The organism is Devosia sp. 67-54 (assembly GCF_001899075.1).
Taxonomy (GTDB): domain Bacteria; phylum Pseudomonadota; class Alphaproteobacteria; order Rhizobiales; family Devosiaceae; genus Devosia_A.
Genome location: NZ_MKVA01000009.1, coordinates 57672 through 173014, shown reverse-complemented (window position 1 = coordinate 173014; position 115343 = coordinate 57672). Strand labels below are relative to the sequence as shown.

Sequence of the window (115343 nt, the reverse complement as noted above, 5' to 3'; positions counted from 1 at the left end):
CCATTTCCGCTATGTGCGCACGGCGATCGACCTGCCGGTGATCGCCTACGACATTCCGGTCTGCGTCGGCATGAAGCTCGAGCGCGCCACCACGGTGGCGCTGGCGCGCGAGGGCACCATCGCCGGGCTCAAGGATTCGAGCGGCGACGACGGCAATCTGCGCTATGTGCTGCAGGACATGCGGAACGACGCCGGCTTCTTCGGCATGACCGGCTCGGAGATCGTGGTCGATTCCTGCCTGGCGATGGGTGCGCATGGCGTGGTGCCCGGCCTCGCCAATGTCGACCCGCACGGCTATGTGCGGCTGTGGACCCTGATGCAGGCGGGCGACCATGGGGGCGCCCGGGCCGAGCAGGAGCGGCTGTGCCGGCTGTTCGAGATGGTGTGGGTGTCGCTCGGGCGCACCAGCGCCGGCTCCGCCGGGGTCGGCGCGTTCAAGACGGCGATGCGCCGGCTCGGCATCATCGACAGCAATGTCATGGCGCGGCCGCAGCGCAGCCTCAACGACGACGAGGCGGCGCGCATCGACGTGATCCTCAAGGCGACGGGGCTCATCGACTGATGGACGCCCCGGTCCTCGACATCAGCGGCCTGCGCACCGTGTTCGAGCTCAGCAGCGGAGTCCTGCCGGCCGTGCAGGACTTCGACCTGACGATCGCGGGCGGCGAGACGGTGGCGCTGGTGGGGGAATCGGGGTCCGGCAAATCGGTCACCAGCCTGTCGATCATGGGGCTGCTGCCGCGCAAGGTCGGGCGCATCGCCGAAGGCACGATCCGGCTGCGGCGCAAATCCGGCGAGACGGCCGTGCTCACCGCGCTCGACCACGAACAGATGCGGCAGATCCGCGGCAACGACATGGGCATGGTGTTCCAGGAGCCTATGACCAGCCTCAACCCGGTGTACACCGTGGGCGAGCAGATCGCCGAGCCGATCCGCATCCATCTGGGCAAGTCGCACCGCGAGGCCGCCGCCGCCGCGGTGCGACTCCTCGACGATGTCGGCATCCCCGATCCGGCGCGGCGCGCCCTGCAATATCCGCACGAATTGTCGGGCGGCATGCGGCAGCGCGTCACCATCGCCATGGCGCTGGCCTGCGACCCGCAATTGCTGATCGCCGACGAGCCGACGACGGCGCTCGACGTGACCATCCAGGCGCAGATCCTCGAACTGCTGCAATCGCTGCAGCAGGCGCGCGGCATGGCGGTGCTGTTTGTCACCCACAATCTCGGCGTCGTCGCCGAAATCGCCGACCGCGTGGCGGTGATGTACGCCGGCCGGATCGTCGAGACCGGTCCGGTGGCCGACGTGTTCGCGCATCCGCGCCACCCCTACACCAAAGGGCTGCTCGCCTCGGTGCCGCGGCTCGGCCAGGCGGTGGCGCTGAAGCGGGCCGGGCAGCCCTTGCCGACCATCGCCGGCACCGTGCCGTCGCTGCGCAGCCTGCCCAAGGGCTGCGCCTTCGCCGGCCGCTGCCTCTATGTCACCGAGGCGTGCCGCGCCGCGATGCCGGCGCTGATCGACGTCGGCGCCGGCCGCAAGGCGCGCTGCATCCACTGGGCGGAGGTCTGAGCCATGACGACGCCCTTCCTGTCGGTGCGCGGGCTGAGCAAGCAGTTCAAGCCGGCGGCGTTTTCCAGCGGTCCGACCGTGACGGTGCTCAAGGACATCTCGTTCGACATTCCGCGCGGCGAGGTGGTGGGTCTCGTCGGCGAATCCGGGTCGGGCAAGACCACGATCGGCCGCTCGATCCTGCGGCTGATCGATCCGACTGCCGGCGAAGTGATGATGGGCGAGACCGACATCGCCAGACTGTCGCCGGCGCAGTTGCGCGTGCAGCGGCGGCGCATGCAATACGTGTTCCAGGATCCGTTCGCGAGCCTGTCGCCGCGCATGACGATCGGCCAGATCCTGACCGAGGGGCTCGACATCCAGCGCATCGGCAACAGGGCCGAGCGGCGGATACGGGCAGAGCGGGCGCTGGAGCTGGTGGAACTGCCGGCCGACGCGTTCGACCGCTATGCGCACGAATTTTCGGGCGGGCAGCGGCAGCGCATCGGCATCGCGCGGGCGCTGGTGATGGAGCCGGAATTCATCGTGGCGGACGAGCCGGTGTCGGCGCTCGACGTGTCGATCCAGGCGCAGGTGATCAACCTGCTGCGCGACCTGCAGGTGCGGCTGAACCTCACCATGCTGTTCATCTCGCACGACCTGGCGGTGGTCGAATATATCTGCGACACGGTGATCGTGCTCTATCTCGGGCGGATCATGGAGACGGCGCCCACCGCCGAGCTGTTCGCCCGGCCGCGGCACCCCTATACGCGGGCGCTGCTGTCGGCGATTCCGTCGCCCGACCCGGCGCAGCGGCAGGCGCGGCAGGTGCTGACCGGCGACATTCCGAGCCCGGCCAATCCGCCGTCGGGCTGCGTGTTCCGGACGCGCTGCCCGTTCGCCATTGCCGCCTGCGCCGAGACCGTTCCGCCGCTCCGCGAGATCGCCGCGGGGCACAAGGCGGCCTGCATCCGCGACGACATCCTCGCCCAATGACTGCATTGCTCGACCAGCTCAAAGACGGCCTCATCGTGTCCTGCCAGCCGGTGGATGACGGGCCGATGGACACGCCGGCGATCGTGGCGGCGATGGCGCTCGCGGCCGGGGCCGGCGGCGCCCGGGCGCTGCGCGTCGAGGGCGCCGACAATGTCGCCGCGGTGATGCAGCGCTGCGACCTGCCGGTGATCGGCATCGTCAAGCGCGACCTGGCCGACAGCGCGGTACGCATCACGCCGTGGCTGGACGATGTCCAGGCGCTGGCGGCGGCGGGCGCCCGGATCATCGCCGTGGACGGCACGGCGCGGGCGCGGCCAGTGAGCGTGGGCGAGCTGCTGGCGGCCATCCGCGCCACCGGCTGCCTCGCGATGGCCGACATCGCCACGCTGGAGGAAGCGCGGGCGGCCCGGGCGATGGGGTTCGATATCGTGGGCACGACGCTGTCGGGCTATACCGGCGGGCCGGTGCCGGCCGCACCGGACCTGCAGCTCGTCGCCGACTGCGCGGCGCTGGGCGGCGTGGTGGTGGCGGAAGGCCGCTACAACACTCCGGCGCTGGCAGCGGCGGCGCTGACGGCAGGCGCCACCGCCGTGTGCGTCGGCTCCGCCGTGACGCGGCAGGAGCATGTGACGCAGTGGTTCGACACGGCGATCGCGAAGGCCGCCGCGGCGCGCGAGCGCACGGTGCTGGCGCTCGACATCGGCGGCACCAAATCGCTGCTGGCGCTGGTGCGCAACGGCAGCGTGCTCGAGGAGCGGCTGGCGCGCACGGAGGGGCCGGTGGGCACGCCCCCCTGGTTCGTGGCCCTCGGCGCGCTGGCGGCCGGCTGGGCCGGCCGCTATGACGCCGTGGGAGCGGCGGTGACGGGACGCGTGCACGATGGCGCCTGGCGCGCGCTCAATCCGGGGACGCTGGCGATCCCCGAGAGCACGCCGCTGCTCGACAGGCTGCGCCGCACGTTCGGCACCGCCGCGGTGCTGGCCTGCAACGACGCGCAGGCGGCCGCGTGGGGCGAATACCGTTTTGGCGCCGGCCGCGGGCGCGACACGCTGTTTCTCACCGTGTCGTCGGGGATCGGCGGCGGCATCGTGCGCGGCGGCGCGCTGGTCACCGGCAGCACCGGGCTCGCGGGCAGCGTCGGCCAGCTCCGCGGGCCGGACGGGCAGCGCTTCGAGACACGCGCCTCGGGGTTCGGGCTGAGCGCCGCCGCCCGCGCCATCGGCCGGCCGGACGACACGCGCGCGATCTTTGCCGCCGACGCCGCCGGCGAGGCCTGGGCGGCAGAGCTGATCGCCGCGGCGGCGCGCGAGATGGCGGCGATGCTGGTCAATCTGCAACTGCTTGTCGACCCCGACGTGATCGTCTTGGGCGGCGGCATCGGCCTGTTGCCCGCCTATCGCCGGCGGATCGAACAGGACCTCTCCTCCAGCACTGCTCCGACACGCCCCACGCTCGTGGCGGCAGCGCTCGGAACGCACGCCGGCATCCTGGGCATCGGCGATCTGGCCGCGCAACAGAGCGCCGACGACGCCACTGCTGGTCCCAGCCTCAGCGGATGAGTCCGTCCACGGGCTTGATGCCGATCGAGTCGGGGAACACTTTGGTCGACAGGTCGGCCACGGCGATGCCGAGGTGGTCGCGCAAGGCGCCTTTCAGCACGCCGCGCAGATCGAGCGAGGGATAGAGGTCGCGATCCTCGAACAATTGGCTGTCCTTGAGGCCGGGCCAGTCGGCGAGGACGCGGCCGCCCTTCACAGCGCCGCCCAGCAGCAGCGCGGTCGTCGCGGTGCCGTGGTCGGTGCCTTCGTTGCCGTTGATCCGGGCGGTGCGGCCGAATTCGGTCATCACCACGATCGCCGTGTCGTTCCAGACCGGCGCCATGGTCGTCGCCAGCGCCTCGAGCGCGCCGTCGAGGGCGCCGAGCAGATTGGCGAGACGGCCGTCGCCGGCGCCTTCGTCGGTATGGGTGTCCCAGCCGTCATAGCTCAGCGCCGCGAGCCGCGGCCCGCCATCGTCGACCAGCAGCTTGGCGGCGCCCGAGGCCAGCGATTTGAACGCCGCGGCCACGCCACCGCCGCCGCCCTTGACCGGATCCATCGCGCCCGCCAGCGCATCGGTGTCGAGGCCGGCGCTCAGCACGCGCGCAAATTCCGGATCGACCTCGGAATAGAGATCGAGCAGCCGCGTCGCCGTATCGGCTTTCGCGACCTTCAGCTCGGGCGGCGTCCAGGTGAGGGTCGGCGCGTCGCCGCGCAGGATCAGCGGCACCGTCGGCATCGCGGCAAGCCCCTGCACCGGCGCCACCCGATCGCCCGCGGGGATCGCCGCGGCGGCGCGATTGAGCCAGCCGGTCTTGCTCATGCGCGGGCCGGTCTCGCCGGATTCGAGCACGTCTTGTCCGTCGAAATGCGAGCGGTCGCGATAGCCGGTCGCCACCGCGTGCACGATCAGGGCGTCGCCGGCCTGGTAGCGCTTGTGCAGCAGCGGCATCGCATCGTTGAGCGCGAAGAACCCGTCGAGCGGCAGCGTGTTGCCGTAGCTGCCGGTGCCGATGGCAAGGTCGCCGCGCAGGGCGGGGAAGTCCGGGTCGCCGACGGGCGGCACCACCGCGAGGCCGTCCATCGCGCCGCGCAGGATGACGGCGACGAAACGCGGATCCCGGCCCTGCGCAGCATACGCCGCCCTGGGGAGATTGGCCCAGGCGACGAAGGCGCCGGCGCCGGCGAGGAACACGCGGCGCGACGGACAGAGCATGGCATCGGTAAAGGCGTTGGCCATGGTCATCTCCTTTGGAATTCGGGGCTCATCAGCAGGATCGTCAGGCCCTGCACGCGGCCTTCGGCATGGGCGATCGTGTCGCGCGTCTGCGGCGATTGCCGATCGCCCAGGATCGCGTCGGCCACCTGCCGCGGATCGTCGCCGGCATCGGCCTGCTGCGCGAAATTCTGCGCGATATCGAGGCGGTTGGTCATGGCGTCGGGAGCGAGCCAGGTCGCGGCGTCGTCGTGGAAGCCCTCGGGCGAAGGCGGATTGAACAGCGGCTGGCCGAGCGTCGCCAGCGCCTTGAGCAGTTGCGGCGGCTTCGGCCGCACGCCCAGACCGCGCGCCGCCGCGAGCAGGTATTCCTGCGGCAGCCGGAGCTTTTCCATCGGCGTCAGCCAGCTCTCGTCGGCGCCGACCAAAGTCCTCGCCACCAGTGCGAGATCGCCCCCGCTGTCGCGGAAGGTGCCGGCGACGGCGGCCACGAGATCGGGCGGCGGCACGTCGGCGACGAACGCCCGCACCAGCTGGGTCGCGATATGCGTCGCCGTCGCCGGGTGCGCCGCCAGCATGTCGAGCACGGCGTCGCCCTGCTTCACGCCCTTCTGGTCGTAGACCTGGCCGAGCACGGTCTGCGGCCCCGGCTCATGCGCACCGGCGTTGAAGACGAACCGGCCGAAGTGCTCGGGCTGGTTTTCATTCTGTCCGAAGGTCCAGCCGGTCAGCACCTTGGCAAAGCTCGTCACGTCCGCCTGCGTGTAGCCGGCATCGACGCCGATGGTGTGCAGCTCCATCAGCTCGCGCGCATGGTTCTCGTTGAGGCCCTTGCCGCGCCGCAGGCCGGCCTTGGAGTCGGGGCCGACCGAGGTGGCGTTGTTGAGATAGCGCAGCATCGCCGGGTGTTGCGTCGCGGCATAGAGCAGGTCGACGAAGCGGCCGAACACGTGCGGCCGGATGGCCTCGCGGTCATAGGCGCCGGCGGTCCAGCGCACCAATTGGTTGGAGTCGGCCTCGACGGCAAAGTGATTGGCCCAGAACATCGCCCAGCGCTCGGCAAAGCCGACCTGCGCCCGTAGCGCCGCGTCGAGCCGCGCCGCAATCTCCGGCGCGAGCGGATTGCCGGGCTTGCCCATGCCGTCCGGCAGCGTCCGCTTCGGCGGGCGGCCGCCAGCCGGGGACATGTCCTCCATCGGCGCGTTGGCGTCGGACATCTGCGAGGCGTTGGCGTCGGCGGACGCAGTCTGCTTCACGGCCTTGCGCGCGGCCTGGATCTGCCGAATCTCGGTGAGGGCCGCGACGGTGTCGGGCAGCGCGGCGTCGGCGATCAGCGCCGCATCGGGCGCAATCTCGGCCAGCACGGCGCCGCGCGGATCGCCGGCGATGGCGCCGAGATCACCGGGTCGCGCCCCGAGGCCGAAGCGCTGCAGCGCCACAAAGCTGGTCGTCGCCGAAGACATGGAGGCCATCCGCCGTTGCTGGAACTACGACGCTGGCCGCCACGATTGCGGCGAAAGGCGAGGGAAATGCGGCAGCCGGATTAATTCGCGGCAAGATCGCGGCCATGTTGTGCCGGCAGGGTGGTGATGGCGGTGAGGGACAGGCCGGTGGTCAGCGGCAGCACGGACGCGACCGTACGCCACCGCCGGCCGATAGATCGGTCGCGGCGGCACGAAGAAGCCGGCGCTAGTCGATGATCAATTGCTGCAGGTCCGCATGCAGCCGATCGAGGGCCCGCCGGATGTCGCGCGTCAGGGAGTGGGTGGCGACGGCGGTTTCGAGGCCGTCCAGGCGTGCCTCGAGCTCGATGCGGTCGGCGACGACCAGCGGCAGCATCTCGGCGGCGCGGGCGCTGGCGCGGGACGGATCGTTCCGGCTGTGGAACCGCGCCGCCCGCAGCGTCGCCGCGGTATGCTGCCATTCGCTCAGATGCTGCTGGATGTCGCGCACCGCAAGCCGCGCGGCGCGATTGTGGACGTGGCCGATATGGGAGGCGCGCCGGTGCGGCGTGGAGGCGGCTGAAAGCTGTTGCATGCCCGCAAGCTCGCACGGAACGGACCGCGGCGCCTTAACCTGAGATACAATGACGGCGAATGCTGACAGCTAGCCCTGCAGTGCGCCAAGGGCGGCGTTTTCGGCGCGGCCGTCGACGATGACGTGGTTGTAGTCGCGCGAGCACTTTTCGATGCGGGCGTCGACGCGGTAGATGTCGCGCAGCATCTGGGCGGTGATGACGTCGGCGGCGGCGCCGCAGGCGCGCATGCGGCCATCGGCGATGACGATGACCTTGTCGGCGAAGCGCAGCGCCTGGTTGAGGTCGTGGATGGCGATCAGCACCAGCATGCCGCGGCGCTGCGCCTCGGCGCGCATCAGCTCCAGCACCTCCACCTGGCGGTGCAGGTCGAGGGCGCTGGTCGGCTCGTCCATCAGCACGATCTCGGGCTCGCGCACCAGGGTCTGGGCGATGGCGACGAGCTGGCGCTGGCCGCCGCTGAGGGCGCCCAGATCGCGGAAGGCGATGGGGACGATGTCGAGCGCCGCCATGATGTCGTCGATGACGCGCAGGTCGGCATCCTCGACGCGCCAGGACTGGCCCTGCTTGCGCGCCATCAGGATCGATTCGTACACCGTCAGCACGGCGTTGGCGCCGGTGTCCTGCGGCATGTAGGCGACGGCCCGGCTGCCCTTGCCGGACTGGCTGAGATGCACCTCGCCGGGGCCGTGCAGCAGGCCGGCGATGCGGCGGAACAGGGTCGACTTGCCGGCGGCGTTGGGGCCGATGACGGCGACGATCTCGCCCGACTGCAATTGCGGCGTGGTGACCTCGGAGACCGCGAGGCGGCGGCCGTAGAGGGCACCGACATTGTCGAGGCGGAGCATCACCATGAGCGTTTCACATTCGACAGGATGAGCGAGAAGAAGAAGGGCACGCCGACCAGCGCGGTGATGATGCCGATGGGGAACACCACGCCGGGGATGATCGACTTGCTGACGATCGAGGTGAGCGACAGCAGCAGCGCCCCGCACAGCACCGAGCCGGGCAGGAAGAAGCGCTGGTCCTCGCCGAGGATCATGCGCGCGACGTGCGGGCCGACGAGGCCGACGAAGCCGATGGTGCCGACGAAGCTGACCGGCACGGCGGCGAGCAGCGAGACGATCAGCATGGTCTCGAGCCGAACGCGGCGGACATTGATGCCGAAGCTCGCCGCCTTGTCCTCGCCGAGGCGGATGGCGGTCAGCGCCCAGGCGTTGCGCGCGAACAGCGGCAGCGCCAGCGCGACCACGGCGAGGGTGATCCAGATCTTCGGCCAGGTCGCCTTGGTCAGGCTGCCCATGGTCCAGAACACCACGGCCTGCAGGGCGGTCTCGGAGGCGAGATACTGCACGAAGGCGAGCAGGGCGTTGAAGGTGAACACCAGCGCGATGCCGAGCAGCACCACCGTCTGCACCGTGGCGCCGCGCAATTGCGAGACGAAGTGGATGAACAGCGTTGCGACCAGCGCCATGACGAAGGCGTCGACCGGCACCATGAAGGCGGCGGCCACCGGCAGCAGCGGAATCTCGATGACGATGGCGAGCGCGGCGCCGAAGCTGGCGGCGGCCGAGATGCCGAGGGTGAAGGGGCTGGCGAGGGGGTTGGCCAGGATGGTCTGCATCTGCGCGCCGGCGGCCGACAGCGCGGCGCCGACCACCAGCGCCATGACGGCGACCGGCATGCGGATGTCCCACACCACGGTGCGCACCTGCGCCGACACCGTCGACGGATCGAACAGCGCCAGGAGCACCTGGTCGAGCCCGTAGCGCGCCGGCCCCCAGGCGAGATCGACCGCAAAGCTCAGCGCCAGCGCCGCGGCGAGAAGCGCCAGGATCAGCAGCTTGCGGCGGGCGAGGGCGCGGTAACGCCCGCGCCCCTCCTGAATGTCGGCCGCAATCGCGGCAGGAGCCTCGATTGCGGCCATGGCTCAGTTCCCCTCGAGCGAGACCCAGTAGCCGGGGCTGTAGGGCAGGGGCAGGAACTTGTCGGAGAAGTCCTTGAAGGTCGCGTCGGGGTCGAGATCCTTGAACAGATCCGGATGGAACCACTTGGCGAGCCGCTGGATGGCCACGAACTGGTAGGGGCTGGTGTAGAACTGATGCCAGATGGCATGCACGTTCTTGCTGGCCACTGCCTTGGAGCCGGTGAAGGCCGGCTCTTGCATCAGCTTGGCGAGCGCGGCGCGGCTCTGCTCGGCCACGGCGGCGGCGCCGGGGCCGACGGTGACGAAGCCCGCGGCCTTGGCCGAGTGCGTCCAGTTCGAGCCGGTGACGACGACGATGTCGGGGTTGGAGGCGATCACCTGCTCGGGGTTGATGGTGCCGGTATAGCCGGGCAGGAAGTCGGCGCCGATGTTGTGGCCGCCGGCGAGATCGACCATCAGTCCGTAATTGTCGGTGCCGAAGGTGCCGCAGCATTCGGCGAGGCCCGCGGCGCGATACATGAAGACGTTCGGCTTGGGCGGGTTGGCCGCCTTCAGCACGTCGGTCACGCGGTCGAGCTGCGCCTGCCAGTAGGTGGCGACGGCGTCGGCGCGCTGCTCCTTGCCGAACAACTGGCCGAGAATATGCAGGCTCGGAACGGTGTTCTTGAGGATGTGTTCGCGGAAGTCGATGTAGACGATCTTGACGCCGATGCCGTCGAGCATCTTTTCGAGGCCGACCTCGTCGGCGGCGGTCTTGTTGCCGATGGGCAGCAGCATCACGTCGGGATGCAGATTGACCACGGTCTCGGCCTGCAGCGTGCCGTCGGTGAGATTGCCGAGGAAGGGCAGGTCCTTCACCTTCGGATATTTGGCGACGTAGGCGTTGAACAGGTCGAGGTCGGTGGTCCACAGGTCGTTGCGCCAGGCGACGACCTTGCCGAACGGATCGTCGGTTTCGAGCGCGGCGAGCGCATAGATCATGCGGCCTTCGCCCAGGATGACGCGTTCGACCGGCTTGTCGAACGACACCTGTCGCCCGGCGACGTCGGTGACGGTGAATCCCTCGGCGGATGCGGGTCCGGCGAGGATGGCGGCGAGGGCGAACATGGCCCCGGCCACCAGATGTGCGATTTTCATTTGGCGCCCTTCGGAAAGCTTGCTACAGGGGCGCCGTATAAAAGCGGACTACCAGAGTCAACTTTTATCTTTTAGAGTGATTCCAGTCTGTTAGGGACGTCGAGGTAGGACGAAGATGGATGCGCCGGCATCAAACTATTCAATTCGCGACGAAATCCGCGAGTATTGGTCGATGCGGGCCGCGACCTTCGACCAGCAGGTCGGACACGAAGTTTTTTCCGAGGCCGAGCGGCGCGGCTGGCATCGGCTGATCCGCAAGCATCTGGGGGAAGGACGCGGCCGTGCCGCGCTCGATCTCGCCTGCGGCACGGGGGTGATCTCCCATCTGATGAACGACCTCGGCTACAGGGTCACCGGCGCCGACTGGTCGGAGGCCATGCTGGACCGCGCGCGGGCGAAATCGGCGACGCGCAAGAGCGACATCCGCTTCATCATGCGCGACGCGGAGAACACCATGGAGCCGCGCGCGAGCTTCGACGTGATCGTCAACCGCCATCTGGTGTGGACGCTGGTCGACCCGCCGGCGGCCTTCGCCGAATGGTTCGCGCTGCTGAAGCCCGGGGGACGGCTGCTGATCGTCGACGGCAATATGGGCCGCAAGAGCTGGGTCGCGCAGCTGCGCGAGCGCTGGGGCCGCCTCACCGGCAGGGCCGCCAGGCCGCGCATGGATCCGCAGTGGATCGAACGGCTCGAGCGCATCCGCACGCAGGTGTATTTTTCGGGGCAGATGCCGGCCGAGCGCGTGGTCGACCTGCTGCTGGCGGCCGGGTTCGAGCACCCTGTCATCGATCGCGGGCTGTTCGACATCCACTTCGCGCAGGCGCGCAAGATGTCGCTGCTCAGGGCCGCCGAGCGGCTGACCTCGGACCGCTTCGCCATCTGCGTGCGCAAGCCGGAGCAGCCGTAGCCGCCACGGGCTGCGGGATGGCATAGTTGCCGGCTGCCATGTCTACGAAGACTCCCTCCATGCCGCCGGGCGTGAGAACGGTGATCCAGTGCGCCGGACGAGGTCCCAGCACATGGAAGGTGGGCGGCTAGCGCAAGCGGCCCTTGCCGGCCCGCCGCCTGGTTGCCGCGGTCTTAACGCCGACGGGACATTCCGCGGCATGCCGGCGACGGATCGGTCATGCGCGGCTGGTAGGGTGGCCAGGCGCAAAGAGGGGACCGCCATGGGAGTGATCATCGGGCTCGCGCTGATGCTGGCCACGCCCGCCTATCTGATCCTGCAAATCGCCTGCCTGTTCGTCGCCTGGCGCGAAGGCTGGTGGGCCGCCTTCCTTGCGCCGCTGTGGCTGGCGGCGCCGGCGGCGGCCTGGTGCATCTTCGCCTACACGCAGGAATCGAACCTGTGGCCGCTCACCTTCATCCTGTTCGCGCCGTTCGGCTGCCTGTATCTGATCGTGGTGCTGGTGCTGCGCTCGATCGCGCCGCCGAGCAGCACCCCGCCCGGCCCGAACGCCTCGGACATAAGCGGCGTGCGGACGATGCTGTCGCTCTTCACCTCGATCCTCTAGCCGCGCCGGTCCGGCGCCGCTCATCCCTGGCGCGGCTCGCGGCAAGGGGTTGACAGCGGTGCATCGCGCTTATTCTCTTTACATCCGAAGGAAGCCTGGACCGGACGGTGATTGACCCCGCTCTCAACGAGCTGATCGGCGCCATCTACGACGCCACCATCGAGCCTCGTCTCTGGCATGACGCGATCGACCGCGTGCGCCAGCGCTATCAGTTCCAGATCGCCATTCTTGCCATCAACCGGCTGCCCGACATGAGCCCGGTGGTGCAGGTGCCCTGCAACGTGCCGCCCTGGTTCGTCGAGCATGCCGGCGACTATGTCGACGCCATTCCGGAACTGTGGGGCGGGCTCGCCACCATCGCCCGGCTGCCGCTGGAAGAGCCGATCATCCAGTCGCAGGTCTACGACTTCCACAAGCATCCGGACAATCGCTGGTATGCCGAGTGGTCGCAGCCGCAAGGCATCGTCGACCAGCTGGTCATCGGCCTCGTCAACGATCCGACGACCGTCGCGTCGCTCGGCATGGGCGTACACCACAGCCGGCCGCCGATCACCGGCGAGGAGCTCGACGAGATGCGCCTGCTGGCGCCGCATCTGCGGCGCGCGGCGACCATCAGCAATCTCATCGGCGCGGCGCGCGAGGAGGTGGCGAGCTTCCGCGCCGCCTTCGACGTCATCGGCTCGGGCGCGCTGATCGTCGATGCCGATCTCCGCATCCGCCACGCCAACCGCGCCGCCGACGCCATGCTGCGCGAGGCCGATCCGATCCGTAGCGTCGACGGCCGGCTGCACCTGGCGCACGACCTCGTGCCCGGACGGCTGGAGGAAGCGGTGCGGGCGACGGCCGGCCGGCCGGAGGTGGAGCTCGGCCGCCGCGGCATCGCCATTCCGGCGCGGCGGAAGGACGGCAGCGCCATTTCGGTGCACGTGCTGCCGCTCGAGCGGCGCACGGTGGCGACGGGCGCCGAGCGGGGCGCCGTGGCCGCCGTGTTCATCGCCGACAGCGCCGCGCCCTGGACCGCCGCGACCGATGCGGTCGCCATCCTGTACGACCTGACCCCGGCCGAGGGGCGGGTGTTCGAGCTGGTCGTCGCCGGCCGCAGCAGCCAGCAGATCGCCAAGGAGCTCGGCATCGCCATGAGCACGCTGCGCACGCATCTGCTCCGGGTGTTCAACAAGACCGGGCGGCACAGCCGCACCCAGCTCGTGCGGCTCGCCAGCGAGATCAAGCTGCCGCTCTGAGCCGCGGCGCCGGCACGTCTCATCACAGCAGCGATCCTGCCGCACGTCCGGTCGCCGGCCGTGCCGTCCATCGGCCCATGCGCCCGGGCCGATGTCCACCACCTGGTGGACGACAGCGCGGCGGGGCCCGGTCTAGCGTCGCGGCACGGGGCGAGGAATGGAGGATTCGATGTGGCATGGTGACAACATCCTGGGCCGGCTGCTGGCCGCCGCAACGCTCGCCCTGGCGCTGGGCATGGCGCCGCCGGCGCTGGCCGATACGAAGACCAACATCGTCGGTGCGGGCGATGGAACGCCGTTCAGCTGGACCTGCCCGGGCGGTGATGCGCTGATCGGCTGGGGCTGGAACGCCTTGTACAACATGACGGGGATCGCTCCGGTCTGCCAGGCGCTGGTCAACGGCAAGCCGAGCGGCGCCAAGCCGGGCGCTCCCACGGTCGGGTTCGGCCACGCCTGCAGCGGCAGTCCGGTGTGCAAGACCATCATCGGCGGCGGCCCGGTCGTCTGTCCCAATGGCGGCTTCATGATCGGCGTGGAGGTATCGCTGAATGCCCAAAGCCACGTCCACCACATCCGCGCCATCTGCAAGGCCGACGGTCATCCGCGCGAAATCATCAAGGCCAGCACGACCGTCCCGGATCCGGCGGCGGTCGCGGTGTCGTCCTCCGAAATCAGCTGCATCAGTATCGTGGGGTCGGGGTCCTACGCCGTCGGCGTGCTCGGCGCGTTCGGCAAGTCCGTGGGCACCGGCATCACCGCGTTCGGCCTCATCTGTTCGTCGCCCGACCAGTCCGCCGACACTCCTCCCGCCGACACGGGCGACGCCGCCGATGCCGGGCCCGATACGGCCGATGTGGGCGACACCGGCGACAGCGACCTGCAGGAGCAGATCGACGTCGGCATCGGGCCGGACGGGGTCAGCTTCGGCCCCAAGGGCAAGGCCCGCGTGCTGCGCGAGCCCTCGACCCTCTATGCCGACAGGGGCGACACCGAGATCGCCTATTTCGACGCGGGCGACACGGTGATCGTCAGCGCCTGCGAGCGCAAGGGCCGGGGCTGGTGCAAGGTGATCAGGCCGCAGCCCGGCCTGATCTGGGGCGGCGACCTCAAATAGGCGCCCGGGCCATGCGCTGCTCCCGCTTCGCCCCGGCGCTCGCCGCCGCCCTGGTGCTGGCCGCCCCGGCCCTCGCCTTCGATGGCACCACCAAGCCGATCGGGGGGCCGGGGGGCTCGCGCTATCTCGACGAATGCCGGCCCGGCGATGCGCTCGTCGCCATCGACTACAAGGCGGGCAAGGACATGGACATGGTCACCGGCGCCTGCGTGGCGCTCCACGACGGCTGGCCGACGGGCAAGCACTATCGGCTGGCGACCCGCGGCCTCGACAACGACAATGGGCGGTTCAATCCCGACGGCACGATCGTCTGCCCCAGGCGCATGGTGGTGCAGCAGATCCACGTCACCGAATCGGCGGTGGGGCTGGTGCACAGCTTCTGGCTCACCTGCCGCAACCTGCCGGCGCCGGGCCTGGGCGACAGCAAGGCGACGAAGTCCAATGGCGGCGCCGGCGGCAGTCCGGGGTCTGCCGATTGCGGGCCGGACTCCTATGCCCGCGGCCTGCTGATCCGCGGCGACGCCCGCATCAATGCGCTGGGGCTGATCTGCGCCACCTATCGCCCGCCGCCTCCGCCGCCCCAGCCGCCCCAGCCGGCAACACCCGCCGACCCACCGCCATTCGCCATCGACAACGACGTGCACGCGCCGTTCGTCATCACCAACGGCTAGTCAGGACGTGAAAATGTCGACGAAAGGGATCATCGCGCCGGTGCTGGCCGCGCTGCTGTCGCTGTGGGCGGGCGCCGCTCTCGCGCAGGTCGGGCGTACCGACGATTATGGCGGCGCCGGCGGCGGCGTGCCGTTCGAGCTGCAGTGCCCGGATGGCTACGTGCTCGTGGGCATCGACGAGAATTCCGACAAGGACCTCGACGGCATCGCGGCGCAATGCCTTCAGTCCAAGGGCGGACGGCTGCTCGGCTCCAAGATCCAGGCGCCGCGTCTCGATCCTCCCCCCTCGGCCAGGCATGGCGGCGTGGCGGGCAAGGCGGAAAAATCCGGCATTGCCTTCTGGGGGGAAGTAATATGCCCCGACGGCATGGCGGCTGCCGGAATAAGCATCCAAAGGTCGGGGGCGAACCTCGTCCATGCCTTCAGGCTGCTCTGCCGCAACATGCAGACCTATGAGACCGCCAATTCGGCGCTCTCCGGCTTCAGCCGGGGTGCAGCAATCGGCAGCGCCACGCGCGATTGCGGCGGCGGCGCCATCGCCGTCGGCGTCTTCGGCACGGTCGTCCTGGACGATGGGGATGAAGGCCCGATCCGTCGCATGGGCCTCATCTGCAGGGTCATCGCCCACCCGGCGCCGCCTGCACCACCGCCGCCACCGCCCAAGCCGAAGCCCGCCGACCCACCGCCCTTCGCGATCGACAACGACGTGCACGCGCCGTTCGCCATCACCAATGGCTGAGCGACAGCCGCTCATTCCGGCGCGGGACTGGCCGCGGCGCTCCGTCAGCGGGGCGGCTCGTTCTGCTCGGGTCCGGCACCGTCGGGTGGGGCGGCCGGCTCGGGGAACACGTCGTTGCCTTCGGCGCGATCGCGGTAGAGGGCGGCGCGCGCCAGCAGCATCAGCGTCACCGGCGTCGTGACGATGACGAACACCAGGATCAGCAGCTCGTGCAGCACCGGGCGCGTCTCGGTCACGGAGAAAAACAGCATCGAGGCAAGGAGCACGAAGCCGGTGCCGAAGCTGCTGCCGAGGGTCGGCGCATGAATGCGCTGGTAGAAGGTGCCGAAGCGCGCGAGGCCGATGGTGCCGGCGAGCGTGATGGCGGCGCCGATGACGAGGCAGGCGCCGACCAGCAGCGCGGCCCAGACCGGAACGGCATCGAACGAGCTCATTCGATGACCTCGCCGCGCATCAGGAATTTCGCCAGGGCCGCGGTGGAGACGAAGCTGAGCAGCCCGATCACCAGCGCCGCCTCGAAATACAGCGTCTGGCCGGAGCTGATGCCGAAGGTCAGGAACAGCAGCATGGCGGTGAGATAGAGGCTGTCGAGCGCCAGCACGCGGTCCTGCGCCCGCGGTCCCTTGAGCAGGCGCCAGCAGGCGACGCAGAGCGCCGCCCCGAGCAGCAGCTCGGCGAAGAGGATGGCCACGGTCAGGATGATGGTGCTCATCTGAAGATCTCCAGCAGCAGGGATTCGTAGGTGCGCTTCAGCGCCTGCCCCCAGGCGTCTCCATCCTCGGTGTCGAGCACGTGCACCAGCACGGTGTCGGTGCGGGCGTTGTAGTTGATCCAGGCGCTGCCCGGCGTCGCCGTGATGATCGAGGCCAGCACCGCAAGGCCGTTCGGATCGCGCAGCTCGAGCGGGATGGCGACGAATTTCGAGCGCGGTTCGCGCCGGCCCAGCGCCAGCTTGAGCACGGCGATGTTGGACACCACGATGTCCGCCAGAACGCGGCCGACCAGCTTGACGACGAGGCCGGGGCGGCGCAGCCGCGGCTGTGGCGCTTCCACCGCCGAGGCGGCCCAGCTGCCGATGCTGGCGACGATGGCGGCCAGCAGCATCTGCCCGGGCGCCAGGCTGCGCGCCAGCAGCAGCCACATCGCGAACAGCGCCAGCCAGAGCAGCGGATGGGCGAGCACCCGTCTCATGGCGTCCGCTCCGCGGCGGGGCCGAGCACCGCATCGACATAGGCGGACGGGTGGTAGACGCCGTCGGACATCGTCTGGATCGAGGCCATCACCGGGCCGGCGAGCAGGGTGAGCGCGACGCCGAGCCCGAGCAGCAGGGCGATCGGCGCCATCTCGACCACCCGGACGCGGGGAACGTGGTCGTCGGTCGGGGCCCAGAAGCGGTTGATGCCGGTGCGCATCAGCGCGATCAGCATCGCCAGCCCCGACACGATGACGAGCGCCATCAGCCCCCAGGTCGTCGCGGGAACCGTGCCGCCGGCCCCGGCGCCGAGCATGCTGCGCAGCATGGCGAACTTGCCCACGAAGCCGGCGAGCGGCGGCATGCCGGCGAGGAGGATGGCGCAGCCGGCAAAGCTGATGGTCAGCAGCCCCATGGTGGCCGGCACGGCGATGCCCACATCGGCGTCGCTCTCGATCTCGTCGTCGCCGAAGGCCTCGAGGGTCACGGCGAAGACGTCGGCCTCGATCGGGCGGCCGCGCTCCATCAGCTCCGCCAGCAGGAACAGGCAGGAAAGCCCGAGGGTCGAGGCGACGAGGTAGTACATGGCGCCCGCGGTCACGCCGGCATCGCCATAGCCGAGCATGGCGAGCGTCGTGCCGGACGACAGCAGCACGGCGAAGCCGATCATGCGCGGCAGCTCCTGCGACGACAGCACGCCGACGGTGCCGAACAGCATGGTGGCCATGCCGCCGAAGAACATCCAGTCATGGCCGAAGCCGTCGAGCGCCGTGCCGAGCAGCCCCGACAGGCGCAGCAGCACGTAGATGCCGACCTTGCTCATGATGGCGAAGATGGCGGCGACCGGCGCGCTGGCCGCCCCATAGGTGGCCGGCAGCCAGAAGCTCAGCGGCCACATGCCGGCCTTGACCAGGAAGGCGATGCCGAGCAGCGCCAGGCCGGCATCGAAGAGCGGGCGGCTGCCGGCCGGAATGGCGGCCATGCGCATGGCGAGGTCGGCCATGTTGAGCGTGCCGGTGACGCCGTAGATGAGGCTGACGCCGACGAGGAACAGCGACGACGCCGCGAGGTTGAAGGCGACGTAGTGCAGGCCGGCGCGCACGCGGGCCGGGCCGGAGCCGTGCAGCGCCAGGCCATAGGAGGCCGCCAGCAGGATTTCGAAGAACACGAAGAGGTTGAAAAGGTCGCCGGTGAGGAAGGCGCCGTTGAGCCCCATCAGCAGCAATTGGAACAAGGTGTGGAAGTGCGGCCCGGCGCTGTGCCAGCGCGCCGCCGAATAGGTCACGGCGGCGAGCGCCAGCACCGCGGCCAGCGTCACCATCAGCGCGGCCAGCCGGTCGGCGACGAGGACGATGGCGAAGGGCGCCGGCCAGTCGCCCAGCCGGTAGACGCCGAGGCTCGCCTGGGCCGCGCCGTCGACCTGGGCCAGCAGCATCAGGCTCACCACCACCAGGGCCAGGGTGGCGACGATGCTGATCGCCAGCTTGGCGGCGTGGTGCCGCTCGTCGACGAGGACGAGCACGATGCCGGCCAGCATCGGCAGCAGGATCGGCAGGATGATCAGATGATCGGCGAACGGCATTTCAGCGCTCCCGTCCGTCGACATGGTCGGTGCCGGTCAGGCCGCGCGCCGCGAGCAGCACGACGAGAAACAGCGCGGTCATGGCGAAGCCGATGACGATGGCCGTCAGCACCAGGGCCTGCGGCACCGGATCGGCGTAGGCCGACACATCGACGCCGGGCTCGAGGATGGGCGCCGCGTCGCGCTTGAGCCCGCCCATGCTGAAGATGAAGAGATTGACGGCGTAGGAGAGCAGCGACAGGCCGATGATGACCTGGAAGCTGCGCGGGCGCAGCAGCAGCCAGATGCCCGAGGCGGCGAGAACACCGATGCTGAGGGCGAGGATCAGTTCCATCTAGCGGCCATCCGCTGCGGTGACGGGGGGCGGCGCCGGTGCATGCCGGTCGGGCAGGGCGGAGCGGAGCGACTGGTGCGCGATGGCGACGAGCACGAGCACGGTGGCGCCGACGACGAGGATGAAGACGCCGAAATCGAACAGCATGGCGGTGGCGAGGGGCGTGCGGCCGAGCAGCGGCAGCTCGAGATACTGGAAATGCGAGGTGAGGAACGGCGCGCCGAACACCCAGGCGCCGGCGCCGGTCAGCAGCGCCAGCGCGAGGCCGACGCCGATCCAGTACACCGGCCGGATGCGCAGCCGGTCCTCGATCCAGCGCGTGCCGCCGGCGAGATATTGCAGGGTGAAGCCGATCGCCATGGTGACGCCGGCGATGAAGCCGCCGCCGGGCAGGTCGTGGCCGCGCAGCAGCAGGAACAGCGCCAGGGTCACGATCACCGGGAACAGCCAGCGCATGATCACCGACGGCACGAACAGGAAGTCCGACAGGATGGTGCCCTCGTCGTGGTCGGCCCGCTCGGTTTCCACCGAGCTCTGGATGCGCTGCTGCTCGGGCCGGGCGATGCTGTCCGCCGCCGGCCGGAAGCGGCGCAGCAGCGCGAAGGTGGTCAGCGCCACGATGCCGAGCACGGTGATTTCGCCAAAAGTGTCGAAGCCGCGGAAATCCACCAGAATGACGTTCACCACGTTGCGGCCGCCGCCGCCGGCATAGGCGTTGTCGAGGAAGAATTTCGCGATGCTGTCGGGGGCGTCGCGGGTCATGACCGCGTAGGAGAGCACGGCCAGGCCCGCGCCGCCCGCCGCGGCCAGCGCCAAATCGCGCAGGCGGCGCGGGCTGAAGCGGCTCAACGGGTCGATCTGGGCGTCCTCGAAGCGCTTGGGCAGCCAGCGCAGGCCGAGCAGGATGAGGATGGTGGTCACCACCTCGACCAGCAATTGCGTCAGCGCCAGGTCGGGCGCGGAGTACCACACGAAGGTGGCCGAGGTGGCGAGCCCGGCGCCGCCGAGCAGCATCAGCGCCACCAGGCGGTGGTATTTCGCCTGGGTGGCCGCGCCGGCGGCGCAGATCATGCCGACCACCCAGATCAGCGCCGGGCCCGGTTCCACATTGGACCACGACAGCGGCAGGGGGCCGACGCCGCCCAGCGTCGGAATGCAGGCGGCGGCGATCGCGACGGCGACCAGGATCGCCAGTTGCGGCTGCAGCCGGCGCGTGCCGAGCAGGCGCAGCAGCGCCTTCGCCCATTTCACCGACAGCAGGATCAGCAGCCGCTCGAAGATGCGCGGGCCGACGATGTGGGCGATGAAGGGCGGGCCGTCGATGCCGCGCGCCAGATAGCGGCGCAGCAGCAGGTAGAACAGCACGCCGCCGACGAGGGCGGTGATGCTCATCAGCAGCGGCGCGTTGATGCCGTGCCAGACCGCGAGGCTGTAGTGGGGCACTTCGGGACCGAGAACCGAGGCGACCGCGGTGGCGAGCGCCGGGCCGATGGTGATCGCCGGAATGATGCCGACGAGCAGGCAGGCCAGCACCAGGATCTCGATCGGCCGGCGCATCAGGGCGGGCGGCTCGTGCGGCACGCGTTCGAGGCCGGTCGGCGGCGGGCCGAAGAACACCTTGTAGATGAAGCGCAGCGAATAGGTGACGGCGAAGGCGCCGGCGACGAGGGCGACGGCGGGGAGCGACACGTCGACGAAGGGGATCGGGTTGCGCAGCGCCGTCTCGCCGAAGAACATCTCCTTGGACAGGAAGCCGTTGAGCAGCGGCACGCCGGCCATGGCGGCGCTGGCGACGATGGCGAGCGTGGCGGTGGCCGGCATGTAGCGGGCGAGCCCGCCCAGCCGCCGCAGGTCGCGCGTTCCCGTCTCGTGGTCGATGATGCCGGCGGCCATGAACAGCGAGGCCTTGAACGTCGCGTGGTTGGCGATGTGGAACACGGCGGCCACCAGCGCCAGCGGCGAATTCATGCCGAGCAGCGCCGTGATCAGGCCGAGATGGCTGATGGTCGAATAGGCGAGCACGCCCTTGATGTCCTGCTGGAAGATGGCCGAATAGGCGCCGAGCAGCAGCGTCGCCATGCCGACATAGGTGACGATCCAGAACCACAGCGCGGTGCCCGACAGCACCGGCCAGAGCAGCGCCAGCAGGAACACGCCGGCCTTCACCATGGTGGCCGAGTGCAGATAGGCCGAGACCGGCGTCGGCGCCGCCATGGCGCGCGGCAGCCAGAACTGGAACGGGAACTGCGCGCTCTTGGTGAAGGCGGCGAACAGGATGAGCAGCAGCGTCGGCGCGTAGAGCGGATGCGCCCGTACCCGCTCGCCCGCGGCGCGGACGATGTCGAGATCGAAGCTGCCGACGATGTGGCCGAGCAGCAGCACGCCGGCAAACAGCGCCAGCCCGCCGGCGCCGGTGATCACCAGCGCCATGCGGGCGCCGTCGCGGGCGCCGGCATTGTGATGCCAGTAGCCGATGAGCAGGAACGAGAAGATGCTGGTCAGCTCCCAGAACAGCACCAGCTGGATCAGATTGCCCGACAGCACCATGCCGAGCATCGCCCCCATGAAGGCCAGCAGCAGCGCGAAGAAGCGCGGCACCGGATCCTTGGGCGACATGTAGTAGTGGGCATACAGCACCACCAGCGCGCCGATGCCGCTGATCATCGCCATGAACAGCCAGGAGAGGCCGTCGAGGCGGATGATGATGTTCAGCCCCAGATCGGGCAGCCAGGGGATTTCGGTGCGGAGCACATGTTCCGCCGCCACCGCGCCGTAGAACAGCACGGCCAGCGCGGTGAGGGCGGTGGCCACGATGCCGGAAATCACCGCGGCCGCGCCGCGCGCATGCCCCGGCAGCAGCGCGACGACGAGGCTTCCCGCAAAAGGCAGGAGCACGGAGAGCAGGAGCAGCGCGCTGGTCGACATGGCGCGCATCTTGCAGACGAACGATGGCCCCGGCAACCACCGCTTTCGGCGTTACGCCAGGCGGCGGTCCGTCATTGGTCCGCGATGTCTTCGCATGCTCCGGAGGAGCGCCGGCGCCGCGCCTAGGGCAGCTCGGCCGGCAGCGCCTGCAGCAGCCTGGTCCTGTCCTCCAGCGATTTGAGCCGGATGGTCATCGCCGCGGTCTCGACCGGCGTCTGCGGCGGCAGGCGATAGTCGAGATCGGGCAGATTGGCGGCGACCCAGCTGTTGAAGCGGTTGAGCTTGTTGCCGCCGGAGATGGCGAAGGTGAAGCCGTATTTGAAGGTGGTGTCCATGCGTGTCCTCGAGCATGGCCGGCGCATGCCTCCGGACGGCCGGTGGCAGCGCAGGCGACGGATCGCGGGCCGCCTCGAGGCGGCCGGTGCGATCGCTGGTCTTGGGGATGAGTTCGAGGGTCCTGGCCCGGCTCTTGCTCGCGCAGGTAACCGAACCAGGCTAACAGCCGGTCAGCAGCTCGTAGGACACACGATGTCGAACCATGCCGGCAGTGAAGGCCGGTTCGCCTCGCGAAGTCAATCGCGCATGGCGCGACCTAAGGTCTCGATCGCGGGCGCGCGGGCGGCGCGGCCTTGCCTCGGAGGCACGTTTCAGAGACGGTGCCCGAAGGAGGAGGGACGGCCATGTCAGACGCTCGACGCATCAACCTGCGACACATCACCCTGGCCACCGATCTGGCGGCGCGAACCGATCGGGCATTCGACCGCGCGGTGAGCTTTGCGCGCCGCTGGAATGCGCGGCTGCTGATCGTGCACGCGGTGCAGGAGCGCGCCTCGATGAGCGACCAGCCCTCGTGGCGGCGCGGCGCGGATGCGGTCGAGGTCGCGCGGCGGAAGCTGCTGTTCGACTATCCGGGCTGGGAGGGCGTCGAATCGGCCGTCGAGGTCCGGATCGGCAAGCCGCTCGACGTGGTGCTGGAAGCGGCGTCGCGCGAGAACACCGATCTGATCATCACCGGCATTGCCCGCGAGGACGTCTATGGCCGCGACGATCTCGGCGCGCTGGTGCCGGAGCTGGCAAGGCGGGCGACGGCGCCGGTGCTGGTCGTCAAGAAGCGCTTGCTGACGGCGCCGCGCCGCGTGGTGGTGGCCACCGATCTCACCGATACCTCGCACACGGCGCTGGAGCTTGCGCTCGGGCTGTTCGGGCCAGGCCGGCTGACGCTGTTCAACGCCTTCGACATTCCGTATCGCGGCCTCGCCGGCGACCGCGCCGATCTCGAACGGACCATGCGGCCGGGAGTGATCGAGGAGTGCCGGGCGCTGCTCACCGAAGTGGCGGGGCCGGCGGCGGCGGCCGAGGTCGAGATCATCGCCGAGCTCGGCGCGCCGGCGCCCATCCTCGCGAAGTTCGTCGTCGACCGCGACATCGACCTGGTCGTCACCGGCACCTATGGGCACCAGGGCGTGATGAACGCGCTGCTGGGGAGCACGGCGATGGAGATCATGTCGCAGGTCTCCTGCGACGTCATGGTGGCGCGCCGCAAACCCTAGGCCGCTGCCGGGGCGGCGCCGGGCAGGCGCGGCGCCGCGTCAATAGCCGTAGATGAGGACGACGCGGTTCTGCGCCTCCACGGTGTTGTCGCCGGTCGCGACCGGCGGCGCATCCTCGCCGAGGCCGGTCACCGAGGTGAGGGCGGCCGGGTCGACGCCGGCCTTGAGCAGCGCCAGCCGCACCGCCGCCGCGCGGCGGAGGGACAGGCTGCGGTTGAGCTCGGCCGGGCCCTTGCTGTCGGAGAAGCCGACGAGCGCCAGGGGGCCGGGCGCCGCCGCCAGCCTGCGCGCGATCGCGTCGAGCTTTTCCTGCTCGCTGGCCGCGACGCTGGTGCCGCTGGAGCCGAAATAGATGCGTTCCAGCACCTGCGGCGGCCGCACCGAGGGCGGCGGCCGGGTGGCGAGCGCGTCGAGGTCGTTGCGCAGGGTCGCGACCGCCGACGCCGGCGGCAGCGCCTGCACCTGCTGCTCGAGGGCATCGAGCCGCGACAGCAGCGAGGCGACGTTGCTTTCGAGCGGCTTGGTGTCGGTGGTCGGCAAGTCGGCAACCTGTTTGGCGAGGGCGTCGAGCTGGCTGGCGAGCGTCGCGACGGCGGCGCTGTCGGCCTTGGTCGCCAGCGCGGCGGTGACGTCCGCCACGCGGCTCGACAGGGCCGCCGCATCGGTGCGGGCCTGGGCCAGCGCGGTGGCCGCGCCGGTCACCTGGGCGCCCAGCTCCGCCACGTGCGTCTCGATGGCGCCGACGCGCTCGGCGGTCGGCGCGGCGGCGACGGCGGTGCGCAGCGATTCGATGTTCGCGGTGACGGTTCCCATCTGCTCCGCCAGCGGCCGCGTGTCGGGCAGCGCGGCGAGGCGCGACGCCAGCGCGTCGAGCCGCCCCTGCAGGCTGTCGGGCCCGGTGGCGGTGACGTCCGCCACGGTGGTCTCCACCGCCGTCAGCCGGCTGCCGAGGCGGTCGATCTCGGCGGCGAGGTCGGGACGGGCGGGCGTTTCGAGGGCGGTCACCCGCTGCGACACGGCGTTCAACTGGCCGGACAGCGCATCGACCCGCGCCGGCGCGAAATCGCCGAGCTGCGTCTGCAGGGTCTTGAGGTCGGTGCGCACGCCCTCGAGCTTGGCGTCCACCTCGGTCAGGTCCGGCGGCTTGATCGCGCCCAGCGCGGTCTCGACATTGGCGAGACGGCCCGCGAGGCCGTCGACGTCCTTTTGCACCGGCGCCAGATCGGGAATCTTGATGGCCGCGATCTGGGCCTCGAGCTCGGCCTGCCGCTGCTCCAGCGCCTTGGCGCGATCGAGCGGCACGAGGTCGGGAAGCTGGTCGCCAAGCTGCTGGCTGCGCTGGTCGAGCCGCGCGAGCGTGTTGCCGAGGTTCCAGTTCCACAGCAGCGATGCAACGAGCAGCACGCCCAGGGCGATGGCGCCCCAGAGCAGCCGCCGATCATAGGCAGTCTCCGCCACGTGATCCCCCCGTCCCCTTGCCGATCCTCCGCACGGCCCCGTCGCAACGGCGCCGGCGCACGGTCACCAACGCCGATTGGAGGCTGAGTTGCCGGCTATGTCAAACCGTGCCGCGCGGGAGGGGCCGCGAGTCGGTGCGGTCGGGCGCGGTCAGTTGCCCTGCAGCGCGCGGTTGCGGGAGATTTCGATGTGGGCTTCCATCGCCTTGCCGGCGGCGTCGGGGTTGCGGTCGCGGCAGTGGCCGAGCATGGCGACGTGTTCCTCGAGCCCGGTGATCACCCGGTCGGGCGTCAGGCGGTTGTTGGCGCGGATCAGGCGGATGCGGGTGGCGTTGATCTGGTAGGTTTCGCGGATCAATTCGTTGCCCATCGCCTCGATGATCACGTCGTGCATGCGCCAGTCGACCTCGACGGCGCGCGACAGATTCGCCTCGGACAGGTCGAGCCGCACCTCGGCGAGCACCGCCTCGGTGGCGCGCAGCAGGTCCTCGATCGCCGGCATCGGGCCCTGTTCGGCGAACTCACGGATGGCGGCGCGCTCGAACAGCAGGCGCAGCCCGAAGGCCTCGCGGATGAAGCGCGTGGTGAGGTCGGTGATCTGGATGCCCCGCTGCGGGTGCACCTTCAGCAGGTTTTCGCTCTCGAGCTTCTGGATCGCCTCGCGCGCCGCGCCCAGCGGCACGCCGGCGAGCTTGGCCAGCTCCTTCTGCGTGACGAACTGGCCGGGCGCCAGATGTCCGGAGAGCAGCTTGTCCTTGAAGTTCTGGTAGGCCTCGACCCGATCCATCGCGTTCTCCGCCTTGCGCGCCGTGCGTCCTGATAGCAACGGCGCGCGTCACGATCAATCTTTGCACAATTACTTGTCTATCACTGATTAATCAGTTAGTGATCAGCGTGCGAGGGAGGAACGCATGCAGGATCAGGCCATCACCGTGGAACGGATCGAAGCCTATGCGCTTTCGTCCGCCGTGGTGAACGGCCCCCGTTCCTCGCTCGCCCCCATGCCCACCCGCAACGGCCTGCTGATCAAGCTCTGCGACGCCGAGGGCGGCTGGGGCTGGGGCGAGGCGTGGTGCAATTTTCCGCCGCGCGGCAATCTCGCCAAGCTGCTTTTGCTCGAAGACGTCATCGGCCCGGCGCTGCTCGATTCGCCCGTCGCTGCGTGGGACCAGGGCCGCCGGTCGCTGGAAGGCCGGCTGGCGCGCATGGAAATCCACACCGGCGAGCAGGGGCCGTTCTCGCATCTTCTCGCCGCCATCGACCTGGCGCTGGCCGATCTCGCGGCGCGGCGGCGGGGCATTTCGCTGGCCCGGCTGCTGGCGGAGCGGCCCCTGGCGCGCGTCCCGGTCTATGCCAGCTCGCCGGCGCCGGAGCGGCTGGACAGCGCGCTGCCCGACCTGCTCGCGGCGGGGCACACGGCGGTCAAGGTCAAGATCGGCTACGATTGGGATGCCGACAGCAGCCTGCTCGATCGCGTGCGGCGCATCGCGCCCGAGGTCGAGCTCTATGTCGACGCCAACCAGGCGTGGGCGCCCGACATCGCGGCCGACCGGCTGCAGGCGCTGCGCGACTGGCAGCCGCGCTTCGTCGAGGAGCCGATGCGCGCCGACCGGCCGATCGAGGACTGGAGCACGCTGGCGGCGAGCTCGCAGATTCCGCTGGCGGCCGGCGAGAACATCCTCTCGACGCAGCGCTTCGCGCACATGGTCGAAGCCCGCGCGCTGCGCGTGGTGCAGCCCGACGTCATCAAATGGGGCGGGGTCACCGGCGCCATGGCGGTGGGCCGGCATGCGCAGCGCAACGGCGCCCGCTGCTTCCTGCACTATATGGGGACCGGGCTCGGGCTTGCCGCGTCGGTGCAGGTGATGGCGGCGCTGGGCGGCGACGGCTATCTCGAGCTCGACGCCAACGACAATCCGCTGCGGACCGACCTCGGCGACATCGACCTGACGGTCGGCGACGGCGCGCTGCGCGTGTCGGAGGCGCCGGGCATCGGCTTCGTTCCCGACCCCGGCCGCCTCGCCGCGCTTGCGGTCGGCTCCTGCGTCCTGACGGGCAGCTGAACATGCCGACAGCGCGCCGCCCCAACATCCTGTTCGTTCTGTCCGACCAGCACCGGGGCGACTGGCTGGGCAGCGACATCGAGGCGCTGCGCACGCCGCAGCTCGACCGCCTGGCGCGGGAGGGCACGCGCTTCACCTCGGCCATCTGCCCGTCGCCGCTGTGTGCGCCGTCGCGGGCCTGCATGGCCATGGCGCGCGACTACGACGACGTTCCGGTGCGCACCAATGCCCAGGACATGCCGGCCGATGCACCGACCTTCTACCGGGCGCTGCGCGACGCCGGCTATCAGGTGCTGAGCTGCGGCAAGCTCGATCTGTTCAAGGAGGCCGGCTCGTGGGGGCGCGACGGCTGGCACCGGCAGGCCGACGGACGTTCGCTGCTGGCCGAGGCCGGGTTCACCGGCGGCGCCGATTCCGCCGGCAAGCACGATGCGGTGATGGCCGCGCGCGCCGGCCGCGACGAGCCTTATGGCCGGTTCCTCGCCGAGCACGGCCTGCTCGACCTGCACGTCGACGATTATGCGCGCCGGCCGACGCCGAACTATCGCAACTGCACGCCGACGCCGCTGCCCGATTTCGCCTATGCCGACAACTGGGTCGGCGCCTCCGCCTGCCGCCTGCTGCAGCAGGCGCGCGAGGCCGGCACGCCGTGGTTCCTGCAAGTCAATTTCCTCGGGCCGCACGAGCCGATGGACGTGACCGAGGCGATGGCCGAGCGCTGGGCCGGCGTCGATTTGCCCATGCCCGATGTCGCCGGCGATTTCAGCGCCAGCGAGCACCGCGAGATCCGGCGGCGCTATGCCGCCATGATCGAGACCATCGACGGCTGGATCGGCGTGTTCCGCCGGCTGCTCGCGAGCAGCGGCCAGCTCGAGGACACCGTCATCGTCTATGCCAGCGACCATGGCGACATGCTGGGCGACCACGGCTTGTGGGCCAAGCTCCATCCCCTGCAGCCCTCGCTCGGGGTGCCGCTGATCTTTTCCGGCCCCGGAATCGCCGTGCAGGAGCGGGCCGATCCGGTGTCGCTGATCGATCTCGGCCCGACCTTCGTCGCCTGGGCCGGCGGCACAATGGACGCCGGCGCCGGCGGCACGCCGCTGCAAGCGCTGCTGGCCGGCGGCCCCGGGGACGCCGGCGCGGTCCGCTTTGCCGGGTTCGGCGCGTGGCGCGCCGTGAGCGATGGCCGCTACAAGCTGATCGCCGGCTACGACCGGGCGCGGATCGGTGTTCCGCGCGCCGCCCCGGCATTCGATGCCGCGCGCCTCGATCGCCGCGGGGAGCTGCAGCTATTCGATCTGGCGGAGGACCCGCAGGAGCGGGTCGACCTCGCGCCAGAGCATCCAGAAATCGTCGAACGCCTCGCCGCCCATCTGCGGGCGAGGCACAGGGTTGGCGAAAGAAGCCCGGCAACGGGCGCAAAGGAGGAGGAGTTGAGATGAAGGCCTTATTGACTGCCGCCGTCATGGCGGTCGCGGTGGCCGCGGCGCCTGTCGCAGCCGCGGATTTCCCGAACGGACCGGTGCAGGTCATCGTGCCGTCGGCGCCCGGCTCGGGCATGGACGTGCTGGCGCGGACCATCGCCACGCATCTGGAGAAGGAACTTGGAACGCCGTTCCCGATCCTCAACACGCCCGGCGCCGGCCAGGCGACGGCGGCGCGCGCGCTGCTCGATGCGCCGGCCAACGGCCAGACCATCATGATCGCGCATCCGCAATTGCTGGTGAGCGCCGAGACCGGCATCCTGCCCCGCGAGCTGCTCGACAAGCTGGCCCCGATCGCCCAGACCGGCAGCCAGGAGAACTTCCTTGCCGCCCCGGCCAGCGCGCCCTTCAGCAACCTCAAGGAGCTCGCCGACTACGCCAAGGCGCATCCGGGCGAGGTGAACGCCGGCATCGACGGCATCGTCGGGCTCGACCACATCGTGCTGCTGCAACTGGCGGACGAGATGGGGGTGAAGTTCAACTACGTGAACGTGCCGGGCGGCGGCCCGCCGAAGGTGCAGTCGCTGCTGGGCGGCTTCACCCAGCTCGGCGTGCTGGGGCCGGGACCGTTCTCGGGCGTGTTCAAGAGCGGCGACATCAAGGGGCTGGCGACGCTGTCCAACACCGACGCCAAGAGCGTGAGCTTCCCCGAAGTGCCGACCACCAAGGCGCAGGGCTACTCGGCCGAATTCGTGCTCGGCTTCTGGTGGTTCGTGCGGGCGGACACGCCGCAGCCGATCGTCGACAAGCTGGCCAAGGCCATCGCCGACGTCATGGCGGACCCGGCGGCGCAGAAGGAGATCGTCACGCGCGGCATTCCCAATCCGAGCTATGCCGATGCGGCGACGGCCCGCCAGCAGATCGATGCGCAGATGGTGGGCATCCACAAGGTGGTCGAGGAAGTGGCCAAGCTGCAATAGCAGCCACGGCAGTCGCAACCGAGGGAGGTGGTGGTGCGGAAGCTGAACGGGACGCTGGTGTTCTCGGTGCTGATGGTCGTCATCAGCGGCGTGCTCGCGATGTCGGCCGCGTCGATCACGACGTCGCCCTTCGATCCGGTCGGCGCCCGCATCTTCCCGCTGTCGGTTGCGGCTGTCCTGCTCGTTTTGTGCCTGGTGCAGTTCGGGCTGCGGCTTCGCGACGCAATCCGGCCCGTGGCCAAGGCGCCGCCGGATCAGCCTCCGGCCGACGCCGCGGCGCCGGGCCGGGGCATCTTCGTGCGGGTGGGGCTGGTGCTGGTCATCCTCGCCGCCTGCACCCTGCTCATGCAGGTCAAGGTGATCGACGCGCTGGTCGCCATGACGGTGGCGGTGATCGGGAGCGCCCTGGCGCTGGCGCCGGTGCGCGGCGCGCCGGCGCTGCTGCGCGAGACGGCATGGGCGGCGCTCCTTGCCGCCATCCTCGTCGGCACCGCCTATCTGCTGTTCGTCCAGACCTTCGGAATCCGCCTGTGAGCGGCGTCCGTCCCGTCAAGTGGAACTGCCCATGCTGACCGAATTCGTTGCTCTGCTGCAGGTGCACACGCTGCTGTTCTGCGTGCTGGGCGTGATCCTGGGCGTGCTGGCCGGGGCGCTGCCCGGCATCAATGGCGGCACGCTGATGGCGCTGGCGCTGCCGCTGACTTTCTACATGCAGCCGCTCGACGCGCAGATCCTGCTGATCGGCATGTATATGGGCGACGTCAGCGGCGGCATGATCGCCTCGACGCTGATCGGCGTCGCCGGCTCGCCGTCCTCGATCATGACCACGCTCGACGCCTATCCCATGGCGCGCAAGGGGCGCGCCGCGCGGGCGCTGGGCATCGCCATCGGCGCGCAATTCTTCGGCGCCATGGTGTCGTGGCTGGTGCTGGCGTTCGTCGCCGAGCCGCTGGGGCGGCTGGGCGTCAAGTTCGGGCCGTTCGAGATGTTCGCTTTGGTGCTGTTCGGGCTGGTCATGATCTGCGCCGTGGGCGGCAGCTCGTTCATCAATGCGCTGATCGCCGGCCTGCTCGGCATTCTCTGCGCGCTGGTCGGGCTCGATCCGGTCGACGGGCAGCCGCGGCTCACCTTCGGCATCGACGCGCTGCAGAACGGGCTGAACCTCGTGCCGGTGATCCTGGGCATCTTCGCCATCGCGCCCATGCTGGCCGACGAATTGCTGCCGGAGGGGCAGGGGCAGAAGCAGAGCTTCACCGCCCGGCTGCCCGATATCGTGCGCTCGATCGGCGTCGTCCGGCACTACGGCGTCGACCTGCTGCGCTCGTCCGCGGTCGGCACCATCGTCGGCCTGCTGCCGGGCATCGGCGCGGCCATCGGCGCCACCGTCTCCTATTCGGTGGCGCGGCTGTCGTCGCGCCATCCGGAAAAGTTCGGCACCGGGGCCGAGCAGGGTGTCATCTCCTCGGAGGGCGCCGCCAGCGCCACGGTGTCGGCGGCGCTGGTGCCGATGATCAGCCTCGGCCTGCCGGGCAGCACCGCCGACGCCTTCCTGCTGGCGGCGCTGATGATCCAGGCCATCCAGCCCGGCCCGCTGCTGGTGGTCGAGCATCCCGACATCTTCTTCGGCATCATCGGGGCGGCGCTGCTCTCGGTCATCGTCACGCTGCCGATCGTGCTCGTGGCGTCGGTGTCGCTGGCCAATGTGCTGCGGGTGCCGCGGCACCTGCTGACCGCGGCGGTGATCGCGTTCTGCATCATCGGCACCTACGTGTCGGCCAATTCGGTGTCGGAGCTGTGGACGCTGGTCGCGTTTTCGGTGATCGGGCTGGTGATGATCTTCAGCCGCCTGCCGCTGCCGGCCTTCGTCATCGGCTTCATCCTCGGGCCGATGGCCGAAAGCTCGCTCCGCACCGGCCTGATGATTTCCCATGGCAGCATGCTGCCCCTGCTGCAGCGGCCGATCCCGCTGGTGCTGCTGGTGATGTCGGTGGCCGCCGCGAGCTGGATCGGCTGGCGCTCGCGGCGCATTCCCTCGTGAGGACGAAGCATGGCACCGACTGACCCTGTGTCGCGACGGATCGTCCTGACGGCGCGGCTGCGCCCGGACATGGTCGAGACCTATTGCGCCCTGCACCGGTCGCCGGACCCGGCGATCGTTGCGGCGCTGCCGGCTGCCGGGCACCGCGACTACCGGATTTTCCGGCGCGGCACGCTGCTGGTCGCCAGCTTCGACTATGCCGGCGACGATCTGGCGGCGGAGCGGGCGCGGCTGCGGGCCCGCCCGGAGCTGCAGGACTGGATGGCGCGCACGGCCGCCTGCCAGGAGGCCGCCGACGGCCAGATCTGGCAGGAAATGGACGAGATCTTCCGCCTGCCGTCCTGACGGCCACGCCCTGCAAAGCCTGTGATTTGGTTCAGCTTCTTCTTGGACGCCGGGTCGGCAATTGCTAGTCCTCTGTCCCCAGTAGCGACCCTTACCCAACCCAAGAGGAGACTCCTTTGGCTCAGACGCGTGCAAAAAAGGCCCCGGCCAAGCAGCCCGCTGCCAAAACCAAGCCCGTCAAGGAAGCGCTGACCAAATCGGCGCTGGTCAATCTGATCGCGGACGAGAACGGGGTGACCCGCGAGGTTGCCCGCGGTGTGCTCGCGACCATCGAAACGGCGATGATGGGCTCGATCCATCCGCGTGGCGTGGGCGAGTTCACCCTGCCGGGCGTCCTCAAGATTTCGCTCCGCAAGGTTCCCGCCCGCAAGGCCGGCACCATGATCCGCAACCCCTCGACCGGCGAGATGGTGCCGGGCGCGGCGAAGCCGGCGAGCGTGCGCGTCAAGATTCGCCCGCTGTCGAAGCTGAAGGCCGCCACCGCGGCGTAGCTCGGGGCGCACAAGGCCGGAGCATCGGTCGTAACGCCTACCAGCCGGCTCCCATGTCGGAGAGGAAGCGCACGACCAGGCGAACGAGGCCGGCCTGGGAGTTGGCCTCGGTTCGCTCCAGCGCAATGCGCAGGTGGAAGCGGGCGGTGTGGATGGTCACGCCCCGCGCTTCGGCAAAGCTCTTGAGATCGTGTCCCGCCGCCAGCGCCATGCTGAGCTCGGCGGCGCCGCGCGGCAGGCCGAGGCCCTTCTGCAGCGCTTCGACCGGCGCGCCGAGGCCGAGCTCGGGATCGTGCACGACCAGCATCGCGCCGCTGCGCGTGGCGTCGAGCAATTGGTCGCTCAATTCTGCCGTCAGTGGTGCAACGAGCACCGTATAGGCGCGCCGCCCGGACGGACGCGGGACGGGCACGAGCCCGCCGGATTCGCCGGCGGCAACCCCGGCGATCTGCGCATCGATGGACCGGCGCGCGACGGCGTCGGCGGCGACGAGCCGGCCCGACCGGTCGAAGCTCAGGCCGTCGGCGGCCTGGCAGATGGCCTGCGCCGTCTTGTTGGCGAACGCCAGGCGGCCGGCGGGGTCGAGGATGGCGATGCCGGCCGTCGCCCGGTCGAGCGTGCGCTCGAGATTGGCCACCAGCACGTCCTGTGCCAGCAGCAGCCGCCGCACCTGCAGCGCCCGCGCCATGTGTGGAATGATGTTCTCGGCGGCGCGGTCGTCGTCCTTGCCGAACACGGCGCGATCCTTGCCGCGCTGCAGCCCGAACATCTCGAAGCGCCCGCCGGCCGAGCGCGTCACGCCGCCCAGCGTTTCGACGAAGCCCGCCGGCTCGAACAGCTCGTTGAGGAAGACGCTGCGGCGCTTTTCGTCGGCGGTGAACATGCGGTCGGTGCTCGAGGCGCGGCCGATGGGGAGGCGCGAGAACGCCTGCGGCGCCGGATCGAAGGGCATGTAGTCGCGCTGGTAGCGCGCCAGCACGTCGCCCTCGAAGTCGCCGGTGACGACGCTGACGTCGGATTTGGGCACGCTGGCGTCGAACGACAGCAGCGCGCTGGCGCGCGCGCCGAAGGCATCGGCGAAGCGGTTCATGGCGTCATGGAAGGCGGCGGTGTCGGTCACGCCGCGGTAGAAGGCTTCGATCAGCCCAAGCTGTTCCTGCACGGACGGACGACGGTGCATCGGCGTCTCCCGAATTTGCGCAACCCTACTCGTTTGAACAGTGCGGCAGACCGGGCGCTCCTGCAAGCTATCGCTTTCGAGAAGACTGAAGCTGCAGGGGCGTTACCATGGGGGCGAGCGGCGCGGGGCGGGGACCCGAGGCGCGGGGGCGAGGTCGGGCCGGGCGCAGGGGCCTCTTCATGGCTGCGCTGCTGGCGTGGCCGGCCTATGCGGCTGGGACAATCGTACCGGCGATGGCTGCCGACGAGTGCGGCAGCGGCGCCAGCGTCACCTGCACCAGCGCCGGCAACCCGTTCGCCGGCGGCATCACCTACAGCGCCAGCAACCAGACCGTGACGCTGCAATCGGGCGTCGTGGTCACCGCGCCCAATGGCGGGCTGGGGCTCAACGGCAGCGGCACCCAGACGGTCAACATCGCCTCCGGCGTCAGCATCGGTACCTCGGCGGCGGGCGCCGATGGCGTGTACTTCTATGGCGCGCCGAGCGCGGTGGTCATCCGCGCCGCCGGCAGCGCGGTGAGCACCGCGAACTCCAACACCTGGGGCTACAATGTCGGCGACGCCGCGGGCGTGCCGGGTTCGGTCGACGCCATCGTCGGCGACGTGACCGTCGGCAACGTCTCGGGGGCGAGCACCAATGTGCGCGGCGTCTATGCCCGCAGCACCGGCGGCTCCGTAAGTCTCACCACTGGCACGGTGATTGCGCGTGGCACCGGCGACGGCGTCTATGGCGTCTACGGCCTGTCGAGCAGCAGCGACGTTGCCGTTCACACCGGGCAGGTCACGCTGTCGGGCGGCGGCACCGCCTTCGGCATCTATGCGGCGTCGGGCGGCGGCAATGTCAGCGTCACCACCGGCGGGGTCAGCAACAGCGGCAGCGGCGGCATTGCCGGCGGCATCCTGGCGGCAACGTCGGGCAGCGGCACGGTGCTGATCGACAGCACCGGCGGCGCCGTGACGCTGTCGGGCGGCACCAGCTACAGCACCGCGGTCAGCGCCTCGGGCGCCGCCGCCGTCACCGTCAAGACCGCGTCGGTGTCGACGGCGGCGTCGGCGACCAGCGCCATCTCGGTGATGAGCCAGGCGACCGGCACGGCCAGGACCATCGTCGATACCAGCGCCGGCACGATCAGCACCACCGGCACGGGCGCGGCCACCGGCATTTCGGTGCAGAACACCGCCGCCGCGAACGCCGCCGACATCTCGATCACCACCGGGGCGGTCTCCACCAAGGGCACCAGCGCCTACGGCATCTCGACCACCTCCAAGGGCGCCGTGTTCATCACCGCCGGCGACATCACCACGCTGGGCGGCGGCGCCGACGCCATCCGCATTTCGGGTGCCGGAGCCATCACCATCGGGGCGCAGGACCATACGATCTCGACCTCCGGCAACGGCGCCGACGGCATCCGCATCGACCGCACCAGCGCCAATCCGGTGACCATCAACGCCGGCACGATCACCACCGGCGGCATCTACAGCGAGGGCATCCACGTCTTCAACGGCACCTACAATGGCGTGAGCACGCCCGATGGCGGCGCCATCAGCATCACGGCGCAATCGGTCTCCACCAGCGGCACGCCGGACGGCTCGTCCAATGCCGCCAACGCCATCAGCGCCTACACGTCCGGTGCGGGCGCCAATGGCCGCATCGACATCGACACCTCGGCCGGGGCGGCGCCGGGCACGCTGGGGCTGGTCAAGACCACCGGCGACAAGGCGCGCGGCATCTGGGCACAGAGCGGCTGGATCGCCTCGCCGAGCGTGCCGACCGGCGGTGGCGCGATCACCATCAAGGCCGGCGACGTCGCGACCGAGGGCGAAAGCGCCGAGGGCATCCACGCCGCGACCTCCGGCGTGGGGGCGGACGGGGCGGTGACGGTGACGGTGCTGGGCACGGTGTCGACCAAGGGCGCGGGTCCCAGCGGCACCAATGGCGGGCCGGCCACCGGCATCGACGTGGTCAGCTGGGGCGGCGGCCCGGTCTCGATCACCGCGCACGACATCGCGACGCTGGGCGACAATGCCGGCGGCATCTTCGCGCAGACGACCAATGGCGGCACGCTCGACATCGACACGCGCGGCGGCACGGTATCCACCAGGGGCGGCGCGGCCGCCGGCATCACGGCGACGTTCGGCAGCGGCGGCAGCACCGCGGCGATGACGGTGCGCACCGGCAACGTCACGACCGAGGGCAGCTACTCCAACGCCGTCAATGCCTTTGCCGGCGGCGCCAACGCCTCGATCCTGGTCGACACCACCGGCGGCTCGATCGTCACCAGGGGCAGCTCCGCCTCCGGCGTCAACGTCAACGGCAACGTCACCGGCAGCACCGCGACGGCGGGGCTGGTGACGGTGCGCGTGGGCAATGTGCGGACGGAAGGCACGGGCACCGCCGTCTCCGTCCAGGCCGGCACCGGCGGCATGGACGTCACCGTGGCCGGGGCGGCGTCGACCGTCGGCGTCAACAGCTGGGGCGTGTCGCTGACCAACAAGCTGAGCGGCACCTCGAAGCTCGCCGTCAACGGCTCCATCACCACCACCGGCGATACGGGGCACGGCGTCGTCGCCGGCTTCGGCGGCGGCACCGGCACCAGCATCATCACCGTCGCCGGCTCGATCTCGGCGACGGGCGACAACGCCATCGGCATCATGACGACGGGGCGCGGCGACAGCGTTTCGGTCGCCGCCGGCGGGCTCATCCGCGGCCACAGCGCCGGCGTGCAGTTCCAGGAAACCGACACCTCGCCCACCAGCCTCACCAATGCCGGCACCATCACCGGCGACGCCGGGCCGGCGGTGACCTTCCTCGGCGCTTCGCCCTCGACCTTCACCAACACCGGCACCGTCAATGGCGACGTCAAGCTCGGCGGCGGCGCCGACCTCGCGATCCTGGGCACCGGCTCGGTGATCAACGGCATCCTCAATGGCGGCAGCGGCAGCGACACCGTGCGCTTCACGGGCGACGGCAACAACAGCTTCGATGCCGCCACGGCGATCAATTTCGAGGTGGCGCAGAAGACCGGGGCCGGCACCTGGACGCTGACCGGCTCGAGCACGACGCTCCCCGATATCGACGTGCAGCAGGGGCGGCTCGCGGTCGACGGCACGCTCGCCAGCCTCACCGCGACGATCGACGGCGGCGCCGTGCTCGGCGGCCACGGCACGCTCGGCAGCTTCAGCGCATTGGCCGGCGCCATTGTCGCCCCGGGCAATTCGATCGGCACGCTGACGGTCGGGTCGGCCTCGTTCGCCGCGGGCTCGGTGCTCGAGGCCGAGCTCGACGCCAGCGGCAGCGCCGACCTGCTGCAGGTCACCGGCATCGCCGATATCGCGGCGGCCGCCAGCGTGCACACCATCCCCGGGCCCGGCACCTACACCGTCGGGCAGGAGTTCCTGGTGCTCGACGCCGGAACGCGCAATGGCAGCTTCACCGGGCTCAGCAGCGATTCGGCCTTCCTGCGGTTCGAGCTCGACCAGGCCAAAAGCCTGCGGCAGGTCTGGCTGCGCCTCACTGCCATCGCCGACCTTCCCAGCGTGGCGCAGACGCCGAACCAGCGCGCCACCGCCGAAGGGCTGCAGAGCCTCGGCGGCAGCGATCCGCTGGTCAACGCCATCGTGCCGCTGTCGGCGGCCGCGGCGCGCGGTGCCTTCGACCAGCTCTCGGGCGAAATCCACGCCAGCCTCACGCGTGCCCTGATCGATGCGAGCCGCGCCCCGCGCGAGGCGGTGTTCGACCGCATCGACGCGGCGTTCTCGGCGATCGACGGCAGCCGGGCCGAGCATGCCCGCACGCTGTGGACGCGCTCCTATGGCAGTCTCGGCACCGTTGTCGGCGACGGCAACGCCGCGAGCTTCAGCACCGCCTCCGGCGGCTTGATGGTCGGCGCCGACGGGCTCATCGGCGACAACGGCTTTGCCGGCGTGCTCGCCGGGATGTCGCTCTCGCACCTCTCGGCGCCGGATCGCAGTTCCAGCGCCGACATCGCCAGCTACCAGCTCGGGGTCTATGGCGGCACCCGGCTGGGCCAGGTGACGGTCAAGGTCGGCGCCGCGGGCAGCCTCGACCAGGCCACGGTCACGCGGACGCCCGCCGTGACGGGGCTGGGGCAGACGCTCACCTCGTCGCAGCTCGGCGTGACCGGCCAGCTTTTCGGCGAGCTGGCCTACGCCTTCCCGCTCGACAAGGGCAGTATCGAGCCGTTCGCGCGCCTCGCGGTCGTCACCGGCAGCGCCGGCGCCTATGCCGAAAGCGGCGGCCCGGCGGCGCTCGACGGACACGCGAATGCCGCCACCGCCGTCATCGCCACGCTCGGCGTCCGGGCCGCGACCGACTTCGTGCTCGGCGACGACATGGTGGTGCATGCGCATGCCATGCTGGGCGTGCAGCAGCGTTTCGGCGGCGCGCCGACGGCGACGCAGGCCTTCGCCGGCGGTGCGCCGTTCACGGTGGCGGGGCCGTCGGGCGGCGCCACGTCCGTGGTCGTCGAAGCCGGCGCCTCGACCACGCTGGGCCGCGGGGTGGATCTCGACGTCTACTACTCCGGCCAGATGTCGACCGCCGGGCAGTCGCACGCGCTCAAGGCGACGCTGTCGGGGCGTTTCTGACGGGCAGCGTCGTCGTCGTGTGACGGCGCTAGCGCGTGCCGTCCGTCCAGGCCGCCTGCAGGTCGGGCAGTCCGTCGAAAACCCCGTCGGGCTGGATCGCGCTGCCGGCGAGGTCATGGCGGCTGGTGGCGCCGCTGAGGACGAGAGCGGCCGCGAGACCGCTCGCCCGGGCGCCGGCGATGTCGGTGTCCAGCCGGTCGCCGACCATCAGCGTGCGGGCCGGCGCGGTGCCGAGCACGCGCAGCGCCGAGTCGAACATCGGCCGCGACGGCTTGCCGACGACCACCGGAGCGTGGCCCGTGGCCGCCTCGAGCGCTGCGAGGATGGCGCCGTTGCCCGGCACCAGGCCTTCGGCCGCGGGCACGCTGGCGTCGCCATTGGTGCCGAGGAACGCCGCTCCACCGCGGATCAGCAGTGTGGCGCGTTTCAGCTTGTCGTAGCTGATGCCGAGGTCGATGCCGACCACGACCACGCCGGCGGCGTCGCCGACCCGGTATCCGGCCGCGCGAATGGCGTCGGCCAGGCCGGACGTGCCGATGACGTACACCTCGCATGGCGGCGCGTAATGCTGCAGCAGGTAGTCGACCATCGCCGTCCGCGAGGTGATCACGGCGGTCTCCGGGATGCCGTCGACGCCGAGGCGCCGCAGCTTGCCGACATATTCGCGGCCCGACTTGCTGCTGTTGTTGGTGGCGAGCGCGACCGGCAGCGCGCGGCGCCGGATCGTCGTGAAGAAATCCACCAGCCCCGGCAGCGGCTGCTCGCCGTGCCAGAGCACGCCGTCCATGTCGCAGACGACGCCATCGACCCTGGAAAAGTCGATCCCCATCCGGGGCGGCCGGCCCTCTGCCATCAGCTCGCGGCCCGCGCCTGGTCGGTGACGATGTCGTGGACGTGGTGGGCGACGCCCTTGAGCAGGTCGAGCGAGGCCAGCCGCGCGCTCGCGGCGTTGCCGGCGCGGATCGCCGACAGCACCGCCTCGTGCAGCGCCAGCCGGTTGGCCGGTCCGACATGCAGCGACGAGTGCAGGCTGAAGCTGAGGGTCAGCGGCATTTCCAGCATGTTGCCCATGGCGATCAGGAACTCGTTGTTCGACGCCTGGAAGATGGCCTTGTGGAAATGCACGTCGGCGGCGACGAAGGACTGGCCGAACGGGTCGCGGCCTTCCTCGGCGCGCATTTCGTCGAGCGCCTCCTGGATCACCTCGATCGCCGCGGGGTCGCGGCGTTGCGCCGCCGATTCGGCGGCCAGCGGCTCGATGCCTTCGCGGAACACGAAGAAATCCTGGATGAAGCGGTCGATGTCGCCGGAGGCCAGCCGCCATGCCATGAGGTCGGGATCGAGCAGGTTCCAGCTGGTGCGCGGCGCCACCAGCGTGCCGGTGCGCTGCCGCGCCGTCACCATGCCCTTGCCGGCCAGCACCTTCACCGCCTCGCGAAACGACGTTCTACTGACGTTGCGCGTGGCGCCGAACATCTTTTCCGACAGCACGTCGCCGACGCTGAACTCGCCGGCCACGATGCGGCCGCCCATCTCGTCGGCGAGCGGCGACAGGTGGTGCCGGCTGGCAAAGGCGCTGCGGACGGCGCGCGCCATCGTGCTGGGCGACTGAGCCGGTTTCTTTGCGTCCAATGCGGCCTCGTTGCGGCTGTCCGGCGGGTGCAATCCGCCTTGGGGGTGGGCGATCTCCTATCGCACCGCGGGCAACTTGACACGATCTGCGTTCAGCGTCTATAGTAATATTAATACTACTATATCGGAGCGCAACCGCATTGCGCAGGAGGAGGGCCGGCAGGGGAGAGTGCCGGCCCGAGGAGGAGAGGGACCATGAACAAGCTGCTGCTGTCCGCCGCTCTGGCAGGCATGCTGGCCACGCCCGCCTGGGCGCTGGAGCTCACGGTGTGGGTGCATCCGGATTTCTCGCCGTCGGCGGGTCTGCCGGCGGTGGCCGACGCCTACAAGGCGGCCTACGCCGAGTTCGAGAAAGAGAACCCCGGCATCACCATCAAATACGAGGTGGAGCGCGGCGGCACCGAGGCGCTGCAGCAGTTCCTGACGGCGGCCAGCAGCAACACGCTGCCCGACCTCGCGCTGCTCGACGGCTTCTGGATCTCGCGGCTGGTGGAGACCGGCAAGCTGCAGCCGCTCAACGATCTGTGGAGCGCCGACAGCCGGTCGCACTGGCTCAAGGCGTCGGTCGATGCCGTCACGCTCGACGGCAAGATCTACGCCGTGCCGTTCCACACCTCGTGGCGCGGCCTGTTCTATCCGATCGATACCATGAAGCAGCTCGGCTACGACAAGCCGCCGCAGACCTGGGACGAGTTCCTCGCCTTCGCCGCCAAGGCCAAGGCCGCCAACATGTTCGGCACGCTGCTGCCCGCCGCCAGCGGCGAGGTCACGGCGCTGCACATGCTGTCGATGTTCTGGGGGCTCGGCGGCGAGATGGTCGATGCCCAGGGCAAGCCGATCTTTGCCGACGGCAAGAACCGCGAGGCGCTCGAGAAGGTCTACAGCCTCTATCACGAGCTCGCCGACAAGGGCTTCATGTCGAACGACACGACGCTCGACGAAAACAAGATCCGGCCGTTCCTCTATACCCACGAGGCCGCCTCGATCGCCGCCACGTCGTCGCGCGTCACCTCGATGTACACCGACGCGCCGTGGCTCAAGGGCGATCTCGGGGTGTTCAACTATCCGCTGCCCGACGGCGCCAAGGCCGTGCCGGTCTTGACCGGCTTCACCTACGGCATCTTCGCCAGCGATCCCGAGCGCGAGCAGGCGGCCTGGAAGTTCATCCAGTTCCTGACCACGCCCAAGACCATCGGGCCGCTCAACGCCAATGCCGGACATCTGCCGGTGATCGATGACGTGTGGACGCAGGATTTCTACAAGAACGATCCGCTGATGCAGCAGTTCAAGACGATCGTCGACAGCGGGATGAGGCCGCGTCCGTCGGTGCCGATCTATCCGGCGATCACCGCCGCCTGGTCGGCGCAGATGGCCGACGTCATCGCCGGCAGGATCACGCCCGCGCAGGCCGTCGACAACGCACGCGACGCGGTGATGGCCGAGTACAACCGGATGAACGCCAAGTAGCGCGCCGAGCGGCGCCCGAACCAGCGATAGCCTGACACAAATTCCTGGGGCGCGGCCCGCCGCTGCGCCCGACGTCGAGCCACATTCTCTTCGGCATGGGAAAGGATTTGCAATGCTGATCAAGTGGATAAGCGCGGCAGCGCTGGCAGGCGCCTTGCTGGCCAGCCCAGCCACGGCCGTGGACCTCACGGTGTGGGCGCAGACCGATCTGTCGCCCTCCGCCTCGCTCGGCCCGGTGGCCGAGGCCTTCACCGACCTCTATGCGCGGTTCCAGCGCGAGAACCCCGACATCACGCTGAAATACGAGATTCTGCCGGGCGGCACCGAAGCCCTGCCGAACCTGCTGACCGCGGCGTCGGTGGGCAATCTGCCGGACGTCGCCATCCTCGACAGCTTCTGGGTCGCCCGCCTCGCCGAGACCGGCCATCTGCAGCCGCTGAACGATCTGTGGCCCGCGGCCGAGCGCGCCGACGTGCTGCCGGCGGCCATCGACACCATGACGTTCGACGGCAAGATCTACGCCGCGATGTTCTCCAACGCCTGGCGCGGCGTGTTCTACCGCACCGACCAGGCCAAGTCGCTCGGCATCGATGCGCCGCCCGCCAGCTGGGACGAGTTCCTGGCCTTCGCCGACAAGGCCAAGGCGGCCGGCATGAAGCCGATCATGATCCCCGGGGCCGACACAGAGGTCACGACGCTGCACCTCATCTCGACCTTCTGGGGGTTCGGCGGCGATCTGGTCGATGCCACCGGCAAGCCAATCTTCTTCGAGGGCGCCAACCGCACCGCGCTCGAAAAGACCTACGCGCTCTATCGCGATCTGGTGCAGCGCGGCCTGCTCGGGACCGAGGTCTCGACCATGGACGAGAAGGCGCTGCGGCCGTTCTTCTACACCGGCGAAGCGGCGGCGATCGCCAATACGTCGTCGGGGCTGCAGCAGATGTATTCCGACGCGCCGACCCTCAAGGGCAATATCGGAGTGTTCGCGCTACCGCTGCCCGACGGCGGGCGGGCCGCGCCGATCCTGGGCGGGCAGACCTGGGGCATCTTCGCCGACGACGATGCCCACAAGCAGGCGGCCTGGAAGCTGGTCAGCTTCATGCTGCAGCCGGCCAACCTCACCGCGATCGATGCGGCCAAGGGCTATCTGCCGGTCAACCAGGCGGTCTGGGCGCAGCCCTTCTACGCCGGCGATCCGCTGATGCAGCAGTTCAAGGGCATCTTCGACGGCGCCAAGATCGTCAAGACGCGCCCTCCGGTGCCGATCTATCCGACCATCTCCTCGGCGCTGTCGCAGCAGGTCGCGGGAATCCTCAACGGCACATTGACCCCCACAGTTGCGGTCGACCAGGCTCGCGACATCGTCATGGCCGAATACACACGGCAATCGGCGCGCTGAACCGACAGCAGAGGATCATGCGGCGTCGCCATCGGTGACGCCGCGCCACAGGGGACAAGATGAGCCGACAGATCGCCACGACGCTACAGAAGCACCAGTACATCTTCTTCATCGCACCGGCCGTGGTGCTGGTGCTCGGTCTCACGGCCTATCCGGCGCTCTACGGCGTGCTGGTCTCGTTCACCAACCTCAATTTCGGCTATCCCACCTCGAAGTTCGTGTGGTTCGACAACTACGTGCGGCTGGCCACGTGGCCGGCACTGCCGCAGGTGCTGTTCAACACCGGCGTCTTCGTCGGCTCGGTGGTGGTCCTGCAGCTCAGCGTCGGCCTGCTGGCGGCGCTGCTGCTCAACCGCGCGGTCTTCGGCCGCGGCCTCGTGCGTTCGGTCGCCATCCTGCCCTGGGTCATTCCCGGCATCATCATCGCGCTGATGTTCCAGCAGTTCTTCTCAGGCAGCCGGCTGGGCATCATGAACACGGTGCTCAGCGTCTTCGGCCTGCCCAGCCGGAGCTGGTTCTCCGATCCGGTGGAATCGATGGTGGTGCTGATCCTCGCGGTGGTGTGGCGCGGCGTGCCGCTGTCGATCATCCTGCAGCTGGGCGGCCTGCAGACCATCCCGCGCGACCTCTACGAGGCGGCGGCCATCGACGGTGCCAGCCGTTGGCAGATGCTGCGCTACATCACCATCCCGTCGCTGCGGCCGATCCTGCTGATCAATGTGATCATGGCCACGTCGGGCACGCTCAACCACGTCGACATTCCGCTGGCGCTGACCGGCGGCGGGCCGGGCCGTTCGACCGAGGTGCTGGCGCTCAGCATCTACAAGCAGGGCTTCGAGGTGCTCGACGCCTCCTATGCGTCCACCATCGCCACGGTGATCCTGCTGCTCAACCTGGTGCTAACCATCGTCTATCTGCGCTTGCTGAGGGCCCGCGATGAGCTTGCTTCCTAATACCGGCGGCACAGCTCCGGCGATCCGCCGCCGCGGCCTCGCGCCCTGGCGGCTGGGCGAGCTGAGCAGCACCTATGTGCTCTATGCGGTGCTGCTGCTCATCGTGCTGTTTCCGCTGTCGTGGGTGATCCTGGGATCGTTCAAGAATCCGTCGGAGATCTTCGCCTACCCGACGACGTTCTTTCCGCGCGAGCTCACGCTCACCAACTATGCGGACGTGATCCGCCGCACGGCGCTGCCCACCTATCTCCTCAATACGGCGATTGTGACCGGCTTCACGCTGGTGTTCACCTTGGCGATCGGCACGGTGGCGGCGTACGGGTTCTCGCGCTGGAATTTTCCGTTCAAGAACACAATTCTGGTGACGCTGCTGATCCTGCAGCTCATTCCGAGCACGGTGAACATCATCCCGTACTATCTGATGATGAACTGGTTCGGCCTGCTGAACACGCGCACGGCGCTGGTGCTGATCTATACGGCAACGCACGTGCCGTTCACCATCTGGATCATGAAGGGCTATTTCGACACGCTGCCGCGCAGCCTCGACGAAGCGGCGGTGATCGATGGCTGCTCGATGTTCCGGGTGTTCTGGAGCATCATGCTGCCGCTCAGCCTGCCGGGTCTGTCGGCCGCAGGATTTCTGGTGTTCATCGGCTCGTGGTCGGAGTTCCTGGTGCCGCTGGTGATCGCCAATTCGCGCGAGGTGGCGGTGATGAGCGTCGGCCTCTACAGCTTCTTCGGCATGGACACGACGGCCTATCACTACGCCTTCGCGGCATCGGTGATGTCGACCGCACCGGTGATCCTCGCCTACCTCTTCGCCCAGCGCTACCTGATCTCCGGTCTCGCCAGCGGGGCGGAGAAATGAAGCTTCCCATGCACTGGCTCCCGACAGTGCCGGCTCGCGAGACGGGGCAGGGCGCTACCCCGTCCCGCGAGTCATTTCGCCAGCGCGGCAACGCGCAGTCCCAGCATCTCTTGTGAGTACGAAATGGACCATATGATCGACGGCACGTCTTTGCAGGTGGGGAGTCAGCCCCAGGTGTTCGTGGACAACTGGCTGATCGAGCAGGTCGACAGCGTCACCCGGCGCTGGCACAAGCCGCAGCCGCTGCGCGAGGAGCCGGTGCTGGTGGGCGACCGGCCGTGGGAGCTCACCCCGTACTTCACCTACAGCAACTACAACGTGCTGCGCGATCCGACGGACGGGCTGATCAAGTGCTGGTACGAGGACCTTGGCCCGATGGAGGCGTACCAGCCGCATCCATGGCGCAATCGCATGTTGTATGCGGTGAGCCGCGACGGCGTGCATTTCGAGAAGCCGCCGCTGGGGCGCATCGCGATCGGCGGGCAGGACACCAATATCTTTGCCGGCTATGTCGAGGGCGCCACGCCGGATGCAATCAACCCCTGGGCGGATGTCGGCGTGCATTCGGGCGCGGTGGTGATCGTTCCAAACCCGCAGAACGCGGACGAGCGCTACCGCATGCTGTTCTCGCGCTCGCTGCCCTCGCTCAGCCAGATCGTCGAATGCGCGCATTCGGCCGACGGCATCGCATGGACGCCCTATGCGGAACGGCCGAGCTTCGGCAGCCAGACCAACCTCAACGACGTCTCGACCATCACCTATGATCCGCTGACCAAGCTGTTCACGCAGTATACGCGGCATGCGCGGATGACGGTGGCCGGCATACCGGCCTCGCGTATCGAGACGCCATCGGGCGGCCGCGGCAGCTTCCGCACTTACTTTCCGGAGCGGCCGGATCTGATGAACAAGCGGCGGGTGTTCCGCACCGTCAGCGCCGACTTCATCCACTGGACCGAGCTGGTGCCGATCTCGACGCCCGACGACGACATGGACAATCTCGACGAGGCGCACTACGGCTGCGGCCAGTTCAGCGTCGGCACGATGCAATTCGGCACGCTCGGCGTGTTCCACGGTACCGACAACGGCATGTATGTGCGGCTGATCTACAGCCGCGACGGCATCAATTTCCGCACCACCGACAATGGCCGGCCGTTCATCGCGCCGCGCGGCGAGGGACATTGGGACCGCTACATGGTCACCCAGGTGAGCCCGCCCATCCGTATCGGCGACCAGTGGTATTTCTACCATGGCGGTGCACGGAACCACCACGACTACTGGTACGCGGGCAAGCAGCATCTCGACCATGACGAGGCGCGCGATCCGCAGGGACAGATGCGCTACTGCCTCGGCGTCGCGACCCTGCGCTATGAGGGCATGGCGTCGATCGACGCGGTACGGCCGCGCCTTGGCCGGCTGGTGACGCGGCCGCTGCTCACCGATGGGCTGACCCTCGCCATCAACGCCCGGTGCCGCAAGGGCGGCTCCATCCGCGTGGCGGTGCTCGACAGCGAACACAATGTGCTGCCCGGCCGCTCGTTCGAGGATTGCGTGCCGTTCACCGGCGATGCGGTCCGTCACACGGTGCGCTGGACCGACGGCAGCGATTTCGGCGGCGCGCGCGGGCCCATCGATTTCCGCAAGCTGGCCTTCCTCATCGACGACGCCGAGATCTTCGGCTTCGTGTTCGAGGGCGAGCAGCCCGAGGCGAGCTGACGGAACGGCGCATCATGACCAAGATCGATATCGTCCTGCCTGAAAAGATCTTCGCCGGCACGCGCGCGACGCTGGAGAAGGAGTTTGCACCGCACTTTCTTGCCGAGGCAGCCGACCGCGAGGCGCTCATCGCGCAAATCGCACCGCGCGTGCGGGCCATCGCTCGCGGCAACCACATCGCGATCGACCGGGCGCTGATCGACAGATTCCCCAACCTCGAGATCATCTCGGTGTTCGGGGTCGGCTATGACGGGGTCGACGTCGCCTATGCGCGCGAGCGCGGGCTGGTGGTGACCAACACGCCCGACGTGCTCAACGAGGAGGTGGCGGACTACACCATCGGCCTGCTGGTGATGACGGCGCGCGAGCTGCTACGGGCCGAGCGCTATCTGCGCGATGGCTCCTGGGCGCGGCTCGGGCAGTTTGCGCCGGTGCCCGGCTCGCTGCGCGACCGCACGGTCGGCATGGTCGGGCTCGGGCGGATCGGCCTTGCCATTGCACGGCGGCTCGAGGCGATGCGGATACCCGTGGTCTATCATGCGCGCCATGCGCGCGCCGGCGTCGCCTATCGCTATTACGCATCGCTGCTCGAGATGGCGGCGGACGTCGATACTCTGATCGTCGCGGTGCCGGGAGGGGCTGCGACCCGCCATCTGGTCGATGCCGAAATTCTCGCTGCGCTCGGGCGGCGCGGACTCGTGATCAACATCGGGCGCGGCTCCGCCATCGATGAAGAGGCGCTCATCCGGGCGCTCGAGACGCATGCGCTCCAGGGCGCCGGGCTCGACGTGTTCGCCACTGAGCCGGCCATCGATCCGCGCTTTCTGGCGCTCGACAACGTCGTGCTGCTGCCGCATTCCGGTTCGGCCTCGCAGGTGACGCACGGCGCCATGGGGCAGTTGCTGGTCGACAACCTCAAGAGCTGGTTCAGCAGCGGCCGGCCGCTGACGCCCGTGCCGGAGACGCCCTGGCCGCGGGTGTAGAACTGACTTCGCCTAGCTCCGGTACCAATTGTGCGGGGCGACCTTGGGCAGATATTTGGCGAGGGGCAGGGGGTCCTCGGTCCTGATCGTCCAGTAGAGCAGTTCCTCGAGCATGGCGGTGCGCATCACGGCGTGCCGCGGATCGTGGTAGAGGTTCTCAAGCTCGCCCGGATCGCTATCGAGGTCGTAGAGCTCGCCTCCTGACAGCACGTCGAAGATAAGCTTCCAATTGCCCTTGCGCACCATTTTGAGGTTGCCGCTCTGGGTCACGGAGTTCAGCTCGTCGTAGGTCGGCCCGGCATAGTCGAAATGCAGCGGCGGCCGCTCGTGCGGTCCGTAGGGCAGGCTGCCGAAGCCGAGCTCGGCGTAGATGCTGGAAAATTCCGCTGCCGGATAGTCGGCGCCGGTGAGCATGGGCCAGAGGCTTCGTCCCTGGCAGCCGAACGGAATCTCGGCGCCGGCGATCTCGCACACGGTCGGGAGGATGTCGACCAGAGACACGAAGTCGAGGCGGTTATGGTGTGATCTGATGCCGGGGCCGGTGACCATGAAGGGGACGCGGACCAGGCATTCGGGCAGGCCGGCACCCTTGCGCTGCAGGCCGTAGTCGCCGGCATAGTCGCCATGGTCAGCAAGAAAGATGATGATGGTGTCGTCGAGCCTGCCGCTGGCGTCGAGATGGTCGACGAAACGCTTCACCTGGTCGTCGATCATGCGCAGCATGCCGGCATAGACGGCACGGTAGCGGCGCCAGTCGTCATCGTAGCCGGGGCGCTTTTCTTCCTCGAGCGTGCGCAGCCATTGCCATTTGCCGCCGCGCGCCAGGCTCGCCTGGGGGCCGGCGACGCGACCGGGCATCTGGTCAGGCGAGAACATGGAGAAATACGGCTCCGGCGCCTGGTACGGGTTGTGCGGCTCGGGCAGCGACAGCCAGAGGAAGAACGGCTTGTCGCGCTGCTGGTCGACGCAGGTGATGGCGTCGGAGACGATGCGGTAGCAGAGCTGGTTTTCCAGCGGGAACGGCGTGGCGGTGGTCGAGACGTGGTGGTCGAGCTCGAACAGCCAGTCGTCGGACTGCCTCTGGCTGGCAGTGGCGCGATCGGCCGGGCCGTTCGTGTGGCTGTAGGGGGCGCCGTAGAAATCGAAGGCGTCGCGGCCAGCGTAGGAGTGATTCTTGCCGGCGAGGTTGACGGTGTAACCCTGCTCGTGCAGCACCGCCGGCAGGTCCTTGCCGAAGGTGATGAATTTGTCCATGTCCCAGTTCTGCTTGACGCGCGTCGCCTTGGGGAAGCGGCCGGTCAGCATGCTGCTGCGCGCCGGCGAGCAGATGGGCATCGGGGTGTAGGCGCGGTCGAAGCGGGTGCCTTTGGCGCCGAGGGCGTCGACGAACGGCATGGTGTCGACAGGGAAGCCTTCCGAGGCAAAGAAGTCGGCCCGCTGCTGGTCCGTCATGATAAGAACGATGTTCGGCTTGTCGGACACTGAAGCGACCCTGACCTAATTCACTGGAGAAAATGGACGCCTCCGGCCAACGTGCGGCCGGAGGCGCCTGGGCCCACGGGAGATCAGCCCAGGATGCGCTTGGCCTCGGTGAAGAAGCTGTCGGCGGCGGCCTGCGGCGTCGCCTGGCCGAAGCCGACCGACGCATTGAGGCGGTTGAGCGTCGATTCGAGCTCGCCATGGCCGCTGATCCAGCGCGGCGTTGCCGACGGCGCATGGCCGCGCAGGTCGGCGAGGTAGGTGAGCACCTTGCCGCTCGGCACGTCGGCCGTCTTCGCCAGGACGCTGGCGGCCTTGTCGGAGGCGGGGCCGCCGAGCGACAGGCCGAGCGTTGCCAGCGCGCCCTCGTCGTTGAGCAGGAAGTTGACCAGCTTGGCTGCCGCCTCCTTGTTGCGCGACCCTTCCGGGACGACCCAGAAGTCGAGCGCGCGGATCAAATGGCCGTTGTCGGCGGCGCCGGCCGGCACCGGGCAGGCGTGGATATCGAGCTCGTCCTGCATTAGGGCCTGGTAGAAGACGATCTGCTGGCTCCAGCCGACCTGCATGGCGGCAGTTCCCTTGACCAGCGGCGCATTCTGGAAGCCGGCGCTTTCGGCGGTCACCGATGGCGGCGGCGCACCCTGGTCCTTGCGCATCGATTCCCAGTAGTCGAGCCAGTCGACGAGATCCTTGGGCTCGAAGCCGAGGGCGTTGTCGCCGCTGTAGAGCGACTTGCCGCGCTGGGTGACGAACAGCTCGAGGAAGGCGAAGAAGCCGCCGCCGTCATTGGTGCCATAGGAATTGGCGCCGCCCGCCTTGCCGATCTTGATGGCGAGGTCGCGGAAACCGTCCCAGGTCAGGTTGTCGAGCGAGCCGGCGGCCGCAACCTTCGCCTTGTTGTAGAACAGGGCAACGGCGATCTGGTTGTTGCCGATGGCGTGCACCTGGTCGCCATCCTTGCCGATCTCGACCACGCCCGGATAAAGCGCGGAAATGTCGATGCTCTTGCCGATGAAGGGGCTGAGGTCGGCGAGCAGGCCGCGCTTCACGTAGTCGAACAGATAGGTCATCGAATGACGGTGCATATCGGGTGCCGTGCCGCCGGAATATTCGACCGGCAGGCGATCGTAGAATTCGGCGAAAGGCGCGAATTCGACGCTCACAGCAATGTCGGGGTTCTTGGCGGTGAACTGCGCGATGGCCTTCTGCATGCGGTCATGCGTGTCCTGTCCGCCATACCAGCCGGCCTTGATGGACGTGCTGTCGGCCAGTGCGAAGTTCGACGTCGAAAGCCACAGCGCGGCGGCGCCGCCGACCGAGACTTTGAGCAGGTCGCGCCGGTTGAGGCCGGGCATATTCGGTCTAGACATGGATACTCCTCCTTGGTGATCGCAGATCTGCGTGAGTGGAAGCGGGGCTCATCCCTTGAGGCCGGTGGTCGCGATGCCGTCCGCCAGTTGCCTCTGGAACAGTACGAACAGCACGAAGATGGGAGTGAGGGTGACGACGGACATGGCGAACAGCATGCCCCATGCCGACTCGCCGCTGGTGGCATCGATGAACAGGTTGAGGGCCAGCGACGCGGTGTAGTTCTGCGTCTGCGTCAGGTAGATGAGCTGGCCGAAGAAGTCGTTCCACGTCCACAGGAAGGTGAAGATGGCGACGATCACCAGCGCCGGCCGGCACAGCGGAAAGATGATGTACCAGAAGGTTTGATACTTGTTGGTGCCGTCGATCTCGGCGGCCTGATCGAGGTCGCGCGGAATGCCGCGGATGAACTGCACCAGCAGGAATACGAAGAAGGCGTCCACCGCGAAGAACTTCGGCAGCACCAGCGGGATGATGGTGTTCACCGCACCCAGCTTCTGGAACATGATGTATTGCGGCAGCACCGTCACGTGGAACGGCAGCATGATGGTGAGCAGCATGATGGCGAAGGCGGCCTTCGAGAACGGAAATTCGAGCCGGGCGAAGGCATAGGCGGCGAGCGTGCAGGAGAACAAATTGCCCAGGATGCACAGCACGCAGATGATCACCGAGTTCAGCATGAACGCGGCGAAGGGCAGGCCGAGCTTGGTCCAGCCGGCGATGTAGTTGGTGAGCGTGAACGGGTCGGGCAGCAGGCCGGGCTCGGAGAAGATCACGTGTTCGGGCTTGAACGAGCTCGAGATCATCCACAGCAGCGGATAGCTCATCAGGATCGCGAGCGCGATGAGGATGGCGTGGCGCAGCAGCGTGGCGGGGAGGCGGTTCGGCTTCGCGGGGTGCATGGGCTCGCTCAATTCTCGTAATGAACCCAGAAGCGCGAGGACCAGAAGGCGAGCGCGGTGAACACCGCGATGATGACGAGCAGCACCCACGCCATGGCCATGGCGTAGCCCATGTGGAAGTTCCGGAAGCCCTCGATGTAGAGGTAGAGGGTGTAGAAGAGCGTGGAGTCGATCGGACCGCCGGAGCCGTCGCTGACGACGTAGGCCGGAACGAAGGCCTGGAAGGCGGTGATGGTCTGCATCACCAGATTGAACAGGATCAGCGGGCTCAGCAGCGGCAGGGTCAGCCGGAAGAAGCGCTGCACCGGATTGGCGCCGTCGATGATGCTGGCCTCGATGGTTTCCTTCGGAATCTGCCGGGCACCGGCGAGGAAGATCACCATCGGTGCGCCGAACTGCCAGATGTGCAGGATGATCAGCGTGCCGAGGGAGTAGCGCGGGTCGCCGATCCAGCTGGTGCCCGCGACGCCGAACAGGCCGAGGACGGAGTTCAGCAGCCCCTGGCCGCCGAAGAGCTGGCGCCAGAGCACGCCGATGGCGACGCTGCCGCCGAGCAGCGAGGGCAGGTAGTAGATGCCGCGATAGAGGTTCGCCGACCGGCTGGTCGAGGACAGCGACACCGCGATCAGCAGCGCGACGGTCACCGACAGCGGCACGGAGACCAGCACGTAGGTGGTCGTCACTTCGAGCGACTGGATGTAGCGCGGGTCCGACAGCAGCCGCTGGTAGTTGGCGGTGCCGATGAAGCGCGGCAGCGACAGCAGGTCGTAATTGGTGAAGGACAGCACCAGCGAGGCGACCATCGGCAGCGCGGTGAGCAACGTCACCCCCAGCAGCCACGGGGTGAGCATCACGAGAGCCGGGACGGTGTCGCGCTTCCTGCCGCGCGGCGCCGGCCGAAGGGCGGCGGCGGGCCGGGCATGCGGCACGGCCGTCTCGGCGGTCTGTGGCATCGCCATGACTCCTCCACCCGGGCAAGCCGCCTCCGTCGCGCGGCGAGGCGCCAGCGCGGGTAGTGGAGATGGATTGCCGCCAGAAAGCCGTCGCGTCCTCTCGCCACGGCTGCTAAATTTCTTTAGCAAATTGATTAGCTCGTGCTGTTTTGTCAAGCACGATGCCGAATGCACGGCGGACGGCCCTGGTGACCAAAGACTCGAAAAAGCGCGTGAGGATGATCGACGTCGCGCGCCAAGCGCAGGTGTCGCAGACGACGGTCTCGCTGGTCCTCAACAATATCGGCGGCGTGCGCATCGCCGAGGCGACGCGGCAATTGGTGATCGAGACGGCACGGCGCCTAGGCTATTCGCCCGGGCCGATGCTACACGACCTGCAGGACGACCACCTGCCGATCATCGGGGTGCTCATCAACGAGATTTCGGCGGCCTATCCGATCGACATCATCGACGGGCTGCACATGGCCGCACGGAGCGCCGCGACGCAGCTCGCGATCTTCGTGACGGATGGCGTGGTGGAACGCGAGGCCGAAGCGCTCACCTCGCTGCGGCGGCTGGGCGCCAGCGGCGTCATCTATGCCAACACCTTTACCGCCGGCGTGCATCCGAGCGATGCGCTGCAGGGTTTTGCGCATGTGTATGTGAACTGCTTCCGCAATGACGGGCAGGGGGTTGCCGTCATTCCCGGCGAGCGGGCGGCGGGCTTCGCGGCGGCGCAGTACCTGATCGGTACGGGCTGCACGCGCCTTGCGACCATCACGGGCGATAGCTGGCATTCGAGCACGCAGCGGCGGCTGTCGGGGTTCCGGCGCGGCATGACGGTGGCCGGACAGTCGCTCGATGCGACTCGCATAAAGCATCGCGACTGGCGCCATGAGAGCGGGCGGGCCGCGATGTTGGAGCTGCTGGCGCTCGACGAGCGTCCGGACGGCGTGTTCTGCCAGAACGACATGCTGGCGCGTGGAGCGTTGGCAGCGGTCGCAGAGGTCGGACTCAGCGTGCCCGGCGACATTGCGATCCTCGGCTTCGACGATCGCGAGTTTGCCAAGGACATCGGGCTGTCGACGATGCTGCTGCCGCATGCCGCGATGGCGGAACGTGGCATGCGGCTGTTGGCGCAGCGCGACCGGCTCGACGCACCGATGACGGTGTCGATCCGCTGTCCGCTGGTGCCGCGACAGACGACGCGCTGATGCGAGGCTAGTAGTCGGCGCGACGCTCGGGCAGGGGGTCGACGGTCCAGGCCATGCGATCGAGCATGCGCCGCATCAGGTCGAGCTTGAGCGCATCGTGCCCCGGCGTGTGCCACAGATTGTGGTGCTCGTGCGGATCGGCCGCGAGGTCGTAGAGCTCGGCATCGCCATCGGAGTGCGAGATCACCAGCTTGTGGTGGTCGGTGCGCAGCATGGTCATCTGCGGGTCGATTTCGGGCGGATGCCAGGGCATGGCGTTGTAGTATTCGCAATAGATGTCGTCGCGCGCGGCTTCGTCCTTGCCCTGCAGCGTCGCGAGCAGCGAGTGCCCCTGCATGCCGGCGTAGCGGGAAATGCCGGCGGCCTCCAGCAGGGTGGGAGCGATGTCGACCAGCTCGACCATGCCCTGTGCCCGTCGGCCGCGGGCAAAGCCCGGGCCGGAGATCACCAGCGGCACGTGGATGGCTTCTTCGTAGAAATAGGGGCCCTTCAGGTAGATGCCGTGGTCGCCGAGCATCTCGCCGTGGTCGGACATGAAAATGACAATGGTGTTGTCGCGCTGTCCGGTGCGCTCGAGCGCGTCGAGCATGCGCCCCACCTGCGAGTCGATCAGGTCGCACATGGCGTAATAGGCGGCACGCACCAGCCGGTGATCGCGCTCATCCATCTTGTCGTAGGGGAAGCCAGCCTGCCCGCCATAGGCGCCGTCGTGGTCGATGCGCTGTACGGCGGTTTTCTCGGCAAGCTCGCCCCTCTGGTAGTCGGGAAGCTCGATCGCATCGAGATCGGCGAGATAGCGGTCGAGGTAGGCCCTGGGCGGATCGAAGGGATGATGCGGATCGAAGATGTTGACCGAGAACATCCACGGCCGATCCACGCCTTCATGCGCCTCCATGAAGGTGATCGCCTTCTGGGCGCACCAGGTGGTCTGGTGGTCGGCCTCGTCCATGCCGTAGGAGACGTATTTCGAGCCGTCGACGGGCGTGGTGCCGTATGCCTTGCCGCGTTCGCGCAGCCACAGGTCGTACTCGTTGGTCGGCCAGGAATTGTTCGGCCGGCCGGGATGGTGCGACCAGTGGAACTCGGCGTAGCCGTCGTCGATGCGGCGTTCGTGATCGGGCGCGACGCTCTTGTGGCAGGCCGACAGATGCAGCTTGCCCGACAGGCCGCAGGTGTAGCCGTTGTCGGCGAGCAGCCGGCTGATGAGTTTTTCGTCAGCGGGGATGTCCTGGCCGTTCTGGCGCGTGCGCGTGGTGCGTGGGTAGCGGCCGGTGAGGAAGCTGGCGCGGCTCGGGGTGCAGACGGGGCTTTGCGAAAAGGCGCGCTCGAACAGCACCCCTTCGGTGGCGAGCCGGTCGATGTTGGGCGAATGCACCGCGGTGTTGCCGTAGCAGCCCAGCGTATCCCAGCGCTGCTGGTCGGTGCAGATCCACAAAATATTGGGCTTTTGTGTCATCGGCTGACTCAATCCTTTTTAGTTCAGGCTTTGATGGCGCCCGCGACCCCTTCGACGAAGAACCGCTGGACGAAAAAGAAGAAGACGATCACCGGCACCAGCGACAGCGTTGCGGCAGCGGCCATGCCGGGCCAGTCGGTTTCATTGGTGCCGACGAAGGCCAGCATGCCGACCGCCAGAGTGCGCTGGCCGGGCGCGCCGAAGGTCAGCACCAGCGGAATCAGAAAGCTGTTCCAGGCGGCCAGGAAGGTCAGCACGGCAACCGTGGCAGTCACGGGGCCGGCGAGCGGCAGCATGATGCGGCCGAAAATGGTGAAGAAGCCGGCGCCGTCGACCACAGCGGCCTCTTCCAGCTCCTTGGGCAACTGGCTGAAAAAGCCGGCATAGAGCAGGATCGAGGCAGCATGGCCGCTGCCGGCAAGCGCCAGGATGATGCCCCAGCGGTTGTTGAGCAGGCCAAGCGTCTTGGTGAGGTCGACGATGGGGATGATGGCAAAGCCGGCCGGAATGATGAAGGTCGCGACCAGTACGCCGATGACCAGCTTGCGGCCGATGAAGTTGTAGCGCCCCAGAACGTAACCGGTGAGCGAGGTGTGGAAGATGACCAGCAACACGGTGCCGACCGTCACCAGCACCGTGTTCAGCATGTAGGTGGAAAATCCCGCCGTGGCCCAGGCGCGGACGTAGTTGTCCCAGCGCAGCGCGTTGGGAACGAGGCTCAGGCCCTTGGAGAAGATTTCCAGCGGGTCCTTGAACGAGGCCGAGACCAGCCAGAGGAACGGATAGATCCAGACAAGGCAGAGGACGGCAAGCACCAGTACCGAGAGCCATGTCCAGAAGCGGGCGCCGGAGCGCGAGGAAGCGGCGGCGCTCATTGTTCGGCCACCCGGCGGCGCAGGCGCGCGACGACGACGATCTGCGCGGCAATGACGGCCATGACGCAGACGCCGAACAGCAGCGCGGCGGCGGAGGCGTAGCCGAGCCGCGGAATGTTGGCGGCGAAGGCCTGGCGATAGACGAAGATGTCGATGACCTCGGAGGAAAAGAACGGACCGCCATTGGTCAGGGTCAGCATGAGATCGAAGACGTTGGTCGCCTCGACCACGGTGATCAGGGTGATGATGATGGTGAAGGGCGTGAGCAGCGGCACGGTGATGTAGCGGAAGCGCTGCCAGCGGCCGGCGCCGTCGATGCGCGCGGCGTCGTAGAGATCGGCGGGGATCGTCTGCAGTGCCGCCATCCAGTAGATCAGGGTGATGCCGAGCCATTTCCATACCCACACGCCGATCGCCGTGTAGAGCGACAGGCCGGCACGGCCGAGGAAGTTGATCGGCTGGGTGATGAGGTGAAGCTGCAGCAGCACCTCGTTGACCGGTCCACTGGCGGGATCGAGGACGAAGCGCATCACGACGCCGAGGATCGCCGCGGTGGTGACCACCGGCAGGAAAATCGCGGTGCGGAAGCTGCGCGAGAATGGCAGGCCGGCGTTCAGCACCACGGCGAGCAGCAGGGCAAGGCCGACGCGGATCGGTACCGCGACGACGACGAAGATCACCGTGTTGGCGAAGGCGTTCCAAAACAGCCGGTCGGCGAAGATCTCGGCATAGTTGCCGAAGGCGATGAACCTGCCGGCGCGCTCGAAGCCGTTCCAGTCGAGCAGCGAGAACCAGATGCTGGCGAACATCGGCCAGATCGTGTAGCTCGCGACCAGCACGACGGTGGGCAGCAGGAAGAGGTAGATCCATCGATCCGCCCAGAGACGCCGGCGGATCGATGGACGGATTGCGGAGTGGGAGAGACTCACATGCAATCCTTGATCAGTACTTGTCCGGGGTGAAGTCCTCGGCAGGGTTCCAGGCGTCGAACTTCCAGTCGTCGACGCTGACCTTGCCGCCGGCATCGTTGACGGCCTTGATCGCCCGGTCGCGTTCGGCGGTCATCTGGTCGGCGAGTTGCTTGAGCACCGGCTTTGGATCGGCGAAGGCGCCGGCGAACGCGCCCTGCACGATCTCGCCGAGGCTCGGGCTCACCGGCTTCATTTCGCCATAGACCTTGCCGACATCGGCATTGCGGATGACCGGCTCGGGCGCGAGGCGCACACTGTCCTTGTAGCCGGCGACCACGTCCTTGTAGGTCTGGTGCACATTGGCCTGGGCCACGGCGTCGAGGTTCAGCGGCGGCTGGTCCATGCGCTCGGCGAGCTTGATGTAGAACTCGTCGGTGGTGAACAGGTTGAGCAGCTCCGAGGCGATGTCGGGGTTTTTCGACTGCGCGGAGATCCAGAAGGTGCCCGCCTGCGGTGACGAATGCACATGGCCGCTGTCGGTCAGCACCGGGTTGCCCGATACCGCGATGTTGGGCAGCACCTGGGCGAAGCTGTTTGCGATGACGCCACTGTTCCACGGACCATCGGTGAACATCGCGGCTTCGCCCGCTGCCCAGCGGGTGCGGCCCTGGCGGGCATCGAGCGAGGACGAGGCAGGGTGCAGCGTGCCGTCCTGCTGGAACGACAGCAATTGCTGCAGCGTCTCGACATATTCGTCGGCCGCATAGTTGTACTGGCCGGTCTTCCAATCGATCGGACCGGCGCCGCCGATCATCTGCGACAGGTCGTCGACATGCACGCGCATGCGGTCGGTGAACTGGATCGGCAGCAACAGGCCGTAGGTGCCATTCTTGGTGGCGGCCTTGGCCACCTGCCGGATCTGGTCCCAGCCCTTGATGGCGTTGCCGTCGGTGTCGATCTTGTCCTTGAGCGACCACAACGACGTCGAATGCTGGCGGAAGCTGAACAGGGGGAAGGAATAGACCTTGCCGCCGAAATTGGTCAGGCCCTCGAACAGCACGTCCTTCTGGAACGGCTTGTCGAGGTGCAGGCCGGAGCCTGCTGGGGCGAACCAGCTCGAGCCGGCGAGCTGGTTCAGCGTCGCCAGCGGGGCGGGAATCGACATCACGTCGGGCGCCTGCTCCGAGCGGAACGCCAGTTGCAGCGCCTGCATCATGTCGGCCGGGTTCATGACGGTATGTTCGACGGTGACGCCGGGATGCACAGCGCCGTAGTTGGCCCACGCCTTTTCGAACAGGGGAGCGATGGGCTGAAAATGGTCCCACCATTTGATGGTCTTGGCGTCCTGGGCAAATGCGGACCGGCCCGATGCCGTGGCCATCGCGGCCGCCAGCGTCCCCAGTCCGACAAGCGCATCGCGGCGGTTGATGCCGCCAGTCTGTCTCGTGCTCATGCTGATCCTCCTGTTTGCATGGCGATGAACTATCGGGTTATTTATGACTTCTGTCTAGCGCTATTCTGAATGCGACAAGCTTGAGGGTTGCGTGTGGCGGCATAGTGCAATCATGTCCCGCGGGTGACGACCATCGAGCGGGCCTTCTGAGTCCGAATGCCGAGACGAAGCGACAACGTGAACAAGGCCAGCAAGGAGCAGGGGAGGACGTCGCGCGGTCCGACCATGATCGACGTGGCGCGCCGCGCCGGCGTCTCGCAGGCGAGCGTATCGCTGGTGCTCAACGATACCGGCGGCGTGCGCGTGGCGGACGCGACCAGGCAAAAGGTGCGCGAGGCCGCCGAGGAGCTGGGCTACCGGATCTGGCGGCGCTCGCCGGTGGGCAGCGGCTCGATCCGTACGATCGGACTGCTGGTCGACGACATCGGGTCAAATCCGCTGTCGCTCAACGCGGTCGAGGCGGCGCGCGAGCGGGCCTGGAAGGACGGCTGCGTGCTGGTGGTGCTGCCGATCCACGGCGACAAGGACCTGGAGCGCTGTGCCATCGACCTGCTGATGGCGCAGCGACTGGTCGGGATCGTCTATCAGTCGTACTTCACGCAGGAATTGACGCTGCCCAAGGTGCTCAGGACGGCCAACATCATTCTGCTCAATTGCTACACACGCGACCCCAACGTGCCGTTCATCATTCCGGGACACGCGGACGGTGCACGCGGGGCCGTGGCGGCGCTGCTCGACGCGGGGCACAGGCGCATCGGCTTCATCAATGGCAAGAGCAGCGTTGAAGCCTCGCGCCATCGGCTCGAGGGCTATCGTAAGGCGCATGAAGACCGCGGTCTGGCAGTCGATCCGGAGTTGATCCGGGACGGCGACTTCACCATCGGCCCCGGCGAGCGCGAGACCACGGTGCTGATGGCGCTGCGCAAGCCTCCAACCGCGATCTTCTGCGCTTCCGATCGCACGGCGGTGGGGTGCTACGAAGCGCTGAAGACGCTGGGCCTCAGCGTGCCCGGCGATGTTTCGGTCATCGGTTTCGACGATGATCCGCTGGCAAGCATCGTGACGCCGCCGCTCAGCACGGTGCGCGTGCCGCATGCGCGAATGGGCGAGATCGCGGTCGAGTACCTGCTGGGGCGCGCGGCCGGGGAAAGAGCGGCGGGATCGGTCACGAGCCGCATCGCCTGCGATTATGTTGCGCGCGAGTCCGTCGCCGCGCCGCGGCGCAGGGCGCCGCGTGCCGAGGCCGGCACACGGCGCCGCGTTCGGGCCGAGCTGCCGCTCGAGGCCGGAAAATAGGAGGCTGCAATGGAGTCCTGCTGTTCACCCAACATGCCACACTTGCTCGACGTCCAGGCGATGACGCCGGCGCGCGGGCGTGCCGAGCCGCACCCCATGCTGCGCGACGCGATCGCCTGGATCGAGGGCGGCCACAGTTTCGTTGGTACCCGGCAGCCGGTGATCCGCGCCGACGGCGAAGGTCCGCCGCGTCCGACGAAGCTGAGCCGCTACGGGATGAGCCGCTACGCCGCGAGCAACCGGCAGTTCCGCGCCTTCGCCGACGAGACGGGATATGTGAGCGAGGCCGAGCGGTTCGGCTGGTCGTTCGTGTTCTGGATGTTCCTGCCCGAGGAGCTGGCACGTGCGTCGCGGCAGGTGGTGGGGACACCATGGTGGCACGCCGTCGACGGTGCCGACTGGCGCCACCCCGCGGGTCCCGGCTCGAGCATCGAGGATTGTCTCGACCATCCGGTGGTGCAGGTGTCGTGGGCCGACGCCAATGCCTTCGCCGCCTGGGCCGGTGGACGCCTGCCGACCGAAGCGGAGTGGGAGCACGCAGCGCGCGGCGGCACCGAACATATCTTTCCGTGGGGCGACGACGAGCCCAGCGACGACACGCCGCCGCTCAACATCTGGCAGGGCGAATTCCCGCGCCGCAACCTCGCGACCGACGGCTATCTGGGTACGGCGCCGGTCGACAGCTTCGCACCCAACCCGTTCGGCCTCTACAACATGTCGGGAAACACCTGGGAATGGTGCGCGGACCGGTTTCGGGTGCGGTCGCTGTCGGCGGCGGCCAAGCAGCGCGATATCGACGCCCTGCGGGAGCAGGAGCGCACGCTCAAGGGCGGCTCGTATCTCTGCCATCGCAGCTATTGCCATCGGTACCGCATCGCGGCCCGCATGGGGCGGTCGCCCGATAGCGCCGCCGGCCATATCGGGCTGCGGCTGGCGTTCGATCCACCGGCCGAACCCGCACCCGAGCCAGCGGCTTAGCGATAGTCGCCCAACGCCTGGCGATCGTTGATCTGGGCGCCGAACAGCAGCCTGGTCAGACCGAGGGTGTTGGCGACGTTGATGGAGGTATTTCGCAGCCATAGCGCGAGGGCGCTCTGCGGCACGAAGCTCGCCGCGAAGCCGCGCGCGGCCTTCTGCTTGCGCTCGACGTAAGGCCGCAGGAGCTGCTCATACGCTGCGAAGGCGGCCGCATGATCTCCGCTTGCAGCGTGGAGCTCGCCGGCCAGCGTGTAGGCTTCTGCCATCGCCATCGCCGAACCTTCGCCGGCCAGCAGGCTCGGGCATGCACAGGCATCGCCGATCAACGCGACACGTCCCTTGGTCCAGCGCGGCATGACGATCTGGCTGACGCGGTCGAAATAGAGGTCCGTGGTGGCCGCAAGCGCGCGCAGCATGTCCGGGGTTTCCCAGCCGCTGCGGGCATAGCGGCGGGCTAGAATCTCCTTCTGCTGCGCCGGATCGTGCATCGGGATCCCCTGAGGGCTGGCGTCGGCAAAGACCAGCAGAAAAACCGTCGTCTCGTCGTCCATGGTCACTCGCCAGATCTGCTTGCCGGGTTCGCCATAGGTCACATAGACGTGCGGATCGCGATGCGGGTAGTCGTGAGCGCTGAATGCCGCCACGTAATATCCGAGGAAGCGCTCGTACTCGGCCTGTTCGCCGAAAGCGAGGTGGCGCACGGCGGAATGCAGCCCATCGGCGCCGACCACGAGATCGTAGCCTTCGTGCGCGCCGCTGCGGAATGTCACCTCGACGCCGTCCGGATGCTCGGTGAGGGTAGCCACGCTGTCCCCGAAGCGAACTGAGACGTCATCGTCGAGTGCATGATAGAGGGCAGAGGCGACGGCGGAGCGTTGCAAGCTCATGATGCGGCCGCCTGCGATATCCTGCAAGGCTCGCTGGTCGATGCCGCTGATCTTGCGGCCATTGCGATCGACCACACGAAACTCCTCGATCACGAGATCGGACCGGCGAAGCTCGTCCACCAGGCCCATCTTTTCGGCAACGCGGTAGCCCAATCCCCAGAAGTCGATGACGTAGCCGCCGGCGCGCGGCTCGGCCGCCTGCTCCACGATGGTCACCGCGTATCCGTATCTGCGGAGCCACCAGGCAAGGCAGCACCCCGCGATGCCGCCGCCCGAGACGAGGATTTTTCCGGACATGGCGCTTCCTTGTGTGGACCAATGATATGTACCAGTAGTACATATCATTGGTCCACAAGACTGGAAAAGGCAAATAGATTTGCATGAGCAGGGAACGACTGAAGCGCATGTCGCCGGAACGGCGCGACAAGCTGTTTGAGAGCGCGGCCGAGGAATTCGCCGCACAGGGCTACGAGGCTGCGTCGCTCAACCGCATCATCGAGCGCGCCGGCATCGGCAAGAGCTCGCTCTACTATTATTTCGAAGACAAGCGGGATCTGTTCGGGCAGCTGATCCAGGCCGTGTTTGAGCATTTCGTGCGCGACATCGGCGGCTTCGACTATCGCACGCTGACGGCCGAGAGCTTCTGGCCGGAAATCGAGGCGCTGTTCCTGAAGGGCGTGGCATTCTCCGAGCGCAACGCCTGGTATGTGCGGGTCGGACAATTGTTCCACCGCTTCCGGCATCACGAAAAGGGCAGGGGGCCCGCCGCGGGAGCGATGGGATCGGTCGAAGCCTGGGTGGCGTCGCTGCTGCGGCACGGCATGACGCTGGGCGTGGTGCGGAGCGACCTGCCGGACGAATTGCTGATCCAGTCGGTCATGGCGATGGTCGAAGCCTGTGACCGCTACTTCCTCGAAACCTGGAGCCAATACGCGCAGGCCGAGCGTCGGGTACTGATTGCGCAGCAGATGGATCTGCTGAAGCGGATCTGTCTTCCGGCAGCCGAGCCTCGCAGGGACCGCGCCGAGCAATCGGAGAATGGAGTCTGACAATGCTGCAGGGCAAGAGTGCCGCAATCACGGGAGCCGCGTCTGGCATTGGCCTCGCCTGCGCCCGTGAGCTGCTGTCGCTGGGCGCGCGCGTGGTGCTGATCGACAGGGATGAGGAGGCCCTGCGGCGGGCGGCGAGCGACCTCGGCGACAATGCGTTCCCGCTGCGTATCGACCTGCTCGACGGCGTCAGCGTCGACCGCATGCTCCCGGCCATCGTCGATCTCGTCGGCCCGCTCGACATCTTTCACGCCAATGCCGGCTCGTATGTCGGCGGCGAGGTGGCGGAGGGCGATCCCGATGCGTGGGACCGGATGCTGAACCTCAACGTCAACGCGGCGTTTCGCTCGGTGCGCGCGGTGCTGCCGCACATGGTGGAGCGGCGGACCGGCGACATCATCATGACGAGCTCGATCGCGGGGCTGGTGCCGGTGGTGTGGGAGCCCATCTACACGGCATCGAAGCATGCGGTGCAGGCGTTCGTGCATACGGTACGGCGGCAGGTGGCAAGGCACGGCATCCGCGTCGGCGCCGTGGCGCCAGGTCCGGTGGTCACCGGGCTGATCAGCGACTGGCCGCAGGAAAAGCTCGACGCCGCGCGCGCCGCGGGCGACCTGATGGAAGCCAGCGAGGTGGCCGCCGCCGTCGCCTTCATGCTGACCCGGCCACGCAACGTGACCATCCGCGACCTCGTGATCCTGCCGCAGGCCAACGACCTTTGAAGCGACGTTACGGTGGCAAGGTGGTGACCGTTGCAGCGGCGCGTGCTAGCGTCAAAAGATGGTCAATCCTCTTTTTTACCAGCGCATCGTGCCGCTCGACAGCGCCGCGCATCGCAGCCTTCGACTCGCCCCGATTGCCAGGCCTTACCGCTTTGCCGGCGATGCCAATCTGATCCCGGCGCTGGCAGAGGAATTCAGCGCGGCGGCTGGCGTCATGCCGGTGGCGTTCCTGCCGGGCGCGGACAAGCCCGCAGCGGTGTTCGTCGTCGGTTTCAAGCCCAACCAGAACCTGTTGGTGACGGCGGAGGGGCTTTGGGCCGGCAGCTATGTCCCGGCCTATCTGCGGCGCTACCCCTTCATCATGGGCGACGTGCCCGGCGGGCAGCCGATCCTGTGCGTCGACGGCGCGTTTGCGGGCCTCGGCGATACGGGCGAGCCGCTGTTTCTGGAGACGGGAGCGCCGGCACCGGTGGTGACGCAGGCGCTGACCCTGGCCGAGAACTATCGGCTCGGTGCGCAGCGCACCGACGAGTTCTGCATGACGCTGCAGCGGTTGAAGCTGTTTCGGTCGGTGACGCTCGAGGCCAAGCCGCCGGACGCGCAGTCGGTGGTCGTGCACGGATTGATGGTGGTCGACGAGGAGGCGCTCAACGCTCTGCCGGAGCCCGATCTCGCCGAACTGCAGCGACAGAAATTCCTGCGTCCGATCTATGCGCACCTCATCAGCCTCGGTGCATTGCCGAAATTGTCGGAGCGGTTGCAGGCGGCCGATTGATCGGGCGCTATTGCAGCGTGCCGGTCAGCTTCGCATAGACGGCGAGACTCGGCTGGCCGGCGATGGCCGGCAGGATGGGTGCTGCGGCGCTGATATCGAGGCTGGCGCGGCCGGGCAGGGTGTAGGTCCAGCCGGCGCCGAGCGAGGCCATGTTGGTACTCGCCGGGAAGGTGGAAACGACACGGCCGATATCGAGCAGTCCATAGACATCGAGGCCTTCGGTCTGGCCGGAGCCGGTCCAGTGCAACTCGGTCTGGGCGAAGAAGCCGCTGTCGCCGCCGACGCCATCGGACGGGTAGCCGCGTACGCTGTTGTAGCCGCCGATCTGGAACAGCAGGCTGCCGGGCAGCAATTGCTCGCGCGTATATTGCCAGGCGGCGCGGCTGGTGATGCTGAACGAGTCCGACAGCGCGATCCTGCCATTGGCGTTGCCGGCGAACAGCCAGATGCCGCGCTTGGTCGCGAACAGATGATCGTCGGCCGACGCGTAGATCATCTGCGGCTGCGCCCCGATCGACAGGCGGGCGTTGGAGTAGCTGACGGCCACGCCGAGCGACGCCTTGAGCACGTTGGTATCGACGATGGGCGTTCCCGCCGCAAAGGATTGCGACGTGCCGGACGAAAGGGTGGCGAGGGCGATGGCCGTCAAATCCATGCCGGTGTAGAGCGCCTGGGTCAATGTGGCGGTCACGGCGTCGGAGCGTCCGGTGATGTCGAGCGGCTTGGTGGGCCCGGCAATGACCTTGATGGCCGAGGCCGTGGCGCCGAGCGAGATGCGGGTGCCGACGTGGCCGAACGGCATGTCGAAATTGACGGTACCGGCGAGGCTGCCGCGGGTCGCGGTCGCCAGCACCATCAACTGGTCGTCGATGCCCAGCATGCCGTATTTCTGGAACATGGCACCGAGCTGAATCTCGCCGGTCGAGGCGACGCCCTGATTGTCGAGGGTCAGCTGGAACAGATTGGGCGCCGGTTCGCGCACTCCCAGGGTGATGTCGGTCATGCCGAACTGGGCACCAGGCTGCAGCAGCAGGCTGAGCTGGGCGTGATGCGTGCTGTTGAAGCGGGCGATGTCCTGTGACGCTGTCGGCACGTCGACGATGTCGCCGTTGCGCGTCAGCCGCACGGCCTTGAGCAGCATGTCGTTCCTGGTCACATGCTGGCCGACGATGCTGACGGCGCCCTCGCGTCCCTCGACGAGACGGACGGTCAGCCTGCCGGCCGTCAGGTTCTGCGGCGGCAGGATGGCTCCTGCGGTCACCACGCCTTTCTTGGCGTAGAGATCGTTGACGTCGCGGACCAGGGCCGAGATCTGCGAGAAATCGACCTTGCGGCCCACATATTTCGCGATGATGGCGTCGAGCTCGGCCGTGCTCAGGAAGGCCGAGGGTGGCTCGAAGGTCACCGATCTGAGCTGCACCAGCGGACCACCAGGGGGCGGCAGCTCCGCCCGCTGCAACGGCGTGCTCACCACGCCGCCGGGAGGCGGCTGCGTGGCGTCGCGCAGCGTTTCGGCGTTGCGCTCGGTCTGCTGCAGCACCTTGCTGGCCGGATCGGATTGGGCGACCGCGGGGCCGCCCAGTGCCAGCGCCAGGGCCAATGCCGCAGCTGCGGGAGCCGCCGCCCTGGACGGGAGCCATGTACCCGCCTGCCGCATCGTCAATTCGCCTCGCTGAGCTGCACCGCCGGGCCATCGCCGACGACGCCGACGGGATAGACCACGCCATCTATCACAACACGGTGGCCCTTTTCGTCAAAGAAGAATTCGTGCTGCACCGGTTCGCCATCGGGTCCGACGGTGACAATCAGCAACACCTGCAGCGGATCGTTGTGGGTCATCAGCCGCACGGTATCGCGGACGAGGCTGGCGCCGTCGACCGGCAAACCGTTCAGCAGATTGGTGATCTGGGCGGTGGGGTCGTACCAGACGACGAAGGCGTTGGTGGTGGTGTGGTAGGTGTCGAGATCGAGCGAGAAGGCGTAGTCCGGCTGATACATCTGGGCATTGCTGCCCGGTGTCGGCCGAGGCGAGCGGTCGTCGACCCACAGCGTCTGGAATGGCGTCGTGAGACGCAGCGATCCGGGCACATAGGCGCTGAGGATGGCGACGCTCTTGGCGGTGGTTTCGATCTGGCTGTCGTAGAAGCGCAGGATCGGCATGATCAGGCCGGAGGGCGCGTCGACCACGAGGTTGGCCGAGGTGCCGATGCCACCATGGTAGCCGGTGATCGACAGTCGCAGCGGATCGGGTCCCGGCGGCACTTGAGTGATATGACCGCTGAGCTCGTTGACGCCCAGCGTCAGTTCCCGCTTCACCTGCAAGTCGCCGATGTTCAGCTTGCCCGCTGCCTCGATATAGACGTTGCCGCTGCCGGCCTTGAGATTGAGCGTCACGTCCGGCGCGAGCAGGTCGGCATAGATGTCGCCGGCGGCCGCATCGAGGGTGACGCTGGAGCTCAGGATGCGCAGCGCGTTGCCGACCGAGGTGATGGCGTTGGCGCCGCCGGCAGGATCGCTGGGACCGTCGGCCCATTTGTCGTCGGCCTCGGTCAGGTCGCCGATGCCGAGCGCGGCGGTGATGCGAACGCCGGCGCCGGCGCTCATCGCCTTGATGTCGTAAGCGCGGTCGGGGTCGGTCGCGGCGATGACATGGCCACCGGCGGTGATGTCGACGGCGTAAGGGTTAGTCGAACCGCTGGTGATGCCGGTGACGAGCGCGTCGCCATCGGTGTCGATCAGCACGCGGCCGATGTCAGCGGTGATTGCCGCGCCGTTGATCATCTTGAGCGAGCCGGCGTCGACAAGGACGTCGCCGGCGGTAGAATGCACGGTGCTCGTGCCGCTGATGATGAAGCGTCCGCCGGCGTTGAGGGTGACGCGGCCAGGCGCGTCGGCGCTGCCGTCGAGAATGCCTTCGAAGCCGGCGGTGAGGGTGATCGAGGCAGCCTGCGACGCGGCCGACTTTACCACGAACAGGCTGTTGGACGGACCGTAGAGATTGATCAGTCCGCCGGCGCTGGCGGTGATGCCGCCGCCCTGATTGTTGCCGACATTCAGCGCCCTGGCGGCCGACCCGATGGTGCCCTGGGCGTGCAGCCGCACGTTGGTGCCGAGGATGTTGATCAACTGGTCGCTGTTGGCGTTGAGCAGCGAGCTATCGGTGTCGAGGTTGACGTCCTGCGGCGAATATACCGTGTCGATGCGGGCATCGCCGGTGAAGTCGAGGTTGACGCCGCCCTGGGCGCGGGCGGTAAGCGTGGCGTTGGTGTTGAGGCCGAGTTGCAGTGGCGTGATGGCGGTGCCGATGCTGCCCTGCGCGGCCTCGAGCACGAGGTTGCCGGTCGCGAGGTGGCTGCTGAGGGCGTTGGCGATGTTGCCCAGCACCTTGATCCGCGTCTCGCCGGGCACGGTGATGTTGCCGAGCAATCCATCCTGGCGCGACGCCAGGTAGGCGTCGCCCTTGTCGAGCGTGGTGTCGGGCGCGTCGGCGACGGTGACGTTGAGGCTGCCGGTCGCATTGAAGTTCAGCGGGCGCTTGCTGAGCACGACGATGGTGATGTCGGACGTGGGCAAGGTGTGCGCCGCCGCAGCGTCGAGCGCGGCCTGCTGGTCGGGCGTCAGCGTGGTGTAGTCGGCGCCGAGCGGGATGTGCTGCGTGACGCCGTGATAGACGACATCGAGTTGCAGGTCGGACCGTTCGGCCGAGGCCAACGCCACCTTCTGGTCCAGCGTCAGCGCCGATGGGGCGATGTCGGCGGCGATACGGATGCCCGGCGTCGGCGTGCCGGCACCGATGGTCTCGCCGACGCTCGTCTGGGCCTCGAGCGTGACCTTGCGACCGGAGACGTTGGGGTCCTTGATCACTGGATTGGTGGCCGTCACCGTCTTTAGCGCGCCCGGCGTCAGCGAGAAGGCGAGCTCGCGATCGGTCCACACGGCGCCATCGGTCAGGCTGGTCTTTTCGGTATCGCTGGCGTGGTAGCGATAGCCCGGATCGTAGCTGGTGGTCAGCGCGCCGACCTCGGCATTGAGGTCATGGTAGAGTTCGGTCTGGCCGTCCACGAAATCGCCGAGCTTCTGCGTCACCGCGGCGGCGACCTGCGTGTCGGTGTAGCCCGGATTGGCGGCGCGCACCTGGGCGTCGAACTGCTGGCTGAGCGCGGTGTACTGCGCCGACGACGGATCGAGCGTGTACTGGAAGCTCGCATCGTAGGTGGTGCCGCCATCGGCCTGCAGGCGGCGGATCTGCCAGTACTGGTCGTAGGCCTGCGTCCTCGAATTCTCGTAGGCCTTGATGGTCGCCGCCTGCTTCAGGTCGTTGGCGTCGTTGGTGCTGTTCGGATCGTTGAGCAGGCCGAGCGTGTTCCAGTAGGACAGCAATTGCGCGTAGGTGCGCTGGTCGATCGTCTCGTTGGGGTTGTTGTCGAGGATCTGGCCGGTGGAGACGAGCCGGACATCGCCGCCCAGCGACAGCACCTGGTCGAGCAGCATGGTGCCGTCGGCGTTGCCGCTCCAGATGCTGGATTTGATGCCGATGTCGCCGCCGGCGGTGACCGAGAGGCCAAGGGTCGGGTTGGTGATCGCCGGGTTGCCGAAGGCCCGTGTGGTGTCGCCGTAGAGGAAGCCGGTGTTGACCAGCAATTGCTGGCCGTCGGCGGTCGAGCCGACCGAGCCGTTGAGCGCGGTGAGGGTAACGCGCGGCGCTTCGATACGGGCGTTCGCGTCGACGCCGCTGATCGACTTGCTGGTCGTGAGGTTGACCGCGGCGGTGCCTGTGGTGCGGGCGGCGGTGATCGTAGCCACCTTGAGGTCGCTGCGCGAGGTGATGTCGACATCGCCATTGGCGGCCTTGGCGGTCAGGGGGCCATCAAGGGTCACCGCGATCGCGGCTGCGGTCGGCGCGCTGGGGTCGGCCGTCCAGGTGACGCCGCCGACCGATCCGGCAGCTTCGAGGTCGGCGCTGCGCGCGACGATCTGGCCCGCAAGGTTGCCCTCGATGATCGACCCGGTGCCGGTGGTCTTGATGCTGACGGTGCCGTTGTTGGCGCTGACGCTGTTGGTGAGCACCACGTCGCTGGACGAATTGACGGTGATCGCGCCGGTATCGGAGCCGATGAAGTTGATGCCGATGGGGTTATCGGCCTTCAGCGAGTTGGTGGTGATGGTCGTATAGTGCTGCGTCAGCTTGTAATAATAGGTGTAGTCCGACGCGATGCAGGCGGTCCACCAGACGCAACTCGAGCTCGACCCGTTCGGCTCGAGATCGTTCAGCGTCAGGAAGCTGTGCGTCGAGGTTTCGAACGGCAGGATGCTCGAATCGGTGTTCGGGATCGACGACACCGACTGGTCAGCCGGCACGATGATGATGCCGGCCGTCGAGCCCGACCTGTAGACCGTGTCATTGCCGGTCCGTGTCATGTCGCCGGCCAGCGTCATATAGGTGCCGTCGTCGAGGCGGACATGCGCCGTCTGCGTCGGACCGCTGGTGGCGGTCAGGTTGGTGAATGAGTTGACCGTGAGATCGTCGCTGCCGAACAGCCGCGTGCCGCCGGTCTCGAAGTCGGTCGACGCCTCGTAATAGTCGCCGGTGGTCCACACATAGCGCTGGCCGGCGGTCGTGGCGTAGGACGTGTTTCGGTCGGTGCCGTCCCACACCTTGGCGACGAGCGTCGTGTCGAGCACATGGCCGGCGCCGTCGACGAAGTTGCCTGTCTGGCTGTCGATGAAGCCGCTCTGCGCCTGCTTCTTGACCTGCCCGGAGTTGGGGGTGAGCGGGTCGTAGTCGCGGGTATAGATCGTGTGGGTCGCCGACACGACCGGCGTTGCGGGGTTGCTGACGTTGACCCCGGTGATGTCCATGATGTCGATCACGCCGGCGGTGCCGCGCCCGCTGCCGGTGGGATCGTCGCCTGTCTTGAGCGTGGCGAGAACGACCGGGATGGCGCTGCTGTTGGCGATGTCGATGGTGCCGAAACCGTCCAGCACGTTCAGCTGCCCGCCGCTCGAGGCGGTATTCATGATCTGGCCGTAGAGCTGGATCGAGCCGCCATGCACGCTGGTGCCGTCGACCTCGTACTGGGCATGCCGTGCGTCGTACGAGACGCCGATATTGCTGGTCGGGCTGATCACGCTGTAGACGGCGCGCGCCGAGGTGTTGGCCGCGGCATAGGCGTCCGCCGTCGCCATGCTGAACTCGATGCGGCCGGTCACCTGGTCGGACAGGAAATCCTTGATGTTGACGGTGACCGTCTTGGTGGAATCGGCGGCGAGCTTCACCGCCACCACCGGATTGGGCAGGCTGCCGCCGGCATGTACGCCGGCAACATAGGCCGCGATCTTGTCCTTGAGGTCGGCGGTGTCGACGCCTTCCGGCGCCATGTTCAGGTAGATGTGCCGGCCCCCGGAATCGGTGCCGAGATCGATCAGCGGCGACGGCGTGCTGGTGGAGTCGGTCGCGGCCTGAACCGCGGTCTTGAAGGCATCGAGCTTGGCCTGCACGTCACCTGAGTTGAGCCCGATCGCGGCGGCGTCGGCGATGGAGAGGGTGAGCTTTTCGGTGCCGTCGAGATCGAGCGTCCAGTCGGCGATGCCGCTCTGGATGGTGCTGTTGATGTTGAGATACCGTGCGGCGATGGAGATTGCGCCGTTGGCGGTGATGCCCTTGCCGGCTTCCTGGGCGCGTGTCGGGTCGTTGAAGCTCGCCGGATCGCCGCCGATATGGTCGAAGCCGTTGACGTAGCTCGAAACGAAATCGCCGTTCTTGGCGAGGATGCTCACCGAGCCGGCATTGATGACGCCCTGCACATAGATGTTGCCGGCGGCGCTGGTGATGTTCACCGCGCCCGTCAGATTGTCGATCGCCTTGCCGGATTTGAGGATGATGTCGGGCGGCAGATGCGAGGCGTTGTAGCGCTGGTCGGTGCTGTGGGGATCGTAGTAGGTCGTCGAGTCCGGATTGTAGTTCGAGACGATGGTGACCTGCGGCCGGCTGGACGTTGCCCCGGTGACGACAGAGCCTGGGCCGAAATTGGCCCCCGAGCCGCTGGCATTGAGCGCGTTGATGTCGCCGCTGCTGGTGACCAGGGCGCCGTTGAACCGGACATTGCCGGCGTCGTAGTCCGGGATCAGCAGATTGCCGAGCGTCAGCGTGTTGGCGGTGTTGTTGGTGATGCTGATCGCCGCATCGCCGTAAGCCTTGAGCGCGCCGGTGGCGGCGCCATTCAACTGATCGGCGACGATGGAGATATTGCCCAGCCGCGCGGCCGTATCGGCGACGTCGATGGAGTAGGCGGTGGGCGAGCCGTTCGAGGTCGCCGCAGTCGCGGCGGCGGCGGTCTGCGTCGCGAGCGTGCTGGCAAGGGTGTTGAGGCCGGTCACTTGGGCCGACACCGAGCCGCTGCCCGATCCGGTCAGCGCCGTGATCTTGGTGCTCGAGGCGGTCAGCGCGCTCTGCAGGCTACTGTTGTAGTCGGCGATGCCGGGCTGGTGCCCATTGGCGGGGTCGCCCTGCGGGGTGACGCCGCTCACGGCGCTGCGCACCGCATCGAGCCCGGTCGTGCTGAGGCCGAGCTTGTTGTACAGCGTGGTGAGGTCCTGCGACACCAGCGCGGCGTTGGAGCTGGCCGCCGCGGACTGCGTGGCGATGGCGCTGTTGTTGTTGTTGATCGCGGTGATCTCGGCGGCAAGCTGGGTCTGCTTGTTGCCGATGCTGGTGGCGATCGTTGAGGCGGTGCCGTCGTTGCTGAGCAGCGCGTTGGCGAGGTCGGTCTCGAGGCTCTGGATCTGGGCGACGAGGCTGTCGATCTGGCCCTGATGATAGGCATTGCTCGTGGTGTCGTTGGGAGCGCCCGAGATGTAGGTCTGCACGGCGTTGGCGGCCGTCTGCCCGGCGCTGATCGCCGCCACCAGCGCATCGTAGGCGTTGTGGAACGTCGCGTCGTAATCGGGGTTGTCGTCGCCATTGCCCTTCTTGGCGTCGTAATATTTGCTGAAATTGGCGTTGGACGAGACACTGTCCTTGGCAGCATTGGCGCTGGCCACGAGGCCGTGCGTCGCATCGCTATAGGCGGAAACGAGGCTGGCGCTGAGGGTCACGCTGCCCGGATCGGCGACGCTGGTGCTCATCACGAGATTGGTGTTGGCGGTGCTGATCTGCGTCTGCGTGTCGGCGACGTTCGCCAGCGCAGCATCGCGCGGTGACGGGCCGGCATAGGTGCCCGCGACGAAATTACCGTTGCTGTCGAATGTGCCGAGTCCGAGCGCCACGAGCTTCTTTTGCAGGAAGGTGATTTCGGAGCGGTAGGCGCCGGCGGCGACGGGGTCGCTGCTGTACTGGCTCAGCAGCTTGTTGAGCTCGGCGACGCGCTGGACGATCTCAGTGCCGACCGTTTTGGGACCGCTGGTCGTGTATTTGATGTTGTACGCCGCGGTGGAGGCGAGGCAGGCCGCGGTCAGCGTATCGCAATTGGGCGCATAGTCGAAGGTGATGACCTTGTGGCGTTGCAGGCCGGTGTCGACGAGGCCATTGATCGTCACCACGGCCTGGCCGTCCTTGGTGACGGTGCCGCCATGATAGTCGAAGGTGACGTCGCCGCCGCCGAAGAGGTTGGAGACGGCGCTCGCGGCCTTGGCCAATTCCTCGCGATAGATGTCCTTGCCGGTGCCGACCGCGGTGGCATCGATGTTGCCGCGGTTGGCCCGCAGCATGATGTCGCCGGCCGCGTTGACGCCATAGGCGCCCGATGAATCCGGATAGGTCGCGGGATCGGCGCCGACGGTAACACCGGGGTTGGAGTGAACGGTGGAGCGAGCGTCCGGCGTGGTCGAGATCGGGATCGCCGTCTTGTTGTAGAGATCGACCGTGGTGGCGAGGCGCAGCGATTGCGGCGTGCCGTCGAGGCCGGTGCCGGCCGAAAGCGACACGGTGCCGCTGCTCGGCAGCGAGCCGTCGGTGGGATCGATGCCGTCGCTGGCCTCGAGCCTGACGTTCTGGCCGAGGGTGACGGTGTTGTTCCCGGTATAGGTGGCATAGGCGCGGCCGGACGGTGCGCCGGCGAGGCCATAGGTGGTGGCGGCGGCGCGGGCGCCGAGATCGGCATCGCCCCAGGCGGCGAGCGCCACATCGCCGATATCGACGATGATGCTGCCGGTGTCACCGACCGATACGGCGGCATTGGCCGTCGATGTGATCTCGCCGTAGGTCTCGGCCAGCGCGATGGCGCCGCCGGAATCGAGCTTCACCTTCTGGTGCGAGACGGTGTCGTTGTAGGCCTCGAGCGATAGCGAGGAAACGCCGGAGGTGGGCGCCACCAGGTGCACGTCGGCGTTCGTGCCGATGGCGGCGCTGGTGTTCTGGGTAAGCTCGACGGTGACGCTGCCGGCGGGCAGGTTCACCAGACCGCCGGAGCCTGAATCGACGTTCCAGCCGCCATTATCCGGATTGAAGCTCGTGGAGCCAGTCGGCTCGTTGATGAAGTAATTGTGGATGAGATTGTGCGCCGCGACGGCGAGGTTCGTCGCGAGCAGCCAAGTGTTGTCGCCCAGATGCGCGTCGACCGTGGCCGTCACCGCGTGCTCGATGCTGGCGCCGCTGGCGCCGACCAGCGAGGCCTGCGTGCTGTCGACGCTGCCGCCGAAATTGGCGGTGTGGGTGGCGGCCACATCGACCGTGCCGCCGAGCGCCGAGATCAGGTATTTGGCCGCGCTCGAGCTGGTGTTGGCGGCGGCACGGGTGGTGCTGACGGAATTGGTGGAGGCGTCGGCAGCGGCGCCGGCGATCAGGCCGCCGCTGCCGGACACGGCGTCGGCGACGTTGGTATCGGTGCCGGTTGCGTGCAGGTCGACGTTGCCGCCGGTGACGCCCGTCATGTCGGAGAAGAGCGCGGTGGTGACGATGGTGGAGTCGGCCTGGGCAACGTTGGCACCGGCCGCCAGCAGCCCTCCGGCGAAGCCGCTGGCGCTGGCGTGCTGCGAGGTGGCGGTGGTCGCGGTGACGGCAACGAGGCCGCTCGCGGTGAGGGTGCTGTTTTCGGCCAGGGTCTTGGCCGAGGAGCTATTGGTTGCCTTGGACTCGGTGGCGGTGAGGCCCACCATGGCGCCTGACGAACCGGTGGCGCTGGCATCGACCGCCGGAGTGGTGGTGTCGGGCGTAACCGCGGCGGCGATACTGATGCTGCCGGCGTCGATCAGGCTGTGGCCGCCGACGGTGGTCGCGACCTGCTCGGCGACGTTGGCATGGGCGAAGGAGCCGCCGGCCGCAACGATGCCGGCCAGTGCGAAGCCGGTGGCGTCGGCGGAGGCGCGGCCGGCGGCGCTACCGGCAATCGAGACCGCGCCGCTGGCATAGATGGTGGCGCCGTCGGCGAGCGCCGACACGAGGGTGGTGGTGTTGGCTTCGGCGTCGGAGCCCTGCGCCGCGAGGCCGAGGCCGCCCGAGGCCGCGAGAGCCGAGGTCTTGGCACTGTTCCGGCTCGAGGCGCTGACCGTGACGCTGCCGGCACGGCTGCCGCTGGTGCCGATGCTCGCATTGTGCAGGGACGCGGTCACTGAGCCGCCGAGATTGACGGCTGCCGCCGACACACCCACCGCGACGCCGCCGAACGAGGCGCCATCGGCCTTCGTGTTGGCAGTGCGCTGGTCGGTGGCGAGCACGACGACCGCGCCGGAGGTGGCGATGGTCATGCCATCGATGCTGGCGGTGGTCGTGGCGTTGTCGATGAGGATGGCGATCGAGGCTTCAGCGCCGAGGGCGCCGAACGCCGCCGCAAGGCTGTGAGTGTCGAGCGTGTGGGTGGTGGTCGCGGTGACGGCGAGCGATCCGGCGCCGAGCGTGGAACTGCCCGTCACCTGCGCGGTGTTGGTGGTATCGACCACCACCACGCCGACGCCGGCGCCGAGGCCACCAAGGCCGACGCCGACCGCGCCGGTGGTGGCATCGGTGCCAAGCGTATCGAGCGAGGCGACCGTCACCGCGCCGCCGGCAGTGACCGCGGCGTTGCCGATGCTGGCCGAGGTGCCGGCCGGCGTGCTCGCCTGCGTGTTGAGGCTGGCGACATTGACGCCGGCGCGCGCCGCCGCCATGCGGGTGCCGATATCGTTGATCCGCGTATCGTCCGAGGAGGCGAGCAGGTCGTTGACGGTGCTGTTGCCGAGCTGGCCCTGCGCATAGTCGCCGGGGTTGCTGCCGCCCGATTGCAGCTCGGCATTGCCCTTGCTGTTGGGGTCGATGCCGTCGCCGATGGAATAAACCGAGACGCCGGCGGCGATGCCGACGATGCCGCCCGCTGCGCTGACCACGGTGGAATCGACATCGGTCTGCTGCAGGCCGGCAACTTCGACGCGGTCCTTGCCGTTGACAGTCGCACCGTTGGCGATCGAGGCGGCTGTGGTGTTGCGCAGCACGCCGACGTCGACGGCGCCGGCAAGCCCCACCGCACCAATGGCGAGGCCGCCGTCGATGGCAGCAACGCTGGTGCTGTCGCGCGCCACCACAACCACGTCCTGGGCGCTGTTGGCACCGGTATTGTCGCCGTTGATGGTGGCGTCGCCGATCGCTGCAGTGGTGGTGATATCGAGTAGTTGCACCGACACGGCGCCGGCGATGCCGGCGAACAAGCCGCCGGCGCCCGCGATAGAGAGGGTGAAGACGCTTTCGTTGGAATTGGCGGTGACGATGACGCCCTGCGCCGCCTGCGTGGCGCTGAAATCGGCGCCCGACCAAGGGGTGAGTGCGCTGCCGCCGCCGAGGGCCGTGACCGAGGCGGTATCGGCGATGGTCGCATTTGTGTTCTTGGTGAGCAGCGACAGGCCAAGGCTGCCGCCGACGCCGCCGCCGGTGGCGCCGATGGCCAGGGAGCCGACCACCATGCCTGTCCGCGTCACGTCGTCGGCCGCCACCACGACATTGCCGCCGGCGGTGACGGTCGCGCCATTGCCGATGCCGGCGTGAGTGTGGCTGTTCAGCGCGAAAGCGGTGACGCCGCCAGAGACGCCGACCGTGACGCCGGCTCCGGCCGCTGCCGCCGCGCCCACGATGTCCTCGTGGCCGGAGGCCGATACGATGACGTCACGCTTGGCGTTGACGGTCGAGCTATTGCCGATCGAGGCGGTGATGGTGGGGCTGAGGATCGCGGTCTCGAGACCGCCGCCGATGCCGACCGTGCCACCCCCGACAGAGCCGGAGAGGCCGGCGCGGTAAACATCACCGGCCGCTGCGACGATCACCGACTGGTTCGCGTTGGGCGAGGTGTCGTTGTCGACGTTGATCTTGGTGTTGGCGCCGATGCTGGCGGCGATGTCGGTGTCGATGACCGGCACGTTGGCCGAGATCGAGATGCCGGCGGTGCCGCTGACGCCGGCGCCGATGGCCAGCGAGCGCACGGAGGTGTCGCCGCTGGCGTTGACGACGACGCCGTAGCCGCTGGCGGTGATCGGCGTGGCGCTACGAGTCAGGGCCAGAAGGCGCAGGCCCTGGCGCTGCGCGTCGTCGGCGCTCAGCACCTCGCCATCGGCGCCGGTGGTTGCATAGGCGTAGTCGGTGGGCGTGGGCGCCGCGTAGTCGCCGGAGCCGCTGCCGAGGGACGGCGCGTAGCCGGTGACGTAGTCGACCGCCGTGCCGTTGCCCAGCGCCGTGACGCTGGCGTTGTCGTCGATCAGCGCGTGCGTGGTGGTGGTGACCAGTGCCACCGAGGCGGCGGCGCCGACCGCGGCTGTGCCGCTGATGCCGGCGGCGCCGGAAATGAAGTCGATAGCGACATCGTCGCCGGCGAGCACGGCGGCATTACCGTTGGACCAGACCGCGGCGTCGCCGATCTCGGCCGTCGTGACGTCGGTGACGGAATACACCGAGACCGCACCGGCGAGGCCTGCCGTGCCGCCTATGCCGACGCCCACGGCCGTCGTAAGAGCGCTCTCGCTGCTGCTCGCAACGACGCTTACATCGCCGGCAAAGATCGCGGCATCGTCGCCGATGCGGGCTGACGTCGTCTTGCCGACGACACCAACAGCGACGCCGGCTCCGGCGCCTGCCGTGCCGCCGCCAGCAAGGGCGCCGGCGATGGTGGTGAGGTCGGTGTCGTCGCTGGCCTCGAGGCCGAGCGAGGCCGGGCGGATGGTCGTGCTCTGGCCGATCTTTGCATATTTGCCGACCAGCGCTTCGGTGGTGGTGTCGAGCACGTAGACTGCGGCACCGGCTCCGACGGCCACCTCGCCGGCCGCAGCGCCGGCCGCGGTGAGGGTGGTGCCGGTCTCCGTAGCGTCGGCAGAAATCGCGACGGCGCCGCCGGCATCGATGACCACCGCATCACCGGTGCCCGTGCCATCGGCGAGAGCCGCGCGCGTGACGTTGTCGACGGTGATCACCGACGCCGCTGCGCCAATACCGTTCGAGCCGCCCCCCGCCGCACCGCCGGCAATGCTGAAGGTGTCGAAGTCGTTCCTGGCGCCGAGCGTGACACTACCGGCGGAGGTTACGCTGGAGTTGAGTGCCAGCAGCGCCTGGACGCTGTTGGCGGAGGTGATGACGGTGGCGACGCCCGCCACCGCGTTACTGTCGGCAGCGGCGGCGGAGACGCCGATGGCGAGAATGTCCTGCGTCGCATGCGCCGCATCGCTGAAGCTGGCCGAGCTCTGGACCTCCGCATTCTGCGCGAGCAGGGCTGTGGTGGTGCCGGTGCTGTCGATCGCCGAACTCGAGACGCCGACGCCGACGCTGCTGCCCAGCGCGATGCCGCCCGACAGCGCCCTGGCGACGAGATCGTTGCCAGCCTCGATGGCGACTGCGCCACTCGAGTTTACGGTTGTGGCCGTAGTGACAGGCGTCGTGGCCAGGCTCTTGCCGATCGAGGCGCTGACGTCGTCGGAAAACACCATGACGGCGAAGGAGCCCTGCACCGCCACGCCGCTGCCCGCCGCCGCGCCCCCCATGGCCTCGGCATAATAATTGCCCTGGCCGAGCAGGCTGCCGTGCTGCGCCGCGTCCTTGGCCTGGTCGACCAGCGTATCGGGATGGGTGAAATCGAGCGAGAAGCCGGTGCCGGTGAACTTGTGATCGAGCGCTTTGACGGACACGCTCGCACCGCCGATGGTGTCGCCGGCGCCGATGGCGGCCGTCAGGCTGTGGTCGGCATAGACCGTGGCGACCGAAGCGCCGATGCCGACATTGCCGCCCGAATACGAGCCGGCCAGCGCCTTGGCCGAAAGCTTGCTGGTGTTGTCGGCCAGCACATTGACGGCGCCGCTGCTGCTGACCGTGACATTGTCGCCGATGGCGGCGGTGGATGACGAGGTGGAGATGCCGACCGCCAGCGCACCGGCGACGCTGACTTTGGAGGCCGAGGCGCCGGCGATGGCCAGCGCCGTCAGCTTGTCGGCGAAATCTGGATCGGTGTTTTCGGCCGTCGTCGTCTTGACCTCGACGCTGCCCGACTGGGTGATCCGGGCGTTGTCGGCAATCGTGGCGCTGGTGGTGTTGTTGATGATGCCGAGCCCGACGCCGATGCCGACGCCGACCTTGCTCGACGAGTTGACCGCCAGTCCGCTGCCCGAGGCCGCCATGCCGGTATTGTTGCTGGCATCGACCTTGAGGTCGCCTGTGACGTGCACGGTCACCGCATCGAGCCGGGCGCTGACCACGTCCTGCGCCGCCGCGACACCCACGGCGGCCGCCACCGTCACCTTGCCGCCGCCGCTGGCGCCCTGCTGTGAGCCCTTGGTCTTGTCGAGCGCGTCGGCGCTCGTCGCTTTGCCGCCCGACTGCGTGGTGGTGGTGTCTTCCTTGCCGCCCTTGGCGGTGGCCGTGGCGTCGGCGGTATAGCCGTGATCGGCTTCGGCGGAGATGTCGAGCGAGGCCGCGGTGACGTCGCGCGCCAGCTCGGCCGAGGTGACCGAGGTGTTCCACAGCGCGCCGACCTGCGTGCCGCCGCCCATGATGATCGCCGCGGCGGCGCCGACCCCCACGCTCGCGGCCTTGGTGTCGCCCTTGGCCGAGGCCTCCTGGTCGCCGCTGCTGGTCGCCTCGATGGTAACGGCGCCGGCGGTGTCGATCGCCGCGCCGCTGCCGATGCGCGCCGTGGTCGTCTGGTCGAGCGTGGCCAGCGCCACCACCGCGTCGACAGCGACGCCGCCACCGGCGCCGGCTTCAGCTTCGGTGGTGGTGTTGAGCACGCTGTTGGCGCTGACGGCGAGTCCGCCGCCATGGCTGTAGGTGACGCCGTTGGGAAGCTCGGCAGTGACGCTGTCGGTGATGAGGTTGAGCGCGACCGAGGCGCCGATGCCCACCTTGCCGCCATTGGCGCCGTTGCCGGAAGGAGCCGCCGTGGCTTTGGCGGTGATGCGCTGATCGGCGCTGATGCTGGAGGCGCCGGAGTGCGCGTCGATATCGCCGAGGATGTGCGCGGTAGTGGTGGCGTTGATGAGGTTGAGCGCCAGCGAGCCGGCGACGCCGACTTTCGAGCCGCCGGCGCCGGAGGTGGCGGTAGTCTCGTAGTCATCGACATCGGGGGCCAAGGGGTCACCGAACTGCCGGGCGGTGATCTCGACGCCATCGGCGCTGTGGCTGCCGTTGCCGAGGCTCGCGATATTGGTCTTGCTGACGACGTTGATGGCAACGCCGACGCCGATGCCGACCTGTGCGCCGGACGAGCTGCCGTTCTCGCCGACCGCGCTGCCGTCGGCGCTGGTATTGGCGCCGGTGGTGTTGCCGCTTTCGATGGTGAGCTTGCCGCCGGCGGTGATCACCACTGCGTCGGGCACCACGGCGGTGACGCTCGATTTTTGCACATCGACCGAGACGGCGGCGGCGACCGCCACCTTGCCCTCGGAGGTCTTGGCCGAACGGCTGCTTTTGTCGCCGACGGCGGTGCCGGTTTCGCCCTTCTGCGTGCTGTCGCCGACCTTGGAGTCGGTCTGCTTGGTCTGAGCGGTGTCGAGCTGGTCGTTGACCTTGGTGTCGACATCCTTGTCGCCGGCCTGCGCCTCGCCATTGTCGTCGGCTGCCTTGGCGCCGCTGGCTCCGGCCTTGGCCTCGAGCGTGCCCTCGGACTTGCCCATGGCCGTAAAGGTGACGGCACCCGAGCCGGTGGTGGTGATCGAGCGCGAGGTCGTGGCAACCACGTCGTCGTTGACCAGCGCCAGCGCCAGGGCCACGCCGATCGCCGCAGTGCCGCCCTTGGCGTCGGCCCAGGCCTTGGTCGTGGTGGTCGCTTCCTGCGTGGCGCTGATGTCGACCGAGCCGGCGGTCAGCAGACCGCCGGTGCCAAGCTGCGCCGTGGTGCTGTTGCTGACGAGGTTGAGGCCGAGGGCAGGGGTGAGCGACACTCCGCCGGCCGACCCGGCGGTGGCGTCGGCAGTGGCCGCGAAGGTGCCGCTGGCCGAGAGGGTCAGCGCGCCGACGCCCGACAGCACCACATCGTTTTCGAGCTCGGCAATGGCGCGGTTGGCCAGCACGTTGACGGCGGCGGAGACGCCGATGCCCGCCTTGTCGCCGGTGGCGCCGCCTTCGTCGGTGGGCGCCGCGGTGGCAGTGACGCCGCCGCTGCCCTCGGCACTCAAGCTGACGGCACCAGTGCCGGTGATGGTGACATTTGCACCGCCGGCGATGCGGGCAGAGCTTTCGGTATCGATGAGGTTCAACGCCAGCGACCCGGCGATACCCACCTTGGAGGCGCCGGCGCCGGACTTGGCCGTGGTCGAGAAATCGTCGTCGCGGGTCGCAACGACGCTGGGTGTGGCGAGCTGCTTGGCGACGTCGGTCTTCAGCGCCTCGATGGTAAGCCCACCGAGCGAGTGGGTGTTGTCGCCGAGGCGGGCAACGTTGCTGGCGGCGACCTTGTTGACCGCAACGGCGGCGCCGATGCCGACCTGCGACGCCTGCGCCCCCTCCTTGCCCACCGCCGAGCCATCGGCGCTGACGCTGCCGTCGGTGTTGGCGGCGGTGCCGAGGGTCAGCGTGCCACCGGCAGTGACGGCGACGGTGTCGGGGATCGTGGCGCTGACGGTCGCGGTCTGCACATTGACGCCGACCGCCGCAGCAACGCTCACCTTGCCTTCGCTGGTCGAGGCCGAGCGGCCGTCCTTGTCGTTGACGTCCGAGGCGGTCTTGCTCTTTTGCGCGCTGTCGCCGACCTTGGAATCGGTCTGCTTGCTCTGGGCGGTGCCGAGCTGGTCGTCGACCTTGCCGTCGACGTCCTTGTCACCAGCCTGGTTGGAGCCGTCGTCCTTGGCCGCCTCGCCGCCGCTGGCGCTGGCCGTGGCCTCGATCTCGGACGACGAGGCGCCCATGGCGGTGAAGCTGACGGCGTTGTCGATGTCGAGATCGCGGCTGGTGGTGGCGACCACGTCGTCGTTGACGAGCGCCAGCGCGAGGGCGACGCCGACGGCGGCTTTGCTACCGGCGGCCTCGCCCGAGGCCTTGGTTATGGTCGAGGCGAGCTGGGTCGCCGAAACATCGAGCGAGCCCGCGTGGAACGTCGTCCCCTCACCGAGCTGCGCGGTGGTGCTGTTGCTGACGAGGTTGAGGCCGAGTGCCGGGGTCACCGAGATGCCGCCGGCCGAGCCGGCCTTGGCGTCGGCCTTGGTGGTGAAGTCGCCGGAGGCGTGCAGCGTCACCGCATCGGCCCCGGTCAGGTCGCTGTCCTTGGCAAGCTCCGCCGTCGAGCGGTTGGCGACGATGTTGATGGCGGCCGACACGCCGACGCCGACGGAATCGCCGCTGGCGCCACCGTTTTCCGTCGGCGCCGCCGTCGCCGTGACCATGCCCGCGCCCGCGGCGCTGAGATTGACCGCCTTGCTTCCGGTGATGGTGACGGTCGAGCCGTCGGCGATGCGGGCCGTGCTCTCGCTGTCGATGAGGTTCAGCGCCAGCGACCCGGCGATGCCGACCTTGGACGCGCCGGCCCCGGAGGTGGCCGAGGCGAGGATGGCGTCGGTGTGCATGGCGGTGCTGGTCGGATTCGCGAGCTTTGCCGCGATATCGGTCTTTGTCGCCTCGATCCTGAGTCCGCCCAGCGTATGCGCGGCGGCCCCGAGCTGGGCGATGTTGCTGGCGGCGATCTTGTTGACGGCGACACCGACGCCGATGCCCACCTTGGACTGCGCCGCGCCGTCCTCGCCGACCGCGGAGCCATTGGCGGTGACACTGCCGTCGGTGTTGGCCGCGGTGCCCAGCGTCAGCGTGCCCCCGGCGGTGATCACCCGGGTATCGGGCACCGTGGCGCTGACGCTGGCGGTCTGCACATTGACGCCGACCGCCGCGGCGACGCTGACCTTGCCCTCGCTGGTCGAGGCGGAGCGGCCGTCCTTGTCGCCAACGTCGGAGGCGGTCTTGTCCTTCTGCGTGCTGTCGCCGACGCCGCCTTTGGTCTGCTTGCCTTCGGCGTCGGTGAACTGCGCGTCGACCTTGCCGTCGACGTCCTGGTCGTCGGCGGGCGCCGAGCCGTCGTCCTTGGATTCTTCGCCGCCGGTGGCGCTGGCTTCGGCCTCGAGGCTCGAGAACGAGGCGCCCATGGCGAGGAAGTCGACATTGCCGGTGCCCGTCGTGGTGATCGACCGGTTGGTGGTGGCGACCACCTGATCGTTGACGATGGCGAGCGCCAGCGCGGCGCCGATGGCGGCCTTGCTGCCAACCGCCTTGCCCGACGCCTTGGTGGTGGTGTCGGCCTGCTGGATGGCCGACAGGTCGACCTTGCCAGTGGCGACGAGCGTGCCGCCCGTGCCGAGTTGCGCCGTGGTGCTGTTGTTGATCAGGCTGAGACCCAGCGCCGGGGTCAGCGAGATGCCGCCTTCGGCGCCGGCCTCGGCTTCCGCTTCGGCGGTGAACTCACCCTCGGCCGAGAGCGTCACGTTGCGCGCGCCGGTGAGCGTCGCGTCTTTGGCGAGCTCCGCAGTGGAGCGGTTGGCGACGATGTTGAGCGCGGCGGAGGCGCCGATGCCGGCCTTGTCGCCGCTGGCGGGCGCGCTGGGCGTGGCCTTGGCGCTGGTCTCGGTGATGTCGGCGGCTTCGATCGATGCGTCGGCCGCAGCGCCAGACAGCGTCACGGCGCCGTTGCCGCCGATGCCGGCGACGCTTTCGGTGTCCACCAGATTGGTCGCGAGCGAGCCGGCGACGCCGACATTGCTGGCGCCGGCACCCGACGTCGCAGTGGCGGTGAAGCTGTTCTTGCCGTCGGGCGCGAGCATGCCGGCGGTGATGTCGAGCGCACCTGCGTGCAGCGGGCCATCGACGATGGCGTCGTTGCTCACATGGGCGAGGTTGAACGCCACGGCAACGCCGACGCCGGTCTTGGAGTCGACCGCCGAGCCATCGGCGGTAGTCTCGGCACTGTTGCTGGTCTTGGCGGCCAGCGAGACGTCGCCCGTCGCGGTCACGCTGCTGGTCGAGTCGATCTTCGCCAGTGTTGTCGAGGTCAGGTCGGTGATGGCAAAGCCACCGACGGCCGAGACGCTGCCCTCCGATGTCGTGGTGCCGGGCTTGTAACGGTCGTCGTCGAGGATGGACTTGGCAAGATCGCCTTGCTGCGGCGCGCCACCGCCGCCCTCGGACGCTGCCGCGGTGACCGTGGCGGCGGTCGTCGTCGTCGCGTTGACCACGAGACTGTCGGTAGAAACGCTGGCATTACCTCCGACTTCCGCCGTGGTCGTAGCGTCAATGACACCAACTGCGACGCTGATCCCGAGAGCTGCCGTTGCCGGCGTGGCGTTGGCGATCAGTGTAATGTCGTTCTTGGTGTCAAGTTCGAGCGCATGCGCGACGTTGAAACTGGCGTCGCCTGCGATGCCGACGGTCGCATTGCTGTCGACGGTCGAGACGGCAACGGCGCCATCGACAGGCGTTCCGGGCGGCGCTAGCGACATCGTCTGAATCTCGGAGACGACGGTAGCCAGGGCGCTGAGATTGGCGCTGTCGGCGGTGATCTGTGCGTTGCCGCTCACGTTGACGGCCGCGTTGAGGTTGGTCACCACGACGCCGACCGGCAGGAAGCCGATGCTGCTTTCAATCGAGGCTGTGGCAGTTGCTGTAAAGGCTCCGGTCGCGTCGATAGTGCCGCCATTGACGCCAATAGTTGCCTCGGCGTCAGGAACGTCGACCAGCGCAAGGCCGGAGCCTATCTCAGACGTGGCGGCGAAGGTGACGTTCTTGCCTGAGATCGTAGGACCAGTCCCGCCAACCGAACCGATGGTGATGCCAGACACCGCCGTGGGCGAGAGCGCCGTGCCCGTTGCCGAGGCAATGAGGAAGATGTCCCCCGCGGCATGGATGCCGGTTGCCTGAGCATCGAGGGTAGCGTTGTCCGCGATCGTGATCAGCCGCGACTCGAGCCGGATCGTGCCTGCATCACCGGTAGCGCTCGTCGTGTCGATCTTGCCGCCTGAGCTGACAGTAATCGAGTTGTCAGCTTGCAAAAGCACGTTGGCGCCGTGCGTGACGATGTTGGGTGCGCTCGAATAGTCGCCCGATGCATCTGAGTCCGTGAGGGTACCGCCGATATAGAGATCCCACGGATCGAACAGCAGCGTGCCGGCGGCGCCGCGATCGGAACCGAGGCTAACGTCGATAGAGCCGATCTGCGCCAGCTTGCCGCTGAGCTCGACGAAGCCGCCCATGCCACTGCCGGCGCCGCGGGCGCTGAACAGGGCGCCATCTTCGACCAGCAGCTTGTCGGCGGCGACGACATCGATGGTGCCGCCGCCGCCTTCGACCTCGCCGTCGGCGGTGAGCCGGGCCATGCCGTCGATAGTGATGTTGCCGGCATTGACGGCAATCTTGCCACCCTGGCCGCCGGTCTTGGGGGCGCTGGTCTTGATGGTGCCGCCGAGGCGCGCCTGATCGGTCGCAACGATGCGGATCTCGCCGCCTTGCGACACCAGCCTGCCGCCTTCGCTGACGCCGCCGGTGTTGACGGTCGACTTGAAGATCGCAACGTGATTGGGCGCATCGTCGATGCTGATGTGGCCGCCGGTGACGTCGACGTCATGGCCCTGCAGGGTGATGTTGCCCTTGGCGTTGATGGTGCCGGCGATCGAGATCGAGCCGTCGGGCGAAATCGGGATCGCCCCCTGCATCAGTTGGTCGGCCGCGGCATCGTTGACGGTGCCATCGGGAAGAACGACATTCTCGAGAAATTGCGAGGTCGGGGTATTGACGGTCAGCGAGCCGACATTGACCACGCCATTGGACCCGACCACGAAGCCGTGCGAGTCCGAGAAGTAGATGTTTCCGCCGATCTGGCCGCCCTTGTAGCCATTGAGGATGCCGTCGATGACGACCGGGCCGTTGTGGACGATGTTGAGCAGATTGCCGGCGCCGTCGGGAACGTAGAGGTCGACCTGCGTGCCTGCGGCCTGCTGGAAGTCGGAGAAGGAATTGAAGCCGGTGCCGCGCGACACGGTGTCGGTGGTGATCGAGGTCTTGGCGCCCTGCACCGTGACGTGGGTCTGCGTGCGGCCATCGGCGACGATGTTGTTGCCGCCGCCCAGATTGACGGCCTGCGCATGGGCAGGGGAGGCGCCCGCCATCGCTGCCACGAGGCCGAGAACCACCGGGCTCGAGGCGAGCAGCAGGGTCGCGCGCGACGGCGCCCGCTCACGCGGTTGTCTGGGCAATGCCGGAGCCGTCGCAGATCGAACGATGCGACGGCGGCGGGTCATCTAGAACGCCCCCGGATCGAGCTTGAAGATATCGGGCTCCTTGGAGTCCGCCGCATACAGCAAAGCGAGGCTGGTCGGCTTCAGTACCTTCTGGGTGTCGCCGCCCCCGGTGAAGTCGCCCTGCAGCAGCACGATCGCTGCGTGGCCGTCCTTGTCCTCGCCGCGGAACAGCAGGATGCCATTGTCGAGCACCACGCCGGTGCGGATGGTCGCCGGCAGATAGCCCTGCGCGGTGAAATAGGCGACCAGCACGTCGCTGTTGGCATAAAGCTTGGCGGCGTCGACCTTGGGGTCGATCGAGGCATTCCAGGAGACGCCAACCTGGATCAGGGTCTTGCTGGAATAGCCGAAGACGTAAGAGACCTGGGCCTTGCCGCCGTCGGGCAACAGATCCGGCACGACGATGGTCAGCAATTGCGTGCGCTCGGCGGCGTTAGTACCGGCGACCACGGCATCGCCGCTGAGTCCGAAATCGGCCTTGATGGCGGCGCGCACCTTGTCCTGTGTCATGCCGAACTTGGCCGAGCGGAACCCCTCGAGCACGAAGTCGCTCTTTGCGGGAGGCGCCTCCGTCGCGACCGGCGCGGCCGCAGGTGGGTTGGCCGAACCGGCGGCAAGGGTGGGCGCCGCCAGCACGAGAAGGGTCGGAACCAGCCACAGCAAAGCGACAGCTGTCCTCTGCCGCGAGGCCGATCGCGTTGACCATAGCTTTTGCAAAGAAACGCCCCCAGGGGCCACGGTAACCGCCGCAGTCGACCTTTGTAATAGGAGTGTTCTTAAGGGACGTCCAGCACAACGGTAGAATTCGAAGCAAACGTGAGGAAAACTACGGTGTCGGTGGACATTTGCACGGGATTGCAATAAGCAACATATTGGAGTGCAATGTTTTTTTGAACTGTATTCTGATCGGGTGCACAGTGTGTGCAACGATGGCGGTGACGGTAGATGGCCTTTCGGGTCGGCAAATCCTTCGTAAGCGCGCAGCAGGTGGCGGAGCGCGCCGGCGTATCGCGTTCGGCCGTGTCGCGGACCTTCACGCCGGGCGCCAGCGTGTCGGAGCCGACCCGGCGCAAGGTGCTGGAGGCGGCCGAGTCGCTCGGCTACCACGTCAACCATCTGGCGCGCGGGCTGATCCATGAGCGCTCCGGCATCGTCTGCCTGATCGCCGCGGATCTGCAGGCGCCGTTCCAGGCCAAGATGCTGGAGGCGCTGACGCGGCGGCTGCAGGACGTCGACAAGGTGCCGATGGTGATCAACGCCGCGGGCCCCTCGGGAAGTGTCGAGGCGGCGCTGCGGCAGACGCTCAACTATCGTGCCGACGCCTCGGTGGTACTGTCGGGATCGCCGGCGTCGTCGCTGATCGACACCTGTATCGCCAACGGGCAGCACGTCATCCTGATCAACCGCGAAGATCGGCATCCCGGCACCGAGCATCTGATCGTCGACAACGAGGATGCGGCCCGCCGCGCCTTCGACATGCTGTATCGCGCCGGCTGCCGGCATATCGGCATCGTCTCGTCGCAGGCGGGGACCAGCAGCCTCGTCGGTCGCGAGCAGGCCTTCGCCGCCGCCGCCAAAGCCGGGGGAGTTCTCGTCTCGCTGGTCCGTGCGGGGCCGACGGCCTACGCCACGGGGCTCGAGGCGGCGCGCGCACTGCTGAGCCGCGCCGACCGGCCGGACGCTGCTTTCTGCGTCACCGATCTGTTGGCCTGCGGCTTCATGGACGCGGCTCGGCACGAGTTCGGCCTGCGCATTCCCGACGATTTCTGCATCGTGGGTTTTGACGACATCGAACAGGCCGGTTGGGTGTCGTATCAGCTCACGACCTTCCGGCAGCCGATCGAGCGGATGGCTGAGCATATCGCGCACCTGCTGTCGGTCGAGTCACCGGCGCCGCCGGCGCCTAGGCCGCATTACCTGCAAGCGGAGCCGGTGTGGCGTCGGTCCGTCCGGCCGAAGTGACCCGGCCGTTCCTCAGGTCGATGACGAAGCGATCCGAGGGCAGGCCGCCTAGGTTGATCTCGAGAATGCGGAAAATCGCGGCGAGGCGGGCGGCGACGCTGCCCTCCGGCCAATGGCCGCGGCGAAAGCGGGCGCAGAGCTCGCGGTAGAGCGCCAGGCGTTGCGGCGCGACGAGCGGCAGGGCCAACTCGCGCGCTTTGCGCAGGCGATACCAGTCCACCAGGAATTCGAAGGCGGGTAGGGTGGTGGCAAGCGGATCGAGGCCGGCTTCGAGGCCGGCCAGCTCGGCCAGTTGCGCCATCGAAAGATCGCCGATGAGGCCGGCAAGGTCGGCGGGGGATTCGAGCGGCAGATAGCGATGCCGGACCAGCTCGCGCAGGTGCATGTCGCAGAAATCGGCATAGCTTGACACGGCGTCGAGCCCGGCGGTGCCGGAGCCCTCGCGGCGGGCCTCGCTGCGATAGCCGGCGAAGGCGGCATCGAAGCCGGGAGCCTCGTCGACCGCTACGGTTTCGATGCACATGCTGTCGGCGTCGAAGCGGACGCGCTTATAGGCTGCGGGATAGGCCACCAGCGACGGGACCGCGATATTGACGAGGAACTTGCCCTTGTCGAACACGGCGGTCGTCCCATTGACGTGCAGATGGCCGCTGAAATGCACCCCGATGCCGGTGTCGACGCCGGCGGCGACGACCGGCGGGCGAGGCGAGCGGCGCACCGCGCTCGACTGGCCAAACAGGGCCAGTTCGTCGGCGAAGCTGTCGGCCTGCGGGTCGATCAGCGGATAGTGGGAGAAGGCGAGCAGTTGCTTGCCCTGCTGGCGCGCCCGGCGCGCGACGTCCGCCGCCCAGTCGAACAGGAAGCGCTTGTGCTTGAGCACCGCGTTCCAGCCGGCGTTGCTGCTGTCGTAGTAGGTGGCTTCGGCGAGCGGGTCGCTGCTGCCGTTGCGCGGCTCGAACACGTTGCCGTCGAGCGACAGCAGCCAGAGGCCGGGGACGGGCTCGACCAGGTAGGAAGCGTCGACCATCTGGACGGACATGCCGTGGTCGGCGGAGCGGATGACAAAGCGCCGGTCTGCCAGAGCGTCGCTGGCGCCGAACGGGCTTTCCCAATGCAGATCCTCCGGGCGACGGAAGAAGCCGTGGCCGTAGGCTTCGAGGCCATCGGCATAGCCGCCGCACTGCATTTCGGGCGTCACCAGGCGCGCAATGGACGATCCGGCCGATTCCGCCGCGTCGCTGGTTACCAAGAGGGTGCTGCCGTCGGTGTTGAGGAACCGCTTGGACTGGTGGCGGCCGGCGAGGGCGAAGAGGTCGTGGTTGCCCGGCGTCATATAGAAGCGGAGGCCGTGGCGGTTGGTGTAGTCGGCGAGCAGCGTATTGACCGAACGGACGGTCGCAGCCTGGCCATCGTCCGTCAAATCGCCGACGATGACGACGATGGAAATGCCGGCACGCACGATATCGTCGAGCACGGCGCGGAAAACGGCAAAGCTCTCGTTGAAAATGCGGGTCGAGGCCATGGAGTCGGCGAAGCTGCGCAGCGCCGGCCGCTCGCCGGTGGCGTCCGGCCAGCCGAAAATGTCGTGGTAGTGCGGGTCGGCGACGACGGCGATCTGCATGGCTAGTGGCCGGACGCCTCGATCATGCCAGCCCAGGCGCCGGCGCGGCGGGCGGCAGCGATCAGCACCGGTTTCGGGGTTTCGAACCATTCGTCCGGATGCAGCTCACGGCGCTGGCGCACCTGGTCCAGCGCCGCCTCGAGGCTGGGAAAGCGCGCCGGCTCGGTCTGCCACAGGAACAGCGAGGCGAGAATGGCCGAGCGGCTGCGCCCGGCGCGGCAGTTGAGCAGCACGTTGCGGCCACCGCGCATGGGGTAGCTCGGCTTGTCGGGCAGCACCTGCTCGAGCGCCCCCTTGAGCAGGTAATAGCCGGCGAGCAGCATGGTGTCGGGGTTGCCGTCGCCGTCGATCAGCCCGAGCTTGTAGTAGCGGATGGGGCTGTAGCCATAGGCGACCGCCTGGCCGGGCGGCGACAGCGGCTGGTCGACGAAATCGAGGTCGAGATTGACGGCGCAGTTGACGACGATGCCGATATCGTTGGCGTGCAACAGCGCGAGATTGCTGGCCCCCTCCATGCCACTAATGAACAAATCGACGCCATATGGCTGCACGTTCTCGGCTACGCGGCTGATGCTCGCTCGATCGTAGCGCGGCGACACCGCATGCTTTTCACTAGAGTGCAATTCCGGTAACCTCGCTGATCCCACCGGCAATGGCTGGTGTGGCGGCCAGAACGGCGCCGCCATGCTCGAGCCCGCCAAGCTCGAGGAAGGGGGCGACGATGCCGCCAGCCTCTTCAACCAGCAGCAGGCCGGCGAGGCAATCCCACGGATGCATGTGCAGCTCGGCATAGGCGTCGGACCGACCATCGGCGACATAAGCGAGGCCGAGCGCGCCGGAGGCGGCGCGGCGCACGTTGGCGCCACGGTCGAGGATGCGGCTCAGCGCTCCGACATAGTCGGCGTTGGGGACGCGCGTCGACCAGCCCAACTCGACGCAGGCCGCGCGGTAGTCGCTGGTGGCGGCAACGTGGATAGGCATGCCGTTGCGGGTGGCGCCGCGGCCGCGACGGGCGAAATAGAGCTCGGCCGTGCTGGGGTTGCAGATGGCGCCGAGTTCGATGCGGCCGGCGGCGACGAACGCGATGGAAATGCAGAAGTGCGGAATGGCGCGGGCGAAATTGGCGGTCCCGTCGATGGGGTCGACTACCCAGACGCGGTCCTTGAGGACGCCGCCGCCCTCTTCACCGAGGAAGCCGTCATCGGGGAAGGCAGCGGCGAGGCCGGTGCGCAGATGCTGCTCGACGGCGGCGTCGGTCTCGGTCAGGAAATCCTGCGGCCCCTTGAGGCTGACGGCGCCGCTGGCGCCGCGTTCGGCGAAGGCGCGGCTGGCGAGTTGCCCGGCCGATAGCGCCAACGCGCGACACGCCGCTTCGCGCCGGTCGAGATCGAGGCGGGTCTCGTCCGAGGGCAGGGCGGTCACGGCAGCCATCGGAAAGATCCTTTCCGGGTCGCGGTGCAAATGGAGGGGGTGGTCAATGCGGGTCTCGTTCGTTGGTCAGGCGTGGACAGGCGTGGTTGACGATGGGACAGGGCGCTCACCCCGGCTGCGGTCGAGCGAAATCTCGCCGGCGATGCTAAGCAGAGTGGGATAGTCGGCGCCCTCGCCGAGCGCGACGTAGCCGGGACATAGATGGGCGGGCGTGCCGGGTGGTACCTTGCCGAGGTCAAACGGCAAATAGCGGCCACCCGCCTGCTGCAGGATGAGAATGGCGGCGCTGACGTCCCAGGGATTGACCCAGAGGCCAAGGGCGGCATCGACCCAGCCGGCAGCGACGTGCGAAATGCTGAGTGCGGCGCTGCCCGGCCGCCGCAGCGTCTGGAACGCCTCGGCGAGGTTGGCGAAATGGGTGAGCGCCTTGGGTCGTCCGTCACGCTCGAAATCGCGGCTCGCCGGATAGCCGGTGATCAACGTCGCTTCGCGCTCGTCGACGCGAGCGCGCGAGCGGATGGGGCGGCCATTGCATGTGGCGCCATCGAGGTCGGCGGCAAACAGGTGACCGGCCACAGGGTCGAGCACGACGCCGGCAACCGGCACGTCGTCGACCACCGCGGCGATCGACACGCACCAGAAGGCGAAGCCGCGTGCGAAATTGGCGGTGCCGTCGATGGGATCGACGTACCAGCGGACACGGCCGCTGCCGCGATGCCCGCCCTCTTCACCCACCAGGGTGGAGTCGGGCACTTCGCGCAGAATGAATTCGGCAATGGTGGCTTCGCCCTGCTTGTCGTGGACGGTCACCACGTCGTGCCAGTCGCGCTTGTAGGCGACGTCCATGCCGGAGCGGAAGGCGGTGCGCAGCGGCGCTTCGACCAGCCGCGCGGCGCGGATCGCGATGTCGCGCAGATAGGTGGCTTCGGCGTGATCGCTCATGCTGCCACCTCGCCGGTCATGCCCGTGAACAACGCCAGCAGGCCGACCGGATCGGCGACGATGGCGTCGGGGCGCAGGTCGAGATCGTAGGGGGGATCGTAGGTCTTGCGGGCTTCCATCAGGATGTTTCCGCCAACGCCGGCGCGGCGGCCGCACAGCACGTCGCGATCGTAGTTGTCGCCGACATACCAGCAGTCGGCAGGCGCGACCGAAAGCAGCCCCGCGGCATACTCGATCATGCCGGGGTTGGGCTTGCGCATGGCCACGGCGTCGGAGTGAACGATGGCGGCGAAGCGGTCGAGCAGGCCGTGCTCGGTGAGGAAGTCGACATGCACCTGACCGGCCAGCGCGTTGCTGACGATGCCGACGGGAATGGAACGGGCGCGAGCGGCGTCGAGCAGGTCGAGCATGCCGTCGCGCAGCGTGCGCTCGGAGCGCAGATGGCCCATGACGCGGCAGAGTTCGGCGGCTTCGGCGACCACTGCATCGCGAGCCGCTGCCGGCCAGTCGGCGGCGACGAAGTCGCCCCAATACTCTTCGTGGCGCAGCTCGCGCGGCGCGTAGGGCCGCGACATGGCGTTCTTCCAGTGCGAATCGGCGATGGCGGCGGCTCGGATGTCGGCAGCGATGGACGGCGTAGGCAGTCGCGGGTCGGCCGCGCCCACATCGCGCAGTAGGGCCGCGACGTGAGCGGCCAGGCGCTCGGGCCAATCCGGGTTGTGGCGGGTAAGCACCACGACGCCGCCGAAGTCAAGCAGCAGCGCCTTGGGGCGGCACAACCTGCCCGTCGGAATACGGTTTTCCGGCCTCATGCCAGGTGATCCTCGTCGTGTTCGTCCGGCGGCTATCGCGCACCGCGCCAAATCGGGAAAAAGGCCGGACCAGAACGCAATTCCGATCCGGCACAGTCGGGAGTATTACTTGTGATAGTTGAGACGCCAGAAATCCTGCCAGTCCTCGCGCGCGTCCCAGTCCGACGCGGCGGTCGAGACGTCATAGTCCTCGAGCTGGTCCCACACCTTGCCAATTCCTGAAGGTTCGTCGGCGGGCAGCGACAGCGACATGTTGGTCGAGCGCTTGCCGTCGATCGCCTGCGGCGCGATGCCTTCCTCGGTCAGCATGTAGTGGATGAACAGCTTCGAGGCGTTGGGGCTGTTGGTGCCCGACGAAATGAGCGCCACTTTCGACGACAGCCAGCCGGACCACGGGTCCATGCCGGTGCACAGGCCGAGTTTGTAGCCCATGTCGGCATTGTTGCGGAACTTGGCGGAACTCACCAGCGCCATGAAGGGCTCCTTCTGCCCCGGAGCGCCGGCCGCCGCCGAGGCTTCGTCGTCGCTGCTGGTCAACAGCGGCGCGTTCTGCGCCAGGGCTTTCACCCATGCCTTGGTGGCGCTGTCCTCGTCGGTCTTGAGGTCTTTGCCGTAGAGGGCCTTGTAGGCGGCGGCGACCTTGGCGTCGTCATGCGTCTGCATCTGGTTGAACCAGTCGTCGTAGTTCGGCTTGCCCAGCGGGTCCTGCAGGGCGACCTTGCCCTTCCACTGCGGCTCGGTGAGCTGCCAGATGTTGCTCACCGGGCATTTGTCATAGACCTCGGTGTTGTAGGCCCAGACGTTAGCGTCGTTGGTGACGACCAGCGGGTCCTGGTAGAGCTTGGGCACCTTGTCGAGCATGTCGGGCGGCATCCAGCTTTCGGCGAATTTCTCGGGCAGCAGCTGGGCGATGGCGGCCGGCGGATCGCTGAGCAGGATCACGTCGGTCTGCACATTGTTGGCCTGGTGTTCGCGGATCACCATTTCGAGCGAGTCGGGCGCCTTGATCTTGGTGCCGGTGGCCTCGACGCCGTATTTCTTGGTGAAGGCCTTTGCCTGCTCGACGATCTTGCCCGTGCTGTCGTAGACGGTGATCGGCGCCTCACCCTTGGCGGCGGCGATGAGGGCGTCGAGGCTGAAGTCGTCGGCCAGGGCCGGCGCGGCGATGGCGGCCGCAGCGACGCCGGCGATGGCCAGGGCGGCGACGGCGGTGAGCGTCCTGCTCATGGTGGTCTCTCCTCTCTGTCTTGTTCAGCGCTTGTAGTTGACGGTCCAGAAATCCTGCCAGTCCTGGCGGGCGTCGTAGTCATCGGCGGCCGTGGAGCTGTCGTAGGGCGTAAGCTGGTTCATGTAGGCGGCAATGCCCGATTGTTCGTCGGGATTGGGCGGTATCTTGCTGTTGCCCGACATCTTGCCGTCGATGGTCTGGTTGGAGATGCCTTCCTCGGTCATCAGATAGTGGATGAAGAGCTTGGCGGCGTTGGGGCTCTTGGTGCCCTTGGCGATGAGGCCGAAGCCCGGATAGATGAAGCCCGAGACCGGATCGATGCCGCCGCAGATGCCGAGCTTGTAACCCTTGTCGACATTGTTGCGGAACTTGGCCACCGAGTTGAGGCCGACGAACGGCGCCTTCTGTCCCGGAGCGCCGACGGCGGCCGAGACCGCTTCGGAATCGGCGAGCAGCGGGGCGTTGGCGGCGAGCGCCTTGACCCAGGCCTTGGTGGCGCTGCCGGGCTCCGCATCAAGCGGCTTGCCGTAGAGGTCCTGATAGGCCTTGGCCAGGTCGGCGTCGTGATGCATCGCCATCTGGTTGAACCAGTCGGCGTAGTTCGGCTTGTCGAGCGGATCGAGCATTGCCACCTTGCCCTTCCACTCGGGCTCGGTGAGCTGCCAGAGATTGGTGATCGGGCACTTGTCGTAGGCTTCGGTGTTGTAGGTGATGACGTGCTCGTCGCTGACCACCACCAGCGGATTTTGCAGCGGGGCGGGGATGTCGGCAGCGAGGTCCGGCGGCACCCAGCTATAGGCGATGCCTTCCGGGATCAGTTGCGCCACAGAAGCCGCGACGTCACCGGAGACGGATACATCGCCGACGATCTTGCCGGCCTGCGACTCGCGGATCAAGAGCTCGACCTGGGTCGGCTCGTTGACCTTCTTGCCGGTGGCCTGGACGCCGTACTTCTTGGTGAAGTTCTGCGCCGTTTCAACGATCTTGCCGGTGGTGGCGTAGACGGTGATCGGGCCTTCCTGCTTGGCGGCCGCGATCAGCGCGTCGAGGCTGAAGTCGTCGGCTAGCGCCGGCATGGCAGAGCCGGCGAGCAACGCTGCTCCCATGAGCCAGCGGCAGATGGTGGATGATGATGTCAATTCGTTCCCCTCCTCGGTGTCAGTTCTTGCGGGCGTGGTCCGGCGACGCCAAACCTGCCAGCCGATCGCCCGCGGCATTGAACAGGTGTAGCGCCGCCGGTTTCGCCCAGACGACCACGTCGTCGCCGGCGGTAAAGCCGGGCGGCTCGTGCGCGGCCGCAAACAGCTTGTCGTTGCCGGCGGCAATTTCGACGATCCAGCTTCCCCCGGTCGGCAGCACGCCACTGATGCGCGCGCGGACGTGGAAGGCTCCGGTCGGAACCTCGGCATCGGTGGTGGCCAGATGCAGCGCTTCGGGCCGGATGCCGACCGATCCGACGTCGGTGCGCTCGCCGAGCACCGGCCGCAGCGCCCTTGCCAGAGTCGACGTTTCGGCCGCGCTCATCTCGACGAGGTTGATGGGTGGATTGCCGACGAATTCGGCGACGAAACGGTTGGCCGGCCGATCGTAGATGTCATTGGGAGTTCCCACCTGCTGCAGCCGGCCGTCGCGCATGACGGCGATGGTGGTGGCCAGCGTCATGGCTTCCCACTGGTCGTGAGTGACGAAGACGATGGTGGTCTTGAACGCCTCGTGCAGGCGCTTGAGCTCGGCCCGCATCTCGAGGCGCAGGCGTGCATCGAGGTTGGACAGCGGCTCATCGAGCAGCAGGACCTGCGGATTGACGGCGAGCATGCGGGCGAGCGCCACGCGCTGCTGCTGGCCGCCCGACAGTTGCGACGGATAGCGGTCGCGGTATTGCTCGATCCCCAGAGCCTGCATGACTTCGGTGACGCGCGCTTCGCGCTCGGGCTTCGGGACCTTGCGCAGCCGGAGGCCGAAATCGGTGTTGCGCTCGATGGTCAGATGCGGCCACAGCGCGTAGCTCTGGAACACCAGTCCCATGCCGCGTCGCTCCGGCGGCACGAAGATGCCGGCGTCGACATCGTCCACCTTGTCGCTGCCGACCTGGATCTCGCCGCCGCTCAGATGTTCGAGGCCGGCGATCATGCGCAGCGTCGTGGTCTTGCCGCAGCCGGAGGGGCCGAGCAGGCACATGAATTCGCCGTCGCCGATCTCGAGATCGAGGTCGCTCACGGCGTTGAGGGCGCCGTTGCCGTAGCTTTTTTCGACATTGCGCAGGCTGATCGTCGGCATCTTAGCCACCCAGTCCTTCGGCCAAATTGGTCTTGGTCAGTTTCTGCGCCAGCAGCGTGCCGAAATAGGCGAGGCCGGCGATGATGAGCACGACGGCGTTGGCCGCCTGCGTATAATGGTAGTCGACGAGCCGCAGCGAATAGGTGGTCAGCACGTCGGTGCTGGGCACCGCGAGAATGACGAACAGGCTGAGCCCCTTGATGCCCGAGATGAAGGGCATGAGGATGCCGGTGCTGAGCGAGCCCTTCTGGATCGGGATGACGATCGACAACATGCGCCGCAGCCAGCCGGCGCCGGCGATCTGCGCGGCTTCTTCCGGATCCTTGCCGAGCTGCATCATGGCCGAGATGCCGGCGCGCGACGCATAGGGCATCTGCTCGGCGACGAGCGCCAGCAGCAGGATGAAGGCGGTACCATAGAGCGACGGAATGGGGCCGCGCGGCACGGCGAACAGCGACAGATAGGCGGCGGCGAAGGCAATGCCGGGGACCAGATAGGGCAGGAAAGTCACGTGCCGCAGGAACATCGCCAGCGGCCAGAGCAGCGTGCGGGCGACGACGTAGCCGACGAGCAGGCCGAGAATGCCGGAGGTGACCGAGGCGGTGCCGACGATCCACAGACTGTTCCAGGCGGCGTTCCAGAGGTCGGGTGACAGTAGAATGCCGGTCCGCAGCGCTACCGTGCCGAGATCGTGTCCGATCCAGAAATCGAGGGTGAAATTGTCGGGCGAGAAATTCGCCGGCTGCCGCATGATGGTCGACAGGAACAGCGTGGCGAGCGGCAGGCCGACACTGAGCAGGAAGATGAGGAAGGCAAGGCCGGTGGCCGGCAGGCGGAGCGGGCCGAGGGCGCTCAGCCGGTTCATCGAGCCCTTCGAGCCGATGGTGACGAACCGCCGGGCCTCGCGCACGAGCCGGGCGTCGACCAGCATCGAGAGGATGCCGATCAGCATGATCGAACCCGCCAGGACGGCGGCGACGCCGGTGTGGCGCGAGGAGATGTTGCGGTAGAGCGAGGTGGAGAGCACGTCGAAGTCGACCGGCAGGCCCAGGACGTAGGGCACGCCGAACTCGCCCAGCGATTTGGCGAAGATCAGGATGATCGCGGACAGCAGCGACGGCAGCATCAGCGGCAGGATGATCTGGGTGGTCACCGTGGTGGTGCCGGCGCCGAGCACGCGGGCCGAGTCCTCGAGCTGCGAGTCGAAGCGGCGCAGCGCATTGCCGAACAGCAGGATCACGAAGGGCGCGTAGTGCAGCGCCATGATGATGGTGATGGGGACCTGGCCATAGGCGAGCCAGTCGGGCGGCGACAGCCCGATGGCCTCGAGCCAGCCGAGCTGGCCGCCGATGGTGCGGTTCTTGAACAGCGTCGTCCAGGCGAGCGCAAAGGTCCAGGCTGGCAGCATGTAGGGGACGATCAGGGCGGTGGCGAGCCAGCGGCGCGCGAGCATGTTCGTGCGGCTCAGCAGCCACGCCATGGTGCCGCCGATGGCGACCGCAAGGATGATTGCCCCCGCCGCGACTTCGAGCGTGTGAACCAGGGGTTGCCAGAACAGGTCGGACGACACTGCCGAGCTGAATGTGCGCGTGAGGTAGTAGAGGGTCGGCATGCCGACCGCGGCGTGCGCCCGGCGCTCCTCGCCGAATTGCACCAGGATGGCGTCCGACAGCATCGAGATCACCGGCACGACGATCAGGTAGGCGAACAGGATCGCGGCGAGGATGCCGATGATGGTGGTGGGGTCGCGCAGGGCCAGCCGCCAGACGGAACGCGAGCGGCCCTTCGACCGCATTTGCTCGTTCTGCCGCGGCGTTGCGGCAAGGGCCGGCTTCGCCGGCGCGTCCGGCGTACTCATGCGGTTCCGCCCCGCCGCAGGTATCTTGTCCCCTCCGCCTGCACTTGTTCCTCCTCTGCCGGCGTCGACTACGGTTGCACACCTGTGCAGTGATCGCAATAGGCTGTTTTGCAGGAGTTGAATATGTAGGGAAAGATCACCCGTGCACACCAGTGCATCGTTCTAAACAGCACCGATCATAGCGTCGGCGAGCCGTCTTGCTCTCCGAGCAATTGTCTGCGAGCAGGTGGCGGTCTTGACCTGAAGGAGCCGGCGGCCATGGGAATCACGCAAATCCGCAAGGAGGTCCTCAGCCTGCCGATGGCGCGGCTGGGGCGTCCTAGCAACATGCCACGATTCCGTTGGCAGCAGCCGATGCCGGACCGTCCGACTCCGCCTAACGTCGGTCTCACCGAGGAGGAGAGCGCCAACGGCTTCCGCTGGGGCGAGGATTCGATCCTGCCGTATCAGGTTTCGGACGACTACGATCGCGAGGTGCGGCCGGGCAAGCTCGATGTCGTGGCGATCGAGAATGGACGGTTGCGGGCGGTCGTGGCGCCCTCGCTCGGCGGGCGGCTGTTGGAGCTCAAGGACCTCGAGACTGGCCGCGACCTGGTGTTCCGCAATCCGGTGTTCCAGCCGGCCAACCTTGCCGCGCTCAACGCCTGGTTCTCGGGCGGTATCGAGTGGAACGGGCTGATCCCCGGGCATACGCCGTTCACCTGTGCCCCGGTGTTCGCGGGCGTGCGCGACACGCCGCGCGGGCCGGTCCTCCGGATCTACGAATTCGACCGGATCGTCGAGGCGACGTGGCAGGTCGACCTGTTCCTGCCCAGCGACGGTGCGTGTCTTTATGCCCACGGACGCATCGTCAATCCGTCGGCCGAGGCGAAGCTCGCCTATTGGTGGACCAACATCGCCGCGCCGATGGGTGAGGGAACGCGGGTGCTGAGTCCCGCCGACTATTCGGTTGAACACATCTGGCCGGGCAACAATCTCGGCCGCTGCGAGTTTCCGCGGCCGGACTGGGATGCGTCCTACCCGGACAATTGGGAAAACGCGACATCGGTGTTCTTCCGGGCGCCGCATGCCGATCGGCGCTTCGTGATGTCGGTGGGCCGCGACGGTTTCGGGCTGGGACAGACCAGCACCGGCGAAATGGTGGGCCGCAAATTCTTCTATTTCGGCAGTGCGCCGGGCGGGCAGAACTGGATGGATTATCTGTCGCGGCCGGGCGAGGGAAAGTACCTCGAAATCCAGAGCGGCGTCGCGCCGACGCAGAACCAGCGCTTCGTGCTCGGTGGCGGCGCCGAGCTCGACTGGACCGAGGCATTCTTTCCAGTGCGGCTGGAAGCAGGTCGCGCTCATGATGCGGAATACGGCGCGGCGGTGGCGCACGCGGCAGATTTTGTCGACGGCGCGGTGCCGCCGACCGAGCTGGCCGAGATCGATGCGTTCCTGCGCGAGCAGGCGCGACTGCCGCTCGATGGACGCGTGTCCGAGGGGGAGCCATGGGGACAGCGGCAGGAACTGCTGCTGGGCCGACCGCTGGCGGCGGGCCTCGACTTCGCCGTGACGGCGCCCGACGATTTCTGGGACGAACTGGCGCGAGGGAGCACCGTTTCGGAGCGCAGCCTGCGCCAAGTGCCCGAAGGCATCGCGGTGTCGCAGGTCTGGACCGATCGGATCGCTGGCAGTGCTGCGGCGCAGGGCACGAGCTGGCTGCATGAACTGGCACTGGGTACCGCGCTGCTCGATCGAGGCGACCGCATCGCAGCGTACGAGCACGTGGAGCGCTCGCTGGCGCTGCGGCCGAGCTGGCCGGCCTATCGGCTGCGCGCGCTCATGGCCGTCGATGCCGGCGCCGCGTCAGCGGACTATCTGCGCGCCTGGCGGACAGGCGAGGCACCCGCCGAGCTGGCAGTGGAGATCGCCACGCATTTCATGGCGGCCGAGCGGCCCGCCGAACTCAAGGCGTTCGTCGAGGCCTTGCCGGCGGGCATTCGCGACAACGAGCGGATCATTCTGGCGCGGGCGGTCGTGGCAGCCGATGCGGGACAATTCGACGAGCTCGAACGGCTGCTGCTGAGCCGGCGCTTCGCCACGATCCGCGAAGGCGAGACGTTGCTCTCGGACCTGTGGGGCCGGCTGCGGCGCGGGCGGCTGGAGGCCGAACTCGGGCGTCTCGCGACGATCGATGAAATCCGACAGGACCTGACGACGCACCCGCTGCCGCGAGCGCTTGATCTGCGCATGCACCAACTCGAAGACTAAGGCGCTGCCGGGCCCAGGCTTGGTGCTGCCATCGAGGCGGCGATGGTCGCGACCGTCGGTTCGTCGACGGTGATGCCGACTGCGCGCAGGGCGAGCACGGCGGCGCCGACCGAGCCGTCGGCGGCCACCCGGATGTCGGGCTCGTGCCCGGCAGCGCGAACGAGGTCGGCGATGGCGGGCGCGACGCCGGTCAAATGCGTGACGACGCCCCCGCCCAAGACGACAGGTCCCGGCATTGTGGCGTCGAACGCCAAGGCAAAGTGTCGCGCGAGATAGCGCTCGGCCGCCGCGATGAGGCCTGTCGCGACGGGGTCGTTGCGATCGGCGAAAACCAGCGGCGCGAAGCGCGCCAATTCGATCGGGCGAATGGCGTAGATCGCGTCGATCAACAGACGAAGCGGGGCGGGACGGCCGAGGATGCGGTCTTCGCTCCAGGGGATGTCGAAGGCCGCGAGCAGGGCGGAGGTCAGCGACGTTTTTTCGCCGCGGCCCTCGAGATCGGCGACGGCGGCGCGCGCCGCCTGCTGGCCCAGCCAGAAGCCGGAGCCAAGGTCCCCGGCCAGCCAGCCCGCAAGGTCGACGACGCGTTCCACCTCGCCGCCGCGGATGCGCACGGCGCCGGCGCCGGTGCCGGCGATGACGCAATAGCCCTCGGTGGTCGCAGTGACGGACGAGAACATCGCCTGGACGTCGCCGGCAAAGACGATGGGACCGGTGAGCCCGGCGGCGCGGAACGCCGTTTCCAGTTTCGCCAGCGCGACGTGCTTTTGCGGGCCGGCGAGCGCGATCAGCGCGACGGCGATGTCGGGATGTTCGATCGCCGCCTCGGCGATGGCGGCCTCGACTGCGGAAATAATGGCGGCGGCGGCCTGCTCGGGGGTGTTCGAGGCGGGGTTGCCGCCGCGATTGCGGCCACGCCCGAGACAGCGGCCGCTGGTGTCGATCAGGCAGGCCCGCGAGGTCGAGCCACCGACATCGATGGCGAGCAGGGTCTTGTCCATTTCAGCCATCACGTCGCTTGCAATCGGCGCACTTGCTCGATAAGAATTGTTTTCACCAGCGTGTCGACCTTCTTGAGAGCAATTTTCAGGCGTGGGCTCGTTAGCATAGATGACCGTTCCCGCAAAGACGTTCAGCGTTCTGGACCGCATCAAGACGTATCAGTCGCAGATGCCGGCGACGATGGCGAAGATTGCGGCGGTGCTCATCGAAGATCCCAAGGCGCCGCTGAACCTGTCGATCACCGAGTTGGCCGACCGCGCGGGAACGTCGGCGGCGAGCGTCACGCGGTTCTGCCGGATGATCGGCTATGGCGGCTACTCGCCACTGCGCGTCGGCATCGCCGAAGATGTCGGTCGCGGCGGGGCGCAGGCGGCATGGATCGCCGATATCGGGCGGTCGTTCGGCCCGCACGATCCGCCCGATGAGATTCGGCGGGCGCTGCTCAACACGCATGTGCTGTCGCTGCAGACGACGGCGGGGCTGCTCGATCTGCCGACGGCGATGCGCGTGGCCGAGGCGATCGCCAAGTCGCCGCATGTCGACGTCTACGGCGTCGGCGGCAGTGCCCTGACGGCGCTGGAGATCGAGGCGCGCCTCTATCGCATCGGCATCAATGTCCACACCTGGGCCGAGGTGCATAACGGTCTTACCAGCGCGGCGATCCTCGATCGCAAATGCGTGGCGATCGGCATTTCCAATACCGGCCGCACCGACGAGACCATCCAGATGCTGTCGGTGGCCAAGGCTTCGGGTGCCCGCACCGTGGCGATCACCGGCAATCCGGAGTCGCCGCTGGCGCGGCTGGCCGACGACGTGCTGATCGCGGCGTCGCCGGACGGCTATCTGCAACCGGCGGATCTGTCGGCGCGGCACTGCCAGTTGTTCGTGGTCGACCTGCTCTATTTGCTCATCGCGCAGTCGAATTTCGATCGCACCACGCGGCTGCTCGCGGCCTCCGGCGCCGCGGTGGCGCCACGCCGCCGGCCGATGCGCGGCGGACCTTCCTCTCACGCGGCGGCGCGCCGGGCGCCGGCCCCTCTGTCCAACGAGCCAAGTTGACCATGACCGACCTTATCAAGCAGTACCTCAGCGAGATCACGACGCGGCTGGAGCGCCTGGCGGTTACCGGCGGGCCGATCGACGACGCCATCGCGCTGATCACGGACTCGCTCGAGGCGGGCGGCGTGGTGCAGGCGTTCGGCACCGGCCACTCCGAGGCATTCGCCATGGAAATCGCAGGTCGCGCCGGCGGGCTGATCGCCACCAACCGCATCGCGCTTCGCACGTTGGTGCTGCGCGGCGACCGCAAGGTGTCGGAACTGGGGGGCGCCGAATTCGAGCGCGACCCCAATGTCGGCGAGAACCTGCTGGCGCTGTTCGACGTGCAGCCCAACGACGTGTTCATCATCGCCTCGAATTCCGGCGTGAACGGCTCGATCCTGGGCGTGGCGCTGGCGGCCAAGGCGCGCGGCCACAAGGTGATCGCGGTGACCAGCCTCGACCATACCAGCCGGGTGACGCCCAAGCATCCGAGCGGCAAGCGCCTGAGCGAAATCGCCGATATCGTCATCGACAATCTGGCGCCCTATGGCGACAGCACCATGCAGCTCGAGGGCGGCATCGGCGTGGGCGCCGTGTCCTCGATCACAGCGGCCTTTATTGCGCAGCGCATCACCATCGGCGTGGCCGAGACGATGCGGCAGCGCGGCAAGACACCTCCGGTCTATATTTCTGCCAATATTCCAGGAGGTGACGAGCACAATCGTGCTCTCGAAGATCTCTACGGCTTGCGAATCCGCAGGGAGGCCTGATGGCTTTATTGTGAAGCCGGCCGGCGTGAGGTTTAATGGACTACACTAAGGAAAGGGAAGGACCAGAAATGGGTATCAATAAGACTATCGACCGCCGCTCGTTCATGCGCGGGACGGCGGCAGCAGCGGCGGCCCTGCCGCTGGGCGGCCTGCTCGGCTCGACCGGGCTGTCGACCGGCGCCTTCGCGCAGGATGCGGCCAATCCGTTCGGCGTTGCCGACGGCTCGGCCGTCGACGCGGTGATTTTCAACGGCGGCTATGGCATCGACTACGTGCAGTTCGCTGCCGACGTGATGCAGAAGGCCCACCCGAAGGTGAAGGTCACGGTGTCGCCGTCGACCCAGATCGCGACGGAACTGCAGCCGCGCTTCGTTGGCGGCAACCCGCCCGACATCATCGACAATTCGGGCGCCGACGCCATCGGCTTCAACGCCATCCTCGACCAACTCGAGGACATGAACAGCGTTCTGGACGCACCGAACCTGGAAGGCACCAAGATCCGCGACACGCTGTTCGGCGGCGTCGAGGCTCCCGGCACCTTCGGCGACAAGTTCGTGGCGCTCAACTACGTCATGACCGTCTATGGCATCTGGTATTCGCAGAGCCTGTTTGACGAGAATGGCTGGAAGGCTCCGACCAATTGGGACGAGGCCAAGGAACTTGGCGCCAAGGCCAAGGAAAAGGGCAAGTACCTGCTCGGTTGGGGTAAGGAAGCCGCGACCTACTACCAGACCACGATGATCGCTTCGGCGATCAAGGAAGGTGGCGACGAGGTTCGTCTCGCCCTGGACAACATCCAGCCCAAGTGCTGGTCGCATCCGGCGGTGCAGGCAGCGTTCCAGCACCTCTACGACATCATCCAGGCCGGCTACATGCATCCCGGTGGGTCGGGCACGCAGTTCACCGCGGCGCAGGCGCAGTGGTCGAACGATCAGGCATGGCTGCTCTATCCCTCGGGCTCGTGGATCGAGAACGAGATGAAGAAGGCGACCAAGGACGGCTTCAAGATGACCGGCATGCCGGACCTCGCGGTCACGGCCGGCTCGAAGATGAAGCCGACCGCGCTGCACGCCACTGCCGGCGAGCCGTTCATCATTCCGACGGGCGGCGCCAACGTGGCGGGCGGCAAGGAATTGCTGCGCACCATGCTGTCGAAGGAAGCTGCGACCAATTTCTGCAAGACGCGTCTCGCTCCCACCATCGTCAAGGGCCTGGTTCCCGAAGACGGGTTCGGATCGACCGCTCTGGTGTCGCAGAACAAGATGCTGGCCGATGGCGGCTCGGACATCTTCAGCTGGAACTTCGTCGACCTCTACGGCACCAACAAGGACATGCTGGTTCCCTGGAACAGCTTCCTTGACGGCAAGCTCGACGTGGCGGGCCTCACCAGCGCGCTGCAGGGCATCACCGATGCCGTCTACAACGACAGCTCGGTCAACAAGGTCGTCGTGAAGTGACCGAAGGCACGATGGCAGGAGCACAAAGGGTGGCCGCTGCAAAGCGGCGGTGGACGCTTCCGAGCTTCGGGCAGGCCAGCTTCGTGCTGGCCTTCCTGGGGATCCCGCTGGCGATCTACATCATCTTCGTGATCCTGCCCATCGTGCAGGCGTTCTACTACTCGCTCACCGATTGGGGTGGGTTCTCCAGGAAGATGAACTTCGTGGGGTTCGACAACTACCTCAGGCTGCTGCAGGACGGCGTCTTCCTCAAGGCACTCAGCAACAATCTGGTGCTGGCGCTCGTCCTGCCGCCCCTGACCATCGTGCTGTCGCTCACCCTGGCAACACTGGTCACGGTCGGCGGCGTGAGTCGCGGCGAGGTGCGCGGCATCGCCAATTCCGGCATCTACCGCATCGTCTCGTTCTTTCCCTATGTGGTGCCGGCGATCGTCATCGGCATCATCTGGGCGCAGATGTACGACCCTTCCAACGGCCTGTTGAACGGGCTGCTGACGGGCATCGGACTCAGCGGGTTCAAATCGTTCCCATGGCTGGGCGACGAACGCACCGCCATGGGCGCGTCGATCTTCGTGATCGTGTGGTCGATGGTCGGCTTCTACATGGTGCTGTTCATCGCCGCGATCAAAGGCATCCCGTCCGAGGTGTACGACGCGGCGCGCGTCGATGGCGCCGGCCGCTTCCGCACGGCGGTGTTCATCACCGTGCCGATGATCCGCGACAACATCCGCACTGCCTACATCTATCTGGGTATCCTCGCGCTCGATGCCTTCGTCTACATGCAGGCCCTCAACTCCAATGGCGGGCCGAACAATTCGACGCTGACCATTTCGCAGGACCTGCTGGTTACCGCGTTCAAGAAAACCAAGTTCGGCTACGCCAGCTCGATGGGCGTGGTGATGGCGGTGGTCACGCTGCTGTTCGCGGCGCTGGTGTTCCTGGTGTTCTATCTCACCGGCGAAAAGAAGCCGCCGCGGACCAAGTCGGTCAGTCCGGTGACGGAGGGTCGGCGGCCGGTGAACACCTCGCCGATGCAGCCGCTGCCGAAGCTCGTCCGCAAGACGCCGTCACGGCCCGGCATCTGGACCGACAAGACAGTCGCCACGATCTCGCACGTCGCCCTGATTGCCTGGATGATCATCGTCTGTGCTCCGCTGCTGTGGGTGCTGCTGTCGTCGTTCAAGACGACCAAGGAGGTGCTGAGCTCGCCCTTCACGCTGCCCGCCAACTGGAATTTCGACAACTATGTCTCGGCCTGGACCAGCGCCGGCATCGGTACATATTTCTTCAATTCGGTGATCGTGGTGGCCAGCGCGCTGGTCATCGTCATGCTGCTGGGCGCCATGTGCGCCTATGTGCTGGCGCGCTACGAGTTCAAGGGCAACAAGATCATCTATTATGCGATGCTGGCCGGCCTGACCTTTCCGCCGTTCCTCGCCATCGTGCCGCTGTTCTTCGTGCTGCAGAGCTTCCACGTGCTCAACACGCTGCAGGGGCTGATCATCACCTATGTGGCGTTCGCGCTGCCGTTCACGGTGTTCTTCCTTTATGCGTTTTTCCGCACGCTGCCGCAGGAGGTGGCCGAGGCCGCGGCGCTCGACGGCTGCGGGCCGTGGCGCATCTTCTTCCAGATCATGCTGCCGATGGCCAAGCCCGGTCTCGCCTCCGTCGCCATCTTCAACTTCCTCGGCCTGTGGAACCAGTTCCTGCTGCCGGTGGCCCTCAACACCAAGGACGGCAACTACGTGCTGTCGCAGGGCATGGCCAAGTTCGCCTCGCAGGCGGGCTATGCGGTCGATTTCGGCGCGCTGTTCGCCGCCGTGGTGATCACGGTGCTGCCGGTGCTGGTGGCCTACATCGTATTCCAGCGGCAATTGCAGGGATCGGTGTCGCCGGGCCTGCTGAAATAGATCTGCTTCTTCGGCCTGTCGACCGCGGCCTCATGCGCGGAGGCCCTTAAGCACGGGGTCAGCGTCAGACCGGCCTGCCGTAAATCTCGCGCAGCATGGCGATCAGGTGGTCGCCGCGGCCGCCGAGGGCGGCGATGAAACGCTGCTCGTGTTCGGCGATGCGGTCCCGCGCTACGATGAGGAGGCGCGCGCCGGCCGCCGTGAGGTGCAGCGCCTGGCGGCGGCCGTCGCTGGCCGAGCGGCGGCGGGTGAGGAGCTGGCGCCCGTCGAGGCGGTCGACGATGGCCATCATGGTGGCGCGGTCGGTGCCGAGGGTTGTGGCGAGATCGATTTGCGAGACGCCGGGATTGGCGTCGATCAGCTCCAGCACCGCATATTGCTTCTGCGTCAGGTCGAGGCCGTGCATCGCGCCGGCAAAGTCGCGGGCGACGGCGGCGCTGGCCATGCGCAGATGAAATCCCAGCAGCGCCTCGAGCCAGCCCAGTTGCAGGGCGGGGCCGGCGTCGCCATCCGTGGCGATTGTCGACATGCTTGCGTCCTCCTCGGCAATTTTGTACGTGTTACATACAATTGTCGCAACGACAATCGCGGAGGAGCGGTTGGCCGAGGACGAGTTCAGCACCGATGCTCTTGCCTATGCGGCGGCGGCGCGGCCGGCAAAGACGGCCGTGGTGGCGCTGGCGAGCGGCGAGCGCCTCGCCTATGCGGAGCTGACTGCGCTGGCCGATCGCGCAGCCGGCTGGCTCGCGTCACGGTTGGGCGAGACGCAGGGTGAGCGCGTCGCCTATCTTGGCCGGAACGGCGTCGAACTGCTGGTGTTGGCGCTGGGTGCGGAGCGCTGCGGGGCGATTTTCGTGCCGCTCAACTGGCGGCTCGCGGGGCCGGAGATCGCAGCGCTGCTCGAGGATTGTGCGCCGCGCCTGGTCGTGGCGCAGAACGAGTTCCTGCCGCTGCTCGCCGCGGGCGTCGCCGCGACGGGCGCGCTCGATGAAATCCGCACGACCGCGCCGCTGCCGGCCCAGCCGCTGCCGGTGCACCGGCCGATCATCCTGCTTTACACCTCGGGAACCACCGGCCGGCCCAAGGGTGTCATCGTCACGGCCCGTAATGCCTTCGCGGCGGCGCTGAACTTCATCGCGGTGGGCGAGGTGCATGCCGGGTCGGTGACATTGTCGGACCTGCCGATGTTCCATACCATCGGGCTGATCGCGGTGGCGCGTTCGACGCTGATGGCGGGCGGCACATTGGTGTTGACCGACCGCTTTCTGGTGCCGCGTACGCTGGCGGCGCTTAGCGACGCGGCGCTTGGCGTGACGCACTATTTTGCCGTGCCGATGATGGCCGAGGCGCTGGCGGCGGACGCGGCGTTCGACGCCGCCGCGCTCAAGCGCCTGCACGCGATCTTCCTCGGCGGCGCGCCGCCCGCTCCGGCGCTGATCGAGCGGTTCCTGGAGTTCGGCGTGCCGCTGGTCAATGGCTATGGCATGAGTGAAGCTGGAACGGCGATCCACGTCCCGATCGATCGCGAGGCAGTGCGGCGCAGCGCCGGCGCGGTCGGCCTGCCGGCCCCGCACATTGAAATCCGTCTCGTGGCGGATGGCGCCGATGTCCGCGCTGGCGACGTGGGTGAGGTCTGGTTGCGGGGGCCGTCGGTCACGCCGGGCTACTGGAACCGGCCGGCGGAGACGGCGGCGGCGTTCGCCGAAGGCTGGTACCGCACCGGCGACCTGGCGCGGCGCGAGATGTCGGGGATGTATCGCATCGTCGACCGGCTCAAGGACATGTACGTGTCGGGCGGCGAGAACGTCTATCCGGCCGAGGTCGAGGCCGTGGTCGCGGCGAGCGGAGCCGTCGCTGACGCCGCGGTGCTCGGGATAGCGGACGCGCGCTGGGGCGAGATCGGCGTCGCCTTTGTTGTGCCGGAGGACGCAGCGAGTTTCGATCCGGACGCGTTGCGCGCGCACTGCGCCGCTCGCCTCGCGAAATACAAGTGCCCGACGCGCGTAGTGGTGGTCGAGGCCATTCCGCGCAGTGCGGCGGGCAAGATCCTGAAGCCGGTGCTGCGAGAGCGCCTCATGAATGGAGAGTTCGGATGAGCGACGATGTCGTGCTTGTCGAAATTGCCGATCGCGTGGCGACGGTCACCTTCAACCGCCCGCAGAAGCGCAATGCGATGAACCCGGCGCTCAACGAGCGCATGCTGCAGGTGCTCGACGACCTCGAAGGCCGCGACGAGGTCGGGGTGCTGGTGCTGACCGGCGCCGGCGAGGCCTGGTCGGCCGGCATGGACCTCAAGGAATATTTCCGCGACAACGACGGCAAGCCGCGGGCGGCGACGCTCAAGGTGCGGCGGCAGTCGGGCACCTGGTGGCAGCGGCTGATGTATTTCGAGAAGCCGAGCATCGCCATGGTCAATGGCTGGTGCTTCGGCGGAGCTTTCACACCGCTGGTGGCGTGCGACCTGGCGATCGCGGCCGAGGAGGCGCAGTTCGGGCTCAGCGAGATCAACTGGGGCATTTTGCCGGGCGGCAATGTCACGCGCGCGGTGGCGGAAGTCATGCGGCATCGCGATGCGCTCTACTACATCATGACCGGCGAAACCTTCGGCGGGCGCAAGGCGGCGGCGATGGGGCTGGTCAACGAGGCCGTGCCCGCGGCGCAATTGCGGGCGCGAGTGATGGCCCTCGCCAGGGTGCTGCTCGACAAGAATCCGGTGACGCTGAAGGCCGCCAAGGACACGTTCAAGCGCGTGCGCAACATGCCGTGGGACGCGTCGGACGACTACATCTACGCCAAGCTCGAGCAGATGCTGCTGCTCGACAAGAGCCGTGGGCGCGACGAAGGGCTTCGGCAGTTCCTCGACGACAAGAGCTACCGGCCGGGGCTGGGCGCCTACAAGCGGGACTGATCCGGCTAGAGTCCCAGCGCCCGCACCGTCTCGTGCAGGCAGTTGGCGAGCAGGGCGCTGCCGGGCGGCTCGGGCACGCCGGCGCGGATGGTGAGGCCGACCGCGCCGCGGGTTTCGGAGGTATCGACCGGCAGCCGCTGCGTGTCGCCGGATTCGATATCGGGGGCGACGACGCCTTCCGAGATCACCCAGATGGCGTCCGACTGCCGGATCATGGCGCGGCCGAAGGCGTCGGACACGGTTTCGATCTCGACCGGCAGATCGCCGATGCCATGGCCGATGAGGAAGCGTTCGACGAACGGGCGGATGACCGAACCCTGGGTCGGCATCAGCACGGTGAAGTCGCGGATGCGGGCGAAGTCAAAGCCGCGGCCTTGCAACAGCGGATGGCCGCGGCGCACGGCGAATACCACCGGCTCGGCGTAGAGGTGCGAGAAGCTGAGGCCCGTCATCAATTCGGGGGCAGCGAGGCGGCCGACCACTAGGTCGAGCTGGCCGAGGCGAAGCTGCTCGAGCAGAACGACGTTTTCGCCGGAGACGATCTTGACCGGATTGCCGGTGCGCAGCGCCAAAAAGCGCTCGAGCGCTCCCGGCATGATGCGGGCGGAGACGGTGGGCAGGGCGCCGATTCTCAGCGGCGGGCCGGAATTGGCGCGGGCGCGCGCCACGCTGTCGATGCCGCGCTGGATGGCGGCAAGGCTGGCGCCGGCATGCTGCAGGAAGACCTCGCCGAACTGGGTGATGCGGATGCCGCGGCCGTCGCGTTCGACCAGCGTCGTGCCGAGCGCGCTTTCGAGCTCGCGCAGAGTCTTGGTGACGGCCGGCTGGCTCACATGCAGCACGTCGGCGGCCTTGCCGACGCTTTGCTGGCGCGCCACCTCGACCAGTGTGCGCAGATGCCGGAACTTTACCGGAAGATCGGTCATGGAATAACCTCCGGGTTATGGGTACCGGAAAATTTCTCATTTTACCAATACGGAACGGTGCTCGATTGTGGCAGCGGCGGCAGGAGGGCCGTCAAGGGAGGACTGACATGACAGAACACCGGACCGGCCTTACCCGCCGGGGCTTCCTCGCATCGTCCGCCGCAGCCGCCGGTGCCGTCGCGCTTGGCGCCGGCACCAATTCGGCGCAGGCCGCAGACACGCTGAAGGTCGGCTTCATCAGCCCGCGCACCGGCCCGCTGGGCGGGTTCGGCGAGGGCGACGGCTACGTGCTCGACATGGCGCGCAAGGCGCTCGCCAACGGCTTCAAGGTGGGCGACAAGACCTATGCCGTCACCATCATCGACCAGGACACGCAATCCGATCCGGCGCGCGCCGGCCAGTTGGCCAAGGATCTGATCAACAACCAGGGCATCGACATGATGCTCACCACTTCGACGCCCGAGGTGGTCAATCCGGTGGCCGATGCCTGCGAAGCGGCAGGTGTACCGTGCCTCGGCACCATCGTGCCGTGGGAAGCGTTCTACTTCGGCCGTGGCGCCAAGCCGGGCGCACCGTCGCCGTTCAAATGGACCTACCTGTTCAGCTTCGGCACCGAGGTGTTCGCCGAAACCTATCTGAGCATGTGGAAGGGCATCGAAACCAACAAGAAGATCGGCGTGATGTATCCCAACGACGCCGATGGCAACGCCATTCGCGCGGCCCTGGCGCCACTGCTCGAGAAGGGCGGCTATACGATCATCGATCCGGGTCCGTACGAGGACGGCACCACCGACTATTCGTCGCAGATCCAGAAGTTCAAGGACGAGGGGGTTGAGATGTTCAACACCTTCCCGATCCCGCCGGACTTTGCGGCCTTCTGGCGGCAGGCGGCGCAGCAGGGCCTGACCAAGCAGATCAAGATCGCGCAGATCGCCAAGACCGGGTTGTTCCCAAGCGACATCGAAGCGGTGGGCGATCTTGGTGACAAGCTGGCGACGGCGGCCTATTGGCACTGGACCTTCCCGTACAAATCGTCGCTCACCGGCATGTCGGGCGAAGATCTGGCGAGCGGCTACGAGGCGACGGCGGGCAAGCAGCGCCAGCAGCAGCTCGGCGCCAGCATGGCGCTGCTCGACGGCGGCTTCGCGGCGTTGGCCGCCGCAGGGACGCCCAACGACAAGGCAGCGTTGGCCAAAGCCCTGTCGACCCTCAACACCACGACCATGGTCGGCAAGGTCGACTTCAACACCGGACCGGTGCCGAACGTGTCGGAGGCCCCGATCATCGGGGCGCAATGGGTGAAGTCGAAGCCGGGCAGCAAATATCCGTTCGACCTGGTGATCGTGGACAATGCTCCCGATCCGAATGTTCCCGTCGCGGCCAAGCTGTTGCCGTACAATAGCTGATCGCAAGGGAGCCATCCGGAGCCGTGCCATGCAGGCCACAACGCCGATCCTCGTCGCCGACGGGCTGCACAAGCGCTTCGGCGCGCTTGTGGTGCTCGACGGTGTCGACCTCAGCATCGGCGAGGGCGAGGCGCTGGGCATCGTCGGCCCCAACGGGGCCGGCAAGACCACACTGCTGTCGGTGCTGGCGGGGGCGCAGCCTCCGTCGGCGGGCAGCATCCGCTTCAAGGACGATGATGTGACGCGTCTGGGGGCGCCGGCGCGTTGCCGGCGCGGCCTGGCACGGACGCACCAGATACCGCGGCCGTTCTCGGGCATGACCGTGTTCGAGAACGCCTATGTGGCGGCGAGCCAGGCCGGCGGCGCCAGCGGCGACGAAGCCTATGACATCGCCACCGATGCGCTGGCGCAATGCGACATGCTGAAGGTCGCCAACCGGCCGGCGGAAACGCTCGGCCTGCTGGCGCGCAAGCGGCTGGAGCTGGCGCGCGCGCTGGCGACGCGGCCATCGCTGCTGCTGCTCGACGAGATCGGGGGCGGCCTCACCAATGCCGAGGCCGACGATCTGGTGGCGACCATCCGCGTGCTCAGGCGGCGAGGCATCTCGATCGTCTGGATCGAGCACATCGTGCAGGTGCTGGTGCAGGTGGCCGAGCGGCTGATCTGCATGGATGCCGGCAAGATCATCGCCGACGGCGCTCCGCAGGCGGTGCTGTCCGACAAAGGCGTGGTGGCGGCCTATCTGGGAGGCGCGCCGGCATGAGCGCGCTGACCGTCAAATCGCTCGATCTGCATCACGGGCTGCTGCATGCCGTGCGCGAAGTATCGTTCGAGGTGGCGAGCGGCGAGGTGCTGGCGCTGGTGGGCGCCAACGGCGCCGGCAAGACAACCCTGTTGCGCGCGATCGCCGGGGCGCACCGGCCGACCGCCGGACGTATCGAGCTCGACGGGCAGGACATCACGCAGGTGCCGGCGCACCGCCGCGTGGCCATGGGCATCGCGCTGGTGCCGGAAGGGCGGCGGCTGTTCACGCAGATGACGGTCGAGGAGAATCTGCTGGTCGGACGCCTGGCGGGCCGCAAGGGGCCGTGGACGGTCAGGAAGGTGCTCGAGACCTTTCCCAATCTCGAGGCCCGCCTCAAGGCTCGCACCGGGACGCTGTCGGGCGGCGAGCAGCAGGCGACGGCGATCGGGCGGGCGCTGATGAGCAATCCCTCGCTGCTGCTGCTCGACGAGGTGTCGCTCGGCCTGTCGCCGATCGCCATCGAGCGGCTCTACGACTCGCTCAAGGGGCTGATGCAGTCGGGCACCACGGTGCTGCTGGTGGAGCAGGATCTGTCGCGAGCCCTCGGGGTGGCGCAACGCGTCGTATGCATGCTCGAAGGCCGTGTGGTGCTCGAGGGACCCACCGCGTCGCTGCCGCGCGAGGCGGTGACCGAGGCCTATTTCGGCGTCGGGCGCGAGAGGGCGATGGCATGATCAATACCATCATCCAGGGCGTTCTGCTCGGCGGCTACTACGCGCTGATCGCGGCGGGCCTCAGCTTCATGTTCTCGGTGATGCGCATCATCAATCTGGCGCATGGCAGCCTCGCGGTGCTGGCCGCCTATGCGCTGCTGGTGCTGGCGCAGAACTACGGCATCTCGCCGTTCCTCGGCCTGCTCGTGGTGCTGCCGCTGATGGCGGTCATCGGGTTCCTGCTGCAACGCTTCGTGCTCGACAGGGCGCTCCGCGCCGGCGAGCTGGTGCCCATTCTTGCGACGTTCGGGCTTTCCATCGTCATCGACAATGCGCTGTTCACCGGCTTCGGAGCCAACACCCGCTCGCTCAGCAACTATATCGGCACGCTGAGCTACGATTCGATCGAGCTGCCCGGCGGCATCTATGTGGGCGAGCTGTCGGTGGGCATTTTCGCTTTGGCGATCATCGTCCTGGTCGGCTTGCAATTGTTCCTGAGCTTCACGCCCTATGGGCGCGCGATCCGGGCGACGTCGGAAGATCCCGACACCGCCGGGCTGGTGGGGATCAATGCGCGCATGGCCACGGCGGTGGCCTCGGCCATCGCGCTGGCGACGGTCGGTCTCGCCGGGGCGGCGCTGGGCATGCGCGGCACGTTCGACGCCTATTCCGGCGCGGCGCAATTGCTGTTCGCCTTCGAGGCGGCGGTGATCGGCGGCGCCGGCTCGGTGTGGGGCACGCTGCTGGGCGGCATCGTGCTGGCGCTGGCGCAGACGCTCGGCGCCAAGGTGTCGCCGCTGGGCTTCCTGATTGCCGGACACGGCGTGTTCCTCGTGGTGCTGTTCGTGCGCATCTGGCTTGCCGGTGGCGTCCGCCCGTTCCTCAGGGGGCGGACATGAACGCGCAGACCGGCTTTCGCGTCGAGCGCTGGACCACGGTGTCGCGCGCCAGCGTGGCGTGCGTGGCGGTGCTCGCGGTGGTGGCGGCGATCGCGCCGCAGTGGCTGGGGCCGGGTGCCATGGACCGGCTCACCATCCTGTTCGTCTATGTGATCATGGCGGCGATGTGGAATGCGCTCGCCGGCTATGCCGGCCTGGTGAGCGTCGGCCAGCAATTGTTCGTCGGGCTCGGGGCCTATTTCACCATCAAGCTCGCCGATTGGGGCCTCAACCCGTTCGTGGGGATGATGCTGGCGGGAATGATCGTGGCCATCGTCGCGGTGCCGCTCAGCTATCCGATGCTGCGGCTCAAGGGCGGCGAGTTCGCCATCGGCATGTGGGTGGTGGCGGAGCTCGCGCATCTGCTGGTCAACCTCGATCCGCTGGTGCGGGGCGAGACCGGCACGTCGCTGATCGCGCTCAACGCCTTCGATCCGGTGCTCAGGCGCAACGTCATCTACTGGCTGGCGCTGGCGTCGCTGCTCGGGCTGCTGGGCGGGCTGTTCCTGCTGCTGCGCAGCCGCGTCGGCGCGGCCATCCAGGCGATCCGCGACAACGAGGATGCGGCGGCGTCGGTGGGCGTGCGGGTAACCGCCACCAAGCGGCTGATCTTCGTGCTGGCGGCGTTCGGCGTGGGCATCGCCGGGGCGCTATGGCTCGCCACCGCGCTGACCTTCCAGCCAAAGGCGTTCTTTTCGGTGCAGTGGACCGCCTACATGATCTTCATGGTGCTGGTGGGCGGTATCGGCACGTTCGAGGGGGCGATCATCGGTGCGGTGATCTTCTTTCTGATCGAGACATGGTTCGGCTCGGCCGGAGTCTGGTACCTCGTCGGCCTCGGGGCGACCGCGCTGGTCTTTGCCCTGTTGCTGCCGCGCGGCATCTGGGGCGCCATCGAGCGGCGCACCGGGCTGCGGCTGCTGCCGGTCGGCTACCGCCTCGACGTCCGGTCGGATGTGCGGCAGGAGGAGGGCGGCAAATGATGCTGCTGGGCAAAAGCATCGTCATCACCGGCGCGGCCTCGGGCATCGGTGCGCGCACGGCCGAACTCTGCGCCCAGCTCGGGGCTGAGGTGATCGGCGTTGACCTCAAGGAGGGGCGGGCGCCGCTCAGCGGCTTCATCCATGGCGATCTGTCGACCGCCGCGGGCGTCGCCGAAATCGCGCGGCACCTGCCCGGGCGGTTCGATGCGCTGTGCAATGTCGCCGGCCTGTCGAGCGCCAGCGGCGCGGCACCGGCGGTGGCGGTCAATTTCTACGGGCTGCGGGCGCTGAGCGAGGCGGCGGCGCAGCACATCCGCCCCGGGGGCGTGGTGGTCAATGTCGCTTCGATCGCCGGCTATGGCTGGCGCGCCAATCTCAACCGGGCGCGCTCGATGGTAGCGGTCGCCGGTTTCCCCGATGTCGCCGCCGTGCTCAAGGAGCATGGTGCGACCGATGCCGAAGCCTATCCGCTGAGCAAGGAATTGCTGCTGCCATGGACGCAGCTCGCGGCGCATGATGCGGCCTTCAAGGATCGCGGCGTGCGGGTAGTATCGGTCAGCCCGGGTCCGGTCGAAACGCCGATCCTGGGGCAGTTCCGGCAGGTGTTCGGCGACCAGCGGGTCGATGCCGACATCGCCGCGGTGGGGCGCGCCGGCACGCCCTCCGACATCGCGCCGGTGATCGCGTTCCTGTGTTCGGATGGCGCGCGCTGGATCAATGGCAGCAACGTCGCCGCCGATGGCGGCCTCGAAGCTGCGGTCAATGCACAGATGCTGGGATTTTAGGAGAGCGAGATGGACATCGGGTTTCTGATCGATGGCGAGGAGCGGCAGGCGCAGAGCGGAGCGACCTATGACCGCAACGATCCCTATACGGGCAAGCTCGCGACCCGGGCTGCGGCGGCGGGCGTCGCCGATGCCATCGCGGCGGTCGAGGCGGCCGCGGCGGCGTTCAAGAGCTGGAGCAAGACCGGACCCGGTGAGCGCCGCGCGTTGCTGATGAAGGCGGCCGACATCATGGACAGCCGTGTCGACGAGTTCACGCGGCTGATGATCGAGGAAACCGGCGGCACGGCGCCATGGGCCGGCTTCAACGTCATGCTGGCGGCCAACATGCTGCGCGAGGCCGGGGCGATGACGACGCAGATCGCCGGCGAGGTGATCCCGTCCAACAATCCGGGCATCACCCTGGCCATGGGCATCCGGCAGCCGGCCGGCGTGGTGCTGGGCATCGCGCCATGGAACGCGCCGGTGATCCTGGGCACCCGCGCCATCGCCATGCCGCTCGCCTGCGGCAACACGGTGGTGCTGAAGGCGTCCGAGAGCTGCCCCGGCATCCATCGGCTGATCGGGCAGTGCCTCG

88 protein-coding genes (2 of these 88 cut by a window edge) are annotated in these 115343 nt (G+C 68.0%); 46 read left to right on the top strand and 42 right to left on the bottom strand.

Annotated features, from left to right (window positions below; all coding sequences use genetic code 11):
* The 4 genes in view from BGO82_RS16025 to BGO82_RS16010 are tightly spaced (at most 3 nt apart) and all read left to right on the top strand, a layout consistent with a single transcriptional unit that may run on beyond the window.
* Window positions 1–562: the 3' portion of a dihydrodipicolinate synthase family protein gene (locus BGO82_RS16025; RefSeq protein ID WP_291306623.1), read on the top strand. The gene continues 356 nt to the left of window position 1, outside the view; only the last 562 of its 918 coding nucleotides appear in the window; its start codon lies beyond the left edge, outside the window; its stop codon occupies window positions 560–562.
* Window positions 562–1569, top strand: a complete 1008-nt coding sequence (locus BGO82_RS16020) for an ABC transporter ATP-binding protein (RefSeq protein WP_291306622.1) — start codon at window positions 562–564, stop codon at window positions 1567–1569. Before BGO82_RS16025 ends, BGO82_RS16020 begins: the two co-directional genes overlap by 1 nt.
* 3 nt (window positions 1570–1572) lie before the next feature.
* On the top strand, window positions 1573–2544 hold the full coding sequence (locus tag BGO82_RS16015; RefSeq protein WP_291306621.1) for an ABC transporter ATP-binding protein: 972 nt from the start codon (window positions 1573–1575) through the stop codon (window positions 2542–2544).
* Window positions 2541–4103, top strand: coding sequence for a putative N-acetylmannosamine-6-phosphate 2-epimerase (locus BGO82_RS16010; RefSeq protein WP_291306620.1), 1563 nt, complete (start codon window positions 2541–2543; stop codon window positions 4101–4103). The genes BGO82_RS16015 and BGO82_RS16010 overlap by 4 nt, the downstream gene beginning before the upstream one ends.
* Here the strand turns inward: BGO82_RS16010 and BGO82_RS16005 are convergent.
* The 6 genes from BGO82_RS16005 to BGO82_RS15980 form a co-directional block, all read right to left on the bottom strand.
* Window positions 4093–5328, bottom strand: coding sequence for a DUF1501 domain-containing protein (locus BGO82_RS16005; protein ID WP_291306619.1), 1236 nt, complete (start codon window positions 5326–5328; stop codon window positions 4093–4095). The genes BGO82_RS16010 and BGO82_RS16005 overlap by 11 nt on opposite strands.
* Entirely contained in the window at window positions 5325–6761 is a 1437-nt protein-coding gene (locus BGO82_RS16000; protein ID WP_291306618.1) for a DUF1800 family protein, read from the bottom strand. Before BGO82_RS16000 ends, BGO82_RS16005 begins: the two co-directional genes overlap by 4 nt.
* Window positions 6762–6987: 226 nt before the next feature.
* Window positions 6988–7335 carry a hypothetical protein gene (locus BGO82_RS15995; protein WP_291306617.1) on the bottom strand — a complete coding sequence of 116 codons (348 nt, stop codon included), beginning with the start codon at window positions 7333–7335 and terminating at the stop codon, window positions 6988–6990.
* Between the two features lie 69 nt (window positions 7336–7404).
* The gene (locus BGO82_RS15990; protein ID WP_291306616.1) at window positions 7405–8187 is read right to left on the bottom strand and encodes an ABC transporter ATP-binding protein; all 783 of its coding nucleotides are present in this window, start codon (window positions 8185–8187) and stop codon (window positions 7405–7407) included.
* Complete coding sequence (locus tag BGO82_RS15985; protein WP_291306615.1) at window positions 8181–9260, bottom strand: iron ABC transporter permease; 1080 nt, start codon at window positions 9258–9260, stop codon at window positions 8181–8183. Before BGO82_RS15985 ends, BGO82_RS15990 begins: the two co-directional genes overlap by 7 nt.
* A gap of 3 nt (window positions 9261–9263) precedes the next feature.
* On the bottom strand, window positions 9264–10397 hold the full coding sequence (locus BGO82_RS15980; RefSeq protein ID WP_291306614.1) for an ABC transporter substrate-binding protein: 1134 nt from the start codon (window positions 10395–10397) through the stop codon (window positions 9264–9266).
* A 115-nt stretch (window positions 10398–10512) separates the two neighbouring features.
* Here BGO82_RS15980 and BGO82_RS15975 point away from each other — a divergent pair, with 115 nt between their 5' ends.
* From BGO82_RS15975 to BGO82_RS15950, 6 genes are all read left to right on the top strand, one after another.
* The gene (locus BGO82_RS15975; RefSeq protein WP_291306613.1) at window positions 10513–11304 is read left to right on the top strand and encodes a class I SAM-dependent methyltransferase; all 792 of its coding nucleotides are present in this window, start codon (window positions 10513–10515) and stop codon (window positions 11302–11304) included.
* A gap of 262 nt (window positions 11305–11566) precedes the next feature.
* A complete protein-coding gene (locus BGO82_RS15970) occupies window positions 11567–11911 on the top strand; it encodes a hypothetical protein (RefSeq protein WP_291306612.1) in 345 nt (114 codons plus the stop codon).
* Between the two features lie 107 nt (window positions 11912–12018).
* The gene (locus BGO82_RS15965) at window positions 12019–13152 is read left to right on the top strand and encodes a LuxR family transcriptional regulator (RefSeq protein ID WP_291306611.1); all 1134 of its coding nucleotides are present in this window, start codon (window positions 12019–12021) and stop codon (window positions 13150–13152) included.
* A 169-nt stretch (window positions 13153–13321) separates the two neighbouring features.
* Window positions 13322–14266 (top strand): hypothetical protein, encoded by a 945-nt coding sequence (locus BGO82_RS15960; protein WP_291306610.1) that lies wholly within the window; start codon window positions 13322–13324, stop codon window positions 14264–14266.
* Between the two features lie 11 nt (window positions 14267–14277).
* Window positions 14278–14937 carry a hypothetical protein gene (locus tag BGO82_RS15955; protein WP_291306609.1) on the top strand — a complete coding sequence of 220 codons (660 nt, stop codon included), beginning with the start codon at window positions 14278–14280 and terminating at the stop codon, window positions 14935–14937.
* Window positions 14938–14950: 13 nt separating this feature from the next.
* On the top strand, window positions 14951–15676 hold the full coding sequence (locus tag BGO82_RS15950) for a hypothetical protein (RefSeq protein WP_291306608.1): 726 nt from the start codon (window positions 14951–14953) through the stop codon (window positions 15674–15676).
* A gap of 44 nt (window positions 15677–15720) precedes the next feature.
* Here the strand turns inward: BGO82_RS15950 and mnhG are convergent, their stop codons facing one another.
* The 7 genes from mnhG to BGO82_RS15915 all read right to left on the bottom strand — a co-directional run bounded on the left by mnhG (window position 15721) and on the right by BGO82_RS15915 (window position 22044).
* Window positions 15721–16110, bottom strand: coding sequence for a monovalent cation/H(+) antiporter subunit G (gene mnhG / locus BGO82_RS15945; protein WP_291306607.1), 390 nt, complete (start codon window positions 16108–16110; stop codon window positions 15721–15723).
* A complete protein-coding gene (locus BGO82_RS15940) occupies window positions 16107–16388 on the bottom strand; it encodes a K+/H+ antiporter subunit F (protein WP_291306606.1) in 282 nt (93 codons plus the stop codon). Before BGO82_RS15940 ends, mnhG begins: the two co-directional genes overlap by 4 nt.
* Entirely contained in the window at window positions 16385–16867 is a 483-nt protein-coding gene (locus BGO82_RS15935; RefSeq protein ID WP_291306605.1) for a Na+/H+ antiporter subunit E, read from the bottom strand. Before BGO82_RS15935 ends, BGO82_RS15940 begins: the two co-directional genes overlap by 4 nt.
* Entirely contained in the window at window positions 16864–18450 is a 1587-nt protein-coding gene (locus BGO82_RS15930) for a monovalent cation/H+ antiporter subunit D (protein ID WP_291306604.1), read from the bottom strand. The genes BGO82_RS15935 and BGO82_RS15930 overlap by 4 nt, the downstream gene beginning before the upstream one ends.
* A 1-nt stretch (window position 18451) precedes the next feature.
* On the bottom strand, window positions 18452–18784 hold the full coding sequence (locus BGO82_RS15925) for a Na+/H+ antiporter subunit C (RefSeq protein WP_291306603.1): 333 nt from the start codon (window positions 18782–18784) through the stop codon (window positions 18452–18454).
* The gene (locus BGO82_RS15920) at window positions 18785–21709 is read right to left on the bottom strand and encodes a monovalent cation/H+ antiporter subunit A (RefSeq protein ID WP_291306602.1); all 2925 of its coding nucleotides are present in this window, start codon (window positions 21707–21709) and stop codon (window positions 18785–18787) included.
* Window positions 21710–21831: 122 nt separating this feature from the next.
* The gene (locus tag BGO82_RS15915) at window positions 21832–22044 is read right to left on the bottom strand and encodes a hypothetical protein (RefSeq protein ID WP_291306601.1); all 213 of its coding nucleotides are present in this window, start codon (window positions 22042–22044) and stop codon (window positions 21832–21834) included.
* A 345-nt stretch (window positions 22045–22389) separates the two neighbouring features.
* Here BGO82_RS15915 and BGO82_RS15910 point away from each other — a divergent pair, with 345 nt between their 5' ends.
* Window positions 22390–23259 (top strand): universal stress protein, encoded by an 870-nt coding sequence (locus BGO82_RS15910; RefSeq protein WP_291306600.1) that lies wholly within the window; start codon window positions 22390–22392, stop codon window positions 23257–23259.
* A gap of 39 nt (window positions 23260–23298) precedes the next feature.
* Here BGO82_RS15910 and BGO82_RS15905 read toward each other — a convergent pair whose 3' ends face one another.
* Window positions 23299–24717 (bottom strand): OmpA family protein, encoded by a 1419-nt coding sequence (locus tag BGO82_RS15905; protein WP_291306599.1) that lies wholly within the window; start codon window positions 24715–24717, stop codon window positions 23299–23301.
* Window positions 24718–24867: 150 nt separating this feature from the next.
* Complete coding sequence (locus tag BGO82_RS15900; RefSeq protein ID WP_291306598.1) at window positions 24868–25503, bottom strand: GntR family transcriptional regulator; 636 nt, start codon at window positions 25501–25503, stop codon at window positions 24868–24870.
* A 124-nt stretch (window positions 25504–25627) separates the two neighbouring features.
* Here BGO82_RS15900 and BGO82_RS15895 point away from each other — a divergent pair, with 124 nt between their 5' ends.
* The 7 genes from BGO82_RS15895 (at window position 25628) to BGO82_RS15865 (ending at window position 32057) form a co-directional block, all read left to right on the top strand.
* Complete coding sequence (locus BGO82_RS15895) at window positions 25628–26779, top strand: mandelate racemase/muconate lactonizing enzyme family protein (RefSeq protein WP_291306597.1); 1152 nt, start codon at window positions 25628–25630, stop codon at window positions 26777–26779.
* A gap of 2 nt (window positions 26780–26781) precedes the next feature.
* The gene (locus BGO82_RS15890) at window positions 26782–28221 is read left to right on the top strand and encodes a sulfatase-like hydrolase/transferase (protein WP_291306596.1); all 1440 of its coding nucleotides are present in this window, start codon (window positions 26782–26784) and stop codon (window positions 28219–28221) included.
* Complete coding sequence (locus tag BGO82_RS15885; RefSeq protein WP_291306595.1) at window positions 28218–29183, top strand: tripartite tricarboxylate transporter substrate binding protein; 966 nt, start codon at window positions 28218–28220, stop codon at window positions 29181–29183. Before BGO82_RS15890 ends, BGO82_RS15885 begins: the two co-directional genes overlap by 4 nt.
* Window positions 29184–29216: 33 nt before the next feature.
* On the top strand, window positions 29217–29717 hold the full coding sequence (locus tag BGO82_RS15880; protein WP_291306594.1) for a tripartite tricarboxylate transporter TctB family protein: 501 nt from the start codon (window positions 29217–29219) through the stop codon (window positions 29715–29717).
* A 31-nt stretch (window positions 29718–29748) separates the two neighbouring features.
* A complete protein-coding gene (locus tag BGO82_RS15875; protein WP_291306593.1) occupies window positions 29749–31221 on the top strand; it encodes a tripartite tricarboxylate transporter permease in 1473 nt (490 codons plus the stop codon).
* 9 nt (window positions 31222–31230) lie between these two features.
* Window positions 31231–31566, top strand: a complete 336-nt coding sequence (locus tag BGO82_RS15870; RefSeq protein ID WP_291306592.1) for an L-rhamnose mutarotase — start codon at window positions 31231–31233, stop codon at window positions 31564–31566.
* 116 nt (window positions 31567–31682) lie between these two features.
* Window positions 31683–32057, top strand: a complete 375-nt coding sequence (locus BGO82_RS15865) for an HU family DNA-binding protein (RefSeq protein WP_291306591.1) — start codon at window positions 31683–31685, stop codon at window positions 32055–32057.
* Window positions 32058–32094: 37 nt separating this feature from the next.
* Here BGO82_RS15865 and BGO82_RS15860 read toward each other — a convergent pair whose 3' ends face one another.
* A complete protein-coding gene (locus tag BGO82_RS15860; RefSeq protein WP_291306590.1) occupies window positions 32095–33237 on the bottom strand; it encodes a helix-turn-helix transcriptional regulator in 1143 nt (380 codons plus the stop codon).
* Between the two features lie 179 nt (window positions 33238–33416).
* Between BGO82_RS15860 and BGO82_RS15855 the strand changes: the two genes are divergently transcribed.
* Window positions 33417–37844: an autotransporter domain-containing protein gene (locus BGO82_RS15855; protein WP_291306589.1), complete on the top strand. Its 4428-nt coding sequence runs from the start codon at window positions 33417–33419 to the stop codon at window positions 37842–37844.
* A gap of 28 nt (window positions 37845–37872) precedes the next feature.
* On the opposite strand, the gene BGO82_RS15850 is transcribed toward BGO82_RS15855, so the two are convergent.
* Both BGO82_RS15850 and BGO82_RS15845 read right to left on the bottom strand, forming a co-directional pair.
* On the bottom strand, window positions 37873–38697 hold the full coding sequence (locus tag BGO82_RS15850) for an HAD-IIA family hydrolase (RefSeq protein WP_291306588.1): 825 nt from the start codon (window positions 38695–38697) through the stop codon (window positions 37873–37875).
* Entirely contained in the window at window positions 38697–39476 is a 780-nt protein-coding gene (locus BGO82_RS15845) for a FadR/GntR family transcriptional regulator (protein WP_291306587.1), read from the bottom strand. Before BGO82_RS15845 ends, BGO82_RS15850 begins: the two co-directional genes overlap by 1 nt.
* A gap of 195 nt (window positions 39477–39671) precedes the next feature.
* Between BGO82_RS15845 and BGO82_RS15840 the strand changes: the two genes are divergently transcribed.
* The 6 genes from BGO82_RS15840 (at window position 39672) to BGO82_RS15815 (ending at window position 46859) form a co-directional block, all read left to right on the top strand.
* Window positions 39672–40943, top strand: a complete 1272-nt coding sequence (locus BGO82_RS15840; RefSeq protein WP_291306586.1) for an extracellular solute-binding protein — start codon at window positions 39672–39674, stop codon at window positions 40941–40943.
* 112 nt (window positions 40944–41055) lie between these two features.
* Window positions 41056–42342 carry an extracellular solute-binding protein gene (locus tag BGO82_RS15835; RefSeq protein WP_291306585.1) on the top strand — a complete coding sequence of 429 codons (1287 nt, stop codon included), beginning with the start codon at window positions 41056–41058 and terminating at the stop codon, window positions 42340–42342.
* A gap of 59 nt (window positions 42343–42401) precedes the next feature.
* Window positions 42402–43295, top strand: coding sequence for a sugar ABC transporter permease (locus BGO82_RS15830; protein WP_291306584.1), 894 nt, complete (start codon window positions 42402–42404; stop codon window positions 43293–43295).
* Window positions 43279–44163, top strand: coding sequence for a carbohydrate ABC transporter permease (locus tag BGO82_RS15825; protein ID WP_291306583.1), 885 nt, complete (start codon window positions 43279–43281; stop codon window positions 44161–44163). The genes BGO82_RS15830 and BGO82_RS15825 overlap by 17 nt, the downstream gene beginning before the upstream one ends.
* 123 nt (window positions 44164–44286) lie before the next feature.
* Window positions 44287–45876 (top strand): hypothetical protein, encoded by a 1590-nt coding sequence (locus tag BGO82_RS15820; protein ID WP_291306582.1) that lies wholly within the window; start codon window positions 44287–44289, stop codon window positions 45874–45876.
* 14 nt (window positions 45877–45890) lie between these two features.
* Complete coding sequence (locus BGO82_RS15815; protein WP_291306581.1) at window positions 45891–46859, top strand: 2-hydroxyacid dehydrogenase; 969 nt, start codon at window positions 45891–45893, stop codon at window positions 46857–46859.
* Between the two features lie 12 nt (window positions 46860–46871).
* On the opposite strand, the gene BGO82_RS15810 is transcribed toward BGO82_RS15815, so the two are convergent.
* The 4 genes from BGO82_RS15810 to BGO82_RS15795 form a co-directional block, all read right to left on the bottom strand.
* Complete coding sequence (locus BGO82_RS15810) at window positions 46872–48341, bottom strand: sulfatase-like hydrolase/transferase (protein ID WP_291306580.1); 1470 nt, start codon at window positions 48339–48341, stop codon at window positions 46872–46874.
* 83 nt (window positions 48342–48424) lie between these two features.
* Window positions 48425–49708 (bottom strand): ABC transporter substrate-binding protein, encoded by a 1284-nt coding sequence (locus tag BGO82_RS15805; protein ID WP_291306579.1) that lies wholly within the window; start codon window positions 49706–49708, stop codon window positions 48425–48427.
* A gap of 48 nt (window positions 49709–49756) precedes the next feature.
* Window positions 49757–50608, bottom strand: coding sequence for a carbohydrate ABC transporter permease (locus BGO82_RS15800; protein ID WP_291306578.1), 852 nt, complete (start codon window positions 50606–50608; stop codon window positions 49757–49759).
* Between the two features lie 8 nt (window positions 50609–50616).
* Complete coding sequence (locus BGO82_RS15795) at window positions 50617–51567, bottom strand: sugar ABC transporter permease (RefSeq protein WP_291306577.1); 951 nt, start codon at window positions 51565–51567, stop codon at window positions 50617–50619.
* Between the two features lie 182 nt (window positions 51568–51749).
* On the opposite strand from BGO82_RS15795, the gene BGO82_RS15790 reads away from it, so the two are divergent.
* Window positions 51750–52754, top strand: a complete 1005-nt coding sequence (locus BGO82_RS15790) for a LacI family DNA-binding transcriptional regulator (RefSeq protein WP_291306576.1) — start codon at window positions 51750–51752, stop codon at window positions 52752–52754.
* Between the two features lie 7 nt (window positions 52755–52761).
* Here the strand turns inward: BGO82_RS15790 and BGO82_RS15785 are convergent, their stop codons facing one another.
* From BGO82_RS15785 to BGO82_RS15770, 4 genes are read right to left on the bottom strand one after another with little or no spacing between them, the layout of a single operon-like run.
* Window positions 52762–54210 (bottom strand): sulfatase-like hydrolase/transferase, encoded by a 1449-nt coding sequence (locus BGO82_RS15785; protein ID WP_291306575.1) that lies wholly within the window; start codon window positions 54208–54210, stop codon window positions 52762–52764.
* Window positions 54211–54233: 23 nt separating this feature from the next.
* Window positions 54234–55085, bottom strand: a complete 852-nt coding sequence (locus tag BGO82_RS15780) for a carbohydrate ABC transporter permease (RefSeq protein ID WP_291306574.1) — start codon at window positions 55083–55085, stop codon at window positions 54234–54236.
* The gene (locus tag BGO82_RS15775; protein ID WP_291306573.1) at window positions 55082–56014 is read right to left on the bottom strand and encodes a sugar ABC transporter permease; all 933 of its coding nucleotides are present in this window, start codon (window positions 56012–56014) and stop codon (window positions 55082–55084) included. Before BGO82_RS15775 ends, BGO82_RS15780 begins: the two co-directional genes overlap by 4 nt.
* Window positions 56015–56027: 13 nt before the next feature.
* The gene (locus tag BGO82_RS15770; RefSeq protein WP_291306572.1) at window positions 56028–57449 is read right to left on the bottom strand and encodes an extracellular solute-binding protein; all 1422 of its coding nucleotides are present in this window, start codon (window positions 57447–57449) and stop codon (window positions 56028–56030) included.
* Between the two features lie 225 nt (window positions 57450–57674).
* Between BGO82_RS15770 and BGO82_RS15765 the strand changes: the two genes are divergently transcribed.
* Together BGO82_RS15765 and BGO82_RS15760 are read left to right on the top strand one after the other, a co-directional pair.
* A complete protein-coding gene (locus BGO82_RS15765) occupies window positions 57675–58745 on the top strand; it encodes a LacI family DNA-binding transcriptional regulator (RefSeq protein ID WP_291306571.1) in 1071 nt (356 codons plus the stop codon).
* Window positions 58746–58778: 33 nt separating this feature from the next.
* Window positions 58779–59723 carry an SUMF1/EgtB/PvdO family nonheme iron enzyme gene (locus BGO82_RS15760; protein WP_291306570.1) on the top strand — a complete coding sequence of 315 codons (945 nt, stop codon included), beginning with the start codon at window positions 58779–58781 and terminating at the stop codon, window positions 59721–59723.
* Here the strand turns inward: BGO82_RS15760 and BGO82_RS15755 are convergent.
* A complete protein-coding gene (locus BGO82_RS15755; RefSeq protein ID WP_291306569.1) occupies window positions 59720–60907 on the bottom strand; it encodes an FAD-binding domain in 1188 nt (395 codons plus the stop codon). The two genes, BGO82_RS15760 and BGO82_RS15755, sit on opposite strands and share 4 nt — an antisense overlap.
* Window positions 60908–60990: 83 nt before the next feature.
* Between BGO82_RS15755 and BGO82_RS15750 the strand changes: the two genes are divergently transcribed.
* Genes BGO82_RS15750 through BGO82_RS15740 form a run of 3 tightly spaced genes read left to right on the top strand, consistent with a single transcriptional unit; the run spans window position 60991 to window position 63156 of the window.
* On the top strand, window positions 60991–61659 hold the full coding sequence (locus BGO82_RS15750) for a TetR/AcrR family transcriptional regulator (protein WP_291306568.1): 669 nt from the start codon (window positions 60991–60993) through the stop codon (window positions 61657–61659).
* Between the two features lie 2 nt (window positions 61660–61661).
* Window positions 61662–62381 (top strand): SDR family oxidoreductase, encoded by a 720-nt coding sequence (locus tag BGO82_RS15745; RefSeq protein WP_291306567.1) that lies wholly within the window; start codon window positions 61662–61664, stop codon window positions 62379–62381.
* Window positions 62382–62439: 58 nt separating this feature from the next.
* On the top strand, window positions 62440–63156 hold the full coding sequence (locus BGO82_RS15740) for a SapC family protein (RefSeq protein ID WP_291306566.1): 717 nt from the start codon (window positions 62440–62442) through the stop codon (window positions 63154–63156).
* 7 nt (window positions 63157–63163) lie between these two features.
* On the opposite strand, the gene BGO82_RS15735 is transcribed toward BGO82_RS15740, so the two are convergent.
* From BGO82_RS15735 to BGO82_RS15725, 3 genes are read right to left on the bottom strand one after another with little or no spacing between them, the layout of a single operon-like run.
* Window positions 63164–64756, bottom strand: coding sequence for a ShlB/FhaC/HecB family hemolysin secretion/activation protein (locus tag BGO82_RS15735; protein WP_291306565.1), 1593 nt, complete (start codon window positions 64754–64756; stop codon window positions 63164–63166).
* Between the two features lie 59 nt (window positions 64757–64815).
* On the bottom strand, window positions 64816–84753 hold the full coding sequence (locus BGO82_RS15730) for a leukotoxin LktA family filamentous adhesin (protein ID WP_291306564.1): 19938 nt from the start codon (window positions 84751–84753) through the stop codon (window positions 64816–64818).
* A 45-nt stretch (window positions 84754–84798) separates the two neighbouring features.
* Window positions 84799–85461: a hypothetical protein gene (locus BGO82_RS15725; RefSeq protein WP_291306563.1), complete on the bottom strand. Its 663-nt coding sequence runs from the start codon at window positions 85459–85461 to the stop codon at window positions 84799–84801.
* 282 nt (window positions 85462–85743) lie between these two features.
* Here BGO82_RS15725 and BGO82_RS15720 point away from each other — a divergent pair, with 282 nt between their 5' ends.
* On the top strand, window positions 85744–86760 hold the full coding sequence (locus BGO82_RS15720) for a substrate-binding domain-containing protein (protein WP_291306562.1): 1017 nt from the start codon (window positions 85744–85746) through the stop codon (window positions 86758–86760).
* On the opposite strand, the gene BGO82_RS15715 is transcribed toward BGO82_RS15720, so the two are convergent.
* The 9 genes from BGO82_RS15715 to BGO82_RS15675 all read right to left on the bottom strand — a co-directional run bounded on the left by BGO82_RS15715 (window position 86702) and on the right by BGO82_RS15675 (window position 96866).
* On the bottom strand, window positions 86702–88381 hold the full coding sequence (locus BGO82_RS15715; RefSeq protein ID WP_291306561.1) for a metallophosphoesterase: 1680 nt from the start codon (window positions 88379–88381) through the stop codon (window positions 86702–86704). The two genes, BGO82_RS15720 and BGO82_RS15715, sit on opposite strands and share 59 nt — an antisense overlap.
* 2 nt (window positions 88382–88383) lie before the next feature.
* Window positions 88384–88896, bottom strand: coding sequence for a protein phosphatase (locus tag BGO82_RS15710; RefSeq protein ID WP_291306758.1), 513 nt, complete (start codon window positions 88894–88896; stop codon window positions 88384–88386).
* Between the two features lie 97 nt (window positions 88897–88993).
* Window positions 88994–89812 (bottom strand): inositol monophosphatase family protein, encoded by an 819-nt coding sequence (locus BGO82_RS15705; protein ID WP_291306560.1) that lies wholly within the window; start codon window positions 89810–89812, stop codon window positions 88994–88996.
* A gap of 66 nt (window positions 89813–89878) precedes the next feature.
* Window positions 89879–90754 (bottom strand): inositol monophosphatase family protein, encoded by an 876-nt coding sequence (locus BGO82_RS15700; protein WP_291306559.1) that lies wholly within the window; start codon window positions 90752–90754, stop codon window positions 89879–89881.
* Complete coding sequence (locus tag BGO82_RS15695; RefSeq protein WP_291306558.1) at window positions 90751–91566, bottom strand: HAD-IA family hydrolase; 816 nt, start codon at window positions 91564–91566, stop codon at window positions 90751–90753. Before BGO82_RS15695 ends, BGO82_RS15700 begins: the two co-directional genes overlap by 4 nt.
* A gap of 105 nt (window positions 91567–91671) precedes the next feature.
* Window positions 91672–92793, bottom strand: coding sequence for an ABC transporter substrate-binding protein (locus BGO82_RS15690; protein WP_291306557.1), 1122 nt, complete (start codon window positions 92791–92793; stop codon window positions 91672–91674).
* A gap of 24 nt (window positions 92794–92817) precedes the next feature.
* Window positions 92818–93900, bottom strand: a complete 1083-nt coding sequence (locus BGO82_RS15685) for an ABC transporter substrate-binding protein (protein WP_291306757.1) — start codon at window positions 93898–93900, stop codon at window positions 92818–92820.
* Between the two features lie 52 nt (window positions 93901–93952).
* Entirely contained in the window at window positions 93953–95071 is a 1119-nt protein-coding gene (locus BGO82_RS15680) for an ABC transporter ATP-binding protein (protein WP_291306556.1), read from the bottom strand.
* Between the two features lies 1 nt (window position 95072).
* Window positions 95073–96866: an iron ABC transporter permease gene (locus BGO82_RS15675; RefSeq protein WP_291306756.1), complete on the bottom strand. Its 1794-nt coding sequence runs from the start codon at window positions 96864–96866 to the stop codon at window positions 95073–95075.
* A gap of 321 nt (window positions 96867–97187) precedes the next feature.
* Between BGO82_RS15675 and BGO82_RS15670 the strand changes: the two genes are divergently transcribed.
* Window positions 97188–99182, top strand: coding sequence for a DUF5107 domain-containing protein (locus tag BGO82_RS15670; protein WP_291306555.1), 1995 nt, complete (start codon window positions 97188–97190; stop codon window positions 99180–99182).
* Here the strand turns inward: BGO82_RS15670 and BGO82_RS15665 are convergent.
* Window positions 99179–100183 carry a BadF/BadG/BcrA/BcrD ATPase family protein gene (locus tag BGO82_RS15665; protein ID WP_291306554.1) on the bottom strand — a complete coding sequence of 335 codons (1005 nt, stop codon included), beginning with the start codon at window positions 100181–100183 and terminating at the stop codon, window positions 99179–99181. The two genes, BGO82_RS15670 and BGO82_RS15665, sit on opposite strands and share 4 nt — an antisense overlap.
* Window positions 100184–100292: 109 nt before the next feature.
* Here BGO82_RS15665 and BGO82_RS15660 point away from each other — a divergent pair, with 109 nt between their 5' ends.
* The 4 genes from BGO82_RS15660 to BGO82_RS15645 all read left to right on the top strand — a co-directional run bounded on the left by BGO82_RS15660 (window position 100293) and on the right by BGO82_RS15645 (window position 105362).
* The gene (locus BGO82_RS15660) at window positions 100293–101243 is read left to right on the top strand and encodes a MurR/RpiR family transcriptional regulator (protein ID WP_291306553.1); all 951 of its coding nucleotides are present in this window, start codon (window positions 100293–100295) and stop codon (window positions 101241–101243) included.
* Window positions 101244–101245: 2 nt separating this feature from the next.
* Window positions 101246–101995 carry an SIS domain-containing protein gene (locus tag BGO82_RS15655; RefSeq protein ID WP_291306552.1) on the top strand — a complete coding sequence of 250 codons (750 nt, stop codon included), beginning with the start codon at window positions 101246–101248 and terminating at the stop codon, window positions 101993–101995.
* Between the two features lie 68 nt (window positions 101996–102063).
* Complete coding sequence (gene ngcE, locus BGO82_RS15650) at window positions 102064–103452, top strand: N-acetylglucosamine/diacetylchitobiose ABC transporter substrate-binding protein (protein WP_291306551.1); 1389 nt, start codon at window positions 102064–102066, stop codon at window positions 103450–103452.
* Between the two features lie 29 nt (window positions 103453–103481).
* A complete protein-coding gene (locus tag BGO82_RS15645) occupies window positions 103482–105362 on the top strand; it encodes an ABC transporter permease subunit (protein ID WP_291306550.1) in 1881 nt (626 codons plus the stop codon).
* A 64-nt stretch (window positions 105363–105426) separates the two neighbouring features.
* Here BGO82_RS15645 and BGO82_RS15640 read toward each other — a convergent pair whose 3' ends face one another.
* On the bottom strand, window positions 105427–105891 hold the full coding sequence (locus tag BGO82_RS15640) for a MarR family transcriptional regulator (protein WP_291306549.1): 465 nt from the start codon (window positions 105889–105891) through the stop codon (window positions 105427–105429).
* On the opposite strand from BGO82_RS15640, the gene BGO82_RS15635 reads away from it, so the two are divergent.
* Both BGO82_RS15635 and BGO82_RS15630 read left to right on the top strand, forming a co-directional pair.
* The gene (locus BGO82_RS15635; RefSeq protein ID WP_291306548.1) at window positions 105875–107458 is read left to right on the top strand and encodes an AMP-binding protein; all 1584 of its coding nucleotides are present in this window, start codon (window positions 105875–105877) and stop codon (window positions 107456–107458) included. The genes BGO82_RS15640 and BGO82_RS15635 overlap by 17 nt on opposite strands.
* The gene (locus BGO82_RS15630; protein ID WP_291306547.1) at window positions 107455–108270 is read left to right on the top strand and encodes a p-hydroxycinnamoyl CoA hydratase/lyase; all 816 of its coding nucleotides are present in this window, start codon (window positions 107455–107457) and stop codon (window positions 108268–108270) included. Before BGO82_RS15635 ends, BGO82_RS15630 begins: the two co-directional genes overlap by 4 nt.
* Window positions 108271–108275: 5 nt before the next feature.
* Here BGO82_RS15630 and pcaQ read toward each other — a convergent pair whose 3' ends face one another.
* Window positions 108276–109196, bottom strand: a complete 921-nt coding sequence (pcaQ, locus tag BGO82_RS15625) for a pca operon transcription factor PcaQ (RefSeq protein ID WP_291306546.1) — start codon at window positions 109194–109196, stop codon at window positions 108276–108278.
* A 107-nt stretch (window positions 109197–109303) separates the two neighbouring features.
* Here pcaQ and BGO82_RS15620 point away from each other — a divergent pair, with 107 nt between their 5' ends.
* The 7 genes in view from BGO82_RS15620 to BGO82_RS15590 are tightly spaced (at most 28 nt apart) and all read left to right on the top strand, a layout consistent with a single transcriptional unit that may run on beyond the window.
* Window positions 109304–110602 (top strand): ABC transporter substrate-binding protein, encoded by a 1299-nt coding sequence (locus BGO82_RS15620; protein WP_291306545.1) that lies wholly within the window; start codon window positions 109304–109306, stop codon window positions 110600–110602.
* A 28-nt stretch (window positions 110603–110630) separates the two neighbouring features.
* The gene (locus BGO82_RS15615) at window positions 110631–111365 is read left to right on the top strand and encodes an ABC transporter ATP-binding protein (protein ID WP_291306544.1); all 735 of its coding nucleotides are present in this window, start codon (window positions 110631–110633) and stop codon (window positions 111363–111365) included.
* Window positions 111362–112081 carry an ABC transporter ATP-binding protein gene (locus tag BGO82_RS15610; RefSeq protein ID WP_291306543.1) on the top strand — a complete coding sequence of 240 codons (720 nt, stop codon included), beginning with the start codon at window positions 111362–111364 and terminating at the stop codon, window positions 112079–112081. Before BGO82_RS15615 ends, BGO82_RS15610 begins: the two co-directional genes overlap by 4 nt.
* Window positions 112078–112959: a branched-chain amino acid ABC transporter permease gene (locus BGO82_RS15605; RefSeq protein WP_291306542.1), complete on the top strand. Its 882-nt coding sequence runs from the start codon at window positions 112078–112080 to the stop codon at window positions 112957–112959. The genes BGO82_RS15610 and BGO82_RS15605 overlap by 4 nt, the downstream gene beginning before the upstream one ends.
* The gene (locus BGO82_RS15600) at window positions 112956–113981 is read left to right on the top strand and encodes a branched-chain amino acid ABC transporter permease (RefSeq protein WP_291306541.1); all 1026 of its coding nucleotides are present in this window, start codon (window positions 112956–112958) and stop codon (window positions 113979–113981) included. Before BGO82_RS15605 ends, BGO82_RS15600 begins: the two co-directional genes overlap by 4 nt.
* Window positions 113981–114766, top strand: a complete 786-nt coding sequence (locus tag BGO82_RS15595; RefSeq protein WP_291306755.1) for a coniferyl-alcohol dehydrogenase — start codon at window positions 113981–113983, stop codon at window positions 114764–114766. The genes BGO82_RS15600 and BGO82_RS15595 overlap by 1 nt, the downstream gene beginning before the upstream one ends.
* Before the next feature lie 9 nt (window positions 114767–114775).
* Window positions 114776–115343, top strand: the beginning of a protein-coding gene (locus tag BGO82_RS15590) for an aldehyde dehydrogenase (protein ID WP_291306540.1). It continues 881 nt past the right edge of the window; 568 of the gene's 1449 nt are visible here — the first part of the coding sequence; its start codon is at window positions 114776–114778; the stop codon falls past the right edge of the window.

Coding starts and splice junctions, on each gene's coding strand:
- BGO82_RS15850 (WP_291306588.1), bottom strand. CDS start 38,697: ATGGCAGAGGGCCGGCCGCCCCGGATGGGGATCGACTTTTCCAGGGTC.
- BGO82_RS16000 (WP_291306618.1), bottom strand. CDS start 6,761: ATGTCTTCGGCGACGACCAGCTTTGTGGCGCTGCAGCGCTTCGGCCTC.
- ngcE (WP_291306551.1), top strand. CDS start 102,064: ATGGGTATCAATAAGACTATCGACCGCCGCTCGTTCATGCGCGGGACG.
- BGO82_RS15855 (WP_291306589.1), top strand. CDS start 33,417: ATGGCTGCGCTGCTGGCGTGGCCGGCCTATGCGGCTGGGACAATCGTA.
- mnhG (WP_291306607.1), bottom strand. CDS start 16,110: ATGAGCTCGTTCGATGCCGTTCCGGTCTGGGCCGCGCTGCTGGTCGGC.
- BGO82_RS15690 (WP_291306557.1), bottom strand. CDS start 92,793: ATGAGCAGGACGCTCACCGCCGTCGCCGCCCTGGCCATCGCCGGCGTC.
- BGO82_RS15685 (WP_291306757.1), bottom strand. CDS start 93,900: ATGGGAGCAGCGTTGCTCGCCGGCTCTGCCATGCCGGCGCTAGCCGAC.
- BGO82_RS15955 (WP_291306609.1), top strand. CDS start 14,278: ATGCGCTGCTCCCGCTTCGCCCCGGCGCTCGCCGCCGCCCTGGTGCTG.
- BGO82_RS15780 (WP_291306574.1), bottom strand. CDS start 55,085: ATGAGCGCCGCCGCTTCCTCGCGCTCCGGCGCCCGCTTCTGGACATGG.
- BGO82_RS15720 (WP_291306562.1), top strand. CDS start 85,744: ATGGCCTTTCGGGTCGGCAAATCCTTCGTAAGCGCGCAGCAGGTGGCG.
- BGO82_RS15975 (WP_291306613.1), top strand. CDS start 10,513: ATGGATGCGCCGGCATCAAACTATTCAATTCGCGACGAAATCCGCGAG.
- BGO82_RS15890 (WP_291306596.1), top strand. CDS start 26,782: ATGCCGACAGCGCGCCGCCCCAACATCCTGTTCGTTCTGTCCGACCAG.
- BGO82_RS16010 (WP_291306620.1), top strand. CDS start 2,541: ATGACTGCATTGCTCGACCAGCTCAAAGACGGCCTCATCGTGTCCTGC.
- BGO82_RS16020 (WP_291306622.1), top strand. CDS start 562: ATGGACGCCCCGGTCCTCGACATCAGCGGCCTGCGCACCGTGTTCGAG.
- BGO82_RS15860 (WP_291306590.1), bottom strand. CDS start 33,237: ATGCACCGTCGTCCGTCCGTGCAGGAACAGCTTGGGCTGATCGAAGCC.
- BGO82_RS15985 (WP_291306615.1), bottom strand. CDS start 9,260: ATGGCCGCAATCGAGGCTCCTGCCGCGATTGCGGCCGACATTCAGGAG.
- BGO82_RS15700 (WP_291306559.1), bottom strand. CDS start 90,754: ATGAGCGATCACGCCGAAGCCACCTATCTGCGCGACATCGCGATCCGC.
- BGO82_RS15820 (WP_291306582.1), top strand. CDS start 44,287: ATGGACCATATGATCGACGGCACGTCTTTGCAGGTGGGGAGTCAGCCC.
- BGO82_RS15755 (WP_291306569.1), bottom strand. CDS start 60,907: ATGTCCGGAAAAATCCTCGTCTCGGGCGGCGGCATCGCGGGGTGCTGC.
- BGO82_RS15805 (WP_291306579.1), bottom strand. CDS start 49,708: ATGTCTAGACCGAATATGCCCGGCCTCAACCGGCGCGACCTGCTCAAA.
- BGO82_RS15680 (WP_291306556.1), bottom strand. CDS start 95,071: ATGCCGACGATCAGCCTGCGCAATGTCGAAAAAAGCTACGGCAACGGC.
- BGO82_RS15935 (WP_291306605.1), bottom strand. CDS start 16,867: ATGAGACGGGTGCTCGCCCATCCGCTGCTCTGGCTGGCGCTGTTCGCG.
- BGO82_RS15815 (WP_291306581.1), top strand. CDS start 45,891: ATGACCAAGATCGATATCGTCCTGCCTGAAAAGATCTTCGCCGGCACG.
- BGO82_RS15715 (WP_291306561.1), bottom strand. CDS start 88,381: ATGCAGATCGCCGTCGTCGCCGACCCGCACTACCACGACATTTTCGGC.
- BGO82_RS15830 (WP_291306584.1), top strand. CDS start 42,402: ATGAGCCGACAGATCGCCACGACGCTACAGAAGCACCAGTACATCTTC.
- BGO82_RS15710 (WP_291306758.1), bottom strand. CDS start 88,896: ATGGAGGGGGCCAGCAATCTCGCGCTGTTGCACGCCAACGATATCGGC.
- BGO82_RS15660 (WP_291306553.1), top strand. CDS start 100,293: ATGACCGTTCCCGCAAAGACGTTCAGCGTTCTGGACCGCATCAAGACG.
- BGO82_RS15620 (WP_291306545.1), top strand. CDS start 109,304: ATGACAGAACACCGGACCGGCCTTACCCGCCGGGGCTTCCTCGCATCG.
- BGO82_RS15840 (WP_291306586.1), top strand. CDS start 39,672: ATGAACAAGCTGCTGCTGTCCGCCGCTCTGGCAGGCATGCTGGCCACG.
- BGO82_RS15785 (WP_291306575.1), bottom strand. CDS start 54,210: ATGACACAAAAGCCCAATATTTTGTGGATCTGCACCGACCAGCAGCGC.
- BGO82_RS15595 (WP_291306755.1), top strand. CDS start 113,981: ATGCTGCTGGGCAAAAGCATCGTCATCACCGGCGCGGCCTCGGGCATC.
- BGO82_RS15740 (WP_291306566.1), top strand. CDS start 62,440: ATGGTCAATCCTCTTTTTTACCAGCGCATCGTGCCGCTCGACAGCGCC.
- BGO82_RS15695 (WP_291306558.1), bottom strand. CDS start 91,566: ATGAGGCCGGAAAACCGTATTCCGACGGGCAGGTTGTGCCGCCCCAAG.
- BGO82_RS16005 (WP_291306619.1), bottom strand. CDS start 5,328: ATGACCATGGCCAACGCCTTTACCGATGCCATGCTCTGTCCGTCGCGC.
- BGO82_RS15665 (WP_291306554.1), bottom strand. CDS start 100,183: ATGGACAAGACCCTGCTCGCCATCGATGTCGGTGGCTCGACCTCGCGG.
- BGO82_RS15630 (WP_291306547.1), top strand. CDS start 107,455: ATGAGCGACGATGTCGTGCTTGTCGAAATTGCCGATCGCGTGGCGACG.
- BGO82_RS15930 (WP_291306604.1), bottom strand. CDS start 18,450: ATGCCGTTCGCCGATCATCTGATCATCCTGCCGATCCTGCTGCCGATG.
- BGO82_RS15915 (WP_291306601.1), bottom strand. CDS start 22,044: ATGGACACCACCTTCAAATACGGCTTCACCTTCGCCATCTCCGGCGGC.
- BGO82_RS15610 (WP_291306543.1), top strand. CDS start 111,362: ATGAGCGCGCTGACCGTCAAATCGCTCGATCTGCATCACGGGCTGCTG.
- BGO82_RS15675 (WP_291306756.1), bottom strand. CDS start 96,866: ATGCGGTCGAAGGGCCGCTCGCGTTCCGTCTGGCGGCTGGCCCTGCGC.
- BGO82_RS15600 (WP_291306541.1), top strand. CDS start 112,956: ATGAACGCGCAGACCGGCTTTCGCGTCGAGCGCTGGACCACGGTGTCG.
- BGO82_RS15970 (WP_291306612.1), top strand. CDS start 11,567: ATGGGAGTGATCATCGGGCTCGCGCTGATGCTGGCCACGCCCGCCTAT.
- BGO82_RS15990 (WP_291306616.1), bottom strand. CDS start 8,187: ATGGTGATGCTCCGCCTCGACAATGTCGGTGCCCTCTACGGCCGCCGC.
- BGO82_RS15640 (WP_291306549.1), bottom strand. CDS start 105,891: ATGTCGACAATCGCCACGGATGGCGACGCCGGCCCCGCCCTGCAACTG.
- BGO82_RS15925 (WP_291306603.1), bottom strand. CDS start 18,784: ATGGAACTGATCCTCGCCCTCAGCATCGGTGTTCTCGCCGCCTCGGGC.
- BGO82_RS15895 (WP_291306597.1), top strand. CDS start 25,628: ATGCAGGATCAGGCCATCACCGTGGAACGGATCGAAGCCTATGCGCTT.
- BGO82_RS15835 (WP_291306585.1), top strand. CDS start 41,056: ATGCTGATCAAGTGGATAAGCGCGGCAGCGCTGGCAGGCGCCTTGCTG.
- BGO82_RS15875 (WP_291306593.1), top strand. CDS start 29,749: ATGCTGACCGAATTCGTTGCTCTGCTGCAGGTGCACACGCTGCTGTTC.
- BGO82_RS15655 (WP_291306552.1), top strand. CDS start 101,246: ATGACCGACCTTATCAAGCAGTACCTCAGCGAGATCACGACGCGGCTG.
- BGO82_RS15995 (WP_291306617.1), bottom strand. CDS start 7,335: ATGCAACAGCTTTCAGCCGCCTCCACGCCGCACCGGCGCGCCTCCCAT.
- BGO82_RS15760 (WP_291306570.1), top strand. CDS start 58,779: ATGCCACACTTGCTCGACGTCCAGGCGATGACGCCGGCGCGCGGGCGT.
- BGO82_RS15670 (WP_291306555.1), top strand. CDS start 97,188: ATGGGAATCACGCAAATCCGCAAGGAGGTCCTCAGCCTGCCGATGGCG.
- BGO82_RS15765 (WP_291306571.1), top strand. CDS start 57,675: ATGATCGACGTGGCGCGCCGCGCCGGCGTCTCGCAGGCGAGCGTATCG.
- BGO82_RS15825 (WP_291306583.1), top strand. CDS start 43,279: ATGAGCTTGCTTCCTAATACCGGCGGCACAGCTCCGGCGATCCGCCGC.
- BGO82_RS15705 (WP_291306560.1), bottom strand. CDS start 89,812: ATGGCTGCCGTGACCGCCCTGCCCTCGGACGAGACCCGCCTCGATCTC.
- BGO82_RS15980 (WP_291306614.1), bottom strand. CDS start 10,397: ATGAAAATCGCACATCTGGTGGCCGGGGCCATGTTCGCCCTCGCCGCC.
- BGO82_RS15950 (WP_291306608.1), top strand. CDS start 14,951: ATGTCGACGAAAGGGATCATCGCGCCGGTGCTGGCCGCGCTGCTGTCG.
- BGO82_RS15870 (WP_291306592.1), top strand. CDS start 31,231: ATGGCACCGACTGACCCTGTGTCGCGACGGATCGTCCTGACGGCGCGG.
- BGO82_RS15800 (WP_291306578.1), bottom strand. CDS start 50,608: ATGCACCCCGCGAAGCCGAACCGCCTCCCCGCCACGCTGCTGCGCCAC.
- BGO82_RS15960 (WP_291306610.1), top strand. CDS start 13,322: ATGTGGCATGGTGACAACATCCTGGGCCGGCTGCTGGCCGCCGCAACG.
- BGO82_RS15910 (WP_291306600.1), top strand. CDS start 22,390: ATGTCAGACGCTCGACGCATCAACCTGCGACACATCACCCTGGCCACC.
- BGO82_RS15605 (WP_291306542.1), top strand. CDS start 112,078: ATGATCAATACCATCATCCAGGGCGTTCTGCTCGGCGGCTACTACGCG.
- pcaQ (WP_291306546.1), bottom strand. CDS start 109,196: ATGACCGATCTTCCGGTAAAGTTCCGGCATCTGCGCACACTGGTCGAG.
- BGO82_RS15885 (WP_291306595.1), top strand. CDS start 28,218: ATGAAGGCCTTATTGACTGCCGCCGTCATGGCGGTCGCGGTGGCCGCG.
- BGO82_RS15750 (WP_291306568.1), top strand. CDS start 60,991: ATGAGCAGGGAACGACTGAAGCGCATGTCGCCGGAACGGCGCGACAAG.
- BGO82_RS15920 (WP_291306602.1), bottom strand. CDS start 21,709: ATGTCGACCAGCGCGCTGCTCCTGCTCTCCGTGCTCCTGCCTTTTGCG.
- BGO82_RS15770 (WP_291306572.1), bottom strand. CDS start 57,449: ATGAGCACGAGACAGACTGGCGGCATCAACCGCCGCGATGCGCTTGTC.
- BGO82_RS15900 (WP_291306598.1), bottom strand. CDS start 25,503: ATGGATCGGGTCGAGGCCTACCAGAACTTCAAGGACAAGCTGCTCTCC.
- BGO82_RS15940 (WP_291306606.1), bottom strand. CDS start 16,388: ATGAGCACCATCATCCTGACCGTGGCCATCCTCTTCGCCGAGCTGCTG.
- BGO82_RS16015 (WP_291306621.1), top strand. CDS start 1,573: ATGACGACGCCCTTCCTGTCGGTGCGCGGGCTGAGCAAGCAGTTCAAG.
- BGO82_RS15745 (WP_291306567.1), top strand. CDS start 61,662: ATGCTGCAGGGCAAGAGTGCCGCAATCACGGGAGCCGCGTCTGGCATT.
- BGO82_RS15795 (WP_291306577.1), bottom strand. CDS start 51,567: ATGGCGATGCCACAGACCGCCGAGACGGCCGTGCCGCATGCCCGGCCC.
- BGO82_RS15615 (WP_291306544.1), top strand. CDS start 110,631: ATGCAGGCCACAACGCCGATCCTCGTCGCCGACGGGCTGCACAAGCGC.